Origin of the sequence: Novipirellula rosea (genome assembly GCF_039541335.1) — a bacterium.
Classification (GTDB): Bacteria; Planctomycetota; Planctomycetia; order Pirellulales; family Pirellulaceae; genus Novipirellula; species Novipirellula rosea.
The window spans coordinates 288,357-403,699 of record NZ_BAABGA010000035.1 but is presented as its reverse complement, the minus strand read 5'-3'; the positions used below and the strand labels follow the sequence as shown (position 1 = coordinate 403,699).

The window sequence follows — 115,343 nt, the reverse complement described above, 5'->3', positions numbered from 1 at the left end:
AAGCTGTCGAGTATCTGGCCGGGACTCAGCGAGACAGTGGTGCATTAGCGGATCGCAATCACCATGTCACGATGACATCGCTTGCAATCATGGCGATGGCATCGATCGGGACTCAACCGGGGGATCAGAGCGAATTGGGACGAGTCATGAAGCGAGCGATCGACTTTGTGCTAGATCCTAGGCACCAAGATGACAATGGCTACTTTGGCAAAAGTGACGGGTCCCGGATGTATGGTCACGGCATCATCACATTGATGTTGACCGAAGTGCTTGGAATGGGAGCCACGGTCGAACAAAACGAGCGAATTCACAAAGCGTTGGTGCCTGCGATCCAGTTGATTTTGGCCGCACAGAAAGTACGTAAGCCAGAATTGCATCAAGGCGGATGGCGATACGAACCACGGAGCACCGACTCCGACTTGAGCGCGTCGGTGTGGCAATTGATGGCACTTCGCTCGGCAAAAAATGATGGTATGGATGTGCCCGGCGAGGCGATCGATCAAGCGGTCAAGTACTTGAAAGCATCGTACACGTCGCCGCGAAAACCGCGGGGCAGCAACGTTGAGGTCAGCGGATTCAGCTACACACCGGGAACGCATCAGGCCACCTTTACGATGACGGCTGCCGGATTGCTGGCGATGCAGGTTTGCGGATTGTACGATTCACCGATGGTCGCCGGGGCGGCCGATTGGTTGCTCGAAGATCCCCCTCAGATTCACGAACGCTACTTCTATTACGGCATCTACTATTACTCGCAAGGCATGCACCAATTTGGTGGCAAACATGCAGAAACCGCTACCAAATTGGTGTCCGATTTGCTGTTGGGGGCTCAGCATCAAACCGGAGCCTGGCAGCCGCAACGCGAGGAACACAATTACGGCAGCGTCTACGCCACCTCGCTGGCGGTGCTCAGCCTGAGTGTGCGGTATCACTATTTGCCGATTTACCAGCGGTAACGTTCTGGCTGGCTGCGTTCGTATCCTCACCGCCAAGCCCTCCACGCCGCAGAAATCTGTATTGCATTCAAAGCCGCGTTTTGAGAACCTGTCCCCCGGGCGTGCAACGCAGCGTCCGACTAGCCCGACTTTCTAGAGGATGGAGACTCTGACTGTGTATCGAAACGTTTTCTTGGCTGCTGTGACATTTTTGGCCGTTGCTTCTGGTATCAATGCCACGGTGTTGCATGCCGACGATCCCACCCAGGACGGAAAGAGTGTGTTACAGCGATATACGCTGCGTTATTCGTTAAAAGCAGGCGAAAAACTTCATTACGAAGTCACTCACGCGGCCAAAACCAAAACACGGATTCGTGGCGCCGAAGAAATTTCGACCGTTCACACCGTCAGCCAACGGCATTGGGACGTGTTGGAAGCCAATGCGGACGGCGAGACGACCATTGATCACGTCGTCGACTCGGTGGAAATGACACAGCAGCAAGGCGATCAAGAAGAGGTTCGCTGGGACAGCATCTCGGACGAGGAATCACCAGCGATCTTCGGACGAGTGGCTGAACAAATCGGCAAGAAATTGTCGACGCTGACCTTCGATTCTCGCGGTGTCGAAATCAAACGCGAAAATCACGGTGGCACCAATGCATCGTTGGGGATGGGCACATTGACCCTGCAATTGCCGGAGGAAGCACTGGCGATCGGCGATTCGTGGTCGGTTCCCCACGAAGTCAAAGCGAGACTGGACAACGGCGAGGTCAAGGTCATCAAGATTCGCGAGCGATACACACTTGATAAAGTCCAAACCGGCGTTGCGACCCTTTCGCTACGCAGCGAGCCATTGACTCCGATCAACGAAGAATCGGTGCGAGCACAGGTCGTCCAGCAGCTCAGTAATGGGACGATTCGCTTTGATATCGACAATGGTCGCATGCTCAGCAAGCAGCTTGATTGGGACGAGACGGTGGTCGGTTTCCAAGGGGCAAACAGTTTGATGGAATACCGCTCGAGGATGACCGAGAAACTGGTCGATGGCGTCGAGCGAACCGCTCAAAAACCGTAGTCTCGACTAAAAACGCGGCACACAGGCACGATCTCTGCTGGCACCTTTCTTCTCAATGGGTGCCAGCCACCGCTGCAGCAGAACCGAGTTTGCTGCAGGTTGTTAGCCGTTTTGACCGACGCCGTGAAGCATTTTCTTGTAGCTACCTTCAACAGAAGGTGGCGTTTCTGGGATTGCAAGGCAGTCATCCACGCTCTGGCGAGCGTAGCTACAACACGCCAATGACGTCGTTCGTCGCCTCTGAATTCTACACAGCATTGGTCCATCGAACGTCGATTGAGCGTAGCGGAAGTCGTCAAGACTTTCGTTCGATCGCCCCACTCCCCGCCAAGGCTCTTGGCGTGTTTTGCGACGAAGTGCTTCACAGCGTTACGCCTGGACGCTAGCCCAATCCTTGTGGCGGGTCTGCTAAACTAAACGCAAGACCAGTGGCATGGATTTCCGCAGTAGCGGTTCTCCACGCTCCCTTCTCCCCCATTCTTTCAAGGCGTGATCGTATGTCAGATAACAAGGGTGTCGTTTATATGGGTTCAGGCAAAGTCGACGTTCAATCGATCGATGACCCGAAACTCGAATTGAATTATCGAGGCAAATCTCGGCAGTGCCATCACGGTGTGATCCTGAAAGTGATCTCCACCAATATTTGCGGTTCCGATCAACACATGGTTCGCGGACGCACGACCGCTCCGGCGGGCATGGTGCTCGGCCACGAAATCACCGGTGAAGTCGTAGAAGTCGGTCGTGATGTCGAGTTCATCAAAAAAGGCGACATCTGTAGCGTCCCATTCAACATCGCTTGCGGGCGTTGTCGTTGCTGCAAAGAGGGCGACACAGGCGTGTGTGAAAACGTCAACCCCGATCGTCCCGGCGCTGCCTACGGTTACGTCGACATGGGCGGATGGATCGGCGGGCAAGCCCGCTACGTCATGGTCCCCTACGCCGATTGGAATTTGTTGGCGTTTCCCGATCGCGACCAAGCGTTGGCCAAGATCCGCGATCTGACAATGTTATCGGATATCTTTCCGACCGGATATCACGGTGCCTATACCGCAGGCGTCACCACGGGAAGTACTGTCTATGTCGCTGGAGCGGGGCCCGTTGGGCTGGCGTGTGCGCATGCGGCGCAATTGTTAGGAGCCGCAGTCGTGATTGTTGGCGATATGATCGAAGAACGACTCGCCCAAGCACGATCCTTTGGCTGTGAAACCGTCGACTTAAAAAACGATGCGTCACTTCCTGACATGATCGAGCAAAAACTAGGCGTTCCCGAGGTTGACTGTGCCGTCGATTGCGTGGGCTTCGAAGCACGCGGTCACGGAGGTGACTCGGGTGTCGAAAAACCAGCCACGGTCCTGAACCAAGTGATGCAGGTGACACGCGTTGCTGGCGGCGTCGGCATCCCCGGCCTGTACGTGACCGAAGATCCTGGTGGAGTCGACGAAGCGGCAAAAACCGGCAACCTGTCGCTGCGGATCGGATTGGGCTGGGCCAAGTCGTTGCACTTTACCACCGGCCAATGCCCCGTGATGAAGTACAATCGTGGGCTGATGATGGCGATCTTGCACGAACGTTGCCAGATTGCCAAAGCGGTCAACGCAACCGTGATCCCGCTTGAGGAGGCCGCGCAAGGCTACGACGATTTCGATAAGGGGGCGGCGAAGAAATTCATTCTCGATCCTCACGGCGTGTTGCAGGCCGCATCCTAACGAGGATGCAACATTCGTCATGCGATAGGTCGCGAAACTTAAGCTGTTGACGCCCGACTTGGGCGTCAAGCGTCTTACTTCAATCGCACTCGGCAAACCTTGTCGTCGGCGGTGATGTAAAGCGTCTTCTCATCGTCGCTGAGCGTGCAGTTGCTGACGCGGCCCTCGGTAATGATCCGGCCAATCAATTTTCCATCGGGCTGGATCACGTAGATCGCGCCGGGACCGCTGCCGTAAATCGTACCGTCTTTGGCAACGTCTAATCCATCGGGAAGTCCGGGGAATTCTGCCATAAAACTCTTCGCGTCTAACAACAGTTTGCCTTCCCCCAGACTTTTGTCCTCGTTGATTGGGAATGCCATCCACACTGGTGCCGCAGGATCACTTTGGGCCACATAAAGCGTTTTTTCGTCGGGGGACAGTCCAATACCATTGGGACGAGCAAGCTGTTTCGTCAACAGATTTAACTTGCCATCAGCATCAAGACGATAGATGCCACAAAAATCGAGTTCGCGACGCGGATCCGATGCTCGCTCGGGAAGTCCATAGGGTGGGTCAGTGAAATACAAAACACCGCCCTCCCCAAAAACCAAATCATTCGGGCTGTTCAATCGTCGACCTTCGAAACGATCCGCCAGCGTCAGTTTGCCACCACCACGTGTTAATAAAGACACGCGGCGATCACCGTGCTCGCAAGCGACCAAGCGGCCTTCGGAATCGACCGCCAATCCATTGCTGCCCGGCTCGAGTCCGTAATAGCTGATTCCGGTATAGCCGCTTGGATGCATGTACAATTCGACACCCCGCGATGCGGTCCAGCGGAAAATGGAATTGCGAGGAATGTCCGAGAACAACAAATACCCTTCCGCTGCATCGCTGACCCAAACGGGCCCCTCACACCACGTGAACCCGCTCGCCAAAACTTCGATTTTCGTATCCTCGCCAATCCGGGCATCCAAAGCGGGATCGAGACGCTCGATTCGTCCAAGCGTGGTGGGGGTTTGAGCGTGAGTGGTTGTCGCACACAAAATGAGGTGGGCAAACAGGAAAGTCAGAACAACGAAAGAGAAATTTCGCATAATGGGGCGTAGATCTGGCGGTGGTGGCTAGCGGGTGGGATGAATGCGGCTACATGAAGTAGGGCGGCAAGCGTGACGGGCTGCCGAATAGATCCGGAAACCGGATGCAATTGTACTCAAAAAGTCTCCATGATGCCCTAAAACCCGGTATTTCTAGACAGGATTCCCTTTCCCAAGGCGACACCGATCGTGTCGCGACGTTTATCGTGGACCTCGCGGCCAATGCCGACTTTACCGATCAGGCTGCCGCTGTGATTCGCCTGACACGCGACATCGACGTTCCGCGTCCAAGCGTCCGAGCCCAATTCGGTTGTCGACTTCGGTAGCGGCACAGCGCTAGTCTTGACTGCTAAAAGTTGTTACAGCGTGAAAAAACGTTCGGTTTCGACCGGGCGGCTTGGGCCGCACCGCGACAAAACCACCCGTTTAACGTCAACGTAGATCGCATTGGACGTTCTCTCACTGATCCGCTCGTCTCCCGTGCTCGCGCGAGTTCGGTTAGAAACATAGTCAACCAGTCACACACCTTGATGAAACTTATCCGCGTGTTTCGCTACGATGAAATTCCGTTTCGCTGCCGTACACCCGAGCCATGACCTTGACGATCTTGCCCATCCTAACGCTCGCCATCACGCTACTGAGTGTGCTGATTGGTCTTGGGTTCATTCGCTCGCTCCACATCGTCAAGTCGCTCACACCGACCGAGCCTGTCGATTCGGAAAAGCCTCTCATTGATGTGATTGTGCCTGCTCGTAATGAACAAGCCGATGTTGGAACCGCAGTCCGCAGTATTTTAGCGCAGCAACGCGTTGATGTCCGTATCACTGTGATTAACGATCACTCGACGGATCAAACGGGATCGATTGTTGATACGATTGCCGCGAACGATTCGCGAGTCCACGTGATTCATGATCCACCTTTGCTGGATGGTTGGTTCGGCAAAGCCAACGCGATGCAGCATGCATTTCAAACAACCAACCGGCCCTACGTCGTTTTTGCCGATGCCGATGTGGTTCATTCGCCTTGCTGTTTTATCACCGCGATTGACCACATGCGGCAAGAACAATGCGACTTTCTCAGCTTGTTTCCCAAGGTACAGTTGGTCTCGTTTTGGGAAAACGCCATCGTTCCTCACTTGATGGTGTTCGGTCTGGTGACGTTTCTGAACCGAGCACTAGACGATCCCAAGTCGGGACATGCCGTTGCTGCCGGAGCGTTTATGTTGACCCGACGAAACGTGCTGGACGAAATCGGCGGATTGGCATGTGTACGAAACGAAGCACTCGATGACGTGATGTTGGCACGTAACATCAAGGCCAATGGATTTGTCACGAAAATCGCGTTAGCCCCGCAACTTCTGTCTGTCCGACTTTTCAAAAGCAACCGAGACGCGTTCTGGGGATTCAGCAAAAACATCCTCGGCGCGGTATCACACATCGCATTTGCATTTCCAGCGATTGTGGTGCCGCTGTTTGTCTATTGGTTGCCGATCAGTGTGTTGCTGGTCGGGATCGTTCGACAGGATGGGTGGTGGATCATCTGCGGGATTAGCGCTTACGTCTCGCAGGCAGCGATACTGGTGTTAGCAAGCCGCCTCGCTGAAATGCATCCGCTGAAATCGCTCGCTTTTCCGTTTTCTGCGATCCCTATCGGATGTTGTTTTGCGCGAGCGATCTATCATCATTTCATCAGTGACGGCGTGGTGTGGCGTGGCCGTGTGATCCGTCGCAGTGGCGATTAGCGTATCCAGAACGGTTTATCACTTAGGAAAACCGGGCAGATCAAACTTCTTTTCGGTGTTACTTGTGTGCTCGCCGTAATGACGCTGCATTTGTTTTAGCAGTGCACGCAGTGTCGGCCAACGGCTGCCGGGAGCCTTTGTGTCGAGCTCGACTCCATCGAGTAGATAGGCAAACCGACGGCAAAAATCGCTGACGCGTTGCATTTGACGAGCCTCTTCGGCTCCGTCCCAATCAGGATGAGCAAAGCGATAATCGGGAGGCATTTGTTTTGGATTCAAGTCGAGTGTCGGAATTGCGGGATCGATCGCATGGTAGATCTGCGAAAAGAACAACAGCTGACGCCCCATCATGTGCTCGGCATTCCAACGTGGAGTATGCGTCCCGTTTTCCGGACGAAAGTTCAGCTGTTCCACCGACAGCGACGCAAACACTTTTTGCGATTCGCGGCAAGCATGCTCCATCTGCTGGAACTCGGCTTCTAATTCGTCCGGCATCGACCAAGCCACATCGCTGAGGACGACGATCTGTGGCTGCGAAGTTTTGTTTTCCGAATGTGAAACCGCGAAGGTGTTGTGGGTCTGGCGAATAATGTCTTTGTTCGCTTCTGTGTTCGATTTAATCGCGTCTTGAAGAATCCGCACGGTTTCGTCCGTGGTTTCCTGTCCCACTGGAATCACAAAACGGGGACGCCATTGACGCACCCATTTGGCAACGCGTTGCTGCGTCAGCGATGATTCAGCAGCGGTTGCTACGATCAGGACGTCGACGCGATCTGCCGCATCGATGGACGCGTCTGCCGCGTCGCCATCCACGACCCTGATGACGACGCCGTCCACCGTGATCGTGATCACGCCCTGCCCCGTTGACTCGGCGCGAAGCTGGTTCGGATCATTGATTTTGGCTTCCGATACTGGCAACCACGATGACGATTCGGCGTTGGCTTGACGAAACAAAACGTGATCATAAGTCCCTGATAATGAGACAGTTTGGTCGGCCACGGTCTTTTCGCCTGCATTCACCGCATCGTCCGCAGTCTCAATTGCCAGCCGCAATCCCCAGTGTGTCTCCAGCGAAACCACGCCGCCGGGCCACCGGCGAACCGCGATCGGATCCCCCTGGTTTGCTTGAACTGAAGTGCAGGACAACAGAAGTAGAGCGATACAAATCAGGTGACGTGGCATCGAGGTTCTCTTGTGGAGTTTTTTCATGGGGTAGACATCCATCATAGCGGTTCATGATCTCGATCCGCCACAGTACAGCATCACGCAACAAGGGGCGGACCACTCGGCCGGATGAACATCCACATAAAGTTGGAGCACCCGAGTTGTCGTGACGAAGGGACGCCCGATTTCACTGAACTTTCATGGACGGTGACGCAGAAACTCAAAACGGGCGATTGTCATTCGTGCCCGCTCCGACACCAAATGTCACATTCTTTTCTCAGACGGTACTCACTGACCGATCAAAAATCCGGGATTTACACATGATCAAACTGCCAACGTTTTCTCTGCTCTCGATCGCACTTTTGGCCACGCCTGCGCTGGCGGAGGCCCCCCAAGACAAGAAACTTAATCAGGAGCTGGCCGAAATCGCAGCCACCACCGTTACTCGGTTTCCGCCCGAAATGGTCACAAAATTCCGTAATGGCGTCGCCGAGGTGAAGGCCAGCGGGATTGAAAAGTCGGCGAAACAGGTCGGGGATGCCGCTGTCGATGGCCAGTTGACCGGATGGGACGGAAAATCGGTCCAGTTGAGCCAATTGTGGAGCGAAGGCCCCGTCGTATTGATGTGGTATCGCGGCGGCTGGTGTCCCTACTGCAACGCCCAACTACGTGCGATGCAAAAACAGCTCTCCGCAATCGAAAACGCCGGGGCCCGCTTGGTCGTGCTGACACCGGAACTGCCTGAAAAAGCAAAAGAGACGGCTGCGGCGAACAATCTGAACATGGTCGCGCTCCATGACAAAGACAACCAACTTGCTCGCCAATACGGGATCGTCTTTTCGCTCCCCGAATCGATCGCTCCGATCTTCAAAGATAAACTCTCGAGTTTCAACGGTACCAAGGCGACCGAGTTGCCATTGTCGGCGACCTACGTCATCGATACGGATGGCAAAATTACTTATGCCTATCTTAACGCAGACTACACAAAACGGGCCGAACCCGCCGACGTGATCGCTGCCGTGGAAAGCCTATAGTCTTCCATGAAACATTCGCTGCCGACTTGGTTGTAGAATGAGCCGAGCCAAAGCACGCGTCGAGAACAAAATCCCTGGGGACGAGAAAATCCCTGTGGACGAGACAGCGTGCTGTTGCCGTTCCAGCCTAGCTCGCGCACACTCGCTCGCAGAATCACCATGACAGATCCAGGAAACGCTTTACGCACACGTCGTGCTTTTCTTCAGAACGGGACGTTGGTGTTGGCCGCCGCCTCCGTTTCCTCATTGCCGCTTCATGCAGCGGCCGCCGCTGAGGATCTTTGTGTCGGCTTGGTCACGGACCTGCATTATGCCGACAAACCCACGTCAGGCAGTCGCCATTATCGCGAAACCTTGGGCAAGCTCGAAGAGGCAGCGTTGCAATTCGAGCGTGACCAACCCGCGTTTGTGGTCGAGCTTGGTGACTTTATCGACGCCGCCGATGCCGTGGAAACGGAGCAGAAGTACCTGCGAACGATCAATCAAAAGTTCTCGGCGATTTGTGATTCACGACACTATGTGTTGGGGAATCACTGCGTTGACACGCTAAAGAAAGAAGAATTTTTGGGAGGCGTTGGACAAGAAAAGTCCTACTACTCTTTCGACCAAGGCGACTATCACTTTGTCGTCCTCGATTCTTGTTTTCGTAGCGATGGCGTCGCATACGAACGTAAGAACTTTAAATGGACCGATGCTAATATTCCTGCAGCCGAATTGGATTGGCTCGCCGACGACTTGGCCACCACTCAAAAACATGTTGTGGTATTCGCTCATCAACGCGTTGATGTCAACAATCACTATGGGGTGCGAAACAACGCCGAGGTTCGCAACGTGCTCGAATCGAGCGGTAAGGTCAAAGCGGTGTTCCAAGGCCATAGCCATAAAAATGACCTGAACGACATCAATGGAATCCATTACTGCACGTTGGTCGCGATGGTCGAGGGTTCCGGTGCTGAGAACAATGGCTACTCGGCGCTGCGATTGGCGGCGGATGGAACCATCCGGTTAACCGGTTTCCGCAACCAGAGGGACCGGGATTTCAGCTGAGCAAAGCGAACGGCAATCCGCCGATCGTGCACACTCTTGACTGTCACGTTTTGTCGTTACAAGACGGAGACGAATTCGACGCGCAAGAATCCACGGACGGCGAGCCGAATCAACCGTTCGATGGACACTTCGCTAAGCACGACGTGCGATGCGAGCAGCAATCGGCCATTTTCCAATCGAATGGGGTCTGCTAGTACCATTCCGGGCTGCAATTGTGACAACGATAGATGTCTCGGGCCCTTCGGCGGTTCCGGCAATGAAGGTCCCGCAGACTCGTCTTCCAGCGGTGTTGTCGGCGGAGTTTTCTTGCTCGCCACTGCCACTTGCAATGCCGTTTGTTGCATCGCCAACTGCATCGAAACTACTTTTGACAGTTTGATGTGCGTCTTCGTGTACGATTCGATCGTCTTGCTGCTAAAAAATAGAAACCCGAGAGGCTTGTTTTTTGCGATCACAGGGCATGTCAGCGACGCCTGCATGCCTTCTCGAATCATCAACCGCGTTGATCGAGAATTAGGGCGTCGTTCTAAATAGTCATTCAAATTGTTCAAAATTCGAGGTTGCTGCATTTTCAGCACCACTGACAATGATGAATCGGCAATCGCAGCAGAATAACCAAGTCGCAGATGAGTGGGGTCGTTCGAGCGGAGCCATCGCGACGTGGCATATTCCGCCAACTCGTCGATCTCGGCATATCCAATCCGATCGTACGGGATCAGTCCCTGAAAGGATTCAAAGACGAAATTGAGCGATTCATCCAGCGTCGCACCGTTAACGATTCTGCTGGAAAGTCCGAATACACAATCAAGTGTCGATGTTTCGACAACGCCAATTCCCATTTGTAGCATCCTCGTTTTGTTAGCAGCTCGGGAGTAAGCCGCAGCATATTCCGCATGACATGGTGCCCTTAAAAGTTACGTCGCAATTAAGCCCCCCCCGAGGGAATCGTTAATATTTCTGTCAGCGGTTCCGCTACCTCGACATCACGGCCGGTTTTGTGTCAGTCCCCGTGCCACGCCGTTCACGTCGGAGCGATGGATCGGGTACGATGGCATCCAACGCCACGCATCACGCGTCGACAACGACGGATGACGTTCTAAAAAGAAAGAGCTGGAGCCAACCTGGCTTTGAATTTATGCCGAAGCAGTTTTACGCTTACCCAAAGGAAACTTGAGATGAACAAAGAAGCGTCCAGTGACCATCCCATCCACGCATTGATTCGCCAACGATGGAGCCCGTACGGGTTTGACGAGCGTTCGGTTTCCAAGCAGGACATCGAGTGTTTGATGGAGGCGGCACGTTGGGCTGCCTCGTCGTACAACGAACAACCGTGGAGCTATATCGTGGCAACGCGTGACGATGGCGAGCAGTTCGATCGAGTTCTGTCATGTTTGGTCGACGCCAACCAGGCTTGGGCGAAGACGGCACCCGTGTTGATATTGTGCTGCACCCGTTTGAAATTCTCGCGGAATGATAAACCCAACGCGGCGGCAACCCACGACTTGGGACTCGCTGCAGGCAACATTTGTTTAGAAGCAACCGCCCGCGGATTGTCAGTTCACCAGATGATTGGAATCCATCCCGACAAAGCACGAGAGGTTTTCGAAATTCCCACGGATGTCCAACCGTTGACTGCCATGGCGATCGGGTACGCCGCCGATCCTGATTCGCTTCCCGACGATCTGAAACAACGCGATCTTGCGCCCCGCCAACGCAAACCGCTGTCCGAGTTTGTTTTTTCGGGCAAGTGGGGCACCCCCGCTAACTAAGAAGCATGGCAACCCATTGAGCGAAGGTCGTCGAAAATCTTGATCATTTCCGCTGCGAAATGCATCGCAGCGTTTCGGTTTTATTGCACGCCGTTCGCTAACCGAGCCTCGCTTGTCATTGAGGGCAAGCGACGGCTTAGTGAGTTCGACTGCGAGAGCGATCAGCAATGTGTTCCCAGACCACTCCTTCGCCGGTGCCATCCCCGCGAAAGTGCAGGATTGGATTGACTTGTTTACGGTTCAAACACTTGATCGTATCACTCAGCCGGCGTTTGGAATCCTGTTCCGCATGAGGTGGCAGCGGGTCATCGATCCGTGCGGGCCAATCTTCTTCTTGAAACGCACTTAAAACCGCTTCCTGATTATGTGCCGTCCATCGAAATTCCTTGACCGCCACTCCATTAAATCGCAACATCCGCCGCTCCGAATCCCACTGCGGAAGCAGAATCATTTTTGCCGCGATTTCGTTCTTCGGCGAAACATCCTGCGTGGCATTCCCCGCACCGTTTTCGGCACCGTTTTGTCCGGTTTCGCTGGGGTGAGTCCTTTCGTTGCTCGCGATTGCGCAGTAACTCCGCGCAAATTCGACGCCGGATGTGGTCAACACAAAACAGGTGCGGTCGGGAAACGTTAAATCACCCGTGGGGCGAAACGCTCGACCGTCATCTCGCTCCAGCGTGACCTCACATTGATGTTCAACGTATTGGCTTCGCACCAGCCAGCGAAAATCGTTGAAAGTCAGTCCATACGATGTCAAACGATCGAGTTCAACGGCGAATTCCCAGTAATCGCCACTGGTCTGCTCCGCATACTCCACCGCTTCGAGTAATGAAACCAAACCTGGCCGAAATCGCTCCGGCAATAACACGTTACGAGAGCGGTGATTGTTATGCACTTTGCCAACCCCAACGTTATTCCCTGGTTTTTTCCCAATTTGGAAGACCACGGAATTGCCGATCAGCAAACCGAAGCCCCCCGATTAGTCAAGTCTATCGCCCCTCCGGTGCAACAGCAACAGTCTCTCGTCACAGATTTCGAGATTCGTTATCGATGGCAATTAGAACTAACGAAAACCGAAGATCGAGCGGTTGCGGCAGAGTCTATATCGCGGGAAAAACGCATCGGCTGTGACAACCGTTCCGCATCTGAGCGTTTCGTTCACGAAATCGAAGACGGCGATGCGCATTAAATGCGCAACTCCGGTGGAACACTTGGGTCACTCATCATTTGTCCACTTTTTTCCCTGGCTTGGCGAAGCACAAACGAATCACCGAATCCACTTCGAAGCGATAGCTACAACATCGCCACGACAACAGCGGCTCCCGCCAGATACCCGACGACCGCCCATAAAGAGACGTGTTTCAGATACCACATGAAATCGATCTCTTCGATTCCCATCGCAGCAACCCCCGCAGCCGATCCGATGATCAAACAACTGCCGCCGGTGCCGGCACAATAGGCCAACAACATCCAAAAGGGATCGTTCATCGGCAGATCGTACATTTCAATTCCGGCCGCGACGAGCGGCACGTTGTCAAAAATCGACGACACCAACCCGATCACAATCGCAACGACATCGCGGTTTGGTAGCACGTGATCAAGCCAATTCGCAGTGGACTGCAGAATGCCGGTCGCGCCGAGCGACCCCACGGCTAGCAAAATGCCAAGGAAAAACAAAATGCTTGACATGTCCACTCGCTTCAAAGCCGCCAGCACTCCGGTGGTTGAACGGGTCTCTTCACTGAGCGTGTGCCCTACCAACTCCGAGACAACCCACAGCACCGACAAGCTCAACATCATCCCCATGTAAGGAGGTAGATGGGTCAAGGTTTTGAACATCGGCACTCCCAACAGTGCGGTCAAACCTAAGACCAAAAACAGCCATTGATGCCACGGTTGGATGTCGCTTTGACGATGCGAGTGACGTTCAACCACCGCAATTTTTCCTGGCATCGAATATGAGAAACCGATCAGCGGCACAATCAAGCAGACCAGACTCCCCACGAACAATTCTTTCATCACCTCGATCGTTCCCACTTTGTGCTGGATCCATAACATCGTAGTCGTCACATCACCAATCACCGTCCAGGCACCGCCCGCGTTGGCAGCGGTCACGACCATCCCCACAAATCGCCAACGGTCTTTACGATCGTTGATCAATTTTCGCAGCAATGAAACCATCACAATCGTGGTCGTCAAGTTGTCGAGCGCAGCGGACAAAAAGAACGTCAACACCCCGACGGTCCACAACAACGTGCGTTTGTCCGTCGTGCGTATACGATCGGTAATGATCGCAAATGCCTCATGCGAATCGACCAGTTCGACGATCGTCATCGCACCCATCAAAAAGAATAAAATACTGGCGATTTCCCCGGTTTGATGCAGGTGTTGTGCATCGATTGCAAAGTGCAACGGGATGTTCGTTATTCCTTCGGATTCCGCTTCCATCGTAAACCAAGTCGGGATCACCTCGGGGCGGATCAATGAACTGAGATTGGTGACATATAGCGACCAACACAACACACCGATCAATAAAGCACTGGCGGCTTTGTTGATTCTGATTTTGTGTTCAAACGCGATCGAAAGGTAACCTAAGACAAAGATCAATACGATCAGGATGTGCATCGAAGGGGACGACGGGGTTGATGGAGGGATGAGGGTAACAGCGAGGCAGAGCAGCTGAAGGGTCGATGGCCAGACATCCATCGACTCGGCCCTGGCAAATTTCCGAGCGTGGCATTCGCTGTGCCAATTTCCGACGCGAGTTTGTATTCGCGAAATCAGCCCCCTCAATCATGCATTACTGTAAAACTGGACTCTCATAGGAAAACGAGACTCTCATAGGGCGAAAATGCAGCGCTGCGACTGCGGCGCAGCACCTGCAGCCAATTGCAGCTGGCTGCAAAAATTTGCTGTACCGATCAACCTGGATTCGCAGCGACTGCGTCGTCCGGATCGTCCCTGCGTGCCTGTGGTTGAATTCAGCCGCTGCATTAGGCTGGCTTTTTTTGCCCACATGCATGATTGCGTTGCCGCGCGGGGTTGCTAAAGTGAGACTCCCTGCCGCAGACCCGATGTCTGAGTCTGCCAATGCATCACAAAGCGTCTCTCTTGGCTGAGACGCGATTCCTCGCATTTCATTGGATTCCGCTTATGTACGCCGCTTCGTCTCGCTGGACTCTCGTCTTGGCCGCCTTACTCACGCTCTCGCTCGGGACAAACGCGGTCGCCGAAGACGCCGCTTGGACATCGTTGTTCGACGGAAAGACGCTCGACGGCTGGCAAAAGGTGGGCAACGAGAAAAGTGTATGGGAGGTCAAAGACGGCGCGATTCAAGGTTCCGGTCCCGCTTCGATGTTGGTCACCACCGAAGGCCCGTATAAGAATTTTCGCTACCGCGCGGAAGTAAAAATTAACGATGGCGGAAATTCGGGTTTGTATTTCCGTACCACCGAGAAACCGGGTTTTTCGGACGGCTACGAAGCTCAAATCGATAGCACGCACACCGACCCGATCCGCACCGGGTCGCTCTACGGAATGTGCCACGTTTACAAGCAACATGTCAAACCAGACACCTGGTTCACCTACGAAATCGAAGTTCGTGACGATGTTTGGCGTGGTCGTGATATGACGCGAATCAAAATCACCGTCGATGGCAACGAGCTGTACGAATTCCTCGATTTCCAAAAAACATTCAAGGAAGGCTACTTTGCCTTTCAACAACACGACCCCGGCAGCAAAGTCAGCATCCGCAAAGTCGAAGTGCAACCGCTACCATAACCACGAATCGGACAGCAAATGGACACGCGGCGGATCACCCGCCGCGTCCGCTTGTCACGATGCAATTCAGCAAGCGAGCATTCAGGGGTGTGCCGCGATTCGATGCAGCATTTCGTAGCAACACTCGCCAAGAGTTTCGGCGGGCAAACGCCAATCGAACGAAACCGTTGACGGCTTCCGCTACACTGACAAACGAAATACTTCCTCACCGTTGAAAGACCCGATGTACGCTTTGCGATTCTTGTTGCTCGTTTTGTTGGTGCCGCTAGCGCAATGCGCCGGGGGTGACGAACCGATCCAGTTGCGAATCCTCAGCTACAACATTCACCACGGCGAAGGGATCGATGGAAAGTTGGACCTACAGCGGATTGCCAACGTCATCCTGTCGGTGAATCCGGACTTGGTGGCGTTGCAAGAAGTGGATCAGAACGCCCTCCGTTCGGAATCGGTAGACCAGCCGTCCGAGCTGGCTCGGCTGACGAAAATGCATGCCGCATTTGGTGCCAACATTCCGTTACAAGGTGGCCACTACGGAAACGTGGTGCTGTCTCGCTTTCCGATCCGAAAGCATGCCAATCACTTGCTCCCAAATATCGCCAACGGCGAACAACGCGGCTACATCGAAGCGACGATTGAGATCCCCGGGGCTGCCGACCCCGTGGTTTTGATGGCAACGCATTTGGATCATCGCCGCGACGAACGCGAGCGTCTCGAATCGGCCAACGCCATCAATGCCAAGGCGAAGAAGCAATCCCAGCAGATTGCGCTGTTGGCGGGTGACATGAATGCGGTCCCAAGCAGCGACACGATGCAGCGGCTCGGCGCCGTATGGACCTCAGTCTCTGACACTCCGATGCCAACGATCCCGGTAACAACGCCTGCTCGGCAGATCGACTTTATTCTCTATCGTCCCCAACAGCGGTGGAAAGTCGTCGAGGTCAACGTACTCGATGAAGCGGTCGCGTCGGATCACCGGGCGATCTTCGCCGTGCTCGAGCTACAACCGGCTGAATGACCATCGCGGCCAGACCGGCAAACACTACCACGGTGCGGATGCACGCGATAGCAGAGTGACGTGGGACCTCGCTCGATCAGATTCGAACGTTGCCCCGCTGCAACCGGGCGCCATGACTGTAGTGGTACGTCGTCGCCGATCCTATGTTCGCTGCTTGGACGCTAGCCCCGGACTGCAGAAACCTTGGCGTTGCCGTCACCAATGTTTTAAGCGGCTCAGGCTTGTGTCGTGCAACCTTTCGCTCATGCGTTCGTCGGGGGATGGGCAAACACTACCTCGACGCAATGTTTGAACGGGGAGTGGGCGTGGCTACTTTCTGCATTCTGCACTGCTTGAGACACAATCGTATGCGACGGCGCAGCTCAGCTCGCGTATCCCATTGCTCGCTCCACGTCTCCCATTGCTCGCTCTACGAAGGGGCACTTCGCGAAAGTCTATATCGGCACCCCCTAAAGACAATGCAGCCGAACCGCTCTGCAGAGGTTCGCAAACCGGAAACTCGGCGGCAAACCCGCAATTTGTCATTTACGGGTATGATCGTTGTCGTTAAGCTTCCTTAACGGAGCGAACACAAATCTTAATGTGTCCCCTTTTTCCCACCTTCATATCCTTCCTCCCTTTCCTTTTTAGGAGAACTGCGTTGCACGCTAGACTTCAGCGGCGAAACGCCGCTTTTACATTGGTAGAACTGCTTGTTGTGATTGCCATCATCGGCGTCTTGGTGGGGCTACTGCTACCCGCCGTTCAGGCGGCTCGCGAAGCAGCTCGTCGTATGAGCTGCAGTAATAACTTCAAGCAGATCGGCCTCGGGATTCACAACTACCACTCTGCTTATAATCAGTTACCAGTCCTCGGCACTGGTACCTATGTGGTGGGGGGGCGCGACCTGTGGGATCAACCCTCCCCAACAACCCCCGCTGCGACGGGTTGCTCGAACCACCGTTTGTCGATGTTGGTCGGCATTGTGCCTTTCATTGAACAACAAGCTTTGTGGGAACAAATTAGTAACCCGCTGGCAATCAATTCCAACGGAACACCAAAATCGCCGCCTTGGCAAGCGATGGGGCCTCGTCCCGATGAGCGTAATTATCTTCCTTACGTGACCGAATTGGCGACGCTCCGCTGTCCGAGTGACCCTGGATCGGGATTGCCTTCGTTGGGACGTACCAACTATGTGGCATGTACCGGCGATTCATCGTATCGATCGCGTGACCCGTACTTGAATATCAACGAGCAATCTGAAGACGCGAGTGTAACCCTACCTTACACACCTAGCTCAGGTACGGCGCAGCATTCCAATGCAGCGCACCGCGGCATGTTTGTTCTCACAAAGAACATGAAGTTTCGCGACACGTTGGACGGATTGGCCAACACGATCATGTGTGGCGAAATTGCAACCGATCTGGGCGACAAAGATGCGCGTACCTCGTTGCCAACCAGCGGCGGAGTCGGTGTGACGGGGGAGCGACGAGATTGCCATTTGAATCCATCGTTTATGAAGGCGTCGCTTGATCCCGAACGCCCTCAATTTTGGATCGCGAGCATTGGCGTCAATTCCAACTGGGGTCGCGGATACCACTGGTATGACGCGATGCCGGTCTATGGACAGATGCATACGATTCTGCCGCCGAACTCAGCCGTCTGTACCGACGCTGGTCCCGGAGCTGGTCACGGAGACTTAGTCGCTACTGCTTCTAGCCGGCACCAGGGTGGTGCGCACGTGTTGATGGGTGACGGAGCGGTCAAGTTCATCACCGATTCGATCGAAGCAGGAAATTCGACGAACCCGGTTGTCTATCTCGGCGGTAGTGCCGCGACGAACAACCAGACCGGAGCCCAGAGTCCGTTTGGTCTGTGGGGCTCGCTTGGCACGCGTGCTGCGAAGGAAGTGATCGACGGCGAATTCTAATACCCGCCCACCGTGTAAACCTACACACAATTCGCACTCTCAGTGCGAATCTTCAAAAAAAACAACCTCGAACCTGTTGCAGGTTCGAGGTTGTTTTGTTGTGTTGATTAGGAATTGCCTGCAACTACTTTTCAACGCCCTCATAACCGTTCAATGCTTTTTCGTTCTCAGCAGCTTGAGCGTCGTAAGCATCAATTGCCGCTTGATCCGCATCTTCCAAGATGTTAGTGGAATCGGACGAAGAGCATCCAGGAACAGCGAGGGCAGCAATAATAAACGCGAGCGAAAAAAGACGACTCATGGTTCACCTGTAGGCGGGGTTAAAATGGAGAGGAGCCATACGCAATGGCTTTGCTCTGATTTTAATCAACGATCATTCTTTTGACGAGCTGAGGTCGCGTTGTTTTTGGTGCACTGCCCCCTTTTTCAATATGCAACGTAAACTTCAAACGATCGATAATTCATTGTCACCGCATGATTGGCAAAGATTCAGTCACAACGTCATTCGCCCGAGGCAGCCAATTGTTGCAACCAATTCCTGGCGATTAACTCATGCCCCTGCGGTAGCGGATGGACTCCGTCCCAAATCCAGTGTTCGGGTTTGGCAACCTTCGCCGCATCATCAAAGATCTGCTGTGTGCGTAGATGGATTGCGTCATAATCATCTGCTAACACGTTGACGATGTTACAGAGTTTATCGATCTCGGATCGCCACTTCGCATACTCACCATCACTGAATCGACTGGACGGAAGCACGAAGGGATCAAGGAGCACGATTTTCAATTTTGGATTGGCGGTGCGGCTAGCGTCCAGGATCGAACGATAATCACGTTCCCATTTCTCCACCGGAACGTGCTCCTGTTTTGCTCGAATCGTTCGCCCCACATCATTGACTCCGATCAAAATGCTCAATATGTCGGGCTGGATCTCAATGGCATCTTGCTGCCACCGCGCTCGCAAATCGGCCACCGTATTCCCACTATGTCCGCGGTTAAAAAATTCCAGCTCTGCCTCCGGCAAATCGACGCCCAATCTCGCTGCGATCAGGAAGACATAACTGTGCCCCAAATAGTGATTGCGGTCCTGCTGGTTACGCCCCCATTTCATGTCGGTGATCGAATCGCCCTGAAACAACAAGCGACTGCCCTTTTTCAACATTGGCAAGGAATGTGGATCAATGGCGGACGACTGGTTTTCGGAGGATTCCTCGGCGCAAGCCGCTACAAGGTTTGACATTGCACCGGCACCAAGGGCGGCCGCGGTGATCAACGTTCGGCGGGTTAACATGCGTTCTTTCTCCGAGTCGGGAATGTCAGAATTTTCGTGAGGCTCCGAAGGCCCCCCTTGTTCGCAGCCGAGGGCGTTTCGATCGATGGTTTTGATCACGCATTGCAACTGAGCACCAATCGCGAAGGCGAATTGGGAACATCGATCAGGCGGTTGTTGCCAAAACCTGCCGCTGCAAACATTTGCTCATATTCGGCAAATGTGTAAGCGTCGCCTTGGTCGGTACTCATTAGCATCGTCAGGGCAAAGGTCGCTGAGACCGCCGGAGTAACGCGGTCCTCGTTCGGAATAAAATCGAGGGTGACGGCGAATCCACCGGGTTTCAATGCCGCACGTACCTTCTTCAACAGCGTGATACAGGTGTCCGTCCCAAAGTGATGCAAAAAGTTGGTCAGCAAGATGAAATCGTAATTCTCGCCAAACTCGACCGCCATCGCGTCACCTGGCAACAATGTGTATCGATCGTGGACGCCAGCAAGCTTTGCATTTTCGTTGGCGACTTCCAGAACTCGTTCAAAGTCTTGAGCAACGATTTCGGCGTCTGGCATCCGTTCGGCAATCGTGATTCCAAACAGCCCGTGCCCCGCTGCGATATCGAGGACTCGCAGGGGACCGGCGTCATGTTTTTCGGCCACGAGATCCGCGATAAAGTGAGCTGCGGGTTTCATCATCGGAGCCATCGACTTCGCGAACTCGACCCAGAGCTCGAAGCCGACATTGGTGCTGCCACCATTCGCCAGTAATGTGCCCCCCTTGCGAACGGCGCCCGCCACATCGCGGTAGGTATCCATGATCGCGTCAGCCGCCACAAAACCAGCGACGCTTCCCATGTAACTCGCTGACTTCTGATCCAAAAACACGGCTGCGGTGGGAGTCAACGAGTACCCGTCGACCGATTTCTCGAGAAAACCGATCACGGCCAAGTAGTCACACAGAATCCGCATCCCTCGTTCGCTAGTGCCAGTGGCGGTCGCGATCGCTGTCGCAGGCAGCGGCCCAGCACCAAGCACCGTAAACACCTTTAATTCAATCGCCGCCTTTAACGCACCGGTTCGCTGAAATGCATTCAAGGTCTCGAAAATAATAACGGGATTAGGTTCGTTCATAAGGACGTCTCGCTTGCCGTGATCAACGTGTCACCGAGGTCACCTATTGTGGTGAAGCACGACAACGTGTCGCGTTTCCGTGCTCGGTTTGATTTTATGAAATGAACGATGCGAAGTGATCAGCCATCCAGTTGGCTGACTTCGACCTCGACTTCCATCACCGATTTTCCTTGCCCGTGATAGGAGCCGGAAACGGGGGGAATCCATTCGGGGTGGCGTGCGACGGCGACAGCAATGTGATCGCCTGCGACACGCAGGCCCGCGGTCGAGTCGAAACCTCGCCAACCGGTGCCGGTCAAATAGACTTCGCACCACGCATGCGTCGCTCCGTCGCCGGGAGCCAGGTTCGGGTCGTGGCGATACCCGCTGACGAATCTTGCAGCCAAACCGAGATGACGGCACGCCTCCATAAACAAGGTGGCAAAATCACGGCACGACCCGGTTCCTTTTGTCAAGGTCTCCGAAGGTCGCTGGACGCCGATCTCCTCGCGTCGACCGTATTGAAGTTGAGCCGGAATGGCCTCATTCATCTGGTTCAGCAGATCCAGCGTTGGCAGTGTTTGACCGGGCTTCCAAAATCGCTCGATCCAATCCTTAAGCGATTCCGCACCACGCGTGAAAACGGGCAACATGTAGGGCAGCAAATCTTCGCGCTCGCCGACGTCATATTGAAACGGAAACTGCTGGACACGCGGATCTAAACGAACGTCGGCGGGCGTGTCTTCGTAGTGGTCGATGACAACTTCGCTGTCGAATTCAAGAAAATCCGCCTCTTGTTGGAACGTGACGACCGCAACCGAGTTTCCATGGGCGTCGCGGTGCCAATGAATCGCGTGGTCGGGCTGGATCGCCAATTGCGACGAGACAATACGAATATCGTGGCCTTCCCGAGGCCGCAACATCACCTTGTGTGCGTGCAACTTGACAGGCTGGGGATATCGGTATCGCGTTTTGTGTATTATTTTGAGTCGGCGCATGTGTAAAGCTTATCGGACACAGGGCTCTAGAAACTACCCCTTGCGGCAAACGAAGACTCGATGGACTCAGAAGACGACGTGATGCAGGCACTGGCCGCACACGATGAAGCGGTGAATCGCTATGGGCGGACCATTTGGGTTGGTGCCGAACCGACTTACACCGACCGCGGCTCCGAAACACCGCAATGGTTGTTTAACGCACTCGGCGACGACAAGCTCCAGCGGGGCCAGCGGATGTTGCAGCGGATCGCCAAAGCCAATCCTGGGGCGGCCGTTTTGCATTGCGTGGGACGTCAATACAGCGGCGAACCGTGCCCACGCTGGAGTCTGGGGCTCTATTCACGTCGTGATGGCCACCCTGTTTGGACAGGGCCACCCGATGTCTTACTGCTTGACAACAAGACGGATGGCAAGACGCCCGAGGCGACGGCTGAAATGGCTGCCGCGGCACTGAGTTCGGTCTTGAACTCAAACGGCTTGACTGCCGCGACGCTCGCCGATGCGTTGTCCAACCGAGTCGTTTTTCGCACCGACGGACAGACGCCCGTTACCGACGTCGCAGCACAGCCACTACTGAATCGGCCATCGCTACACGGCGAGCAGGTCGAGGGGGCTGAAGTGACCGATTTATTGGCGGAGGATGGGACCTACCTGGTGGTTTGCTCGGATTCGCAGGATGCGTTGCGAGTGGAGTTACCGCGGGTGCGTGATGTCGGTGAATTTGAGCGATTGTTGTCCGCGGTGGCGACGGCGTCGCGACAAGTCGGAGTTCGTGCGATCCTACTGTCCGGATTTCCGCCGCCAGTCGACGCGGCGGTGGCGTGGACGACGATCACCCCCGACCCCGCTGTGATCGAAGTCAACATGGCGCCGGTCGGATCGGCGACCGACTTGCTTGGCCGGCTGCGAGAATTGGCGGCCGCTGCGGACGACGAAGGATTGGCGACGTATCGGCTGCAGTACAATGGCGTCGAGAGCGATTCGGGAGGCGGCGGGCACATCACCTTTGGCGGAGTCGAGCCCTCGGCCAGCCCGTTTTTGAACGAGCCGAGTTTGTTACCCAGTTTAGTGCGGTATTTCAATCGACACCCGTCGCTTTCTTACCTGCACGCTGTCGATTCCGTCGGCTCGGACAGTCAAGCGCCGCGAGTCGATGAAACACTCTCGCAAGCATTGCCAGAACTTTCGCTTGCACTCGAGCTGCTGTCGCGTGTTAAGAATCCGCTGCCGGAGACGATTTGGGGGACGCTCGCCCCATTTCTGTCCGATCCATCGGGAAACAGCCATCGAGCAGAGATCAATATCGAAAAGTTGGCGAACCCGTATCTTGGCAGCCGTGGTCGACTCGGCTTGGTCGAGTTTCGCGCGTTGCGGATGGCGGCCGACCCCGAGACGCTGGCGTCGTTAGCAGCGTTGTTTCGCGCCATCGTCGCCATGCTTGCCGAGTATCCTACAAACGAACCGTTGATCGATTGGGGCGAATCGCTGCACCAACGTTTCTCGCTGCCTTACTACTTGCAGCGTGATCTCAAAGAAGTGCTGGCGGATCTCGAGAATCACGAGCTAGGACTTGCTGCTCCCTTGATCGAGCGAGTGCTTTGCGATCGTCATCGCGTCTTAAAATCGTGTGTGCTAGGCGATTCTCGACTCGAATTGCGTCGGGCGTTAGAGTTTTGGCCGCTGGTGGGTGACGTTGCAACGCAAGAACGAGGCGGTTCGCGATTGATTGACTCAAGCACCTCGCGAATCGAAGTCCGATTGCGGTCGGCCAATACCGAGTCGCTGGGCGAATGGACCGTGTCGGTTGGCAATTGGGTCATTCCACTTCAAGACGAGGCCGACGACGAGGGATCGATGCGGTTGGCGGGACTGCGTTATCGCAGCTTCGTTCCGCTGGGCGGCCTTCATCCCACGCTCGGTGCTCAGTCGCCGCTGACGTTGACTCTGACGCATCCGGCTGACGGGACATGGCAGATCACTCTACATGAGTGGCATCCGCTGGGCGAACCGTATCCGGGATTGCCGTCGACAATTGCCGAGGCCCGCCAGCGGCGCGAGAATCGTTGTGTCGTCACGCCGCTTGACGAGCCACCGACCGAGTTAACACCTCCGCCTGTTGAGGCGGAGGGCCAGTGCGTTGTCGATCTGCGCTGGCAATAAGCTCGGCATCCCCACTGCAGAGCAGGTTAAGGTTGCGTTGTCGTGAACCTGGTCCGCACTGTAACCGAGCCCCGTTACTGATCGAGATTTGCGTTTTCTGGCGGGTAAAGCCATCTCTGAAACAACCAGGTCAGCAGCGGCATTACTCCCCACGTCATCATCGCGACACTGATCGCGGCAATTCCTGCACTGCCGATCGCCGGAGGAAGCGAGAGCGTGTAGGGTTTGAGGAAACCGACCAGCGGAAGCACCGCCGCGTAGACCGCAATCCAGACGACGATCGCCATCTTGTATTTCGGCGGCGCCGTCAGATTACCACCGTCGTGATGCGGCAGCTCGAACCATGTTTCCAATCCGGTCAAGTGATGGATGTCGGCGGGTTTGCCTTCGAGAGGCTGCAGTCGGGCGACTTTCTCTTTGCGTTCCGCCGAGTGATGCCAGCGATGCATGTTTTCGACCGAATCGAACTTCGAGATCACGCGGTAATGTCGGTCACCCGATTGCTGCGGCCGCAGCACTAGCGATCCAAGATGTCCGGGAAAGGTGAGTGACGTGCGGATCAAGTCGCCTATCGCCTGTTCCCACTCACGCTCTTTGCCCGCTTTAGGAAACGCGGTGACAAAGATCGTCGCGGGCTGCGTGGATTCCAACGCGTCAAGGTTCGCAACCGGATCCACATTGGCTGCAGCTTCGGCAGTCGTCTGACAAGCCAATCCAGGGACGAATCGCTTTGGTCGCGGCAGGGTATCACTCCGCAAACTCATTGACATTCCTCCTTTCGCAACGACTCTCGCGTCTTTTCTAAAAGTGCAATCATCTGCTTGAGCTCTTTTTGACTGAGACCCTTTAGCAGACTCGACTCGAGTTTTTTGAGCATCGGAATCGCTTGATTGCAGAGTGATTCGCCTTGCGGGGTAATGCTGACATACACCACACGGCGATCTTCGCTACAACGTTGACGCTCGACCCGTCCTTGTTTCTCGAGTCGATCGACGACACCGGTGATCGCCGGAACGACCTGAATCATCTGTTGCTTGATCTCGCCGCAGGTGAGCGGCCGCCCCTCCGTTTGGAGGATTCGCAACATATTAAACTGAGTTAGCGTCAGGTCGTGATCACGAAAGAATCTCGCGAGTCGGTTTTCGAGCTGGTCACCGGTGCGGAGCAGGCTAACGAGCGTTTCTTGTTGCAGTGAAGCGAACGGTTGCTTGCGATAAAGTTCGGTTTGCAGGTTTTGAGGGGGCATTGAGCTCTTCCAAGGTACTTGACGCGCAAATAGTTTACGCGTAAAACATCAGCGGTCAAGCGGGGAGCATTGGGGACACTCGCTGCGCTTATCCGCTTTCCCCTCGGCTAAACACAATGAAACATTCGTCAAACCTGTTATTCAGTTTGCTGCTAATCGCGGTGGCAGGATGTCAATCAAAGAGTCCACCGCCGGCCGAGGCTCCCGCGATGCCGGTCCCCGAGGTCGAGACTGCAGATGCTACGACGCGAAAGATCATTGATTATCGTGAATACACCGGTCGCACCGCAGCAGTGAATTCAGTGGAAATCCGTGCTCGCGTAAGCGGGTATCTGCTGCAGAGCCCCCGCTCGGCCGACAGCGACCGTGTGCAACCGGCCGAACCCGCGAAAACGGATGCGACTTCGAGCAGTTTGATCCCCGAGGTGAACGTCAACGAAGGCGAGCTGGTCAAGCAGGGAGATCTGCTATTTATGATTGATCCTCAGCCTTATGAGTTGGCGTTACAGCAGTCAAAAGGATCACTCGAAGCGGCCGAAGCGAGACTGAAACAAGCCAACAAGGATCTGTCGCGTTCCGATGCGTTGCTTGATCGCAATGCCACCAGCGCCGCGGAATACGACCAAGCCGTTGCGGCGGTGGCTGAACTACGAGGCCAGATCGAGAACCTGCGGGCGACCGTTGCCCGCAATCAACTGGATCTCGACTACACCCGTGTCCGGTCTCCGATCGATGGGCTGCTTGGTCGCACGTTGGTCACCAGCGGCAACCTGGTCGCGGCCGACACGACGATACTGACCACCGTGGTTTCGGTCGATCCGATCTACGTCGATTTTAACGTCGATGAGCAATCGGTACTCGATTACCGAAAGCGGATGCTTGAGGGCGAGGTCAAAGATGCTCGCCAAACATCGATTCCGATCCGCTTGGGGCTAGCCAACGAAGACGGTTTTCCTCACGAAGGATCGATCAATTTTGTCAATAATATCACCGACCCAAGCAGTGGCAATACGCTTGTGCGTGGGACATTTAACAACGACACAGGGATACTTTCGCCAGGTCTGTTCGCTCGTATCCAAGCGCCGTTCACGTCGGAATACGAAGCGGTTTTGGTTCCCACAAAGGCGATCGGCATGGATCAACAAGGTCGTTTTGTGATGGTGGTTGGCGATGGAAACAAGGTTCAGCGTCGCAGCATCAAGATGGGCGATATCGTTGACGACATGACGGTCATCCGTGAAGGCGTCAAACCGGGCGAGACGGTGGTAACGTCGGGACTACAGAAAATCCGGCCCGGTAGCGAAGTGCGTCTTCAGGGAGCGAAGTCGTGATTAGCAACTTCTTTATTAACCGTCCCGTCGCGGCAAACGTGATCGCGTTCATGACGGTGATCTTGGGGATCGTCGGACTGGTGAATCTGCCGGTGGAACGCTATCCCAACATCACACCGCCAACGATTCAGGTTACCGCAAACTATCCGGGTGCAAGTGCCCAGGTGATGACCGACACCGTTGCCGCGCCTCTGGAGCAGCAGATCAATGGTGTCGAAAACATGTTGTACATGCAGTCGACATCGTCATCCAACGGCAGCTATTCGTTGACCGTCACATTTGAAGTCGGAACGGATCTCGAGGAAGCTCAGGTCTTGGTGCAGAACCGTGTGGCACTCGCCGAGCCGTTTCTGCCATCGGATGTACGACAACAAGGGATCTCGGTGCAAAAACGGTCGACCAACATTCTGCTGGTCGTCTCGCTGACCTCGCCCGATAACACGTTTGACAGTTTGTACCTTTCGAACTACGCCAACCTGCGTCTGAAAGACGAACTCAGCCGCGTTGAGGGTGTGGGTGACGTTACCGTCAGTGGCACCGGGGCGTACAGCATGCGGATCTGGGCTGACCCGACCAAGATGGATGCTCGAGGGTTAACGTTCACCGATCTGATGACGCAGTTGCGACAACAAAATGTTCAAGTCGCCGCAGGGCAAATCGCGCAACCGCCACTGGATGATTCGCAAGCCTTTCAGTACACGATGACGGCGCTGGGACGATTGTCAGATCCGAAACAGTTCGAGGACATCATTGTCAAAGTCGGCGAGGACGGCAGTTTGACCTACCTCCGCGATATCGCTCGCGTCGAACTCGGGGCGCAAACCTATGACACGTTTGCGCAAAAGGGGGGAATCAGTTCTGCCAGCGTTTTGATTTACCAACTGCCTGGCGCGAACGCATTGGATGTCGCCGAGGGAGTCAAGGCAGCGATTGCGGACCTCTCCGAATCGTTCCCTGAAGGCTTGCAGTACGACATCCCTTTTGACACGACAATCTTCGTTTCCTCGGCGATTCACGAAGTTTACAAGACACTGTTCGAAGCCGGTGTGTTGGTTTTGATCGTGATCTTGGTCTTTCTACAGAATTGGCGTGCGGTGTTGATCCCCGCGACGACCGTTCCGGTGACCATCATCGGCGCGTTTGCGATCATGCCGCTGCTTGGTTTTTCCGTTAACCTGCTGACCTTGTTTGGATTGGTGTTGGCAATCGGTATCGTGGTCGACGATGCGATCGTGATTGTCGAAAACGCATCGCATCATATCGAAAGGGGCGAGTCGCCCAAAGAAGCTACGATTCGCGCCATGAGCGAAGTCACCGGACCGGTGATTGGGATCACAGCGGTGTTGATGGCGGTGTTCATTCCGACCGCGTTTTTGGCGGGGATTACCGGACAACTATATCGACAGTTTGCATTGACGATCGCGGCAACCGCGTTTCTAAGCGCGGTCAACGCGTTGACGCTGAAGCCAGCTCAGTGTGCATTGTGGTTGAAACCGGCGAAACCCGAGCACGAAAAGTTCTTTTTGTCGCGATGGTTCAATCGCGTGTTTGGATGGGTGGAAACATTCTATGTGTTCTGCGTTCGCGGTCTGATCCGTGGCTGGCCCGTGGTGATGTTGGCGTTTGTGCTGACCACAGCGGGCACGGTGTGGTGGTATCAAAAAGTACCGACTGGTTTTTTGCCGACCGAAGATCAGGGGTACTTGATCACGGCGATCCAATTGCCTGATGCGGCGTCGCAGGACCGGACCCGCGAAGTAGTCGAACAGATGAATGCGATCCTTGCGGAACAGCCGGGCGTAAAGACTTGGTTTACGCTCGGTGGCATGTCGCTATTAGAAGGAAGCCAGTCGTCCAACGCGGCGACGATGTTCATTGGATTGAAGGATTGGGAAGAACGTACAACGCCGGAACTGCAACAAGGACCGCTGATTGGCCAGATCACTCAGAAGTTTGCCGCAATCAAAGACGCGTTCGTTCTGGTCATCCCGCCTCCGGCGATTCAAGGCTTAGGCACCAGTGGCGGTTTCGAGATGCAAGTCGAGGACCGCGGAGGAGCGGGGCTAGATGAATTACAAAAGGCGGTCAACGAGTTGCTCGCCAGTGCGGCGAAGCAGCCCGAACTCGAACGAGTCAACTCGACGTTTCGCGCCGGGGTGCCTCAGTTGTACGCGGATGTCGATCGCGCCCAAGTGCTTAGCATGCAGATCCAACTCGGCGAGGTATTTACGACGCTACAAGCCGCATTGGGATCGGCGTACGTCAATGACTTTAACAAATTCGGACGCACCTATCGCGTCACACTGCAAGCCGACGCGCCGTACCGAGACGAGGTGGATGACGTGCGTCGTTTGAACGTCCGCAATGCCAAGGGCGAAATGGTATCGCTGGGCAGCTTGATCCGGGTTGACGAAACTTTTGGACCTCAGATCATCCGTCGATTCAATCTGTATCCGTCCGCGAATGTGACCGGGTCTGCGTCGGCGGGAACCAGTTCGGGCGAAGCGTTGCAAACGATGGCTCGCTTGGCAAAGGAGCAATTCCCAGAGTCCATCGGCTTTGATTGGAGCGGCGTTTCGCTGCAAGAAAGTCAAGCCAAGGGTGAGGAAATCTACGTGTTTGGTTTGGCGGTGTTGATCGTCTATCTCGTACTGGCGTTTCTGTATGAAAGTTGGGTGCTGCCGTTTGCGGTCATCCTGGTCGTGCCACTCGGACTTTTGGGCACCGTGGCTGCGATCTCGATGATGGAAATGGACAACAACACATACGTCCAAATTGGAGTGGTGTTGATCATCGCGCTTGCCAGCAAGAATGCGATTCTGATTGTCGAGTTTGCTCGTGATTTGCGGATGCAGGGCAAATCGATTCGCGAAGCGGCACTGGCGGCGTCGCGGATGCGTTTCCGTCCGATCCTAATGACCTCGTTCGCATTTATTTTGGGCGTCTTGCCGCTGGTCTTTGCGACCGGGGCGGCAGCCGCGAGTCGGCGTTCACTGGGAACGGCGGTGTGCGGCGGAATGATCACATCGACCGTCCTGGCGGTCTTCTTCACCCCTGTGTTCTACGTTGTCTTTCAGTGGATCAGCGAGCTGCGGCAACCTCCAGCGAAGCAACCCGAACCCGTCGAGCTGGTTTCATAGTCCACGTTCCCCCCTTGGTTCCCAGGCTGGCTGACTTGGGAACCCGAGAAACTGCAGGCTGCTGCCGGTAAGCGAGACAAAAACACAAGCTCGAGGCGTCCAGACGGGGGCCTCGGTGTGCAGTGCATTCCCAGACAGGTGCCTGGGAATGCGTGGTGTTCGTTTGATTGGCTCGTTATTTGCAAGCTCGTCTAAGACACTTTGCACTGCAGAACAAGCATCGTTTGTTAACGCTTGATTCTCGCTCCCGCGACCACCCCGAGGAGTCCTATTGATGAAAACCACCATCGTTGCCATGGCATTGACCCTGTTTCTGGTTTCCTCCACCGCCGGAGCCGGTGATCCGACCGGCGATCCTCGCTACGAGCACCCCGTGGTGAAAGATCACGGCGGTGTCGTTGTTTTGCCCAACGCGGCTTACCAGCCGAAGCGAAGTGCCAAAGTGATCCTCGATATAACGTCCGATAAGATGGAGGGAGGCGTGTTGCTGGGGCTAGATCGAGCTGCCTTGATCCTGAATCAATACACCGCAGCCGATGCAGGCACCGACCACGATTTTAACATGACGGTTATTCTGCACGGCCCGGCGACCACCGCGGCACTTTCGGATGAAGCGTTTTCAAAACATGCATCGTCCTACAAAAAGGATTTGGGCAAGGCCAAGAACCCGAACCGCGAGATCGTCAAAACATTGACCGGCGCGGGAGTCGAAATTGTGGTCTGTGGCCAGGCATTGGCGCATCATGGATTTGCGACCGACGAGGTGTTGCCGGAGGTCAAAGTCGCCGTCTCTGCCGCGACCGCGAACATCCAGTTGCAGATGTCTGGCTACGCCTACATTCCCTTCAAGTAAGGGGGGAATTGGCAAGTGACGATGAAGCAGCCTCCGTATAGCGTCATCCCCATGCCACTATCACAGCGAAGCTGAGGCTCCATTCGAAAATAACTTCGTCATTTCCAAGATGTTACCCGAATGACATGTACTTCGGATGTAGTGGACGAGGCTACGAGTCCCAGCGACTCAGTGGCACGACGGGACTCGTAGCCTCGTCCACTACAGAGAAAACACTTGCCGCGTGATTTGTAACAAAACTGGAATCACGAAGTTATTTCCGAACAGTACTTTAGGCTCCGCAAACACGCCGAGAGTCCAATCAAATTCGTTTCGGCAAATACCACACGAACCAATTGGCTTCGTGGGATGCCATGCGCCCCCATCACGCCAAACTTGCAAGTCCGCGAGCGACCCGCTGCGATCACGGTGTCCGCGACTGCCAAAGACATGATCGCCAAGCCCCCACTTGTTTCGCGGTCGATCCAACCCACGTTTGCAAAATAGTGCAGCGCATCCCCTTGTAGCCGAATCTCGGATCTGCCATGTTGTTGCGACTGATTCTCAGTATCAGTCGATTTCGACGACGCAGCAAGCGACGGGCTCATCCTTGCCCTTTAGCCAGCCACGCTCGGTCCCTATCCAAAAGCCGCAGATCACCAGCAAGGTGAACTGCGCGTGTCTTGGGGGGTGATCTCTTAACTCGTGTGTCTCTGGCTAGAGAATTTGGATGCCTGATTACAGTGTTTGCCTTAGCTCGTTTACGCCCACGTCCTACACGAAACGATCCGCGTTCACGCTTGTTGGGCTGCTGGTGGTTGTTGTGATCATCGGCGTGTTGGTCGCTGGGTTGTTGCTCGCAGTCCAAGCTGCTCGCGAACCGGCGCGGCGAATGTCCTGCAGCAACCATTCGAAACAGATCGGCTTGGGACATCATAACGATGCCTTTGAATTTAAAGCCCAATTCCCAAACGCCGGCTCTTCGGGGATTGGTGACATCAACGATTATTCGTCAATGGCCAAGATACTGCCGTTTCTGCAACAGCAGAACCTGATCGAGTTGATTGATTTTGAAAAACAAATAGGGCATCCCAACACGGACGAACTTCCGGCCGATCTTCATGAGGCTGCAGGCACCGCTTCTTTGCTCCAGCACCACTGCCTCGATCGCGAAACCTTGCATGCGTTGTGGTTGCGTGCGGGTTGCGAAGTCGACGGAGCGTTTTTGTCGCGATCCAGCGTGATCGTCTGAGCCCACGACGCACCGCTGAAATATCGATTCGCGAGGCACTCGATCCATTGAAGAGAAACACGTATGGACTCAACCAATTCCGCCCCAAACCCCAAACGAAGCCGCAGTCGACGATCCGTCTGGCTACGTTTTCTGATCCATTCCCACTGGATGAGTTCGGCGATCAGTTTGGTGGGCATGATTTTGTTCGCGATCACCGGGATCACGCTGAACCATGCGTCGCAGATCGAAACGACCCCGACAACACGAACTTGGTCCGAGGTGTTGCCGCCTCGTTTACAAGCGTCCATCGCATTGTCCATTGACGAAGACTCCGCCGAGTTACCTGAGGCGGTCTCGGAATGGATCGGCAATCAACTTGCGATTTCGATTCCCAACCATCAAGCAGATTGGTCCGAGGACGAGGTCTATCTTTCGATGCCGGGCCCGGGATCAGACGCCTGGCTTGCGATCGACCGCAGCAGTGGCGCTGTGGAATTTGAATCAACCCACCGCGGATGGATCTCCTTTTTCAACGATCTACACAAGGGCCGTCACACCGGAGTCGCATGGAGCTGGTTTCTTGATGTCTTTGCCGTCGCCACATTGGTGTTTTGTATCACTGGCTTGTTGTTACTTTATGAACGCGCCACGCATCGACGATGGACATGGCCGTTGGTAGCGCTCGGATTAATCGCCCCTTGGATCTTGATCATCTTGTTCATTCACTGACACTCTGACCGAAGAAGCAAATGAAACTTTTGTTAACCGCAGCGCTACTGACCCTTGGCTTCAATTCGATCGCGAGCGCGATCGACGACACCGTCAAACTCGAAGCCACCGTTGAAATCCCCAAACTGAATGTCTCGGAGTACCATCGCCCCTACGTTGCGGTCTGGGTTCAAGACCAAAACCGCAACGTGGTCGCCAATTTGGCTGTTTGGTACCAAATGAAAAAGGGAAATGAAGGCGAGGGAACGAAGTGGCTTCCCGACCTTCGCCAATGGTGGCGTCGCTCGGGACGCATTCTTGAACTGCCCGTGGACGGGGTCACCGGGGCAACCCGCCCGGCAGGCCCACATACGTTGAAATTCGCAAGCAATGACAAGCGACTGGCGGAACTCGAGTCCGGCGAATACGAGCTGATTGTCGAAGCCGCTCGCGAAGTCGGCGGTCGTGAAATGGTGCAAATCCCGTTCTCATGGCCGCCCGCGAAGGCAACGACTCACAGGGCGTCCGGCGAAACCGAGCTTGGTGAAGTCTCGCTGACCTTAAATCCGTAAAAACTTTGTGAATGTCCTTACGCCGAACTTAATTTCACCCCCATGTCTAAAAGAGAACCTATGTCCCGCTTCTTCTTTGCTTCGTTGATCGTTGTTTTACTCGCCCCCACCGGTTTCTGTCATAAAGTTTGGTTGCGTCCATCGCAAACCGTGCTTTCGGGAACGGAGCCGTGGATCACGGTGGATGCCGCTGTCTCGAACGATCTGTTTTACTTTAATCACTTTCCACTGCGTCTGGATGGCCTCGTCATCACCGCCCCCGATGGTAGCGTCGTGGAAGCAGAGAACGGTGCGACCGGAAAGTATCGCAGCGTGTTCGATTTGTCGCTGAATCAACGAGGGACGTATCGTATCGCGATTGTCAATCATGGTGCATTTGCCAGTTGGGAAGAGGGGGGTGAGCGGCGACGATGGCGTGGCAGTGCATCCGAGATCGCCAATGCAATTCCCGCCGCCGCCGAGAACTTGCAAGTCACGGAGAGCTTGAGCCGCGTTGAAACCTTCGTGACTAACGGAGCCCCCACGGAAACCGCGTTGCAGCCCGTTGGCAAAGGAGTCGAGCTTGTCCCGGTCACTCACCCCAATGATTTGTACGCGGGGGAAACGTGTAAGCTTCGTTTGTTGGTCAATGGGAAACCGCAAAGTGATCTGCAAGTCACCGTCATTCGCGGCGAAACACGGTACCGCAACCAACAAGACGAACTACGGTTTACCACCGACGAACGGGGTGAATTTTCCGTGACTTGGCCGGAATCGGGGATGTATTGGATTGAAACTAATAGCGAAGATGACGCTACGAGTATCTCCCATGCCGAGCGTCGACGAATGAGTTATGCAGCAACACTCGAAGTATTGCCTCAGTAAGCAGCCGCCCCGACGACTACATCAGGCTCTAGGGATCAGGTGAGCTGGTACCGCACCAGGTACCATCCAGATCCAATCGAGCAGACGGCTTGCAATTCGTGAGCATCCAAAAGTCCACCGACGAATGACTGGGGACGGCCTTGCGGAGGATGCCATTCGGCCCAGTCGCCGCCATCAACCCCAGCCAACTGCAACTTGATCGATCCGTCACTGCCACGCTCGACCGCGCTCACGTAGACCGTCTCACTCGCCAATCGTGGCGAGTGCAAGAGGACCAACGAGGTAGGGCGACCAAATGGGTAAGCCATATAGGGCCCGATCGTCGGCAACTCGCCATCGGTGGTCGGCCAGTCGACTCGAAGGGGAGCGACGATCGACTCGAGTTCATCAACGCGGCACGCAAAGCGGATTCGTTTCGCTTGCCATGCGATCACGTCATGATGAATCGCGAGCGAACACCACAACGCGACCATCGCGGTAATCGCCAACAGCGAGCGGACGGAGCGAGTGTTTTGGCTATGCGGGCGTCGGCCCAGCGTTGCGGTTAGCAGCGTGATCAAACTCGCGAGCGCCACCACAATTGTCGTTACAATCACGATCGCTCGCGGCCACCCCACGTGCAAAACGAGTTGTTTCGGCGTGGAATAAGCGAACTCGATCGTGGTTTCAAACAACGGGTCCACTACGGACAGAATCAGCATCGTCGTCAAAGATACAAGTTGAACACACCAAATGCTTTTCACTTTGATTCCCAAAATCTCCTCCCTCCCACCGTAGCGGAAGTCGCCAAGACTTTCGTTCCACGACGTACGCGCCTGCCGAAACTCTTGCCGAGTCTCGCTATGAAAACGCTTCGCAGCGTTACCCCAATCGGTCAAGTGAATGTCCCCACCAATACTTCCAATCCATTTGCTTCGTCGTTGAACGCGAGCGTCGCCACGCGACTCGCAATACGCCAACGCCATCAACGCAAAACTGGTCGCCAGATTCTTGTCATTTCATAGTTTCGCAATCGACCGTTCCCGTAGATACCGCCATCCGGCTTGACATAGCCTTCGAGCGCCTTCAGCCCCTCGGCAACCATTGGATCGTCGGTTCCGCGGCCGTTGCGAAGTGCGGCGGTGATCGCCAATGCGGTCACGCCCGGGCCAACTTTATCCGAAAAGGTGCCCGCATCGGATTGCCCCATTTTCGCCAGAAACGCAAGCCCATTGGAGACAATTTCCTGTCGCAGCGATTCGGATTCGGATGGTTTTTTGGACTCCTCGGCCACGGCGGGGAAGCATGTCATGCCAACCGCGATCGCGGCGACAAAAATCCGTCGTCCGCGGTGAAATTTCCATCGTCCAGTCATCTAATGTCTCCAAAAAACTAACGTTTACCGCATTTATTGCCTGCGGCAGTCATGTGGAGACAGAGAAAAGCAAGCGATGTGCCGTCAGCTGAAATGCGTGATCTTAATCAGCCCAACTCAGATCAGTCCCAGTGATTCGATCGCCTCGGCAACGCTGGTAAAGCCGGCGATGTTAGCGCCTCGCGCGTAGTTGCCTGGAACGCCGTACTCGTCGGCCGTCGCCAGGCAGCGATCATGGATGTCTTTCATAATGGAAGCCAATTTGCGGTCAGTAAATTCAAACGACCATGTATCACGAGACGCATTTTGTTGCATCTCCAGTGCGCTGGTTGCGACACCCCCCGCGTTGGCGGCTTTTCCGGGGGCGTAGGCGATGCCCGCTTCGATAAACAACTCGATTGCTTCGGGGGTGGTGGGCATGTTCGCCCCTTCGGCAACCGCAATACATCCATTTTCAAGTAGCGTCGCGGCATCCTTTCCGGTCAACTCGTTTTGCGTCGCACACGGTAACGCAACGTCGCATTTCGTCTTCCAGATGTTACCATCGCGATGATAACGGGCGTCCTCTCGAAATTCACAATACCGCCGGATCCGCCCGCGTTCCACTTCCTTGACTTGCTTTAGTGTCGGCAGATCGATTCCCGCCTTATCGTAGATGTAACCGCTCGAGTCGGAACAGGCGACCACGCGTCCACCGAGTTGCGTCACCTTTTCGATCGCATAGATTGCGACATTTCCAGAACCGGAAACGATACAAGTCTTGCCATCAAGTGATTGGGATCTGGCACCCAGCATCTCTTGAACAAAATAGCCTAATCCATATCCGGTCGCTTCGGTGCGAACCAGGGCGCCGCCAAAGCGTAGACCTTTGCCGGTCAGCACGCCCGACTCGTAGCGATTACTGATGCGTTTGTATTGTCCAAACAGGTATCCGATCTCGCGTTTCCCGACTCCGACGTCACCAGCAGGAACATCGGTATATTCCCCTACATGACGACACAGTTCCGTCATGAAGCTTTGACAGAACCGCATGACCTCGGCGTCGCTGCGGCCTTTGGGGCAAAAGTCACTGCCTCCTTTTCCTCCGCCGATTGGCAACCCTGTCAACGCGTTTTTGAATATCTGTTCAAACCCTAGAAATTTGATGATCGACAAATTTACCGATGGATGGAACCGCAAACCACCTTTGTAGGGGCCAAGTGCGCTGTTGAACTGCACGCGAAAGCCGCGGTTGATATGCACGTGTCCTTGATCGTCTTGCCATGGGACGCGAAAGATGATCTGACGCTCAGGTTCGCAGATACGTTCGATGATCTTTTGCTCGGAAAAGCGAGGGTACTTTGACAATACCGGTCCCATCGAAGAGAAAACTTCTCGAACCGCTTGGATAAATTCTGTTTCGCCATGGTTGCGTTGTTGAACGTTCCAAAAGACTGACTCTAGCTTTTCGTCCATCGTGACTTTCTGATGTAGGATGCGTCGGGGGGGTGTCTGCACAAAGATTGATTTTCAAACCGAACGACCGAATGCTATCGGTGCGATTCTTGCACCGGGAAAGCAACTGGCATGCCGGTGTTCCAACCGCAGCACCAGGTTCGTTAACCGTTTTGGCCCCCACCACGATCGGATGGTGACGAATCTGCGGATAACGCCAAAACGCAGCGCTGTGAAGCATTTCGTAGCGAAACTCGTCAAGAGTTTCGGGGGGCGTGCGTCAATCGAACGAAACTATTGACGAATTCCGCCACGCTGAAAATGCACAACCTCTTATAGGAGAAACTGCTTCGCCGCGTTCGCCAAAGCGTCTAGCCAAGGCAGCTGCGAAGTGACCGTCGCCGTGCCGACCGAATCCCGGCGACACCCCATGATCGAGTGTCAGATGATTGCCGCCGTGCCTTGATGGCGACATTTTTTCTCGTTGGTGCATATTTTGCCAGCACCGAGAAGGCAACCCCGATCGCGTCCGCCGCCAAGTGTCAGCTTTAAGTGACGCGATGTAACCTTGCGTTGACAGATTAACGTTATTTAAACCGCCGCCGACACGCTATTTAGACGATCCGTAGCACTGCTAGGGTGGCTCGGCTCACAAAACAGATCAAAACCACTCACGCGAGAATGTTTGGAACAACGTTTGCTTTCTGACAAGAAAGTTCGAGTGCGTTGTTGTGTGCCAATTCTTCGAAGGAAACAATTGTGGCGATTGCAATTAGAAACAGTGAGGTCACCATCCAGACCAATCACGGTCTTGTCTTTAAAGTGGTGGTTCCCACAAATGACTTGGATGGGCAAGCGAAAGAGGGAGCATCCACGCCGCGTCAACAACAGGAGGAAAATCCTCCTGTCACGCCGCACGTTCCTGAATAAGCAACCGACTTGATTTGATCAGTGTCGTCGAAGCGTTAGAGGGATCCACAAATCGGGTTCACCACGCGATCGGTTCGCCTCGGCATCGTTGCCACGCTTTTACTTCTTCGCTTTCTTGCGAGATTTTTCCATCTTGTGAACGGAGTCGGCTTCGACCACCCAACCGCGGCAATTCAGAGCGCCACAGCGGCACTGGGGGGTGCCTTCGTGAGGCTCCCACTGATAGTCAAACACGATCTCTGACTCGGGTTCGATATTGCAGATTGCAACTAGCCCGAGTGAGTGTTTGGTAAGCTGCACCAACTCGGAATTCGGGCTGCAGCTATGATTTAAAAATGCCGCTGGAATCGTTGGCTCGAGATACCAAGTCTCGTTTAGTTCCATGACATAGTTGGAACCATGGTAGTGTTCATGAGACAGTAGCTGTCCGGTGACCTCGAACACTAACTCGCCGGGTAAAAATTGACGAACCGCATAGACGCCGAGGCCATATTTGCCTTTGCGAACTTCGACATCGTCGTCGTGATAGCTTCGGTAGCCGTGAATTTCATCGACTTTCTGCTGAAGCTTTTCGCGACGCTTCTTACCGGATTTCTTTTTCATTGTGCACAAGGTTGCGGATTCTAAGTGGGGATGCCGTGTGGTGGCCTGCCCGTCGTTGCTAGGCCGTCGAGCGCCGAGCTTGCAAAAAAATTATCGCAAGGCGATTCGGAAGCCAAGACTAAAACAGTCTGTCTTGCTGGGATAGTGGGCGAACCATGCGATCAACGGGCTGTTGATGACAATCGTATCGAAAAAGAGACGTTGCCGGAGATCCGACGAGCTCTCTTAACGGTGCGGATCACAGCCGCCCTGAGGCGTTGAAGTCCGGACATGCTTTTTGAAGCAGACGTGTGGAGAACCGTGTATGCTTTTGGTCTCGACACCCCGCCCCCCAACAAACCTACCTCACGACTGCGTTTGCGTCGCCGCGAAAGGGTTCCCTGCCATGCGTCTAGCCTCCACTCTTTTGATCCTTGGCTGTTCGGCCATCTTAATTGCTACGACCACACGCGGCGCAGACTCATTGCCAGAGGCGTCGAGCGTAAGTGGATCGCTGCAAGTCGGCATTGCGGAAGTGGATATCACGCCGCCGACGGGATTTCCGATGGCCGGGTACTATCACGAACGGTTGGCCGAGGGGACGATTGATCCGCTGAAGGCCAAAGCGATTGTGTTTCGCGACGGCGACACGGCGGCTGCGTTGGTGGTTTGCGATCTGATCGGCATCGCCAGCGACTTGTCTCGTGAAGTTCGCAATCTAGCGTCGCAGAAAACGGGCATACCAGCTAATCACATCGTGATCTCGGCAACCCACTCGCATACCGCTCCGGATTACATGAAGGAGTTGTATTTGTATCTAGGCAAAGAGCAACAACTGCCACTACGCGCAAAGTATATCGAGAAACTGATTAGCGAACCTGTCAATGCGATCGTCCAAGCGTATGCCAATGCGAAGCCTGCGGCGTTGGCCACCGGTGTCGCAACCCAGGTCACCCCGGTGTCGTTCAATCGCCGCTCGGTGATGCGAGACGGCAGCGTTCTGACTTGGCAATCCGAGTCGAACCCGAACCGCATCCGTGCCGCTGGCCCTATCGATCCCCAGATCGGTTTGCTCGCGATCCGTGACCCCGACAACAGTACGACTCGCGGCATCCTCAGCAATTTTGCGTTGCATCTCGATACCGTCGGAGGGATGAAGTGGAGTGCGGACTATCCGTACTTTATCCAGCGTTCGTTGCGTGAGGCATTGGGCAACGATGTGGTGTCCATTTTTGGTGCCGGTTGTTGTGGCGACATCAACCACAGTAACCCTGCGTCGAGTGTTCGGAACAAGGCGGACTTTATCGGCAATTCGATCGGCAGCTCGATCCGCGACGAACTCGCTCAGCTGACACCGATCACGGAAACTCAGCTCGCGGTGAAATCAAAGGTCGTACCGTTGGCATTGCAAGAGGCTACCGCGGAACAGGTGCAACGAAGTATCCAGACCATCGATCTCGTTAAAAGCGGCAACAAAGTCGATTTTTTTGATCATGTGACCGCCTACAAAAACTTGATCCTTGACCAACTACGCCATGAAAAACCGCACGCCACGCCAGCCGACTATCTTACTTGGGGAATGAGTCGATCGTTGGCGGGAATCGGCGACACTTTGCCCGTCGATGTGACCGTGATGACGATCGGACATGACGTGGCCATTGTGTGTCTTCCGGGTGAAGTGTTTGTCGAACTGGGACTGGCCATCAAACAGGCCTCGCCGTTTCGCACGACCATCGTGATAGAACTATCCAATGTGGTGGAAACAATCTACGTCCCGCACCGTGCCGCCTATGCGAGCGGCAGCTATGAGGTCACCAATTCAACCGTCAAGCCGGGCAGCGGCGAGATTTTGGTCGAAACGGCAATCACGTTGTTGCGTCAAGCGGCGATGGAAACCTTGTGAGCACCGGGGCTGAGAAGTATTCAAATTCAGGACATGGCAGAGCATCGCGATCACACCATAGGGCGGTAGAAAAAACGCTCGTGCGAGGTTCGTCCAAGTGGCGTAAACATGCTACAATTTTGCCCCTCTCCCCCCCTTTCGATTTGTGATTCTTCTTCGGTGCAATCGCGATCGCCCCCCCTTTTACTGCAAAATCATGGCTAGAGCCCCCTTTTTAGGCCGCATCACCCTGCTCGCGATTTGTTTTACGGCTTGTTGGGCAATTCCAACGACCGCAGCGGAGGACGAGCATGTGCTACGCCGCGGTAATCTTGTGGCTTGGTGCATCGTTCCCTTTGACGCAAAAAAACGCACTCCAGCGGAGCGCGCCGCGATGTTAAAGGAACTCGGGATCACCCGAGCCGCCTACGATTGGCGTGCCCAGCATGTCCCGACCTTCGAACAAGAAATATTGGAGTACCAGAAACACGGCATCGATTTCTTTGCCTTTTGGGGGGAACACGAAGAAGCATTCAAGTTGTTTCAGAAATACGAGATGCATCCTCAAATTTGGCAGACGCTTCGCGATAATGGCGGTGATAACCAAGCAGCCAAGGTCGAAGCCGCGGCGCAGCAGATGCTTCCGCTGGCCAAACGCACAGCGTCGATCGGCTGCCCGCTGGCTCTTTACAACCACGGCGGTTGGGGAGGCGAGCCACAGAATCTTGTCGCGGTTTGTCAGCGTTTGCACGAGCTCGGCCAGGATCATGTTGGCATCGTTTACAATTTCCACCACGCTCACGGGCACATCACCGACTGGGCCGCTTCCTTTACCCTGATGAAGCCGTACCTGCACTGCTTGAATCTGAATGGGATGAACCCGAACGAGCAGCCCAAGATTCTCGGTATCGGCAAAGGACAACACGAATTGGAGATGATTCGCGTCGTCGTGGAGAGCGGTTATCAAGGGCCGATCGGGATTCTTGATCATCGAAATGAGCTTGATGCACACGATTCGCTGATCGAGAACCGCGAAGGGCTGAAGTGGATTCGCCGGGAACTCGACGATCGCGGCAGTGCGGGACCGCTGCCGCCGACTCCGGCAAATTATGTCAAACCGGACGATTCCGCCGGGGCTCGTTCGGGACGCATCTTCCCCGGCGCCGAAGGTTATCGAAATCCGCCCATCACCGTCGAAGTCCGCGCGTCGATTCACAGCCACGATCGCTATAACATCCTCGTCGCAAGCGATCCCAAAGCATCATCGGATCACTGGGAACTGTTCTCGATGAATGGCAGCGGACGACTGACCGCCTACCTGCCTGGCAAGACTCCGGACCATGTTCATACCGGTGCGATGATTTGCGATGGAAAACCCCACACAATCTCGATGATCTATGAACCGAATCGCATTCGACTGTATGTAGATGCAGAACAAGTCGCGGATCAATCGATCGTCGCTAACAAGAGCCGACCGAGTGTGGCTGGAGCCTTGGGTATCGGCCGGCTTGTCGAACGCGGCTTTCGATTTGACGGCGAAATTCAATGGGTTCGGATTTCCGGCGGAGTCCGCGAGATCTCGTCAAAACCGATTCTTGATGTGTCTCGTGATGATGCAACGATTGGATTGTGGAAATTGGGCAGCACGCAGGCGGAAGAGTCGCCCAGATGGGATCATCACAGTGCACTCGATTCCGAACCGCTGACGATCTCGCAAACGCCCGACGCGGCTGAGCTTCCCTATGACACCAAAGCGGTAGCACGGATTATTCGCGAGTCGAAAGAATCGGGCGACGCGGTGCGAGGAGCCAGCGTCTTTGCTGACGCAAAATTGGCATGTTTGTCCTGTCACAAAATCGGTGCGCATGGGGGAGCCGTCGGGCCCGATTTGTCCACGATAGCCAAAGATCGCACATTGTCGCAGATCGTCGAATCGGTATTTTGGCCGCAACGCGAGGTGGCAGAAAAGTTTATGACGTGGAAGTTGCTGACAGCAGACGGCAGTGTCATGACCGGATTCAAACACAGCTCGAACGACCAGCAGGTGGTTATCCGAGACACTGCTTCGGCCAAGTTGACTGCCATTGCCATCGATGAAATCGAAGAGGAAATCGCCGCGGGATCGGTGATGCCGAGCGGATTGACTGCGGCAATGTCACGTCAACAACAAGCGGACTTGATCCGCTTCTTAGGCGAACTTGGCCGCGACAGCGTCCCCATTTCTAAAACAATCGAGCACGCGATCGCTCATAGCCAAATGCACGGTCCAGCCGAGTCACCACAGACGACCACGCCACTTGTTCCTGCGAATTGGCCTCATGCAACCCATCCGGTGAACCGTGACCGATTGTACGATTTCTACACGAAACAAGCGGAACATTTTCGCCAACAGCCGCATCCGCCGATGTTGATCTCGCCCTATCCGGGCTTGGATGGAGGCGAGCAGGGGCATTGGGGAAATCAGAGCGAACCTGATTGGGGCGATGATCGCTGGAACGACACACGGCTCGGTTCGGTGCAGGCGGGGGTCTTCCGAGCTAACGGAATCACGGTGCCACGCGGCGTTTGCGTGCGACTTGGTGACGATGATGAGATGTCGGCTTGCTTTAATCCCGACACGCTGTCGTTTGACGCGGTGTGGACCGGCGGTTTTGTCAAATTTGACTCGGTTCGCTTCGGATTCGTTGGCGGATTGCGTCCCGATGGCAAATTGATTGCGGCGCCAACGCAAGAAAAAATCGATGGATCGTTTCAGTACCATGGCTTTTACCGACACGGCAAGCGTGTTGTGTTCGCCTACACCATTGGCGATGTAAAGTATCTCGATTCCGCTTGGGTTCACGAGGGCAAGTTTGTCCGAGACGTTGCGCCGCAGGATGAGCATCCGCTGGGGCATGTGACCACCGGAGGACCGCAGCAGTGGCCCGAGATTCTCGAGACAAAGATCACTCGGGGCACACAGCGTCCCTACGCTATCGATACGATCGAACTACCGAACGATAACCCGTGGAACGCACTCGTCTTTTGTGGCGGCCACGACTTCCTTCCCGATGGCAGTGCGTTAGTCTGCACGATGCAGGGGGACGTGTGGCGAGTCAATGGAATTGATGCGGCATCCGATGACGGCGGAGTGGCACGCTGGACGCGTTTTGCTTCGGGGCTGCACCATGCGTTGGGATTGGTCGTTGCCGACGGGAAAGTCTACGTACAATGCCGAGACCAATTGACACGTCTGACGGACGTCAACAACGACGGTGAAGCTGACTTCTACGAGTGTTTCAGCAATGCGTTTGTAACCTCGCCCGCGGGACATGATTTCATCTGTGGTTTGCAACGTGACGAACAAGGCAACTTTTACACCGCCTCGGGCAATCAGGGACTGCTGCGTATTTCGCCGGACGGAAAAAAGGTGGACGTGATCGCCACCGGGTTTCGTAACCCCGATGGCTTGGGAATCCTGCCCAACGGGACATTAACCGTTCCGGTTTCCGAGGGCGGGTGGACTCCCGCGTCGGCGATCCATGCGGTTCCGCAATCCACGATGCCGGTTACCGATGACCGCCCTCATTACGGCTATGGCGGCCCCAAGCAGGGCAAGCCGCCCGAATTGCCGTTGGCGTTTTTGCCGCGAGGTCTGGATAACTCTAGTGGCGGCCAGGCCTATGTCGACAGTGACGCGTTCGGTCCGCTCGCAGACCAGTTGCTGCATTTTTCGTTTGGCACGGGAACCTGGTTTGCCGTGCTCCGCGACAAGGTCGATGATCAACTGCAAGGGGCAATCGTCCCCTTAACCGGCGATTTCTTGTCAGGCGTCCATCGCGGCCGCTTTCACCCTCGCGACGGGCAATTGTATGTATCTGGGATGACGGGATGGGGATCGTACACTCGCGATGATGGGTGTTTCCAACGTGTGCGTTACACCGGGGTTGCGGCACAGGTCCCGGTTGGTTTTCACACCTATGAAAACGGTATCCGTGTTACTTTTGCATTGCCTATCGATGAAGCGATCGCCAGCGATCCCACGCGGCATTTCGCTCAATGTTGGAACTATCGTTACAGCGGCGGTTATGGATCGCCCGAATACTCGACAACGCATCCGGGAACCGCCGGACACGATCCGCTGCGAATACAATCGGCTCACGTCTTATCGGATCGACGTTCGTTGTTTTTGGAGATCCCTGACTTGCAACCGGTAAACCAACTACACCTGCGAATGCACGTGAACGATGACAAGACAGCATCGTGCAATCCCGCCGGTAATGGCCAAGACCTGTTCGTCACCGTGCACCAATTGGATAAGCCGTTTAGCGATTTCGCCGGGTATCAACCGAGTGAAAAGCAGATCGCGGCTCATCCGTTATTGGTGGATATGGCATCGATGTCAGAACGAGTCGCAAACCCATGGGCTCAAAAAATCACGGACGCTCGAGAGATCAAAATTGAAACCGGCAGCAATCTAACGTATGCCACTCGAGAATTCAGTGTACGAGCCAACGAAGCATTAGCCGTGACGCTGTCGAATCCAGATGTCGTTCCCCACAATTGGGTGCTGGTGCAACGTGGTGCACTGCGACATGTCGGGGAGCTTGGCAATCAAATGATCGCCAATCCGAATGCGTTTGCTCGGCAATACATTCCGGAATCAGACCAAGTCATTGCCCACACCGATATCGTTTCGCCAGGACAATCGCAGACGATCAATTTCATCGCGCCGGCCGCCCCCGGTCGGTATCCCTTTCTGTGCACCTTTCCGGGGCACTGGATGGTGATGAACGGCGTGATGGTGGTGGAACAAACCGCTCAATAAAACAGCGGTTGACCAGGGCGTATGCTGGCCAATCGCTGCACGCCTCGTGTTATAGAGACGCGTTGTTGATGACGCCACACATTCAATCGATCGCGTCACGCGGTCGCTGGGGACAGTGTTGTGCCCCCTCGCGACGCAGTTCAGGGTGAACTGACTTTAGACGCACTTCGTTTACTTCGGTGGGCCCATCGACAAACGCAATGATCGGTTGACCAGCGTCCAACGCGGCTTCGGCAGCCAAGGGCAGTGACAATTCCGGCGCAGAAATCACCTCGTCTCCTTCACCGCTGCGCAATCTGCCCGCCAACCAAATACTGGTCATTCCCACGGCCGCTGCGATCCATCCGACGGTTCCGAAGCCTTCTAATGCCGCACCTTCACCGGTTTGGGTCACGAACAAACCGCCGACGTAGGCACCGACCCCACCAAAGATATGCTGAACCGATGAGTTGGCACTAAGAAATGCACCCCGATGTCGCGGCGCCACACTCGCAGTGATCATGGCCATGGCGGGGATCATTCGCCCCACGTTGCAAACCATCAAAGCGCCGAAAACGAAAATCGCAAGCAAAATCCCCCCCGCATACAAGTGGGTGATCGCGAACATCAGTGCCGCCGAAAGAGGCGCAATGACTCGGAAAACGAACAATTTCCCGGCTCGGTCCACCCAGCGGCCAATGATCGGCGAGGCGAAGAACGTCAGCGCACCGCCAGCGATGTAGACCCAAGGCAACTGCTGTTCGGACATTCCAATATTCCCGACAAAATAGGCACTGATGTAGGGGAAGATCAAAAATCCGCTGCAGGTCAACGCGATGATCAATGCGAAAGCGTTCAGGTGGTTCGGCACCGTGAACGTTCTGCGGATCGATTCAAGCGGGTGCAAATGAGCTTCGCCAAAGTGGGCGTTCAAGCTGGGCAGCGCATACGCCGCGATGAACAAAACCGGTACTCCCGAAATGGCCAACGCGATGAACGTCATATTCCAGCCAAATTGGTTCCCGATCACCAACCCCAATGGAACGCCCGCCACCGACGCGATCGCAAAACCGGTCATCATCGCCCCTGTCGCACGTCCGCGACGGCTGTCGGGGAAAACGTCACCAATGATGGCCATCGAGATTCCCCCCAAAATCCCGCCGAACGCTCCCGTTAGCACTCGAGCAAACACGAGAGTTCCATAGTTGGGGGCGAGTCCACACAACAACGTGCCAAGAATAAAGCCAGCGTACAGCACCAGAAATGCAGTTTTTCGGCTAAAGCGATCGACGGTCGCCGACGCGACCAAACCGGCCACACCCGCAGCAAACGTGTAAGACGATACGATTAGCCCAAACGCCGCAGGATTGATATCCAATACCCTCATCAATTGGGGGCCGAGAGGCATCACAATCATAAAGTCGACGATGGTGATGAATTGAACGGTCGCCAATACAAGCAAGATAAGCCGCTCGTTGTAACCCGTCGTGTCGTTCGATTCCGATTGGGACATTCACATTTCGCTTGCATTGAAAAAGAAGACGGTTCGCAGGCAACGAAATCGGGTGAAATCGTTTGCATGCATTTGAGGATCAACCCGAGAAAACTTTTTTCCTGTGGCGTCTCGTCCTCGCGATGCAGCCAACACTGTACAGCATTTCGTAGGGAAACTCGCCAAGAGTTTCGCAGGGCATACGTCATGGAACGAAAGTCTTGGCGACTTCCACTACGCTAAATTGCACAAACCAGCTAAGGAGGTAATGCTTCATAGTGTTAGCCAAACCGGCAAAAGCAATCCGCAGTCTCGGGTGATGGGGGGCGTGAGCAACGCGGAATCAGCGATCCTTTACCGATCCCATCTTATGACACTGCATCGTTTTCGGGGTTCACGATGATTTCAACACGACGAGGGAATCTCAACAAGGCTGGGACGAGTCGCATTTGCAAAGTTCAACCAAACTTCGCAAAGCGTTGGAATCGGCCATCGGTTGGCGAGCCACAACAACCAAATCCCCCCAATCGCCACTGCAATTTTCAGCAACGGCGGTCAAGCAACCAAGGCACCGAAGCGAATGGACCGGAAAGCGACCTAACAAGATTTCATTACCGTAAAAGTCGTGTCATCGCGGCTGCGACTCCACGCGTGACTTCGCTCATCCGTTTGTAATCGAGCGTTTCGGGGGTGTCCGAAGCTTGATGGTAATTTGAATTGCGTAAGAAGCTGGTGTCGGTCAACATCAGCGCCGCAAAGCCATGGTCCCAAAACGAACTGTTGTCGCTGCGACGGATCTCGCTGACCTTTTCCGGTAGCACGATTGAGAATAGCGGCATCTTGGTACCGCATTTGAATCCGCGTCGAAATTGCCAATTCAGTTTCCACGAGGCCGGGTTTCCGACTGCAGCCAAGAAATTGCCTCGTTTGGGAAACAGCCGATGAAGCGGCCTGGGGATCGATGGCGGTACTTTTTGTGATCCAATCTCGTCACGAAAATATCCGACCATTTCGAGACACAGCATCCCGATAATTTTCTCGCCCTGTTGTTTTGCTTGACGAGCATGGTGCTGGCTGCCCATCGCATCGAAATCGCCATACGGCTTCTCTTCGCACGTGAACGCAACATACCTCGCCGTGCGTTTGCCTGTGTGTTGCCGTAACAACCGGCTGACTTCGATCATCACCGCGACGGCTGACGCGTTGTCGTCCGCACCGGGGGTTCCCGCAACCGTGTCGTAGTGGGCACCTAACAGAACGATCTCGTCGGATCGCTTCGTTCCGTTTTTCTGCACGAACAAGTTTGTCGCAGGCGTGCCCATTGCATCGTAGTGCTGCTGTTGAACGTCATATTCCATCGCGTTCCATTGGCCTGCGATGTAACCGGTCGTCGCTTTAATCGACTTTGGACGATCGAGCGTGCGAGGACCGATCAAACCGGCGAGTCGATCGACATGCAGACGAAGATTGGCTTCGATTTCATCGCTCATCAGCAGGGACGCTCTTGGGGAATCGTGCTTCGGTTCACTTGCCGCTTAGGCTGGTGTTGCACCGAAAATACAGTCCCAAGCGGGCCACGTCAAAGTGAAACAAAGGAGTTCGTTTAGCGGCGGCCCCGGCCATCACGTCGCCCAAGTTGAGCAAAGAGGCTGTCGAAATTCGCAGCGCTGGTGGTCGTGCGGAAAGATGTTGGAGGTGACATTGTTGTCAGCGTCGACTCCGCCGAGGGAATCGTGATCTTGGTTTCCCGAGTGTCGAGCCAAGCAGCGAATTCATCCGAGCTGATTAAACCATCGGCGTCGACGTCATCGTCCGACAAGCGACTCCAAACCGTCTCTGGCAATTCCTCTTCGCTGAGCGAGCCGTCTTCGTTTGCATCATAACGAGCGAGCAATTGATCGAAACCAACTCGGAACGGTGGTTGCCGCTCAAAGCGATGATGGGGGCGACCCAAGGGAGAGAAACGTTCGTGATCACAAATTGCGGAATCATCGTCATCTTCCCCGTCCTGGTCGGTCAACCCGCCATCGTCAATGGCACTGTCGTCATCAGCGAGGCTATCGTCTGCGTCGGAGCTATCGTCGTCCGTCACCACGTCCGTGTCGTCGTCGCTGCCTACCGAAGGCGTATTGTTCGTCAGATCGATGTCGTCTTGGTTCTCGAACTCGTCTTCAATGTCGAGACTGTCTTCGTTCTCAACACTTTCTTCATTCTCGACACTGTCTTGGAGCGAATCCCCTTGCTCGGCGACCACATCGGCGCCCACAATCGACTCACTCGTTCCTTCCGTTTCCGCCGGAACCAGTGAGTTAATCACCAACAAGGCATCGAGCGCCGTGACGGATCCGTCGCCGTTGACATCAGAAAATCCGCTCACCAAATCGTTGTTGCGGCTTAATTGGTTGATAATTACCAACGCGTCCAGTGCCGATGTCGAACCGTCATTGTTGGCGTCCGTTGGGGCGTAGAGATTATGGTTCTCGGGGACATCCGCTTCGAGCCGGCCTCCCCAGCGGTGCCAATTTCCGCCGCGACGCCAACGTCGCCGTGGAAACGGATCGTCCTCAGAGTCGGGCGTGTCATCCGGTGCGGCTTCGGGGATATCCGCATCCGTTGTGTCTGTATCGTCGGTACTACTTGGATCTTCGTTGGTTCTCTCGTCAACCGGCGTGTCATCAATGGGAGTGTCGACGACGGGATCATCACTCGTTTCGGTGACTGTGGACGGGGCATACAGCATTAACGCTTCGGCAACGTCGCTGGAGTCCAGCCCAGTGAACTGTTGGTTCGGTGAAACAGACGGCTGAAGCACCGAACCAAGATCCGCCAAATGGTCCAGCCCGAGTGAATGTCCGATTTCGTGAGCGGCGACCCAGACAAGATCGAACGCTTGATTGCCCAACGAGTTACCGACCTCCCAAATCTCGGATGTGTCGAATTGGATATCTCCCGCGATTCGTGCCGGGTTCACATCATCAGGGAAATAAGCTTGCGCCAGCGTACCACCGCCGCCATCAATATTCGCAAACGAGATGTCAATCGAATCGCTCAGTCCGGTCTGGTTGACTTTGGTAAACGTCACATCGACGACACTTGACCATGCATCCAGCGCTGTCTCAATGGCCGCATCGACTTCGACTTGCGAAAGCGAACTCGGAGCGTTGCTGATCGTGTAAGTCAACTCTGCCCCACCCAACCCGGGACCGTCCCAACCGAAGCTCGCCGCCAGCACGCGTCTTGCTTCGAGTGGCTCGGCCATCAACCGGCGACGTTGTTTTGAACGAACGGGTTTCGATGTCCGTTTGCGAAATAGTCGTTTCATTCAAATGGCTCTAATGTTTCGGTTGACGACAAGAGGGAGGGGGAAACGGAGCGTCGCGTGGTTCCCCGTCAGGGGGCACTGACGGAGAACCACTACAACGCCGCGAGTTGCTACGTCCACGCGTTCAGCGGATCCGGAGGGTTCGAAAGAATCCGCCGAACGACGTCTATGCGTAAGGGGGATTTCTTCCCGGTGTTGTCACGCTCAAGCCAAAGAAAATTGGTAATTCGTACAATTCGCAATCTTTTTCCAGAAAACGGAGCGGGTTCGCGTGCACAGAACGTCGTTGAAACCACGCCTTGTGGCTTTACACGCCGCTAAAATAACAGAGCGTGCGGAATTGTTTTGTCACGCCCCCCCACGCTTTGCCACGCCCGAGTCTGCTTGCGGATTCGTGAGGTAGCGAAAGTTTGCATTGGATTCATTGCTGCACTATGTCCGAGAACGACGAACCACTAGAGACCCCACTCCCGCAATCGCACAATGAACGGATCTTGTTAACGGGCGCGACGGGATACGTTGGCGGGCGATTGCTTCGCTTGCTCGAATACTCCGGTCGTCCCCTTCGCTGTATGGCACGCCACCCCGAGAATTTGCGGCCTCGCGTCTCGCAGCGAACCGAAGTCGTCCGCGGCGACGTGCTCCAGCGTGATACATTGGCTGACGCGGTACAGGGGATCCACACCGTGTACTACTTGATTCACTCGATGGGCACCAGCGACGGGTTTGAGCAAGACGACCGGGACGCCGCTTGCAATTTCGCCTCGGCCGCTCGCGATGCTGGCGTCAAACGTATTGTCTATCTTGGCGGACTTGGCGAAGACGACGATGAACTATCGAGCCATTTGCGTAGCCGTCATGAAGTTGGCAAGGTGTTGAAAGAATCGGGCGCACAGGTCATCGAATTTCGGGCCTCGGTGATCATCGGGTCGGGAAGTTTATCGTTTGAATTGGTGCGTGCCCTGGTGCGAAAACTGCCAATCATGTTATGGCCAAAATGGGTATCGACCGAAGCATCGCCAATTGCGATACGCGACGTACTGAGCTATTTAATGGAAACGCTCGAGATGCCGCTTGGGGAAAGCAAAATCTATCAGATCGGGGGTCCTGAACCGGTTTCGTATGGCGGGATCATGGACGAATACGCTCGCCAACGTGGTTTGAAACGGATCAAGATCCGAGTTCCGTTTCTATCGCCGCGGATCAGCAGTCTCTGGCTAGGCTTGGTCACCCCCGTTTACGCCCGGATTGGCCGAAAATTGGTCGAAGGACTCCGGAATCCTACGATCGTGACCAACGACGCGGCGCTCCGTGATTATTCGGTACGTCCGGTGGGCATCCGAGACGCGATCCAGCGGGCGATCCAGCGTGAGGACGAAGAAATGGTGGAAACACGGTGGTCCGACGCTTTGTCATCGGCGGGACGGACGCCGAAATGGGGCGGCGAAGCGTTTGGCAGTCGACTTGTCGATTCACGCACGATCGACGTCGATGTGCCGCCGGAATGCGCCTTCACCCCGATACGGCGTATCGGTGGCGATGCCGGCTGGTACTACGGCGAATGGTTGTGGAAAATTCGCGGATTTATGGACATGTTGATCGGTGGCGTCGGGTTTCGGCGTGGCCGCCGGCATGCAAATAACGTGCATGTCGGCGACGCCATCGATTTTTGGCGAGTCGAACTCATCGAGCCTAACCAACGACTGCGACTCGCAGCGGAAATGAAACTACCTGGGCGAGGATGGCTCGATTACGAAGTCTCCGCACGCCCCGGCGGCGGATCCACCATTCGCCAGACTGCCGAATTTGATCCAGCGGGCTTGTTTGGTTTGTTCTATTGGTATTCGGTGTGGCCACTGCACCAATTTGTATTCGCCGGGATGCTCCGCGGAGTCGCGAAACGGGCCGAAGCATTTTGCCGAGCGCAGCAGCCTTAGTCCTGAGGGTCAGGTTTGGGGAGCATCGAAAACACGAGCGAAGCCACCATACCGATCAACGCAAACAGCGCCACGACCGCAAACAAATGCTGGTGACCGAGAGCACCGGGCGAGTCGTCAAGCAATTTGCCCATCATCGGCCCCATGAACACATCCGGTGTATATCCGATCGCCGACACCACCCCAACCGCCGTGCCGGTGTAGTGAAACGGCACGTTACCTTCTTGCATGATTGCGAAATAAAGACCGCGCAGTGCAAACACCGCGGCACTGGTGGCGATGATCGTGCCAAAAAAGACGGCGTTCATTCCCGGTTTGAACACTCCGAATGCGATCGATCCGCAACCGATTGCGACGACAAGGAAGCTCAATGCTGTGATCCTCGAAATGCGACTGCGATCAGCGACGATTCCCGCTGCGATCGCCGCCACGGGTCGGATCCACATCGACATCGTGCTGGTGTGCGCCGCCGCCACCTCGTCGTATCCAAGTACCTCTCGAGCGTACAAGGAAATATCGTCGAGTCCTTTGTAGCCAACGTACGCACAAACGATGATCACCGCTTGCAGCGCCACCGCAGGCATCTTCAGCACCGCCAATACCCCTGCCCATGTGATTCTGGGCTCGCTTGTCATCGTGTCGCTCAGGTCGCTTCGAACCGCAAACCAAACCAGCCCCCCTGAGGCCAAAGTGATTCCTGTGAAAACCAGAATCACTTGTCGAAAGGCGGCGGTTCGTTCCGCAATGCTCGCCGCATCGGAATCACCTTGTAACAACCACGAGTAAACCAACACTGCTACCGAACCCGTGGCCGCGGCGACCAATCCGCGTCCGCCATCGAGGATGCCAAATGCGGTTCCCGAATATGTCTCGCCTCCGATCTCACGCGTCGCGCGAATCATCGCCGCCCAGAACAACAAGATCGTCGTCAGCCCCCAATAGGCATACAGCCACTTCATCATCGTGATCGAAGGTATGGCGGCCAACGCCAATCCGCCGAGCGATGTCGACAACAAGGCTAATGTCATCATCTTGCGTGGGGCAAATGCATCCGCCAGCGGTCCGCCCGGAAAATACGCCAGCATTGCGATCACGCCGTAGGCTGAAAATGCATAGCCGAGTTCAAGGTTGCTGATCCCGAACACCTCCAGCAATGTGGGACGAAAAACCCGGGCAATCACAAACGGCAAAAAGAAGATGGCTTCTCCGGCAATCACCAACGCCAACATCGCCACCGTCAATGGCGGTCGAAGCGGCGGTGATTTGGATTCGCCCATGCCGTCAATCCTAAAGCCGTTCTGGATTGAATGGCGTCGTCGGAGTTTTCCCGGATGCACGAACGTGCAACAACGGACGCAGCTGTGCAATCACGTTCCTGGCCCGCTCGTCCGGATCAATCGCCAAATTTTCGAACTCCAATGGGTCGGTGTGGTGATCATACAATTCAAATCCGTATTTGCCTTCGCCCCACTCGGTATACCGGTAGCGGTCGGTGCGGATACTGCACCCCATCACCGGATCGCCAAGTCGATCGTCCGCAGGCCGCAGCACTTGCGTCACCGCCACCGAGTCCCAATCGGCCAACGGATTGTCCAACAAAGGACGCAAACTCTGGCCGTCTAGATCCTCAGGAGCGGTGACTCCAGCCAAATCGGTCAGTGTCGGATAGATATCGACAAACTCAACAACACGGCGACAATCCCCCGCAGCCTGGGCGTGTTGTGGCGAGCGGATGATCAACGGGGCGCGAGCGGATTGCTCAAACAGGGTTCGCTTTTGCCAGACGCCATCATGTTCGCCCAAGTGGTACCCGTGATCGCTCCAAAAAACCACGATCGTGTTTTCAGCGAGATCGAGCTGCTCGAGCGCATCGAGCAACCGTCCGACCTGAGCATCAACAAATGACACACACGCATAATACGCCTGTGTGGCCTTGATTAACGTGTCATGATCGAGGTTGTAATTCGGGACGGGACAATTATGTGCGAACGCGGCGAGCGGGATGTCATCGCGATCGCCTGGCGGCGCATAGGGCAAACGCAGTGACGCGGCCGGGTACATGTCAAAGTATTTCTGCGGTGAAACATAGGGCGTGTGAGGCCGAAAGAAACCGACGCCGAGGAAAAACGGCTCGTCCCGTTTCTGCTGCATTAGCGTGATCGCTTCGGTTGCAATCATTCCATCGGTTTGCTCCGTATCCGCACCGCCGGCTGCCAACCAACTGAGTGCCCCGCTGATCTTCCGATGCGGTTCGGCGTTAAATACAAGAGCCTCGTCGGTCTTGTCACGACCAATCGGGTTGACGGTTTTGTTCCACGACGGTGGGTCATCGAATCCGTCGGTTCCAATCGATGCAGGAACGTTGTAGTGATAGATTTTCCCAACGCGTGCAGCGTAGTATCCGTCATCCTGAAACGCTTGCGACAGCGTGACAACATCAGGCAGCTCGTCACGAAAATGACGATCGAGGTCGTAGACTTTGATCTTATCCGGTCGCAATCCGGTCATAATCGATGCGCGGGTAGGATTGCACAACGGCAATTGATTGTAAGCTCGCTGGAAACAAACGCCGCTGCGGGCAAGTCGATCGATGTTCGGCGTCTTGGCAATCACATCACCGTAACAACCTAGCGTGCAAGCCAAATCGTCCACTGCAATGAACAACACATTCGGTCGCTCTTGTTGAGCGACCCGGCGGATCTCATCGCCCGCATGTAAGTTGTTGACGCAACACACAATCACCAACAACAGCGATGCGTAACTCCGTGAAACCATTCCGATCGAACCCGTGAAGAGACGTGACTAGAAAAATTCGCTAGTTTGCAGGGAGGCCGTACGGCGCAGGATCGTTCGAACTGCGTTTGCGAGGACGCTCCCTGCTTTTGGCCAGTCAAGCGTGGCTGGCGGATTTACTTTGCTTTGTTGCGTTTGTTTTTATTGTTCTTTCGCGTTTCCGGCGGAGTCAATCCATCGTCAGGTTGATCCCAAAGTCGATACGGGTCGTCCAGCCGCCGCATCTCACTTAGCAACAACGCTTCCATCTCCGCCAACTTGTCAGCGTATTTCGGATTGTCTGCCAAATTCGTGAGCGATGGATCGTCCTTGCCGTGTTCGGCGAGAAACTCGTGAGGATTTTCGGCGAGGTTGAAGAGCTGCGTTTGACGAACCGTGCCATCAAGTACGTCATATTTGATCAGCTTCCAGTCGCCCTTTTTCACCGATCGCATTCCCGGCTTCGTGCCGCCGCTGTACGTACCGTACAAGACGTCGCGAACCGTCGACTTTTGCCCATCAAGAACCGGTTTGAAACTGATTCCTTCGTTCGTCTCCGGTGCCTCAATCCCCGCGATGTCGCACAGTGTCGCGAGCGTATCGAGTAAGTAAGTATTTCCGGTCACACGGGAGCCCGGTTTGATTCCCGGTCCTTTGACGATCAAAGGAACTCGCCAAGTGTGTTCGTAGAGGTTCTGTTTTCCTTGCAATCCATGACGTCCGATCGCGATACCGTGGTCGGACGTATAAACGATGTAGGTGTTATCGAGTTCGCCCATCGCTTCGAGTTTTGTTAACACGCGGCCGATTTGGATGTCGATTGCCTCATCGCAAGCGAATTCGCGGCCACGCTCGTTCCGAATTGTGCGTTCGTCTCGGTTTGTCCACACGCCGCTGACGGACACTTCGTCTCGCAATCCCGGATGACCATGAGGAAACGGATGCTCGGGAAGATAGTTTTCTGGAAGCGGCGGTTGTTTGGGGTTTTCTGCAGGCAGCGAGTTGCGATCGGTGTGGTTGGTGGCCCCATACTTTTCGAGCAATTCAGGGCGTCCGTCGCGGGTGTCGTGAGGATGTGAAAAACCAAAGTAAACCAAAAACGGATCCGAATCGTTATCGGCTTCGCGCTGATTCAAATAGTTCATGACTTGATCGCCATGCCAAGGACTGCCGGTCTCATCCGTGCCGCCTCGCTTGCTGGCGTCATGACGCACGGTGAACTGTTGGTTTGCCCCTTCGTAGGAGTTGCCTCTCTTGCAGGTTCGCATTGTGTCGTAACCCGCCCGATTGAACACGGCCGCAAGCGTGTTTTGCTCGAGATTTGGCGGACAGAGTTCTTTTGCGTTCGGCGCGATCGGCAAATGCCAAACGGTCCGCCCCGACATCACCATGTGCCGCGACGGCGTGCACACGGCACCCGAAAACGATCCCATGTGATATGCGGCGTCAAAGACCATCCCTTCGGCGGCCAACTTATCAATGTTGGGCGAATTCAGCGTCGATTTCGGGTTGTAAAACTTAAAATCCTCGGGCGACTGATCGTCAACAATGATAAACAGAATGTTGGGCCGTTTGGGCGAGTCATTTTTGCTGTCGGCAGCGTTAACGGCGTTCGGCGATTTCAGCAATCCAACGCACAATAACGCCACGAAAAGGCGAAGTGTTTTTGAGGCTCGTATCATGAATTCCTGCTTCGATTTCGGGGACGTGGTGATTCACTTGGACGCGACGCGGACCAACTTGATTGTGGCTCGCCATCTCGCATCACTTTGGGGCTAATGTCCGCAATGGGCTCGCTGTGAACAAATTTTAGTCCCCTTCGATTGAAAAATGTTTAGCAAACGCGGTGGAATGACTCGGCGTTTTCCCTTTCGTGCCGCTTTAGCAACAAATTTTAGGCGAACCGCCGCTCACGCGTGAGTTTCGGACCACTCGGTAAATAACCCTCACAATTCAAATGAATTCCGCTACGCCGACGCCAATTTTAACCTTCCAATGGACACGAATGTGATTGGCAATCGGGGCATGTCCAGGTCGGTTATAATTGTCCATCGAGTGTGGCAAAGCCTGTTCGCTGGCCATTCTTAACGCCCTTAATTCCAACCTATGCTGGCTCCCGCCTTCACCCCCACCCAAGGTCCGATCATGTTTTTTCAATTGGCAATCCCCCGGCTTTGGGGCATACTTGGTCTGTTCATGGTATTGATCGCGACGTCGCCGCAGGTGCATGGCAACACCGCGGACAAACCGAACTTTATCGTTGTCTACTGTGACAATCTTGGCTACGGCGATATCGAGCCGTTCGGATCGACGCTGCACCGGACTCCCAACCTAAACCGGATGGCAAGCGAAGGCCGCAAGTTCACGCACTTCTGTGTGACGGCTGGCGTGTGTACCCCGTCCAGAGCAAGTTTGATTACGGGGTGTTATTCACAGCGTGTTGGCATGCATACCAACCCCCGCGACGGTTTGGTTTTGCGGCCTGTTTCCCCCTTTGGGTTAAACCCCGATGAGGTGACCATTGCCGAGTCGCTGAAGGCCGCCGGCTACGCCACCGCGATCGTCGGAAAGTGGCATTTGGGGGACCAGCCAATGTTCTTGCCAACACGTCAAGGTTTTGATTGGTTCTTTGGGGTGCCCTATTCGGATGACATGACCGAGCGGGTTTGGAGTGATGGTTCTCAGTGGCCGCCGCTGCCCTTGATGGAAAACGAAACCGTCATCGAAGCCCCCTGTGACCGAAACGGATTGACCAAGCGGTACACCGAGCGGGCGATGCAGTGGATTGCAGAGCACCAGGATGAACCCTTCTTTCTGTATTTTCCGCAAGCGATGCCAGGCAGCACCGCAACCCCCTTCTCGAGCGATCAATTCCGAGGCAAAAGTGCAAACGGGCCATGGGGTGACGCGATCGAAGAACTCGATTGGTCGATCGGCGTGATGCTTGATCAATTGCAGCAACTCGGGATCGCCGAGAACACCTTCGTGATTTGGACATCGGACAACGGAGCTCCGATCCAACGCAAAGTCAACGATCTGAGCCGAGGATCGAACCTGCCACTGCACGGCCGCGGGTACACCACAGCCGAGGGTGCTTTCCGGGTGCCAACGATCGTGTGGCAGCCTGGCAAGGTGCCTGCGGGCACGGTGTGCGAAGAACTTGCCACCACGATGGATTTGCTGCCGACATTCACCAAGCTCGCAGGCGGGACATTGCCGCAGGACCGCAAGATCGATGGCCACGACATTTCACCGTTGTTGTTTGGCGAGCGGGGGGCGAGAACGCCCCACGAAACATTTTACTATTATCACGCCGCGCAATTGCAAGCGATCCGCAGTGGCAAATGGAAACTCTTTTTGCCGGTCGCGGGCAAACCACATCCGCACTTCCAAACCAACCAACCGCCTGAACCCCTGCTATTCAACGTGGTAGATGACGTCGCGAGCGAGCATAATGTCGCTGCGAAGCATCCTAAAATTGTTGAGCGGCTGATGGCGTTAGCCGAACAAGTACGTGAGGAATTAGGCGACAAAGGACGATCAGGATCGGGGCAACGCCCAGTCGGTCGAATCGACGCATCGGCAATCGCCCAGCCCCAGCGATTGTTGCCATAGCGTGGTTAAGGATTCTGCTTTGGCGTTTCGGTTTTGTTTTATTAGCGCAACGACGTAAACCAGGATTGCTAAAACGCTGGTGTTGACTCGGATATTACGAGTAAGTTTTGCTTTCGGACTATACGCCTGTTACCAAGATGTCATCCAGCTTCCGCCGCTCGCCGCACGCCGACTCCCGATGGCGTGCGGTGGATCTACTCGCCGATGCAGTACAGGTACTCTTGGCGTTTGTCGTCTTCGTGGGCTGCCGACCGCAAAAAGATCTGCCCACCGGCGATCGCAATTGAGGCAAACACGCTTTCGCCTAACCGGTTCTGACCGAGGTTTTCATATTCATCGGGGCTGGCGCGAAAAATAAACGTCTCCCCGTCTTCGTTAGTCGCGTAAATGCGATCATTCACCATCACAGGCGAACTTGTGAACGATCCACCAAGTCGTTTCTTCCACATCGTTTCGCCGGTTTTGGAATCCAGACACATCGCGACTCCCGCATCGAGAGTCAGATACAGATAGCCATCACGATGCAAAATCGAAGGTACATAGACTCGTAAATTTTGGTCCCACACGATTTTTCCCGAACCGTCCGCGGCGATCGCGGCAAGATGGTTGCGTGGGTAGCCACCGCTGCTGAAGACATGCGTCCCGTCAGTCACCGTGGTGGTAACGCACTCCGTCGTCGCTCCCTCGATTTCCCATAATGTTTCGCCGTTGGACGGATTCAGACTGGTCACTAAATCACACCCGGTGACGATCAATTGGTCGCGGCCGTCGATTTTTAAGACAACAGGCGAAGCATAATTGGGAAGCTCGGGACGTTTCCGTGTCCAAACAATGTCACCTGTATTGCGGTTCAGTGCCGCGATCGCGCCCCCCGCCTTGTTGTCGCATGTGACAAGGACCAGATCGTTGTAGATGGTGGGTGAAGATCCGTAGCCTTGATGAATCAAGTAGTCGCTGACGCGAGTCTGCCAAACCACTTTTCCATCCAGGTCCAATGCCGAAGTGAACATCGCACTGTCGTTGATGAAATTGATGTAAAGACGCGAACCGTCGGTAGCGATCGTCGAGGACGCCAGCGTCGCTTTCTCGTTCGCTTTGCGGCCGCTTTTGTTCTCGAACCCACCCTCATGCACCACCGATTCCCAAAGCTGTTTGCCAGTCTGCCGTTCAAAGCACAGCACCAATTGGACTTTGCGATTTTCATCAGCAGTCGGCAGATAAACGCGAGACCCGAGCACCGTAGGCGATCCGTGTCCGCGACCCGCCACCGGGGTTCGCCACAATACGTTTTCATCCTGACTCCACTTCAGCGGCGGATCTTGATTCGGCGACGCGATGCCGTTGACCGAAGGACCTCGCCATCCGGGCCAATCGGTCGATCTCAAGCTTGAATCAGCCTCGAGGCGAGGTGTTTGTGCGGTGGCAAGGTTGCCGTGCAACAGACAACACCATACAACCGCGACCGTGGTGGGGCCGACGCAGAAAAGTCGCTTCAAGCAAATTCCCATTTCTTAGCAATCGTTGTAAAAGAGTTTTAGCAAGTAAAAGTCGTTGATCGCTCTCCGATCATAACGAAACCGGCCATCGAAACAACATTCTCGATGGATCGCAGATTATTAGGCAATCATCAAATACACGATCGCTGCAAGCGAGCCACCGACAAGCGGAGCGACGACGGGAACCCAAGCATAGCTCCAATCGCTGTCACGTTTTCCCGGAATCGGCAGCAGTGCGTGCACCAATCGAGGTCCCAAATCACGCGCCGGATTGATCGCGTATCCGGTCGTCCCGCCGAGCGACAATCCAATGCCAAACACCAACATCCCCACAGGCAGGAACCCGAGTGTGCCCAGTCCGAGTACGGGATCCGTATCCACAGCCGCGTCGCCATGCGTCAGACTCGGAGTGATCATCAAAAAGATGGGCAGGATCAAGGCGAACGTGCCAACGGCTTCACACAAGAACGCTTGCGGCAAATTGCGAATGTTGGGCGAGGTGCAGAAGCAGGCCAATTTGCCGTCGGCGTCCTCCGTGACTTTGAAATGTTCACGGTAGAACAGATAGACTAACGCGGCACCCGCAATGGCTCCGAGCATTTGCGCGGCAAAATATGGAATCGCCATACCGATACTTAATTTGCCCGCAATCAACATCGCTACAGTGACCGCCGGGTTGATGTGAGCGCCACTAAAATCGTTAGCGCAAAACGCGCCGATGAAAACGGCAATTCCCCAACCCGCCGCGATCACGATCCATCCGGAATCATTTCCTTTGGTACGTGCTAGTACGACGTTGGCAACCACGCCGTTGCCAAACAGGATCAGCATCATCGTGCCAATAAATTCTGCAACAAAAGGAGACATAACTTCGATTTTCGGCTTCGATGTTCAGGGGGAGGGGAGGATCACGCGGAGGTGACGACGCGGCGGGGACGCGTGAATCGATCAAGAAATCGCCAGCGTCAGAGCACAAATGATAATGCAATTAAAACGGGCTGCCTGCCGAAACGGCGAGTCCGTGTCATCATTTTGCATTATTCTTGCAAGCGACTGTTTAGACCGCAGTGGATTTCGCCGCGTTACTGGATCGGCGCCAGCAGTCGCGAGCCTCGCACGAGCAGCTGGAACGGGTAGGCGCTGTCGGTTAATTCGCTACCGGGCGCCGGATCCGAATTGCGAAGATCCTCTTCGAGTATTTCCGCCAAATGGCCGGCAACGGCCGAATCAAAGAACACCATCATCAACTCGAAGTTCAGCCGGAACGAGCGATTGTCAAAGTTGGCCGTTCCGATCGAGGCGATCTCATCATCAACCAAGATCACTTTTTGGTGCATAAAACGATCTCGGTAGCGATACATTTTCACCCCTGCCGCTTCCATTTCCGGCAGATACGAAAACGAAGAGAGCCAAACGAGGCGTGCATCGGAAACCTCAGGAATGATCACGCGAACATCCACGCCACGCAGCGCCGCCAACTGCAACGCCGTCGACATCTGTTGATCGGGAACAAAATACGGACTTGCGATCCACACTCGCTTCTCGGCCCGATTGATCACTTGCAGAAAGAACATGGACGCGGTTTCAAACTCGTCCGCAGGCCCGCTGGGAAGACAAATCCCCTTGACCTCGCCATTTTCCGATTGTGTCGGTGTCCACTGCAATTGATGAAGTAGTTCGCCAGTAACCGCGTGCCAATCCTCGGCGAACACGATTTGAGAACATTGCACCATCGGGCCTTCGAAACGAACATGTGTGTCGCGATAGACGCCCAGTTTTTCGTTATCCGCAAGATACTCGTCTCCGATATTGTGGCCGCCCACGAATGCCTCGCGACCATCGACAATGACAAGTTTGCGGTGATTCCGGAAGTTCAGACGCGTTGTCGATCCATCTTCGAGCGGCGGGTTGAAGCCGTGAATCTGCACTCCCCCGGACCGCAGCTTGTCGATATATCGGTTGGACATGTCGCGGCTGCCGTACTCGTCATACAGCACCTTGACTTGCACACCTTGTCGGGCTTTTGTCAACAACAGCTCGGCCAACCGGTTGCCAAGTTCGTCATCGCGAAGAATATAGAATTCAACCAGCACGTAGGATTCGGCTTGTTCAATGGACTGAAACAGCGAGTCAAACGTCTGCTTGCCATCGACCAAAATGGTGGCCGCGTTTCCTTCGGTGACCGGAAAATGAACAAGCTTGCTGAGTAGACGCTGTGTTTCATTCTCCGGATCCAACGCCAATCCCGACTCGACCAGATCCCGGTTCAATCTGTCCAAGATCGGGGCGTCTTCGGATTGACGGGCGCGGTAGGCGATCGCTTGTTTTCCGTAATCGGTTTCACCAATGGCCCAGTAGGCGGGAACGGCAATGTAGGGGAACGTGTTGAGCGTGACGATCCAAGCAATCGCCCCTTGTGGAGTACGAGGCTCACTGAGCACATTGATGGACGAAATGAAGCCAAGCGTATGAGCCAACAGCAGGATCGAACCCGTGATGCTGCGGCGATGAAGTCGCATCCAGGCAACGACGCGGCGCGAACGCTCGTGGCGTAAATACAACAGCCGGATCGGACGCCAAAGCGTTCTCGAAATCGCGTCGCGTTTGCGATCGATCCATTCAAAAACTCGCGCGGGTAACAATCGCCGCTTGGAACCAGACGCGGCTGGGGTGTTCATCAGTAAAGCAGCTCGCAAAAAGAAGCATCATCGGAGGTCGGTTGCACTGCGACGAGCGACAAAATGCAGCTTTCGTGCCAACGCAGTGTCATCCCCCTCAATTCCGCGGCGCGATGGAACAAAAATTGCAACCATTCGACGTTGGCAAAAATGGAAACAAGGTAATCAAAAAGCGATGCTGTACCTGTATGGGATGATCACCGAACCGATGTTCTGGTGGGTGGCGACGGTGTCCGCGATCGTGTTTGCGGCTTCACTCGTCGCGGTACCTTGGCTGATTCTGCGGCTTCCGAGTGATTATTTCAATCACCGCCGCCGCATCATGATCCGCCCGCAAACCAGGGCGTCCGTCTACTACCACTGCGTTTGGCTGGTCTTGAAGAACATCACCGGCGCAGCGTTTCTGACGATGGGAATCGCCATGTTGGTGCTGCCGGGGCAGGGATTGCTCACCATCTTTATTGGCTTGTCCCTGCTCGATTTTCCGGGAAAATACCAGTTGCAACGATCGTTGGTGTCGAAGCCCTTTATTCTGAAACCGCTGAATTGGATCCGGCGAAAAGGGGGCAAAGCTGACTTCATCGTGCATTCATCATAAGCACGGATGCGTCGACACCTTGGCCCTCAGTTTCAGCGCTCTCTCACCCATGGTCAGCCAAAGTCCAGCATGGTGCAAAGCCGACCAAGACGTACCCGACCGTCACCTTGGGCGAGTGACGGAGCCAGACACAGATTGCCCGGGCAACTCGCCACGCTTCAGTAATCTGTACAGACAGTGTGGGCGATTTGGCGGTAGAACGCAGCGTCATCGTCGCTGATGCCCTTGGGGACAAACGTTGTTTTGGTGGCGGAGATTCCCGTCAAGGATTCGAACCAGACAAGCCCCGCCAAGAAACAACCGTGCGAATTGCCGTGTTTGAAATCCAACGCCAATCGCGGTTTGTCACCTTTTGTTTGCCAGTGCCAACCGATCACCAACGAGTGGTCTTGGTTGGGTAAGTTCGGGTATTCGGGGTTTTCGTAGTCGAAGTTCGGATCGGGAGCAACGACCGTGCGTCCGGCGGCGCCGCGAGCGGCCTGGAACGCGGTCCCCACAGGCAGGATTCGTGCATCAAATTGCTTGGCATTGGCGTCGTAAGCGTCACGCAACCGCTCGTACATCTGCTGCTGATTCAAACCATCTTTCGCCAACAGCGGCGAATCTTGCCGGTACGCCCAAGTTTGGTGAATCAACAACTGAGCCGTCGGGGCCAGTTCCTCTACCAAAGCCGCCAATTGATCGATGTGCGGATGGTAGGTTTCAGGTTTGTGACTCAGCGCACTCATCTGCTGCACGGTGACAAAGTCCCAGGGCTGCAATTTCAGATAGTCCTGCAAGCTTAACTTCTTTCCGCTGGCCGCGTCTCGGTACGGCCGCACTTCGCTATCACTCGCCGACTGAATCGCCAGAGTGGCGTGTTTTTCTAAGGTGCATCCTCCGATGTTCGCAGTACCAATCACCAAATCCACCGACCCTTCGGATTGTGCAATCTCGCGAAGAAACAGACAGGCATTCTGAGCGAAGCTGTTCCCAATGGTTAGTACGCGGACCGTCCGTTTGGATTCTTGCGGTCGAGAGGGTGTAGAGTCATTTTCAGCGGCGGATGAAAATGCTGTGATCAATAGGACGAGCACGACGGAAAGCACGAGTCGTGAACCGAGGGGGGCGAGGCGTTGAATCATGGTAAGACGATTGGCGTGGTGGGCGAAGGAGGGAGCTAACAACGAAGGTCCTAAGTCTAGCAAAGATTAACTGCATGTGACTGCCTCTCACACCGTCGTAGCGAAACTCGCCAAGTGTTTCCGCTCCAATGCAATTACCTCTCCACCGACGAAGTTGGCGGAGAGGTGGCAGAAAATTTGCGCAATCAAAAATCACAACAAGCCCAAAGTTTTAGCGGTCCAGGCTAGTGCCCGGTCCGCTACGAGATTTCCAGCTACCTGTTCAGCGCCCGAATCAGTGATACAACAGGCCTTCACGTTTCGTGGTACATTTACACGTCCTTTAAGATTCCTCTCCCCCCTCTCCCCCTCTCATGATCGCACGCCTCGCACTCACGCTCCTATTCGGTTTCACCGGCACTCTATTGACTTTGGGTGCCAGCCCCGGCGACGGGCCGGTTGCCGACATGACATGGTCGCTCGACAGCGCTGACGACTTTCTCGTCCACGGTGACATCCAAACGGCCGAAGGTGTCCAGGACCGATCACTCGTTTTTGACGGCCGTTCTCTACTAACGCTGAAAGACTCCGCCGAACGGATCGCCGCAAACAAACCGTTCACGCTTGCGATCTGGGTTAATCCCTACCAGCTCGGCAGAACCCAGCAGATGATTGCCGCAGCGCATCAATATTCGTTGGGCCAGCGGAATTGGGGCGTGATGCTTGACAAGGACAAACGATTCCGGCTGTATGTGTGGCAAGGCAAATGGGTTACCGCCGATTGCGATAAAGTCCCCGAACGGGGCCATTGGCACTTGGTCGCGATTCAATTGCGAGACGGCGCCGCTGAGCTTTGGGTCAATGGCGAACTTGCGGGAAGCGTCCCGCTGAAGCAACCGGTCCAGTTCAGCGCAACTCCGATGACCTTTGCTGGAGTGAACGACAACGGTCATATTCGCCAAAATTTCAGCGGCGCATTGGACCTGGCACGCTGGTTCGATCGATCGTTGACTGCTGCGGAGATGAAGGATCTGTATCATCCGGTGACCGCAACACATGACGTTCCCGAGTTGCCGAAACCGGCACCATTGTGGGATGAATCCAGCACCTTGCCCTCCGCCGCCGATCTTCCGCAACTCGATGGCGTGCGATTTGGTGTGATCAAGCCGTATGAGTTTTCAAAAGATGGGTATCGGTTCTTACACGGCGTGGCCCTCGGATTTCATCGCAACCGTCTATACGCATCGTTCGGGCACAATCAAGGTGGCGAGAATACCGATTCCGAAGAGGCCCGAGTCTGCCACAGCGATGATGACGGCCGAACATGGAGCGAGGTGACGACGATTGACGCGGGAGTCGAACCGGGGATCGGAGTCAGCCATGGAGTGTTCCATTCGCACAATGGCGAATTTTGGGCGTTCCACGGTGCGTACTCCGGCACGATGCAAAACGTCCACACTCGAGCTTACCTGCTTGACGAGTCGACCGGGACTTGGACGCCCAAGGGAACGGTAATTGAAGGCGGTTTTTGGCCGATGCAGCAACCGATCCAACTGAAAAACGGCAACTGGATTATGGGCGGTCTTCGCGCCGGCAATGGCAATCCCGCCGCAGTCGCGATCAGCCACGGGGATGATTTGACCGCATGGGATCTGGTCGTGATTCCTCGTGATCAGGCAACCGGAACGATGTGGGGTGAGTCGACCGTCTTTGTCGACGGCGCGACGGTCGTCAATGTTTCACGCTATGGGGCCGAGGCAACCGCGCTGCGTGCTGCCAGCCACGACTATGGTCGCACATGGACCGCGTCTCGACCCTCGAATCTGCCGATGACGACAAGCAAACCCTACACCGGCACGCTTAGCAGCGGACAACATTACCTCGTCGGAACGACGGCAGCGAACAATGGTGGTCGACGCTCGCCGCTGACGATTGCGGTCACGCGTCCGAATGAGACACTCTTCAGCAAAGCGTTTGTGATTCGCCACGCCGAATTCAACGACGGCCCTGGGGAATCGCATCCGCAAGCGAAATTGTCGTATCCCTACGCGATCGAGCATGGCGGCAAATTGTACGTTGGCTATTCCAACAGCGGTGGCGGCGTCGGCCGCGTCGGTACCGGCCGCGAATTGTGGAACAACAACAGCGCCGAGATAGCCATCATCCCGATCAAAAGTTTGATACCGCGGCAGCGATAATCGCAAAGACTTTCGACGGGCGGCGATATAAAACACGCGCCCTCGTTATCCCTTGATTTCATCCCACTTCAATTCGTGTGGCATGACGTTTTGCTTGACCGAGACGGCGGCGGCACGTCCAGCGGCTTCGCCCATCGGCACCGAGTTGCCCGTCACTCGGTAGCTCGAATGAGCGATAAAATCACCACTGATACATCGACCTGCCATCAGCAAGCCGTCCACATCGGCGGCAATCAACGCGGGATAAGGGATGTCATACGGCCTCAGTCCCCCTTTTTTGAATTCACGGCTGATCTCTTTGTTGCCGTGTGCGTTCAACGCGTGCACATCGATGGAAAAACGGGCTTGGCAGACGGATTCAGGGTGCTTCAATCCTTTGCCGAGATCTTCGGCGGTGATGTGATAGCGACCGCGAATGCGTCGCCCTTCACGAACCCCGATCTGCTCGGCGGTCGCGACGACGGCGATGTCTTTCCAGATCCCTCCGATGCCTCGCAACCCGTTGACGATCTGGTGAATTTCGCGACGTGCCTGGATAGTCGCATCGGTAATGGCATCGGCATCGAATGCGGACACACCGTACTCGTGATTGGTCATGATCGAGTAAATGCCGCTGTGCAAATGACGCAGCGTGGGACCGCGGTACGAGGGGGTAATTCCGTGGTCTTCCATTAACTTCAGTAACAATGGCTTTGCCGACCGGTCCGTTTCGCGAATGTAGGGGCGAACAGCTTCCGCATCGATCCCGGTCAACAACGCCAGCATCGACATCGGTTGACACTCACAATCGCTGCCCATCCCGACGTCAAAACGACATCCTGCGTGGGCCGCCAAATCGCCATCGCCGCTGCAGTCGACAAAGCGGTCAGCCAACCAGGCTTCGCGTCCTGATTTAGATTCGGTCAGCACCGCGACCACACGGTTGTCCGAATCGGTCACAGCGCCAACCAACCGTGTATGCAGGCGAATTTTTACTCCCGCATCGACGCACAGCTCTTCCAGAACCAGTTTGGCAATTTCAGGATCGTATACGGTGCCACGTGAATCACGTGCGACCTCGCTGCCTCGCGATGCAAACGCCGTAAGCAGTTCGTCCATAATCCCCGACTTGTTTTCAGCATCCAGGATCTTGGTCAGCAGCCCTGCGGTCCAGACACCCCCTAAACATCCGGCGACCTCGATCAATTGCACCGACGCGCCCGCTCTGGCCGCTGCCAATGCCGCGGCGATCCCTGCGGGGCCACCACCACAGACCAGTACTTCTGTTTTCCCAGCGACGGGAATCGCCCGCTGTTGTTCAATCAGTTGCTGGCCGTCTGGGGCAAGTGACGCGTGAGTTTGCAACACATCGCCGCTGACAGGATTTGCCAGCCGCTTGGCCTCGTTCGCATTGGCAACACGAGTGTCGGGCGATGTGAGAGAGGCAGAAACAAGCAAGCCACCAGCGGTCGTTTGCAGAAAAGTGCGTCGCGACGTTGTATTACGTTTCATCTTGTTGTGATCCAATTTGGGAAGGGCTTCCGAGGGTCACGAGTGCCCATCCACCGCCGAAATTTACATCTACGAAAACACGCGAGTCGTGTGCCTCGCAGCTGCTGTATAGACTAATCGATTTAAGAACGCAAATGTCGCCGCGTCTGTTAATCTCGTCTCGGTGCGAGTGACAGGCTCGGACCGCCCCCATTCATCCGAAGGCTGCCAAACCAAGGCATTCGCATCCTAAGCAAACGACTCGGATTGCGACCACTCAAAGAAACCGATCGCATCGAGCTCGCCTTTCAGTTTTTCGGTTTCGCCAGAATCCAAACGAGCTTGAGGCAACCGGCATCCGCCCACCTCCAAACCTCGCATCCTTAGCACTGCTTTCATTGCCGCGTGAAATGGAAAGTGATTGAGCGTTCGGATCATTTGAATTGACTGTGATTGCAGCTTCCTTGCTTGATCCAAGTCGCCTGATTCAAAAGCGGCGATCAAGCGACCGTACAGTGGTGCTGCGACATTGTAGGTACTGCCGATCGCAGCGCGTGCTCCGGTGGCCAGCGCGCCGAGCAACATCTCATCACAGCCCCAGACAACATCAAACCTTCCATTGTCGCTTTCCAGGCAATGTTGGAACTCGAACAATTTGGTGTCGGTGTACTTCAGCCCGACAAGATTGTTGATCTGATCACCGCCGCATTTCATGAACTCAGCCACGTCAACTGCGGATCCCGTCAAAACAGGAATGTGGTAATAGTAAAAGGGTAGCTTAGATGCCCCGCCTGCAATTTCCGACATACAAGCGGCCAACGTTTTGGCATCGCGAACGGGAAAGTAAGAAGGACACGTTGCCGAAATTGCGTCCGCGCCGATTTCCGCAGCATGCTCGGCAAGCGATCGTGCTTCGCGAACACTGTTGTGTCCGACTTGCACAATCACGGGGACACGACCGGCGGTCGCTTGGACATAGGCTTCGGTGACGCGGCGACGTTCGTCACTTGTCAACGACATTCCCTCGCCCGTGCTGCCGCAAACGTACAGCCCCGAAACGCCTTGGGGAAGCAAATGCTCGACGATGGCGGGAACAATATCGAGATTGATTTCGCCACTGTCATGTAATGGCGTATAGGTGGCGGCGACAAGTCCGGCGAGTGGGGGCATGTTCATGGCAGGCATCTGTCCGGTGCGTGAGGAGGGAGGAAAAATCATCGCGACGCGACGACGAACAACGAGGCTGCCATGGTCAAAACGGGCGGCCTGAATGCAAGACCTGGCAACGCGACGTGTCTAATCTAGCATCATCGAGTTTGCTTTGATCGATTACCGTCCCTCAATTGACCGCATTGAGTTGGCTCAAGTCAATTGGCCCATTTCAAGTGACTCGCCACAAGTGCCCCCGGCCGCACCGCGTAATCAAACTTTGCTCTTCACTTCCTAAATTGTTTACATCACGCACAATGAACACTTCTACTTTGAACCGGCAACTTGATCGCGGACGCATGCCATCGCCGTTAAGGCACAGATCGCGAAACGCTGAATGAATCGAAAGTCCATTTTCTTCTGTGGACACGAATCGCTGCGACTCGCGGCGCCTCAGGGGAATTGATCGCACCACAAGAGCTAGAGTGGCTGGTGGTAACAACTCTTATCCAAAACATTCGCGAAGTTCGCTCATTGACTTGCGATTCACGCCTCCTGCGATGTTCTTGTCACAGTCCGATAAATCACTGCTACTGGCGTCGTACCCGCGTTTTTACGCCCTCGCAGGCTGATTTGGCAACGCTGATGACAAAGCACCGGGCTTAGGAAAGTGCCGTGTTGCGGAGCGGGCAAACCGATTACAATACAGCTCCCCGCCGAATGTATCCACTATTTAGTACATTCCCCCCCCTCCCTTCCTCAATCCCTCGGATACGATCCGACGATGGCTCGTTTTACGTCCACTTCACCCAATCGGTGCACGCTCGCGCAACGCAGCGTGAAGTTAGTTCGCTGGCCGATTCCAATCCGCTTGCGAGTTTCACCAATAGCGTCCGCGATGCGGTTCGCACGCCGCTGCGCTGTTGTCGTCGTATTCAGCGTCGCCGTGTCTCCCGTCGCGGCGGAACAGTCCGAAGCGGAATGGAGCAAGGCATACGAAGCGACGATTCTGCCGCTGATGAAATCACATTGTTTGGACTGTCACGGTGAAAAGGACGCGGAGGGTGAATTCAATATCGCCCAATTCAACGACGGCAAGATGGCGATCAAGCATCGCGATTCGTTTGAACGCATCGTCAAACGAATTGAGTTAGGTGAGATGCCACCTGAAGACAGCGAGCCGTTTACCACCGAACAAAAACAGGCAATCCAGACGTGGTTTGATGCTCGGCCCAAACAAAAGCTGTGCGATGAATTAGCGTCCGACAGCACACAGAAATGGTACCGTGGCAACGTCATGTCACGACGATTGACGCGTAGCGAATATCGGTACGCAATCGAGGACCTTGTCGGCACGCCACTTCCCGATTCGATCAGCTTGCCATCGGACGGCAGCGGAGGCGAAGGTTTTGACACCAATGGTGACTCGCTGTTCCTATCGCCGATTCACCTGGAAAGCTACCTGCGGGCCGCTGACTGGGCCGTCACGAAGTGGTTATCTGCGGAACGTCTCGACGAGTTAACAAAATCGGATGACGCAACGTCATTTCGGAAATCGGCGCAAGACATTGTCCATCGGTTTGCTCGCCGAGCGTGGCGACGTCCGACCGAGGAGGCCGAAATCGAACGGCTGATGACGCTGTATGATGCGGAGATTAAACGGAGCGAAACATCGGAAACCGAAGGCAAGCAGCCCGCGGGCGTCAACGCGATTTCGCAACCGCTCAAAGCCATCTTGTTGTCGCCACACTTCTTGTTCGTAGTGGAAAAGGAAGCACCCGAAGGTGGCGTCCAGCGATTGACGGCTCACGAATTGGCGATGCGATTGTCGCTGTTTCTGTGGTCGTCGATCCCGGATGCCGAGTTGTCACAGTTGGCCGATTCCGGTCAGATTCTCAACAACGAAACGGTCAAGACGCAAGTCACGCGGATGTTGTCGGATCCGCGATCGGACCGCCTTGGCGAGAATTTTGGGCTGCAGTGGCTAGGTCTGACCGATTTGAAGTCGAAAACGCCCGACCAAGAGGTCTTTCCCGATTTTGACAATGCGCTGCTCGCCGACATGCAGCACGAAGCGACGTCGTTTGTCAGCGATATATTCCGTCAAGATCGACGGCTGTTGGATTTGATCGATGGCGATCATGTGATCATCAATCAGCGGCTCGCCGAGCATTACGGATTGACCGAAGCCGCTGACGGTCTCGCCAAATCGAAATCCGATGACGCATCCGAGTGGAAGCGAGTCCAAGTCGAAGATGGACGTCGTGGTGGCGTGATGACTCTCGGCGCAGTACTGGTCAAAACATCGCACTCGCGTCGCACCAGTCCGGTATTGAGAGGCCAATGGATCCTGAGCGAGGTCGTAGGTTCTCCGGTGCCACCTCCGCCACCGGGCGTTCCGCCGCTCGAGGAAACAACCGCTGGCGGCGAGGTCGCGACGTTGCGGGAACAGCTCGAAATCCATCGCAAAAACCCAACCTGTGCTTCGTGTCACAACCGGATGGACCCGCTTGGTTTCGGTCTGGAAAACTTTGATGCACTGGGGCGATGGCGTACAATGGACGGGCAAAATCCGATAGACGCCAGCGGCCGCTTGCCATCGGGCCAGACGTTTAGTGGGCCGGCGGAACTAAAGTCGCTCGTTGCTAAGCGAGCAGATGAATTCCGAAAACACTTTGTCAAAAAGCTGCTCGGATTTGCGCTGGGCCGTTCGCTCAGCAAATTCGATGATTGCGTCGTAACCGAATGTTTAAAGCAACTTGAATCCCACGATGACCATGCAGCGATCTTGATCGAGACCATTTGTTTAAGTTACCCCTTCCAGCACCGTTACTTTAAAGCTTCGGTCGACGCAAAATAGTCGCTCCCTTTCGTTTGCAAAGCATCACTCTGGCAATGAATCCACACGATCCGACAAGGTTTCCGATGAATAACGCCTCACGTCGCCGCTTTCTAAAAGGCATGGGAGTTTCGCTGGCTCTGCCGTGGATGCATTCCGCGTTGCCATCCTCGGTTCGCGCTGCGACTGATAAAACGAGCAGCAAACCGCCGCTACGAACCGCGTTTTTGTATTTCCCTAACGGGGTTTGGGAAAAAGCCTGGGTGCCCGAGACTGAGGGCAGCGACTACGCGCTGACGCCATCGCTAGAACCGCTCGCCGACGTGCGGGACGACATCCTGGTACTGAGTGGGCTTGATAAGAAGAACAGCCATGGTGGTGACGGTCACTACGCAAAAACCGCCAATTTTTTGACAGGAATGCCGGTCACCAAGACCACCAGCAAAGACATCAGCAGCGGCGGCATTTCCGTCGACCAGTTGATTGCCAAGCAATTTAAAGGCAAAACGCCGATCGCATCGTTGGAATTGGCGACCGAACCGGTCGTCTCGGGGATCGACAGCAACGTTGGCTACACACGTCTGTATGGTTCGTATATTTCGTGGGAAACCCCCAATCGACCTGTCGCGAAAGAGATGAATCCTCGGATCGTCTATGACCGATTGTTTGGACGTGAAGCGAAAACGTCGCAATCCGAAGCCGAGTCTTACCAAAACTTGCTCGATTATGTTCTCGACGATGCCAAGCGTGTTCGAGGACGTCTTGGACGTGACGATCAATTTAAGATGGATGAATATCTCGAAGCGGTTCGTGCGGTCGAACGCAGGATTGAATTTGCCACACGCGAGCAGGAACGGGATTGGGAGCCGAGTATTGATCCAGTGGAAATTGCCCGTCGACGCCCCGGAGTTCCCAATGATTTCCGTGAACACATCGACGTGATGTTGGATCTAATGGTGCTGGCGTTCCAAACTGATTTCACGCGAGTCGCATCGTTCATGTTTGCCAACGACGTCTCGGGACGCAATTTCTCGTTTCTTGATGGCGTCAAGGGAGGCCATCACGAGATGAGCCATCACGAAAACAAGGATGCCAAGATCGACCAATACCAACAAATCAACCGTTGGCACGTCGAGCAGTTCGCGGCGCTGCTACAAAAAATGAAAGGCATTCAAGAAGGCGAATCGACTCTGCTGGACAATTCAATGATCATGTTCGGATCGAGCATTTCCGATGGCAACCGCCATGACCCCGATAATTTGCCGATCTTGGTTGCCGGCCGCGGTGGTGGCAGAATCCAAAGCGGGCGTCATATTGCCTACAAAGAGATGCCTCTGTGCAACCTCTATCATTCGATGCTGGACGTTAACGGCGTCGAAGTCGAATCGTTCGGCGACAGCACCGGCCCATTGTCCGAAATCAGCTCGTAGCGAATAGCTAATAAGTGCGGCCGTGAAGCGGCATTACCGCTGCCACGGCCATTTACCGCTAGTGATCTAGGGTTTTAGCACCACTTTGATGCACCCGTCCTCGCGGGCCTCGAACGTCTTGTACAAGTCAGGTGCATCTTCGAGTCTTGCTCGGTGCGTGATGATGAACGACGGGTCGAAACCATCGTCAACAATCCGCTTTAGTAATGGTTCCATATAGTGCTGCATGTGGGTTTGACCACTCTTGATGGTCAGCCCCTTATTCATCACCGCGCTCATCGGCATGCCATTCAGATTGTCGGTGTAGACGCCAGGCACCGAAACCGTCCCTCCCTTGCGACAACACTTGATCGCTTCAGCCAGCGAATAGGGATGATTCGCCGGAACGTGAGCCGCCTCACGAAGATCGTCAACGGTTTCCTGCACGCTGCCTGCGGCATGCGACTCCGCTCCGACAGCGTCGATACAGCGATCCGGACCTCGCCCCGACGTCATCTCCATCAATTTTTCGTAGACATTGGTTTGCTCGAAATCGATGACTTCAGCGCGTCCTTTACTCTTTGCCAACGCCAATCGTTCGGGAACCCGGTCAATCGCGATCACGCGGCCGGCGCCGAGCATCCAGGCGCTTTGAATCGCAAATTGGGCGACCGGACCACAGCCCCACACGGCAACCGTGTCGCCTGGTTCGATACCACAATTCTCTGCGGCCATGTAGCCGGTCGGGAAAATGTCCGACAGAAAGACAACTTGGTCATCATCGATCCCCTCAGGCACTTTGATCGGTCCGACGTCCGCATACGGTACACGCAGGTATTCGGCTTGCCCGCCAGGAAAGCCGCCTAACATGTGCGAGAAACCAAACAATCCCGCGGGTGACTGCCCCAACACTTCGGCAGCCTGGGCTGCGTTCGGGTTCGATTCGTCACACAGTGAATACAAATCGCGATCGCAGAAAAAGCAGGAACCGCACGAGATCGTAAACGGAACCACCACGCGATCTCCCTTCTTGAACTTGGTGATCGCGTTGCCCAGTTCGACAATCTCGCCCATCGGTTCGTGGCCAATCACGTCGCCCGCTTTCATCGTCGGCATATAGCCGTTGTACAGATGCAAGTCGCTACCACAGATTCCCGAAGAAGTGATTTTGATAATCACGTCGCGAGGATCTTCAATCTTGGGATCGTCAACGTTATCAACGCGAACGTCATGTCGTCCGTGCCAGCAGATCGCTTTCATCTTTGTATTCCTAGGTGCACCGCGAACGGTCCCAAATCGCGTGTGGATGGATGTAGAAAATTTTGTTTGAAGCCGACTCGGGACCCACCGGCTGAACTTCAGTAGTCATTATCTCAGTAGCGGCACGGCGCAAGCCGTCCGGTTGCAGCGAGTGAAACGTCTGAAATCTACCGGGCTGAAATCTACCGGGCGACTCGCGCCGCTCCGCGATCAAACCTCGCCACCTTGGTGTCACAGTGGATGACATTACGGAGGCGTTTGTTGGACGTCACTACAGCGAAGCGGATGCACGCAAACTGCATTCCATTTTTCAAAACAACGAGTCTTCTACGCGTGGGGGCGAATCTTGGAGCGCATTGCCATGACTCGATTGCAGCGGGCGCGTCCATCATGGTCGCTGCCCGAACACCCCCTCCCCAAAACGGAAAAAGCTATATGAAGCAAACTCCTGACAAATTTCCTAGAACCTTCATCATGCCCCCCTTACTCAAAAACATGGCTTAGTCGGCGGAGCATCCTTTCCCCGGCGACGCAACGTGCCGGGCCAGAAAGTGCCAGAAAAACCGCCGTTTTTATACGATGATGCTGCACCGGCCTGATTCGCCGACATGACGTGGCGAACTGATTTCAAAGCTCGCATTGTCCCTGTTTGACACGATGACTTTCGTCACGGCAACGTTAGCGACTCGTCGCTGCAAAGCGGGACCTGTACACTAGCGTAGCATTCACGCCGCCATCTTTCGCCGGTCAGGTGATCAGAGCATTCCCCCATCCCCTTCCCTCCCGCTAACGAATCAGCACCAGCATGCCTACCCAACCCATTCGATTGTTTCTCTTTCTGTTGACGTTTGTCTGCACCGGTTTCGCAGTGCAAAGTTCGGATGTCATCGCTAACGACGCGACTCCGCTGCAAACGCAATTTGGCGAAGTGAAATGTGACGGCGATTACGCCCATCACCTTCAAGGTGTCTGTACCGACAACAAAGATTCCATCTTTTGGGCATTCACGACGCAGTTAGTAAAAACGGATCGCCAAGGCAAAGTGCGAAAACAAGTCGCAGTTCCCAACCATCACGGTGACCTCTGCTTTGACGGCGGCAAGATCTACGTTGCGGTGAATCTAGGCCAGTTCAACAATCCGCTGGGCAAGGCGGATTCGTGGGTCTATGTCTATGACGCCGAGTCGCTCGAGTTATTGGCGAAACACGAGACCCAAGAAGTGTTCCATGGAGCGGGTGGCATTGGGATCGCCAACGGTCACTTCTTTGTGGTCGGGGGACTGCCCGAAGGCGTGCAAGAAAACTATGTCTACGAGTACGACGCCGATTTTCAGTTTATCAAAAAGCACGTGATCCACAGCAAGTGGACTCACCTGGGAATCCAAACCGCCACATTTCACGATGACGCGTGGTGGTTTGGGTGCTACGGATCACCGTCGACGCTTTTAAAAACCGATGCCGAATTCAACATGATTGGCCGCTACCACTTCAATTGCAGCCTGGGGATTGTCGGTATCGCGCCGAACCGTTTTCTATTCGCACTGGGGCCAAAGACAGCCGAGGGACGCTGTATGGGAACGCTGCACCTGGCTCGCCCTGACGATGAACGCGGGCTTGTCGCAGTCAAGAAATAGCGTTTTGCCCGAGACAATTTGGTTTCATAGCTAGCCGCCCACTGCGATCTAATTGTCGCTAAAAGTTTGTCGGTAAAAGAGTGCCGTTTGTTGCGGTGCGGAGCAAAAGCCAATGCCATCTACATTCGCCCTAACCGAGTGTTTTACTCGCCGCAACCGGATGGCTCGCGCCGTGCCGCTACCAAAAGTCGATGACACTGGCGAACCGTCGCCGGAATTGTGGCGACACGGCGAAGACGATTGTGCAGCGACGAAAACTTTCAGCTAAACTAGCTCCTCTGCGTTAAGTCCCTCCCCTATCCCCCTGCGTCGAACTTGCCCCTATACGCTCCCATGAAACGACACGCCTTTTTCCCTCCGTTCTTATCTCGCATCAGCTTGCCGCTGGTCGTGCTGACCACGTTGCTCGCGTACTTCCCCCGCCATGCGGATGCTGCTGAGCAGCCCAACTTCATCATCATCTTCACCGATGATCAGGGGTACGGCGACCTTGGCTGCTTTGGATCCGAGACGATCAAGACGCCTAACATTGACCGTTTGGCAGAGGAAGGGCGTACCTACAAAAGTTTCTATACCGCGTGCTCGGTTTGCTCGCCTTCACGCGCGGCACTGTTAACCGGAAGCTATCCAAAACGTGTCGGTATGCACCAGCACGTGTTGTTTCCGCAAAGCGATTATGGATTGAATCCCGACGAATACACGATCGCGGATCATTTGGGCAGCCAGGGTTACGCGACCGCTTGTGTTGGCAAATGGCATCTGGGGCATCACCCCGAAACGCTACCTCGCGCCAACGGGTTTGATTCCTATTTTGGTATCCCCTATTCCAACGACATGAATCATCCCGACAACAAGGGCAAGCCGCGGTTGCCATCGGACACACTTTGGAAGGACCAAGCCAGTGCGATCACGATGTGGAAGACGCCGCTGATTCAAAATGAAGAGATCATCGAAGTCCCCGTCGACCAACGTACCATCACCCGGCGGTACACCGACCAAGCGATCGAATTCATCACTGCGAACAAAGAGCAGCCTTTCTTTTTGTACCTGCCGCATTCGATGCCGCATATTCCGCTGTACGTTCCCGAGGACGTTTACGACGCGAATCCCGCAAACGCCTACAAGTGTGTGATTGAACACATCGATGCCGAGGTCGGTCGAATCGCCAACACGGTGCGTGAGCTCGATCTGGCCGAAGAGACTTACATCATCTACACGAGTGATAATGGACCATGGTTGCAATTCAAAAATCACGGCGGCACCGCGGGGCCACTGCGTGATGGCAAAGGAACGACGTTCGAAGGTGGCCAACGCGTGCCTTGTGTAATGTGGGGACCGGGCCGCATTCCGGCTGGCACGTCCACGACCGCATTTACATCGACTCTGGATTTGTTGCCAACCATTGCGGCACTTGCGGGCACCCCGCTTCCCGACTCGGGCAACACGATCGACGGATTTGATATCTCGTCGACCTTTACCAGCGACACATCGCCTCGCGATGAACTGATTTTCTATTCAGCACATGGTGCCTTGGAAGGCATTCGCAAGGGCGATTGGAAATACCTCGAAAAGAGGCCACGCAAACGAAGCAATCAAAAGGATGTTTCGCCCGAGCCTGGAGTGTTTCTGTTCAATTTGGCTGACGACATTGGCGAACAGAAAAATCTGAAAGACAGCCATCCCGAGATCATTGCCGAATTAAAGAAACGCATGCACAAAGTCGATGACGAAATCACCGCAAACGCGCGGCCGGTATGGCGGAAACAGGTTGCCGCATCGAAATAAACCGCTGGTCAATCACGGCAGCGACGCCCCATGTCGGCGAGCGTCCAGTGCGGCTCCCTTGGACACGATTTGCGTGTTTTTGTAGCCGCACGGCGCGAGCGGGCTCTTGATTTAGTGAGCCGCTTGCGTGTAAGCGGCCGGGGGCCACGTATTGCCCGGTGCGCTATGGCACTCGGCTCACCGCCGCTTTTTAACGCTTCGACTTTTGCTTTTTTGCGTTTGGCTTTTCCGATGTCTTCTTCACCAGCTCGCTGAACTGTTCAAGCGAGGCGTTCCACTGAGCTTCCAGTGCCTCGGCTTTTTCAGGCATTTTTGAAACCAAGTTATTCGACTCGGCGCGGTCGGTTTTCATGTCATAAAGCTCCCATGGCTCCCCTTGGGCAGCCACCAATTTCCAGTCGTCGATGCGGATGGCACGGTTACCGTCATGCAGCCACCACAACGCATCTCGCTCGACAGTGACGTCATCCTTGAATGCCGCGACGAGACTTTTGCCGGGAAGTTCAGGGCGTTCCTGTGAATCGTCTCCATCGGCGATTTTGATGTTCGTGACATCCAAAATCGTAGGCAAGATGTCAATCACATGCGACGGCGTGTGTCGTAACTGCCCGCGATCCGCGATTCCGTCCGGCCAATGCACAATCAGCGGCGTGCTGATGCCTCCCTCGTGAACCCATGTTTTGTGACGCCGAAACGGAGTGTTACAGGCACTCGAGAATCCAGGGCCGAGACACAGATAGGTGGCTGCAGATCCAGGCTCGGCATGCGGATCATGACCGCCGTTACGAATCATGATCTCGGCACTCGCGCCGTTGTCGGACGCGTAAAACAATAGCGTGTTATCAAGCTCGCCCATCGCACGCAATTGCTCGACAACGCGGCCGATTTCTTGATCCATCCGATCGACCATCGCCGCATGAATTGCCATCTTGGTAGCCTGGAATCGTTTTTGTTCTTCGGTCAATTGATCCCACGGCAACGGTCGATCGATCTCGCCTGGCCCCAATTCCTTGATCGCTTCGGGAAAGGCGTAAGGAGGACCGACGTCGGGTTCCAATGCCGAGAGCGTGGTATTCAACAAACCGAGTTGCTGCTGTTTGGCGAACCGTTGTGCTCGCATCGCATCCCAACCATCCAGATAACGGTCACGGTATCGCTCAATATCCTCGGGCAACGCATGCAGTGGAAAGTGCGGTGAGATAAATGCGATGTAGTGAAAGAAAGGCTGTTCAGCGAAATTCGTTTGGTGGTCTTTCAAACAGTCGATCGCATGGTCTGCGGTCGCAGTGGTGGTGTAATATCCGGTTTCATCCGCGGGCACCTTCACGGGAACATCGTCGACGAGGTTGCCCTTGTCGGTAAAGAAGTTGCCTTGGTTATTGACACGATAGGATCGGTCGAACCCCGCATCGAGCACGTTGCCGTCGATATGCCACTTGCCGCTGTGGTAGCTGCGATAGCCGTGTGGTTTGAGATATGCGGGAATCAGTTTCGCCCACGACTGACGCACGCCGCGGCCACCGCCGCCGAGTTTCGGTAACGCATCGCGGTGGACTTGTTGAGCATAAAACCCGGTCATCAATGCAGCGCGTGTCGGCCAGCAGCGAGCGGTGTTATAGAACTGGGTGAAACGTAATCCACCATCGGCCAGCGCATCTAAATGCGGCGTCGCGATCTCGCCACCATAACAGCTGACATCACTGTATCCCGCATCATCCGCCAAGATAAAAACGATGTTGGGACGTTTCGCCTGCAGTATGGGTGACGAACTCCACAAAAAAGAAATCGCCGCAAGCAGGATCAAAGTTGTTCGGTTCAATGGGTCAGTCCCGTTACAAATGTGAACGATAGGTGTAAACGAATTCAACGTGGCCTAGGCTTCCAGTCTGGGTTTGCTGTGATCCGGGGGCTGGAAACCTAGACTACGTGGGGTCATCAACGCTGCAGCAATAAAATCGACGTCCCGTTCGGCTGGGCTAGGTAAAATTCCGGGGCGTCATTCCGCTTCAACCGGGGCCGCCTTCGCAGCAGGTTTCGCAGATCGTGTGGCAGCGCGAGCATTGCAGTTTCGCCCTAATTTCGATCATTGCCCCGCCGCATACTGGGCAGGCAGGACGCGTCGGTTGGGGCTCGTTTTTTTTTGTGTCGTTTGTCATGAATCGATGAAACGTAGCTGAAGCGAATTTGTGCGTAGGAACCAGTATAGAAGGATGATGCGAGCCAAAACAATCAACCACGCTGCCCCGACGACCGCATTTTTTAACGGGGCTGGCCCAACACCCGCAATTTCGGCTCAAATACAGCGATCGCAATCCACTCAATCGCCGGAGCCTAATTCGTTGACCGCCACGCAATCGATTCAGCCAGTCCTTCGCAGCGACTACCAGCCCCCCGCCTATTGGATCGACAACGTCGAACTCGACTTCGACCTCGACCCTCGTGAAACCTTGGTAACGGCCCGCATCTCGGTGCGTCGCAACGCTCAGCAATCGTCCAGCACGCTCGATCTGGCCGGTGAAAATCTGAAACTTCAGTCGGTAGCGGTCGATGGCAAGCGTCTGGAGCAAACGCAATATCAACTGCGTGACGGTGGGATGACGCTGCTGGATCTGCCCGAGTCGTGCGTCATCGAAACGAAAGTGCTGGTTTCGCCAGTGACCAACAAGTCACTTTCGGGGCTGTACCAAACCTCTGGAAATTTCTGCACTCAATGTGAAGCGGTTGGCTTTCGCAGGATTACCTATTTCCTTGATCGTCCCGACGTGATGACGACGTATCGTGTGACGATCCGAGCCGACAAGCAAACCTGTCCCGTGATGCTGTCCAACGGAAACCGAATTTCACAGCGAGACCTGGACGATGGGCGGCACGAAGTCGTGTGGGAAGATCCGTTTCCCAAACCGAGTTACCTGTTCGCACTCGTCGCCGGCAATTTGAAATGCCATCGCGGGACGTTCACGACCCGCGACTGTCGCAATGTCGCACTGGAGATCTGGGTTGAGCCGCAAAATATCGACAAGTGTGAACACGCTTTGGTATCGCTGCAAAAATCGATGAAGTGGGACGAGGATGTTTTCGGACTCCAGTACGATCTGGATATCTATATGATTGTCGCGGTCAACGATTTCAACATGGGCGCGATGGAAAACAAGGGCCTGAACGTCTTTAATTCCAAATACGTGCTGGCGCTCCCCGATACGGCAACCGACGAAGACTACATGTTGATCGAGGCCGTGATCGCTCACGAGTACTTTCACAACTGGACGGGCAATCGTGTCACCTGTCGTGACTGGTTCCAATTGACGCTCAAGGAAGGATTGACCGTTTTTCGCGACCAGCAATTCACTGCTGACCAAACCTCCGCCGCAGTCAAACGCATCGATGACGTGTCAGGTTTGCGAGCCGGTCAGTTTGTCGAAGATAGCGGCCCGATGGCACACCCGATTCGGCCTGAATCGTACATCTCGATGGACAACTTTTACACCGCAACGGTTTATCGCAAAGGTGCCGAGATCATTCGCATGTACCACACGATCCTGGGGGCTGAAGGGTTCCGACGTGGTATGGATCTATATTTCCAGCGGCACGATAATTCGGCGGTCACGTGTGACGATTTCCGCGCCGCAATGGCAGATGCCAACAATGTCAATTTTGACCTGTTTGACCGCTGGTATTCGCAAGCGGGAACGCCGGAGTTGACCGTCAGCGAAGCCTGGGACGCTGCGAAGGGCGAGTACGCGCTGACGATGACGCAATCCTATCCACCGCTGCCCGGTGGCAATCCTGGAACCGAGGGCCGCAAACCGGTGCCATTACCGGTACGGGTGGGGTTGTTGGATGCCGAAAGTGGCGAAGAAATCGAGCAGCACGGCGGCGTTGTGATGTTGCAGACGGAATCCGAGACATATACGTTCGGCGGCCTGACCGCAAAGCCGATTGCATCCGTGCTGCGTGGTTTCTCGGCTCCGGTACGTTTGCGAATGCAGCGTAGCAACCAGGACCTTGCCTTTTTGATGGCTCATGATACCGATTCGTTCAATCGTTGGGACGCCGGCCAAACGCTGGCGACGAAATTGCTGCTCGATGCAGCAACGGGTGTAAAGAATGGCGAAAAGCTAAAGTTGTCCCAGGAATTTAGTGACGCATTTGGCCGCGTATTGAGTGACGACTCGGTTGACGAAGCCTTCAAAGCACTTGCGTTAACGTTGCCCCGCGAAAGCGTGCTCGGACAAGAAATGGACGTGATCGATCCCGATTCGCTACATACTGCTCGCCAGTTCTACCGCACACGACTTGCCGAGACTTTTCAGTCCGAGCTGACGGCCCTGTACAAGAATCTGGCTGCTGACGGAGCGTACAAGAACGATCAAAAATCAATCAATCGTCGCCGTTTAAAGAATGTCGTGTTGGCCTACTTGTCAGCACTGGAGACACCCGAGAGCGTGTCTTTGGTTGCCGATCAATTCAATCAGGCCGACAACATGACCGACAAACAAGCTGCATTATCGCTACTGGCAAACTTAGATGTGCCGGCGCGGGATGAGGCACTTACTGCGTTCTACAAGAAATATCAATCCGACCCATTGGTGATTGACAAATGGTTCGCCGTACAAGCAGTTTCGAGTCGCGCGGACACGATCGAGCAGGTCAAGCAGTTGACGACGCATCCCGACTTTAGCGTCGACAATCCGAACCGAGTTCGCTCGCTGATCGGTGCGTTTACCCAAAACCAAGTACGTTTCCATCAAGCCGACGGAGCCGGTTACAAGTTGTTGGCGGATTACGTCTTGAAGATCGAATCGGCGAATCCGCAGTTGGCAGCTCGCTTGGTCGCAGCATTCAACAGTTACCGGCGGTTTGACGAAACACGACAAACGCAAATGCAAAACGAGTTGAAGCGGATCGCTGAGCATCCAGGGCTATGCAAAGACGTCCACGAGATCGTCCAGCGAGCCTTGCATTTTTAGAGTGGAAATGGCTGCTAGCCTGTCGTGCACGCCCCCGTACCAAAACAGCGCTACCCTTCGCGGCTAGTCAGCATCTTGGCCCGTGGGTTGGGGCGCTCGCAGGGAGGACAAGAATGCCAACACACGATCTTTGTCCGCTCGTGACAGATCGTAGTACCGATTGCGAGCCGCAGCCGCCTCGCCGCCGTGCCACAACACCGCCTCTTCGAGTGTTTCGGCACGTCCGTCATGAAGATAAGGGGCACTGTCGGCAACACCCCAAAGCGGCGGAGTCCGCCATTCTCGCTGCAGCGTGTCCCAGTAAACAATGTCGGTTTCGGGCACATCCCCTCGAGGAAACTGCGGCTGTTCGGGTTCGTCGATCGGATAGGGCTTTGGCAACCGTGCAGCTAAATCGCCGGATCCGTAAGCCGATTGGGCCGAAGAAGTCGTCGGGCCGCGTTCATTGAACGAAACGGGCCTCAGTAAGTGCGTCTTGGTGATCGAACCTAACGGCGCAGAAAGCGGTGATTGCAGCTCAGGGCCCATATCATGCAGTAGTAAATCGCTAAAGATCCCCGACACGGGACGCACGTCGGCAACGTGGCAATCGATACAGCCGACGGTGCCAAACAACCGCTCGCCATCACGCACTTGATCAAAGCTATGTTCGGGTTGCGGCATTTCGGTCGGGCGTGGCAGCGAACTTACGAAACGAGCCAGCTTCGTGAGTTCTGCGTGTGACATGTCGCGGCCGGTATTCATGTAGTCCAGGTCGGCTGGATCGCCCGCTTGTATTGCGGTGACAAACGAAGCCATCATCATTAAGTCGATTGGAGTATTTGTCGGTTCAAAATTTTCTAAAGAACGGCCCCGACTCACCGCGGCTTGACGATCACGCCGTGGTGCCCGCGGTTCACCTGCGGTCAGCCCCAGTTCACCGACGCACGCTTGGGTAATAAAGTCACTCAGCGAAGCGACTTGGCCACGCCAACCAAATTTGCCAACGAAACGGCCAGTGATTGTCCCATTGGATTTTTCGGATTGCCGTTTCGCTAACGCCATGATTCGTTCCACACGAATCGAATCGATCGCTCCGGCGCCAAACAGGGCGGGCGAATTTAGTTGGCTGAGATAAAAATCAACGCTCTCGTGGCGACCGGCGACAACCGGCTGCGCCGCGATGGCAGTGCTCGTTCGTTGGCCCGGATCAAACCACGTGCTTGTGATCCCGCCAGGGACGTACGATGCTAAATTGTCTCGTATCGGCGAATAGCCAGGCCGAGTCGAACGGTCGTGCACGACGGTGCTAAAGGTCATCGCGCCGCGGGGTCCAAGCAGTGCTGGGAAGACTTCGAGCAGTCGCTTTCCGCCGTGCTTCTTATCACTCAAGACGCTTGACCTTGGATCGACCGTGATCAGTGTGACATTATGCTGGACACCGGCACCGCCGCCATTTCTGTGACACTCGGCACACGAGGTCGCATTGTGCAGCGGTCCTAGTCCGTCTCCGTTGACCTGCTTGGTCTGGGCATTTTCGGTGCCTGCCGTGTTGGCGGGTTGCCATTGGTGCTCGAACAATTGCTGACCGGAAAAGCCAATCCGCGCCTCAATCGCGGATTCCTGCGCCGCAGCGACACCAGGAAACACGAAACCAATCAGCACCACAGCGACAGAGGATATCGCAAGTTTCCGGTTTGACGTCTGCATCGCCTCGTCTCCCTTTGAATGGTCGTTCGCCCCGCGAACCGTCGTTATGACACTTTCCGACAGAGACTGCAAACTTTTTTTCCGTTTCCACGTTCGCTGGCAACCATCCACGCTCGGGTGAGCGCAGCTACAATGCGGAAATCCCGTACATTGCCGCCTCTAAATCCTTCACCGTTTTGGGCTTTGGCGCAAGCCACCGCATCGTCGTCCAGCAAAACGTCGCCCCCGGAACGCTGAACGAAATGCCATAAAAATCGTTTTAATCCCCAAACCCCCGTTGAAACGCGTTAGTGTCTTTATCGGACACGCTGTTTTAGCGGCCCGATTCTTTGTCCGTTTTCGCTGACAAATACAGGGCTATTTGATTACACTCTACGCGGCGGATCTTATCAACTTGGACTGAAACTCATTCACGGTTCTAGCGATGCGCCCCTGCGGTGTCTCGGCGAACGAACCGACGGAGCCGACACACTCGTGGCAATACACGTTGGCATTGAACATTACACTCGCTATCTCTATGACCGGCCGATTCGGATGTCGCCGCATCTGATTCGTTTGCGGCCTGCTCCGCACGCGCGGACGCCGATTCACGACTATCAACTAAAGATCGAACCCGCTGACCACCATCTGCATTGGCAGCAAGACCCGTTTGGCAACCAGATCGCGCGCGTGATCTTCCCTGAACCGGTGACCGAGTTCGTCGTCGACGTTCAGTTGGTTGCGGAAATGACGGTAATCAATCCGTTCGATTTCTTTGTCGAAGATTACGCGGAAAAGTTTCCCTTCGACTACGAACCACTCCAACGCCACGAGTTAGAGCCTTACTTCGAAAAAACCGACAACGGACCGCTATTGGCCAAGTGGATTGCCGGCATCGATCTAACGCCCCGCCGCTGTGTCGATTTTCTGGTCTACCTGAATTCCAAACTCCAGGCGGACATTGGTTACAACATTCGCATGGCGGTCGGGATCCAGACGTGCGAAGAAACGCTGAAAATGCGAACCGGATCGTGTCGCGATACCGCGTGGTTGCTGGTTCAGATCCTGCGCCATATCGGTCTGGCCGCTCGTTTCGTTTCCGGCTACCTCGTCCAACTGACTCCTGACGAAGAATCACTCGACGGTCCCTCTGGCACCGACCATGACTTTACCGATCTACATGCCTGGACCGAAGTCTATATCCCTGGTGCCGGTTGGATCGGCTTGGACCCTACGTCGGGATTGTTTGCCGGCGAAGGACACATCCCGTTAGCGTGCACGCCCGATCCCGTCAGTGCAGCACCGGTCACCGGCGCGTCGGAAAAGTGCGAGGTCAAGTTCGAATTCCGTAACGTGGTCACTCGCGTGCACGAGGATCCGCGGGTCACCAAGCCGTATACCGACGAACAATGGGAATCGATTCGCACGTTGGGCCGCCAAGTCGACAACGAGCTGAACGATCTTGATGTGCGTTTGACAATGGGGGGCGAACCGACCTTCGTCTCGATCGACGACATGGACGGAGCTCAGTGGAACACCGAAGCACTCGGCGTCCATAAACGCGAGCGCGCCGGCGTGTTACTAAAGCGACTGAAAGACTCCTTCGCACGCGGCGCTTTGTTGCATTACGGCGAGGGAAAGTGGTACCCGGGCGAACCGTTGCCGCGTTGGGCGCTGGGGTGCTTTTGGCGAAATGATGGCGTCCCGTTGTGGCGAGATGAACGCTTGATTGCCGACGAAACCCAACCCACCAAAGTGACCGTCCACGACGCCGAACGTTTCGGCCAAGTGGTGGCAAGCAAAATGGGAATCGATTCTCGGTTCTTGATCGCGGCACGCGAAGATTGGCTTTATTACCTCTGGCGAGAAAGCCAGCAGCAAGTGGGATGCGACAATATCGTGATTCCGTGGGCACGCCAATACCGCGACGACCTCAGCCTCGCACTTGCTCGCGGGTTGGACGGGGCGATCGGTTATGCATTGCCGCTGCGATTTGATTGGTCGCTGGATCGATGGCGATCCGGCACCTGGACTTTTCCTCGCGGCGAAATGTTTCTGATGCCTGGCGGTTCGCCGATGGGGCTTCGACTGCCGCTTGGCCAATTGCCGTGGGCGGTCGAAGAACTTGTTGAATACGATTACGTCCCACAGTCGCTTCAGCAAGCTCAACACGAAGGCAGCGGCGGTAACGCAGTGGCACCTCCGGCGGCGGACGCGAAACCCGAAACCGTTCGTGCCTATTTCCGGCAAATGATGGAGGTGCCGTACACGGCGTTGTGCATCGAACCACGCCATGGCCATTTGTATGTGTTTATGCCGCGGCTGGAAAATTTTGATCATTTCGCCGACTTGCTCGCCGCCATCGAAGATACCGCCGCCGAATTGCAATTGCCGGTGTTGATCGAAGGCTACGAGCCGCCCGATTCGCCCAAACTTGATTCGCTAAAGGTCACGCCCGACCCCGGGGTGATCGAGGTTAACATTCAACCGGCCGACAACTGGGACGATCTTCAGCAGAACACCATCATTTTGTACGAACAAGCACGACTGTCACGGCTTGCAACGGAAAAATTCATGTTGGACGGGCGGCACACCGGTACCGGCGGTGGCAATCATGTTACCCTGGGTGCGGAACAGCCCAGCGATAGCCCGTTTCTGCGGCGACCGGACCTGTTGCGGTCGCTGATCACCTATTGGCAACATCATCCTTCGTTGTCGTACCTGTTTTCGGGTTTGTTTATTGGGCCAACGTCCCAGGCACCGCGGATTGACGAACGAGGCAACCACCTACTTGATGAACTCGAAGTCAGTTTGGGCGAAATCGAAACCGGAGTCTCACCGCTCGAACTGGATTCCAGCCTGCGAAGCTTCCTGGCGGATTTGACCGGCAACACGCATCGTGCCGAATTCTGTATCGACAAACTCTATCCCGCCGACCGCCCCAAAGGGCGTTTGGGATTACTCGAGTTTCGTGCCTTCGAGATGCCGCCACACTCGGAAATGAGTCTGGCACAAATGCTGTTACTCAGGGCGTTAATCGCAAAATTTTGGCGTAAACCGTATCGTCATCGTTTGGTTCGTTGGGGAACGGCGCTACATGACCGATTCATGTTGCCGCACTATGTCCGCAGCGATTTCAAATCGGTGATGCAAGAGCTTGCCGAAGATGGATATCCGTTTGAACTAGGATGGTACGAACCTTTTTTCGAGTTTCGTTTTCCGGTGTATGGCCGGGTCACCTACGGAGGCGTCGAATTAGAGCTGCGGATGGCGCTCGAGCCGTGGTTGGTGCTGGACGAAGAAGACGGAGCCCAGCGTCAAGCTCGCGTGGTCGACTCGGCCGTGGAGCGTTTAGAGATCATTTGCCGCGGACTCGATCCGAAACGCTACCGCGTCACCTGCAACCGACGCAGTTTGCCACTGCACGAAACCGGCGTAGCTAACGAGTATGTCGCCGGTGTGCGGTTCAAAGCGTGGAAGGCTGCCTTCGGTTTGCATCCCACGATCGGAATGCATGCACCGTTGGTTTTTGACGTGTTTGATATCCAGCTGGGCCGTTCGATTGGCGGCTGCGTTTATCACGTATCGCACCCGGGCGGACTCGGTTACGAAACCTTTCCGGTCAACGCGTTTGAAGCAGAAGCCCGCCGCATGTCTCGATTCTGGTCGTGGGGGCACAGTGCCGGCGACCCGCCGCGTCCAAGATGGGTCGATGAATTGAAAGACTATTACGCCGATCTGCCGCCACTCGGGCATCGCGATCCGGCCTCCGAAATTAATTCCGATTATCCGCACACCTTAGACCTGCGTCGCGAAAACAAATCATGAGCATGCGTGTTGCCCTTAGCCATCATCTGAGCTTCGTCTTTCATCGTCAATTAAATCCGACAACGCTGTGGTTGCGACTGCGTCCTGCGCCGCACACCGCCGCGGAGATCGAAGCCTATTCCATGAAAGTCCACGCCGAACCGGTGTGGTTGACGTGGGCGCGAGATCCGTTTGAAAACCATCTTGGTCGTCTGGACCTGCCCGAACCGTTCAGTCGCGTTGGCTTTGATGTTGAATTCATTGCTGATCTTGTTCCGTTCAATCCGTTCAGCTTCTTCGTCGAACCATTTGCGAACGATTACCCGTTTGAGTATCCGGAACAACTTCGCAAGGAACTGATTCCCTATTTACATCAAGAGCCATGCGGGGATGCGTTTACCGGTTGGCTGGCGGGACTCGACCGCACACCACGGTATCTGGTTGAGTATCTGACGCTCTTAAATAATGAGGTTCACGATAGACTAAAGGTCTATCCGTCCTCCGGCGTAAAGCCGAACCCACTGGACACCGTGATCGAAAATGGCGGTGGCTCGCCGCAAGATTTAGCGTGGGTTCTGACGCAAAGCCTGCGTTCGCTTGGATTGGCCGCACGCTTTACGTCGGGATATCTCATTACGCTGGCAACCGACAGCGACGGCAACGTCAGCGACGATGACAGTGCCGATGTCGCGCGTATCCATGCGTGGAGTGAGGTGTTTATCCCCGGCGCCGGTTGGATCGGATTGGATCCAAGCTTGGGGATTTTTACCGCGGAACATCATGTGCCGCTGGCCAGTGCACCCGATCGATTCCGTACGCTCCCGCTGGTGGGGATCAAAGAACAATGGGTCGAGAGTTCGCGTGACGAAGTCAAACTTCGCCGTTTGAAACCAAGGGCGCCCAGCAAATTGCTCAGCGAAACGCACTGGCGTGATATAGTCGCGACCGGACGGTTCGTCGATGAAACGTTGTCAAAACAGCAGCTTGCGTTGTGCAGCAGTGCAGAAGTTAATTTTATCTACGATTCGTCGGCGCCATCCAGTGAATCGGCTGCTACCACTGCCACGTCGACTCCGATCGATCGCGAAGTCGCTGAGCAGCTGCTCGAACGTCTGAAAGCGAAGTGGGCCGCAGGCGGCGCCGTCCACATCGGACAAGGCGAACACTACCGCGGCGAGAGCAGTGCGCGTTGGCGGATGACTTGCTGTTACCGTACCGATGGACATCCGCTGTGGTGTAACGAGGAACGTTCGGCGAGTTGCCGACATGGGGCGCAAGACGTGACCGTCAAGGACGCGCATCAGTTTGCCTGCACATTGGCCAACGGCTTGGCCGTGAACGCTGATTTTGTGATCGCGGCACACGAGGACCGACTGTATCAACTTTGGTCCGATTCGTCTCAACTGAATATGCTCCCTGACAGCGACGAACTGAAAGATCCTCTTAGACGGCAACGTTTGGCAGAACGGCTCTCGGCTCCTCAATCCGCCCCCACCGGGTACGTGCTACCGCTCCGCTGGGATCCGATCCGCAACCGTTGGTCGAGTGGGAAATGGGAATTTCGCCGCGCTGGACTCTTTTTACTGCCTGGCGATTTCGCAATGGGATTTCGATTGCCGCTAGGCAGTCTGTCGAAACTCGCGACCGAACCCGACGACATAGCCACCGAACCGAGCCAATTCGAAGAAAAGGCCTTGCTACCGCAAATCTATGGCGAAGCCAGCGCACGCCAAACCGTGATCTCACCATTGCAGGATGCCCCCGAAGTCGTTGACAGCGGGAAGAATGGGCGGGCTCCGCGTACGGCATTGTGCGTCGAGGCACGCGACAATGCTATTCACGTATTCTTGCCGCCGATTCATTTTGTTGAACACTATGTTGAATTGATAGCAGTCATCCAGGCGACGGCACAGCAGCTGCAACTTCCCGTCGTGCTAGAAGGCTATGATCCACCACAAGACCAACGATTGAAGCGATTCGTTATCGAACCGGATCGCAATCGGGTGCGTTTGGTTCTGCCCGCCGCATCTAGCTGGCAACAACAATGTGAACTCTATGAAACCGCGTACGCCGAGGCCAAAGCAGTCGGTTTGGTGCCCGAAAGTGGATTGTCAGAGGATAACGACGACGTGGTTCACTTGGCTGAGTTGGACGAGGAAAAAGTTCAACGCGCCAGTAGCAACACCGCGTTGACACTCGGAGGGCCGACACCCTCGAGCAGTCCGTTTCTGAACCATCCTCAATTACTTCGTTCGCTGATCAGCTATTGGCAAAATCATCCATGTTTGTCGTATCTGTTCTCAGGAACGCAGATTGGCCCGAGTGGCAATGCGCCGCGTCCCGATGAAGGACGAGACGACGCTTTATACGAGCTAGGCATCGCACTGGAGCGGTTCCCGGTCACGGATTCTCCGCACCTGTGGTTACCGGATCGATTGCTCCGCCACTTGCTGGCGGATGCCTCGGGAAACATGCATCGCGCCGAAATCCGCGTTGACACACTGTATGCCCCCGAACGCCAAAGTCGGCGACTCGGTCAGATCCTATTGCAAAGTTTTACAATGGCACCGATCTCAACACTTGCATCATTGCAAGCGTTGTTGGTACGTGCACTTATTGCTCACTTCAAACGCCGGCCTTACGCAGAACCATTGGTCCGTTGGGAGAGCCAGTTGCATGATCGATTCATGCTGCCGCAAGTGCTCTGGGACGATTTCAACTCGGTAATTCGCGACCTGAATGAATCCGGATTCCCGCTACAGCAGGAATGGTTTCAATCGATCTTTGAACTGAACTTTCCTCGACTCGGACGCGTGCAAATCGGCGATATCACGCTCGAACTGCGGCGAGCGCACGAGCCGTGGCCACTATTGGCCGAAGAGGTCACCGGAGCCGGCATCGCTCGCTTTATTGATGTTGCCAACGAACGACTACAAGTGCGTTTGAGCGGCGTCATTCCAGACCGCTATGTGCTGGCTTGCAACCGAGAATCGGTACCTCTGAAAAGAGGATCGACCGAAGGCGAATATGTTGCAGGCGTTCGCTACAAGGTTACCCAGCCGCCATCGACACTGCATCCCACGATTGCTCCCGTCACCGCACTCGTTTTTGATCTGATCGACACCTGGACAAGCAAATCAATCGGTGGCTGCACGTACTATCCTGCCGCACCACAAACGTGGACCGACGAAGCGGGTGCGACGCCGGAGAAAGTGGAATTGGCAGGCCGCGAGCCGACCGTGCCTCCGCTGCCAGCAGCGCCAGCCCCAATTCGCGTCTCGGGGCGATTTGAGGGAACCGGCAGCGGTGACAATGCGATCGGAACTCCCACTCAACGGCTTGACCGGCGTTTCCCCTACCTGTTAGATTTAACCAAAGTGGCGGTCGAAAACGGCATGGTGGTGCAAAGCGACGTCCGCGTCGTCTAGGTCCGGCCTAAGCCGACTCTTGTTTCTTTGCACGTTCAATTGATCAATCTTACCTTTTCAATTTCCACGGTTCCGTTTCCAGCATCCGACGCATCGCTTAGCAACCGACGCTAACAGCACACAAGCAGCGGAGGCATGTTCTCATAAATGCAGCATCGGTGGTCGTCATGGTGTGGCCACAAACGCTACCCCACGGAAATGTATGGGTACGACGCGATTGACCCGGACTCAATTTTCCACAGCCACTCTGCTCTTGTTGACGCTGTTATGCGCGAGCTCGCTTGCACTGTCGCGGCTCGATTCGCTATGGATACCGATAGCATTTCCTTTTACGGTTGGTCCGATCGTCGCTTTTCGGGTAATACCAACGAAATCGGCTGTTGTGATTGGTATCCTGTCGGCAATTTTCTGGTCACTCGTCGCCATTGTTCCGTTCGTCTTGATCAGCTGGTTTGCAATTTTTCCGATTGCGACGATTGACGAACGACTTTCGACACGCGGCTTGTTTGTGACATGGACGATCACCTATTTCCTCGCCGCATCGATGCTCGGCGGATACATTGGCGGTGTCGTTGCTCGACCAGATTGATTGACGTCAAAAGCGCGACCGGCTGTCCAGGAAACGCAAAACAAAACCATGCAGCGGACCGCGATCGTTGTTCAGCGGAAGATTCTCGGCAGAGATGATGCTGACACGATCCCCCATCAACTGTAATCCAACGCTTTCACCTGGTTGGATTCCGCCCTCTTTTCCTCCTTGCAGGGATTAAGGCGTGACACGTCTTGCCGTCATCCTTTCCTCGATCTTCACCGCGTCAACTTCCAACCCGTAACCGAATCTCCCCTACAAATCCTTGGCACTGGCAATAGCAGCCTAGCAGTAGGATAGAACATCTTCCTGCTCCCGCTCATCTTCCTGCCCAAGCTCTGATTGAATGGAGCGTACCGGCCATCAAGTCGCGAGTCTGCAGCGACTGCGGTTTCCAGATTCCTCGGGTGCAAGACGTTTTCTGTCGCACCAATCTTTCTGTCCTTGCATCCGGCATCAGTACTTTCCGAAGTTGCAACAACAGCGATCCGTTCCAGCGATTTGATGCCGTAAAAGGATCCGTTTGAAACGATCGACCGGCGAGCCGACTGCTGTCTCGTAGACAGAAAAATTGGTGCGACAGAAAGAGATAAAGCCCGACCGATGACTACCTTTTCCTTTTCGCCTCGATATTTCGTTAAATTTTTTTTGCAGAGATCGCAGAATCGCACACGTCATTTGCGATGATTGGCCCGCAATGTTGTACATCCTAGCTGAATCGCGAATCAGACACATTTCCACGCACCCCATTCCGTATTGCAAGTTGCTGGGCACAGACGGATGGTTGGTTCGGTTGAAAAACTTTTTGGACAGCCGGAAAGCGAGGAACCAGCGTTGCGTTTTACAAAGTCGTAGGCGGAGGACACTCGTTGCCGGGACGCGACATCCGCTTGCCAGAAAACATTGTTGGAAAAACGAATCAGGACATCGATGGAATGGAAGTGAGATGGGACTTTTTAAAAAGTCATGCTCGCGAACCGGAACCCCACAACGCATCGGTAGACGACGCTGCCGACGGTTAGCCATTGGGTACGGGTTTCGCGGCACGGTCGTTTGGCGTGCCTGTCGTTCGTGCTTTCACGATTCGCAGCATGACTTGAGCGTTCCTCTGAAACACCATTTGGTGCTCTTTGCTAAACGGGGGCGTACCTTCGGCAGTGCGTCCCATCGCAGTGTCCTCCGGATGCCCTCCGTTCAACGTTATTCCCCACTTCGTCAGCCTGGCATGTCAAGGCGATTGCGAGACCAGACCTGCGGTATTGACGGCACGGACGCGGTAATCACTCAGTGCCGCTGGCTGCGATGATTCGATCGTATAACGCATTCCTATCAGCGGCATTGCGGGCGTGTCACTGTATTGCAAGCCTTGAAAGACCGGCCGACCAAATGGATTCTTGCCGTTGCTGGGCACCGTAGCGATGGTTTTTCCGTTACGCTCGATAGTAAAGTGTGCAATGCCGCTTTGCAAATCGGCGTCCGCTTCCCAAGTCAATTCGCCGTCCACAAGCCGGACGTTCCGTGGCGCTGGCGGTGGCGTGGTATCGGCGACGTTGGTGTCAAGAACAAATTGACTCCATGCCTTGGCAATCGTCTCGTTGGGTAACCAGATCGAACTTGCGAGTCCACCCGAGTACTTGGCCGCTGGCATCGCGGCGATTGCGTTGGCCGCATCCACGTTTAGCCCTGCTAGCCAAGCCGACTCTTTGGGCATCGACAGCAACGCGTCTCCGCTGCGGGCAGGCAAAAGCGCGGCCAGACAAGCATCCAACCATGGGATCGCCAGGTAGCGTGAATTGCCACATTCGTGACTGGTTCGTGGATCGATCGCGATCCCAATCAATGCACCGCGACTTCTCATCTTTTCAAAAAACGCTTGGTTGGCCGGCCACACTTTTGCAAAGCGTCCCTTCTTATCCGTGACACCTTCCTTGGTGCCCAAATTGCACATCACGGGAACCTGCAGTGCGGCGGGGGACAATGCGTGAGGTTTGATTGCACGCCCGTCGACCTGTTCGAACAACGGCACTCCCGAACGCAACCAAACTGCAGCAATTCGCTCGGGGTGCAACATCAACATCCCGCCGGCCCAATGGCCACCGCCACTGTGCCCCCACAACGCCCACGGCACGGTGGCCAGTTCGGGATGGCCACTCTGCTCACCCAGGTCGACCAACGATTTCTGAAACGCGGCATCCGATCCATTACGCGGGTCGCACCACAATTGGCAATCGGTCCCTTCAGGCTGTTCATAGGCCGGTGCCATCAAGCCGCAATCGTGTTCCTTAGCAAGCGATTGCCAATGTAGGTCAAACGCCCCGGTTTGTCCTGATTTACAGGAACCCTCGCCACATCCGTGTTGATGCACAATCAAGCCGCGGAGTTGTTTCACTCCAGGCGGAACCCAAAGCGTGTATGCAACCGGAAAAGCGAGCTCTCCGGGTTCCGAGGATCCCTCGTAGCGAATGCGATAGTACGGCGAATCGGCTTCGATGGCCGGCGGATAGTCATAAGGCGGATGTTGAGCCGAAGCCGAGCCAGATAGCACTGCGACAATCAGTGCGATTGCGGTGAGAATTTTCATGTTCATCAAATCGGTGGGAGTGATCGGTTGGATGGGGGTGGCTGAGCGGTGACAAAAAAAGGCTCCACCGGACGACAGCCGATGGAGCCTTGATGAGACTTTGACAACAGGCCGGAAGCCTATTCTACGTTAGTTAAAGAAAGCGTGATTTGAATCGCCGCCGCTGATGAGGTAGGCGATCAAGTCGAGGATTTCTTCTTTGGTCATCGGATTGAACAGTCCCACGGGCATCGCAGAAACATCGGACACGACCAGTTCTTCGATCTCGTTGCGATTGACATTGACCCGTTTGTTGGGATCGGTCAAATCGGTATTGATCGTGATCGAGTCACCGTTCAGGTTGACCACAACGCCGGTGTGCACGACACCGTCTTCGGTCAACACTTTGATCGACGAGAACTGGTCATTGATCACCTTGCTAGGATTGACCACTTGATCCAACAAATCGTGTGGCGAGTAACGTCCGCCGGCCGAGGTCAGATCGGGGCCCGTCATTCCGCCTTGGTCGCCGAAGCGGTGACAGGCGAAGCAGCCGCTGGCGGCAAACATTTTGCGGCCATTGGCAAAATCACGATTCTTCAGTCCGGTGCGTGCCGCCTCGGAGAGTTCTTCAAGCGTCCATTCTTTCGGCGTACGTCCTTTGAAGACTTCGCCCAAATTCTCGAGTGCCGATTTCTTAACCGGTTTTCGTGCTAACAACTCGGCCATCGATTCTTTCTCTGCGTCGGTTAGCGAGGCGACGGCGTCATTGCGAATGAACTCGATGAACTTGTCAAAACTCGCTCCGCCCTTGTAGTTAGCCGCTTTCAAGAACCATTCGAAGTAAGCTTCACGCAGTTCCGGAGTCCAGCCCGCGGTCAACATGCGAATCGAACGTGCGTACTGCATCTGTTCTTCTTGTGTCGGTGCCGCGGCAATCAACGCCATCGCTTTTGCGGCAACGGTTGGGGATTGCAGCCACGCCAACGTTTCACACAACAACCAATTCATCTCAGGCGATTCCGCAGGGAACTGCGGATCAAGACGAGCGATCAACTTATCGACCATTGCTTGGTCGGGACGACCAAAGCGGGTCAAGATGATCTGGATGGCACGCTGGAGCGTCAATTGATCAAAAGAATCCAGACCGGACGGGTCAATCGCGATGGCCGCGTTAAGTAGCTTGCCTCGCATCGCCGTATCGACTTCGGGGTCCTTGTCGGTGCGGTGCATTGGGTCCACGCCGGCAACACGAGCGAGTGCCAACAACGCAACGACTTGTTTCGCCGGATCTGATTCGCTCAACGCTTTGTCAGCCCACGAATCGAGCGGTTGGTGCTCGATCGCGGTGCGTGCAGCGAAGCGAATGAAACGGTCGTCGTCTGCCAAGTAAGGCCACGCGGTTTCGATCGCTTTTGGATTTTGCTTGCCGTGGAACGATTCGAGCATGTGGCGAGTTTCTCTCGCCTTACTCTTGACCACCTTAGGCTCGACAAGTTCGGTCGATTCGTTGCCAACGTAGGTCACACGGTACAGCCCGGATTGAACACGTCGACCGCCGATGGTGAAGTACATCGCACCGTCTTGTGGATGGATGATGGCATCAGTGATCGGCAGCGGTGCGCCGGTCACAAACTCTTCTTTCGTGGCCGTATACGAGGAACCGCTTGGTTCGATATGAACGGCATAAAGTTTACCCCAGCTCCAATCCAAGGCATAAAACGCATTCTGATACTTCGCGGGGAATTTTGCGCCATAACCAAACGTGGTTCCGGTCGGCGATCCAGGACCGATATCGAGAATGCCGGGCAAATTGTCGGCATAGAATGGCATCCGTTTCCCGGCACCGTTACGCCATCCGAATTCGGCACCGCTGGTGACGTGACAAATACGTGTGGGACGATACCAAGGCGTGTTGAAGTCGTATTCCATGTCCGCGTCGTAGGTGAACAATTCGCCTTCGCGATTCACCGAAGCGTCGAAAATATTGCGGAAACCTGACGCGTAAGCTTCGAATGTCTTGCCATCGGGCGAGACGCGATAGACGATGCCGCCGGGAGCCAAAACACCACGGTTGTGGCCTCGTCCGTCCGGCATGCTAGGCAACAGATGATCTTCGCCCCAAATTTGAGGCACTTGCGAACTCTCAGCCAATTCCGGTGCTTTGGCATTGTTGCCGGTGATCAGATAAAGAGCCTCGCCGTCAGGAGTCGGTACGACCGCATGGACTCCGTGGTCACCACGCGCTTCGATTTCGCGTAACAATTCCACTTTGTCGAGTTGGTCGTCGCCGTCGCTGTCGGTCACCCGGTACAGCCCCGATGGAATCTTGCGTTCGTAATCGTTGACACCGACGTACAGAGCGTCGAATGCCCAGACCATGCCGTTGACGGCGCGAATGTTAGCGGGCACCACTTCGACATCGCTGGGCTTGATTTCTTGGCCGGCTGGTGGCGGCGTGATGCGATAGAGTCCACCGAATTGATCGCTGACCAGCAATCGACCTTTGTTGTCCGTGCACAGATTCACCCACGAACCTTGGATTTCGGCAGGGACCGAATAGAGCAATTCGACTTTGAACCCTTCGGCAGCGGTAATCCGGTCGATCGGAGTTGCTGTGTTGGCAACCGTAGGCGGCTTGGCCTGGCTCGACGGTGCAGGAGTGGCGGGATTCGATGCAGTATTTTTGGCGTTCGCCCGCTGCTTTACCGCCTCTCTCAGCTTCCCTGGCTTTCGCTGGGCCACAGCGTTGTTGGATACAAACGCTGTACAGAGCACTGCAACGGCAGCGGCACGTAACGGAATCTTCGTCATAAGACACTTCAGCGGCGATGGGACACGAGACGGTGAACAAATCATAGGTTGGTTCTTGGGAACGTATTCTTGGGAGAGTGATTGATTTAGAGAGGTCACAAGCCACATGGTGGGGTGGGGGAAATTCGCAATCGAGTCCGAAAGTGCAGCAATTACCGGTGATTCCGGCACAAACACTGACTGACGGAGGAGTGCGAGTATCCGCGAAGGGGGGGCTCCGCTCCATTAGGGAACCGGGAAGGCTGTCCCTGCGGGGCTTGAGGTAGCAAGCATTCTAACCCGTTTCAGCAATCTGTGCAGCTTTGAAGCAACGATTTTTGCATGACTTTGACACCTGCACCGAATGAAACGTCCGGTGGTAACGCCGCACCGCTAGCGTGACGATCCACTACAATCGGGCGCGACCCATCCCTTCGAATCGCAAATCGGATCCCCATCAATGAAGACATGGTTTATGGAACACGGCTCTTGCGCTCCGGCTAATCACACGTCGTTCGTTGTCCGCAATTGGATCATGTGTGCGATCCTCGCGATGTTGGGTGCCACGTGCCTCGGCGGCGGACATGCAGCCGAGCCGATTTCGCGCGACGATGCCATCGGCGCACTGCATCGCAGCGTTGAATTCTTTCGCACGCAGGCATCGTCAAATGGCGGCTATGTCTTCCGCATCAGTGAAGATTTGTCGCTCCGCGAGGGTGAAGAAAAGGTGGGGCAAACGACTGCGTGGATCGAGCCGCCAGCGACACCAAGCGTTGGGCAAGCTTATCTCGAAGCCTATCAATTGACATCCGATCCGATGCTATTGGACGCAGCGCGCCAAACCGCTGCGGCACTGTTGCGAGGCCAACTTGTTTCGGGCGGCTGGGGCGAAAAAATCGAGTTCGCTGATCAAGACCGAAAGCGGTACGCCTATCGAGTCGATTCGGCCGACATCGGCAAACGGCACAACACAACGACCTTCGATGACGACAAGACTCAATCGGTGATTCGCTTTTTGATGCGATTGGACATCGCCACCAAACAAAGTGACGCGGAACTGCACGAGGCCGTCATGGTCGCACTGGACGGCGTGCTGAGAAGCCAGTATCCAAACGGTGCTTGGCCTCAACGTTACGTTGGGACCGCAACGCCAGCAACCAATCCGCGTCTGGCGGCATCCTATCCAGCGACTTGGTCAAAGACACATCCCAAGCAAAAGTATGACCGCTATTACACGCTGAACGACGGCACAATCGCGGATTTGATCGCCACGATGCTGGACGCTTTTGATCACTACCAGGACACTCGCTACTTGGACGCAGCATTGCGTGGAGGTGACTTTTTGCTGCTGGCGCAGATGCCGTCGCCCCAACCCGGTTGGGCGCAACAATACAACGAGCAAATGCAGCCCGCATGGGCACGCAAATTTGAACCACCCGCGATCAGCGGTGCAGAGTCTCAGCAGGTGATGCGAACACTGTTGGTGTTGTATCGCCGGTCGGCAGACCTGCGTTATTTACAAGCCGTGCAAAAGGCGCTTCCCTATTACGAGTCGTGTTTACGCGATGATGGGCGATTGGCACGATTCTACGAACTGCATACCAATCGTCCGCTGTACATGAACCGAAAGTACGAACTGTCGTACTCTGATGCCGATGTCCCGACTCACTATAGTTTTGTGGTCGGTTCATCGCTGTCACGGATCCGTGGTGAATTAGAAAAGGTGTCCGCATTGCCCAAGAATCGGCTGTGGGTAAAAAACGATCCCAAGCCAGCGAAGCAATCGAAGTCGTTGAGCGAACAAGCGGCGCGAGCGGTCGCGACGCTGGATGCACGCGGCGCCTGGGTCGAACGCGGTCAGCTGAAAAATTATCCCGACGCCGACGTCTCGCGGATCATTTCAAGCAAGACATTCATCGACAACCTCAGGACGCTGGCGACCTATATCGCGGCCGAGAGAAACTAGTTTTGCGGACGCAATAATTTGGTTTCGCGGACGCGAGCGTCCTCGATCCAATTTGGGCTGCATTATCAATCGATCTCAGCCCATTGCGTTTGGATCGCGGACTGCGTTTCGATGCGATAGCCCTTGACGGTCCATCGCGGTGGTACGGGCATCGTCAGCGTGTTGCACGCCACCCGAGTGTCACCGTGCTGATGAGCACCGGCGGCGAGTTCCGATTTTCGCTCGCCATTTGCGTCAAACAACACTGCAACGATTTCGCCAGCGCCGCTCTCTTCACAACGGATTTGTCCCGTCATAAACGCGGTGTGTTGTTTGCTGTTGGTGTACTCGACCTCCTGTACCAATTCGCCGAGAGTGTGAGTGGCCATCGTCGTTACCCCTAGAGTCGAGAAAGGTTTCAGAAAAGACAGGGCGAGCCGATTTAAAGTGGCCGATGCTAATCAACCAATGCAATCCGATTGTCTGCTCGCATCTCCCTTCAATTTAGCCGTTTTCTAACGAAGAACCGAAACAGATCGCGAAAGCGGCTGAAAAATTAATGAGTTTTACGTGAATCGATTATTGGTCAGCTGCGCTAATCCGCTCACATGGCGGTCATGCCTTGCACGTCGTAGTATTCGCATCCCAAACTCGCCAAACCATTCTTCGCACAAGGATTGACCGAATGAATAAGAAGTCTCCCCCGTCGACAAGTGAACCTTGGGCGGCAAAATCGACAATCGAAGAGATTCGCATGCGATTTGATGGCGACGTACAGCGTTTCAGCGTTTTGGAAACCGGCCAAACGGCAACCATCGACGCTCCGTTGGCGATGGAACTGATCACACAGGCCGCTATCGCGGCGACGCCCAAAATCCGGCGAGTTCTGGATATCGGCTGCGGTGCAGGGAACAACACGATCAAATTGCGGCAAGAGTACGGGCGTAATTTTGATGTCGACTTGCTCGACCTAAGCCAGCCGATGTTGACGCGTGCCGAACAGCGAGTGCGAGACGCAGGCGCCGAGGAAGTCCGCGTATGGCAAGCCGATTTTCGTGACGCCGATCTTCCGGAACATTCCTACGACGTGATTCTGGCTGCCGCCGTGCTGCACCATTTACGCGACGACGCAGATTGGTTAGCAGCATTTGAAAAGATCTATCGTCTACTCACTCCCGGTGGAAGCGTTTGGATCACGGATTTGGTGACTCACGAAACCGCGGAGGTTCACGGCTTGATGTGGCGGCGTTATGGCCAGTATTTACGTGAGTGCGGCGGCGATGAATACCGCGATAAAGTATTCGCCTACATCGAAAAAGAAGATTCGCCTCGCCCAGTCACCTACCAGCTAGACCTGCTTCGCCAAGTTGGATTTCCCAAAGTAGAATTGCTGCACAAAAACTCATGCTTCACCGCGTTCGGCGGCATCAAGACTGCAATTCAATAAAATGAACAGCCGTCAACGGAAGTCGTTGGATTGACGTTTGCTCGCCGAAACTCTTGACGGGCTGTTGATTTAATCAAAATACAAATTGCAACAGTGAGCCGTGGGCCGTAAGGCCAATACCGCTAAATCGACATTTCCACCTGGTCGGCGAAGTTGCCATTGGGCGGAGGCGGATTGCGGTCGCAGTCGCGTTTGGTGGGCCAAGCTTGACTGCGTTTCTTCACCTTGCGGGGGTTAATACGATTTGCCCGCGGCGGCATCTTTTCCTCCGCGATTTCATTGATCAGGTTGGTCAGCCAGCGTTTGCGTTTGACGGGGCTCTTGAGGATGTCTGGCAACCTTGCCATCAAGATATCCAAGGCACCGGAAAACGAAATGCCAATCGGTTCGACCTGAGCGACTGCTGCGGCGTCGAAGATGAGCGTGCGAATGATGTAATGACTCAGTATCTTACCCCAGATCTCCTGGCGAACCGTCGCGGGACTTTGGCTCCGCAGCATCTTTTTTTCGCCCAAGGCGACCTTCCACTCCGAATACGCGATCTCCTCTTCCCAGCGAATGTGGTATAGATCGATCAGCTCCACCGCCGGATACTTTTCCGCATCGAGCAGGCTCGTTAGAAGCACATGCACCTCCCCACAGCCAGGGCGGTTGGGATCACGGTGAGTGTAGCGAATCACGCGAATTGTTTTGCCAGGGCGACCACTGCGACGATCGTTCTTGCCGAGATAGATCGTCGATAAGAAGGAGCCATCGCTGAGCAGCTTTTCGACTGCAAAAAGCTGGGATTTCTTCGCTCGAATCAGAAACCCAATCCGCCGCTTTAGAAGCGGGTAGATGATCGGTGCGACACCAAAGTGTCGATCCGCCAGCAATAACATGCTGGGCGTCAGATGCTGCAGCAGTGCCTGCGTCAGCTTCTGTTCGTTTTGGTGGTAGCTGCCAATGACGCTTCGCCAGAGTACTCGGGTTGCCAGTTCGCACAAAGAGACCACGCGGGCTTTGGGAAAGGCACCGTTAGAGGTTTTATTGGACGGCCGGCCAAAGGCTTTTCGATTCGCATCGGTATCGGGACAGTCCAGCAGCGTGCCATCAATGCCCATCATCCGCAGGCCCTTGTAGTAGGCAAATGAATGCTTTTCTGGAGAGCTTGCTAAAAGCTTGATGACCGACACGCAGAGTTTTTCCAACACGCTGGCGGAGAGTCGTTTGCGTGCCATCGTGATCGTGGCCGAAGAGGGGACGGGCACCCAGCAAGCGGCCAAAAGCCGGAAGATTTGTCGATACTGCTTGCCAGGAAAGAGCCCCAAACCCACAATGAGCCAGACCAGCTGTTGGTTGTCGATACATTTGCAGTAGCGAGTTTTAAGATGGTCGCCGATACTACGCTGGATCGCCTTCTGTGAGAGGACGCGTTTGAGACCACGAAGTCGGGCGGAATCCTTCAGTGACGGCTCAACATTCTGAAACATGTCGCATTTCCTTTGCGGGATTGGGCTTAGACACCACAATCATGCGGGGAAATGCGACTTTTTGAAATGTCAATTTAGCGGTATTGGCCGTAAGGCACCGGGTCGTGCGTGAGACCCGGCCGCTGACGCGTCGCGGCTCAGTAAATCAACAAGCCGCTGACGTGTTTCGCCACGAAAAAGTTTGACAGGGGCGTCTCTAGACGCACGTCTATTTTGATTCGCCGAGGACCGACAGGTCCCAAATGCGGATATTGCCGTCTCGACCACTGCTGGCGATACGATGATTTTTCGCATCGAGCGAGACGTTGTGCACGGACGATTCGTGACCACCCAACTTTGCCACCTCGTGTCCATCGGAAATGTCCCAGATTCGTGTGATCCCGTCTTGGCCTGACGTGATCAGGTGCGAACCATAGTTACAAAAAGTCAATCCCCAAATATCACTCTGGCTGCCTTTCAACTTCAACGCTTCTTGACCGGTGTCGACATTCCACAAATGAATCACCTTGCCCCATCCGACACTCGCCAACAGTGGTCCATCGGGAATGAAGGCAACGTTGTAGATCGGCCCCTCATGCCCGGTGAAGGATTGACGCTCTTCGAGCGATTCCGCATCCCAGACACGAACGATTTTGTCGGTACCGACCGTGGCGATCCACTGGCCATCACCCGAGTAATCGACTCCAAAAATCGCTCCCGACTGAGTTTTCGAACCGACTTGTTCGCCCGAGTCGATGTCGTACAAATGGATCGTCCCTTCGCGGTCCCCGGCAACGATTCGCGACCCATCAGGCGAAAAGGCGATTCCACGCACCGCATTAGGAGCCTTCCACTCGCGAATCATTTGATAGTTATTCACATCCCATAATTTGACGAATCCATCATCGCCGCTGGTGGCAACGATCGGCCGCGTCGGATGATACTGGATCATCCAAACCAACCCGCGATGCGCATTGAAGCTTCTGATGACCTTCTGAGTTTCAATATCCCAAATGCGTACCGAACCATCTTCGATCGCGGCGGCCACTTGTTCTTTGCCCGGAACAAAATCAACCGACCAAACGGTTCCCGGATTTCCACTCAGCAAAATCGACGGAAAGCGAGCGTCATCGGTCGATGTGGTGTCGGCGACCGTCGTAGGAGCGGCACTAAAAATCCAGCCGCCCAAAACCGCCCCGAGCGTGATCAAACCAATCGCCGCAATCGCGAGTGCAATGTAGGAAATTCGGCGTGCGATGGCTCGGTGTTTCCCGGAGAGCCGTTTGGCGTCGTTGGCATTGATCGCGGGCACTTGCAGCGGTGAAATCGGGCCGAATTCGGTGACAATCCCTGCCAACACGGTCGCGACGCTGTGAATCGATTCGGGGCGATCATCAGGCTTCTTTTCTAAAAGTGCCATGATCACGTCAGACAATTTTCGCGGGATAGCCGGATTCACGCGGTGTGGCGGTTCCGGATTCTCGTCCATCACCTTTTTCATCACGCCCACGATCGAGGGGGCCTGAAACGGCGATTTTCCGGTCGCCATTTCGTACAACACCACTCCAAAGGAAAACAGATCCGATTTCTCGTCGGCATCCGATCCCATCGCTTGTTCAGGTGACATGTACAGCGGCGTGCCGGTAACCATTCCGGTCTTGGTCAATTTGACATCATCGGCGGCCCGCGCGAGTCCGAAGTCGGTCAATTTGATTCGCTCGGTTTCCTTTTCGATCAGCACATTGGCGGGCTTGATGTCCCGATGAACCATCCCACGACCGTGCGCCGCCGATAACCCAGCGGCAATCTGCATCCCCATCCTCGCCACCTCGGCGGCAGAAATCGGAGCATTTCTCGAAAGTCGACTTTCCAGCGTTTCGCCGTCAATCAACTGCATCACGAGATAGGCGATCTTGCCGTCGCTCTCGCGAGCAACCTGGTACATCGAAACCACATGCTCGTGTGAGATCGCCGCTGCTGCTCGTCCTTCGCGACAAAAGCGTTGTCGAGCCGTATCATTTTTGGCAAACTCGGGGTTCAGAACCTTGATTGCGACGGGACGCTGCAAGTGTGTATCGAACGCTTCGAGGACAATTCCCATGCCACCACGTCCAATCACTCTCGCGATTTGAAAGTGGTCCAACCGACCAAGGTAGGCTGGATCGTCCGATGGTTCCAAGAAACTCAATTCGGGCTTGTTCGGTTTCGACGCAGCTCCCTCGCTATCGACCGAGGTGGATGCTTCGGCATTAAAGGGGGTCGAATTATCAGGCGGTAATGTCACGTCGTTAGCGGCCGCGTTGATGTCAGCGACCGAACGGATCGCGGGCCAATACGCCGAGTCATTCGGCGGGTTCATCGTCATCTGCTCGGCAACCAAGGACTCAATTTCGAGGGTACCGGTTGCCGCCATCTGCAACGCTTCTTGGCAAGCCGAACAGCTGCCGATGTGTTCGGTCAATTGCTGCAACTCGGTCGGCGGTAACGAACCTCGGATCAGCGATTGAATTTGGTCTCGCGTCAGGCAAGTGGTTGCGACTGGCATTTTATTCGTCCTGTTCCTGCAATCGTTCGATAACCGTCTTCAATCGGGCGACCACCCGGCTCTTGGCGACGTAGACGGCCCCGGTGGTCATCCCAAGTTGTTTTGCTGCATCCGCAGCACTCCTGCCCTCGACCGCGGTTAACTGAAACGCGTTCCACGTTTGCGGTTCGACCTCGGGTTGGACTTCGTTCATCGCTTGGGCAGCCAATTGACGTTGATGCTCGCGTTCCCACGCTTCCTGCAGCTCGTTGGCGGTGTCGGGCGTTTGCGAGAGCATCTCGTATTGCGCGGTGTCGTTGGCGGTAGGACCAACACGTTTGCGTTTTTCAAAATAGGTATAAAGTCGATTCCGAGTGATCGTGAACAACCAGGCGCGAAAACCACCTTTTTCTTTCGCGTAATCCAAACGCGAAATCGCAGCCCCGACCCGGCGGACGACATCTTGCACGATGTCAGCCGCATCGGCGTCCTGCAATCCACGGCTGCGAGCGAAACGATATAGCATCGGACCATAGTCTCGAAGAAACTCGGACCAAGCCTCGTTATCCGCTCCGTCACGCAATCGCAGCAGCAGCGTTGCTCGGGTGATCGGTGAATCGGTCAAATTAGTATCCTGCGCGGCCTTGTTCGATCGTAACACACTGAACGACCACCTGATTATAGCCGTTGTCGCGAACGTGGGCACCGCGTCGGATCACACCGGTGAATACTCGCTGAAAGCGTCTCTCTTACACGCGGCCTCAACAAAAGCCAAAAACTCAAGAAAAAAACATCGCGAATCGGTGTAAGGCCACGAAAAAGCGAGAGTATTTCCTTCGTCATAAGAATCAATGCAGCGATGGAGATCCACCAATGTTCGATAAATCCTTCCCTATTTCACAGCGAATTGCGGTCCTTGCCGCATTTGTACTCACCGTATCGGCTTCGCTGGCGACGGCGCAGGTACCGGTCCGAGTCGAATCGGTCCAGCGGCAGACGGTTCAGCAGCGACACGCGGTGACTGGATCGCTGCGTCCCGTCGCTCGGGGGAACGTCGCCGCGATTGAGTCGGGGCAATTGCTCGAGCTGAAACCGCGCGAGGGCGAGCTGATTCGAAAAGGCGACATTGTCGCTCGAGTCGACTCACGGCGATTGCAAGCCCAACACGGCGAGGCGGTGGCAGAAAAAGCGATCGCGATCGCGGATTTGGCCAGTGCGAAAGCCCGATTGACGCAGGCCAAAGCGGATCTGACGCGTGCTCAGAAATTGATCCATCAAAACGCGATCGGGCAACAAGAACTCGACGCGTTCCAAGCGGCCTATGACATCGCCAAGGCGACCATCGATTCCACCACCAGCAGAATCGATCGTATCGAACAATCGATTCGCTTGATCCAGGTGCGATTGGATGACACCGTGATCCGAGCTCCCTACGATGCCTCGGTCGTGCAGCGGCAAATTGAACCCGGCGATTGGGTGCAAGCGGGCGATCCCTTATTGACGATTGTCTCGACGGGGCCGATCGAAGCGTGGTTAGAGGTTCCCGAACGATTCGTTCAAGCGGTGGACCAGTTTGGCGCATCCGTCAGCGTCCGAGCTCGCGCCACCGACCAGGAAAGCAATGTCTTGTCGACGCGGCGAGTCGCGGACGTCAATCCTCGCGTGCGAACGCTTAGCTTTGTGGTCACGCTGGACAATCCCGATGGATTGCTGTCCGCCGGCATGTCCGTCGACGGCTGGATCGCCACGACCAACGAAGTGCAAACCGAGACGGTTCATAAAAATGCCGTCAATCGCAGCGGGAATCAACCGTTTGTCTACCGAGTCAGCAAAGGGGTTGCGGAGAGCCAAGCGGAGCGAGTTCCGATCGACATTCTGTTCGAATTGCCCGACCGTGTGGCAATTCGATCCGCTCAGCTGCACGAAGGAGACTGCGTGATCGTTGAAGGCAACGAGCGTCTACTTCCTGGCCAAAACGTGGCAATCATTAACACCCCGGCCGGAAATGATGGTTTTGTGAATGTGAAACGCAAGTAGCGAAAGTCGCCAAGACTTTTATCGGACATTTTTTGGTCTCCGGCAGGGCTCTTGTCTTGCCTTAGCACCACACATTGCTGGATTCGTTCGACGTTTCGCGTTTAGTAGCAACGCTCGCCAGAGCGTGAATGGTTGGCACTTGCGGTCCCGTTTGCCAGTTCTATCCCATGTCGCTTTAAACGAGGCCATATTTATTCCAATCGGTGTAAGACTTCCGGCCCCACGCGAGTATCCAACGATGTAGACGGCGTGTGTAGCGGCGCCATAACGAAACCCTCCGGCCACGCGAATGGAATCGCGTGGCTTTTTTTAGAACTCGCCTGTTTGGGAAATTGATCATGAACTTCGTCAAAGCTTCGGTTTCGCAACCGATCACCGTTACCGTCGGCGTGATCCTTTCGCTGATCGCCGGGATGGTTGCACTACGCAATGTGCCGGTTCGAATGGCGCCGGAGATCGATTCGGTGGTGATCTCGGTCGCCACGGCTTGGGAGAACGCGTCGGCCGAAGAGATCGAAAGCGACGTGATGGAGCAACAGGAAAAATACCTTGGCGACATCAGCAATCTGGTTTCGATGACCAGCATCGCTCGCAGTGGTCGTGGATTGGTTCGATTACAATTCCGTACCGGAACCGACATCAACCAAGCAATGTCCGAAGTCGACCAAAAATTGAGCGAAGTGCCGCAGTACCCGGTCGGAGTCGACGAGCCCGAGATTGAAGCGATCGATCCCGAAAGTGTTGACTACATCGCCTGGGTCGGTTTCAGCAGCACGGATCCAAACTTTGACTCAACGACACTGTATGACTTTATGGATCGCCGCATGCGGCCCGTTTTCGAGCGGATTCCAGGGATCTCGCAAGTCGGGATGGTGGGGGCGCGCGAATCGGAAATTCAAGTCATCGTGGATCCGTACGCCTTGGCCGCTCGCGGTTTGACGTACTCGGACTTTGTCGCCGCGTTGGAAGTCAACAATGCGAACTTTTCGGCCGGAAAGATCACCGATGGAAAGAACGACCTTCGTGTTCGCACGATCGGTCGCTTTGCGGATGCATCGTCGGTCTCGGACTTGGTGGTTCGCCGCGATGAAGAAGGTCCGATCTACGTTCGAGATGTCGCTCAGGTGCGAGCCGGATACAAGGAACTCGACAGCTGGGTGCGGGCTCGCGGGACGCTGATGCCGTTCTTTAACTTTCAATTGGAATCCGGCGGAAACTTGTTGGACACAATGAGCGAGATCCAAGCGGAGATTGCTCGCATGAATTCCGAAGGCGGGCTGCTTAGCCAACAAGCTCATATCTTACAAACCGCGGGTGAGTTGGCCCCCGGCACTAAACTAGAACTCGTGCAAACGTGGGATTCATCGAACTACGTCAAAGATGCATTGGCACTGGTCCAACAGAACATTTTGTCCGGCGCCGCATTAGCGGTCGTCGCTTTGCTATTGTTTCTTCGCAGCGTTCGCTCGGTCGGCATCATTGCAATCGCGATCCCGCTTTCCACGATCGGTACCGTGGTGATCTTGCTGGCACTCGGTCGTAGCGTGAACATAATTTCGCTGGCGGGGATGGCGTTTGCGGTTGGTATGGTGGTCGACAACGCAATCGTCGTGATCGAAAACATCTTTCGCTATTTGCAAAAAGGCCATTCCCCCAAACAAGCCGCACTTTTGGGAACCCAAGAGGTCGCCGGTGCCGTTTTGGCATCCACGTTAACGACATTGGTCGTGTTTTTGCCTGTATTGTTGATCCAAGAGCAAGCCGGTCAACTGTTCCGCGACATAGCGCTCGCGATCATGGCCGCGGTTGGATTGAGCTTGATTGTATCACTGACGGTGATTCCAGCCGCAGCGGGTGTATTACTCAAACCACTTGCAGACCAATCGAACGAATCAAAATCCGTTCCGAATGATTCTAGTCCGCTCCGACCACGCTCGAGACTTGCCCGATGGTTATGGGCAATCTACGAAACGTTTGTGCGGCTGACCAATCTGCCGACCATGATTGGCGAGATCGTTCGCTGGTTGGTGTCAGGTTGGGTTCGCCGGATCGCCACGGCAAGTCTGTTTGCCGCCGCGACCGTGGTGGGCATCGTGATGTTATTGCCGCCACTGGACTATTTGCCAAAGGGAAACCGCAACCTCGTCTTTAGCGTTTTGGTGCCGCCCCCCGGCTATAGTATCGACCAATTGTTCGAGATCGGAAGTCGTATCGAACCCCATATCCGTGCCTCATGGGAAGCCGCTGGAGATCGGTTTGCCATGGAGGAGGTCCGTCGTGGGAGCGAAAATCCGATGATTGATAATCGAGTCGAGCTACCGATCAGTCCAGAATCATCCGAGACGGTGATCAGCCCGCTACTGGACCACTACTTCCTCGTCGCTCGCGAAGGCCGGATCTTTCAAGGAGCGATCCCCGTGGATGCCGCGACCACGGTCGACGCGATTCCCTTAGTCGAGAGTGCGTTGATCGCGGGCGCCGCGCCGGATACACGATACTTCACGTTTCAGTTCCCATTGTTCCGCACCGGAGGAACCACGGGAGCGGCGATCAAGATCGATGTCGTCGGCGATTCGCTCGAGGAGGTGGTCGATTCGGCCGGCGCGTTGATGGGGCAATTGGTGGCAGACTACGGAACCATGAGCACCAATCCAACGCCATCGAATTTCTTATTGCCGACGCCCGAGATTCGGGTTGAACCCGACGATGAACGGCTGCAGGACGCCGGTCTAACGCGCCAGGACGTCGGGCTGGCGACGCAGGCGTCCGGCGACGGCATTCTGATCCCGCGTCGCTTTGAACGCGGCGGTGAACTGAAGGATCTGAAAATCATCACCGAAGCAGCGTTGGGGAATTCGCCCGTCGAAGGTCTTCGCAACGCTCCGGTTGCCACTCGCCGTGATGGTGTAGTCGATTTGCAGAACATCGCCAAAGTCGATCGGGTCCGCGTGCAGGACCAAATTCGTCACGTCGATCGTCAACGCGCCGTCACACTCGAGTTGACTCCGCCAGACAACGTGCCGTTGGCCACGGTGATCGACCAATTGAACGAGAAAGTTGCCGCGCTTCGCGAATCCAAGGCAATTCCAGGTACCGTCGATGTTCGCTTCGCGGGATCCGCTGGTTCGCTTGCCGAAATCAAAACGGCCTTGATTGGTGACGGGTCGTTCGTGGGAACGATTTCTAGTTCGATCTTTCTGGCGTTTGCGATTGTTTATCTGTTGATGGTGGTGCTGTTTCAAAGTTGGTCATACCCGCTGGTGATCATGATCAGCGTTCCATTGGCAACACTCGGCGGATTCATCGGGCTGGCGTTGGTTCACCAGTGGACGCTGAGCGATCGTTATCTGCCGGTTCAAAACATGGACGTGCTGACGATCCTGGGGTTCGTGATCTTGGCAGGCGTCGTGGTCAACAATGCGATCTTAATCGTTTATCAAGCCCTCAACTTTTTGAGAACGGGGAAAGACGAAGATGGCAACGCGGTCAGCACCGACCCCAATGATGCGATTGTCGAGTCGGTCGTCAGCCGCGTGCGTCCAATTTTGATGAGCACATTGACCAGTGTCGGTGGGATGTTGCCGCTTGTGTTCTTGACCGGGCCTGGCAGCGAGTTGTATCGCGGGCTCGGGGCGGTGATTACCGGCGGCTTGGTGGTATCGACGGTCTTTACCATGTTTTTGGTACCCGTCGTTTTGAGCATGGCATTTGCTATCCAGCGGACCGGTGTCGCCGAGACAGCTGCCGCGGCCGAATCAGAGCGTGACACAGCTTCTCCGTCGATCCCGGATGTGCTTGGTGCTCAATTGACTTGACCAAGTATTAAAGTCTCTGTGGAAAGGTTTTCAAAACCGAGTAAGAGGCTACCTGTGTAGCGAGTAGTCCCTACAGAGCGTTCACGGTGTAGCGGTGAACGCGTTACGAAATCAAAAATTCAAACTGGAGCATAAGCCAAATGTCATTTGATGTTAAAAACAAGACCGCGTTCGTGACCGGTGCCAACCGCGGAATCGGCCGAGCGATCGTCGAGGAAGCATTGCGTCGCGGAGCTAAAAAGGTCTACGCAGCGGTGCGAAAATTAGACTCGGCCGATTCGCTGGTTAGCGAATTTGGTGACCGCGTCGTTCCCGTTCAATTCGACTTGGAAGATCCAAGCACGATCCAGGCTGCTGCGAAAACCGCCAGCGACGTCGATCTGGTCGTCAATAACGCAGGCGTTCTAAAGACATCCGGCCCGATCGACGACGATACCCTCGATTCAATCCAATTCGAAATGAGCGTCAACGTTTACGGACTGATTCGCACTGCGAAGGCGTTTGCACCGGTACTGGCCGCTAATGGCGGCGGGGCATTGGTTCAACTAAACAGCGTCGTCTCGGTCAAGACGTTTGCCAATGTCGCGACCTATTCAGCATCCAAGGCTGCGAGTTACTCGATCACCCAGGCGCTTCGTGACACGTTGGCGGACCAAGGGACTCAGGTGGTCAGTGTCCATCCCGGTCCGATCGCAACGGACATGGCGGATCATGCCGGGTTCACCGAAGGAGCCGCGCCGCCATCATCCGTCGCCAACGCAATCTTTGACGCGTTGAGCGAAGATCGTTTTCATGCCTGGCCCGATCCGATGGCACAACAGGTCGGCGATGCCTACCAAAGTTTTGCCCAATCGGTGGTCGAATCCGACATGCAAGAAAGCGCGAGTTAGGTCGGTCGGTAACTATTTTTTTGCCGTAGCCGTAGCGGAAGTCGGCAAGACTTTGGATCCACGATGAATGCATTTTTTAGCGGTGCGGCGCAAGCCGCCCGGTTGCAGCGAGTAAAGCGTTCGAAATTTACCGGGCGGCTTGCGCCGCTCCGCTACTAGAACCACTCGCATAGTGCCAAAAGTAGATGGCATTGGGCTCACGCCGTTCGCTTACAAAAGGATCGACGGATCCTCGGTCTATACCGAGCGACCTGCTGAATTCGAACCTGAATCTAGAAGTCGGTGCTGGCTTGCTCGAGGTTCAACTCTTTGATCCAAGTGTTACGGTAACGCACGTCGTGACCTTCGCATTGTAGTTTCAGTCCCTGTGGCGTGTCGGTAATACCACGACCACCATCGTTGCCACCATCGACGCCCGAGTTCGGCCCGCCCCAAACTTTGTTGATCACTTGGTTGGTATGCACTTTCTCGCCATTGAAATACATCGTCACCATCGGCTTTTCAATCATTTTGCCGTCCTCGAAGCGGGCAGCACGGAAGGTGATGTCATAGGCGTTCCATTTGCCGACGCCGTTATAGGCGTGATAAGGCGATTCGGTTTCATTGATCACCGCTGCCATGCCGTGTTTGGTTTTGTCGCCATCGAGAACCTGAATTTCAAAGCGGTTCTGCAGATAGACGCCGCTGTTTCCGCCCGGCTTCATGATTAAAAACTCGATGTGCAAGCGGAAATCGCGATACGGTTTCTTTGTGACGATGTCAGCGGCACCGTACTTGCCACCATCAGCGGCGCGGTCATCGGTCATCAAACTGGTGCCGCCATCGACCGGGTCGTCGACAATCTTCCATTTGATTGGCATCGCCGAAGCAAACCGTGGCCCTTCCCAATATTGCCATTTCTGGTCCAGCATCTCACGCGACCCGTCAATGATCATCTCGGCACCGTCGATAGGTTTGGCGCCGACCCCGATCTGTTTTTCCGCGGCCTCGGCCACGACCGTGGCAGTGAAAAGGGACAACGAAATGAGAGACAAGAAATAGAGACGATTCATGGAAAGGCGGCTCAGGTTGGAGGGCGAGGATTCAAAGACCGAAGTCTTCAGCGCGGATATAGCCGTGCAGGCGAGTGCTCCGATTGTACTTCAGAAACGCGGCGGCAATCACGTCAGATAAAGCGATTTTCACGCATCGAGTTTAACCCCTGATGCTCTGTAGACAGCCCATCAGTGAACAAGACATCACCAGTGCACCCACACGCGTGTTTTTCATGAGCGCGCCCTTTTTGGGAATTATCCACTTGCCAAAGCCATTTCGCCGACCCCACAATGGACCGTCCGCCCATGGCCACATGAGGCATGCGGCAACAAAGGCGTGGTTCTCTTATTGGGGAATGTGTTGTGAGGCAATGGCAGGTTCAATCGGTCGATCAATTGGATGCGAAACGCATTTCCCAGTGGTGGGAATTGCTGGACAACACGCCTGAATTTGAAAGTCCCTATTTCACCCCCACTTATGTCCAGACGGTCGCTCGAGTGCTACCGAATGTCGAGGTTGCGTTTCTGGCCGATGGCAAACGCTTGAACGCGGTCTTCCCCTTCGAGCGACTGCATGGCAATGTCGCGGGCGCTGTAGGGCGGACATTAGCGGATTATCAAGGGATCATCTATCGCGAAGGGACGTCGATCGATCCCACGGCGCTGCTGCACGCCGCACAGTTGGTGCGTTGGGAATTCGATCATGTCTTTCCCGTGAAGCAACCCCTCGAATCGAACTGCTGGGCTGTTTGGTCATCGCCACAAATGGATTTTTCCAAAGGCCACCAGGCCTATATCGACAAGGTCTATGATCGAAGTGCCAACTTAAAGAAGACGGTCCGCACGGGCCAAAACCGGATGACCAAAGCCTTCGGGGCACTGACCGCGGGCAAACAACAATGCGAAAGCGACCTGTTGGAACCGTTACTGCAATGGAAGTGCGATCAATACGAAGCCCAGCATCGTAAACATCCTTTCCGCGAACCGTGGGTCCGCGAGCTGCTGAGGCTTTGGATGCAGCAGACCGACGATCGTTTTCGTGGCGAAATTGTCTACTTGAAGGCAGCCGACAAACCCGTCGCCTTGCATTACTGTTTGCGATCCACAACCGTTTCCCACTTCCTGGTCAACACATACGACTTTGATTCTGCACGTTACTCCCCCGGCCTCGTCAGCATGTTGATGGCGGCGGAGACAGGAGCCTATGGAGACGTGCAGCGAGTGGACTTTGGCAAAGGACTCGAAAGTTACAAGAGTCGATTGGCGACGGCCGAGACGATGGTCGGTGAAGGCTGCGTCGATCTGAATCACACACGGTATGTGCTGAACCAAACACTGCAACGATCACGCTATCGATTCCTGCGATCGCAATGGGCCGATCCTGTCCGCTCGCTTGCTCGCCGAGCGGCCGCAAAAGTCCCGGCGGTTCGCACGCTACTGCACATGCGTTAGCAGTAGTGTTTTCGCGGTTCCTGTGGCGGAACAACACTGTCGTGCTGGTAACTGGTAAGCTAACGAGAGTCACGAATATTGTGACTTTGGCCGTGCGACACGGTCCTCACCCCCCAATCCCGCCGCAGCGCCACTCCACTGCAACAACATGCTCAATACCCAAGCTTGGTCGCGATTTGTTTATGCGTTTCTGTTTCTGAGTGTCACATCCACTCCGCTACTCGGACAGCAAAATGTTGACAACGTCGCGATCATAGACGGAATTCAATTCACATTGGCTGACGGTCTGCGGATCGAAAAAGTCGCAGGCGAGTCGCTGGTCAAATGGCCGATCGTCGCCGACTGGGACAATCAAGGCCGTTTGGTGGTGGCCGAGTCCGGTGGCGCCAGCAAACCGATCATCGAACACAATGAAAAAAAACTGCACAAAATTATTCGGTTGGTAGATGTCGATCATGACGGCATATTCGACCAGCGGATCGTTGCAGCGGACAAGCTCAGTTTTCCCGAAGGCGTACTGTGTGTGGGCAACGATATCCTGGTTGCGGCCCCGCCCGTGATTTGGAAATTGACGGACGCGGACGAGGATGGTGTCTGTGAAAAACGCGAAGTTTGGTTCGACGGGCAAACGATCACCGGTTGCGCCAACGACCTGCATGGACCGTACATCGGTCCCGATGGATGGGTCTATTGGTGTAAGGGTGCGTTTGCAAAACAATCACACTCGCTGCTGGATGGACGCACCATCGAATCGTCGGCGGCCCATATCTATCGCCGGAAACTCAGTGGCGGCGATGTCGAACAAGTGATCACCGGCGGGATGGATAACCCGGTCGAAGTGGCGTTTACACCCGAGGGAGAAGCGTTTTTCACCAGCACGTTTTTGCAGCATCCCGGCAATGGACTTCGCGATGGCATCGCCCATGCGGTTTACGGAGGTGTCTATGGCAAGGAAAATGCCGTGCTCGACGGTCACCCACGCACCGGAGCGTTGATGCCGATCATGACTCAGCTTGGCCCCGCCGCTCCGAGTGGACTCGCCTGTTTGCACTCGAATCATTTGGTTGCTACCGAGCAACACTCCGATTCCCGAGTGCTTGTTGCCGCACTGTTTAATTTACAAAAGGTCACGGCGCATCAGCTGATCCCCAAAGGGGGCAGTTATCAAAGCGTCGATCACGATTTGGTCGTCGCCGATCGAGTCGATTTCCATCCCACCGATGTGCTCGAAGATGCCGATGGCAGCTTGCTGGTGATCGATACCGGTGGCTGGTACGACCTGTGTTGCCCCACATCGCGGATCGATCAAGCCACGGCCGCCGGTGGCATCTATCGCATTTCAAAGCTGAATGCTGAATCCGATCAAGGACAGTGCACCTCGCAAACGCGTGAATCACAGACGGGTAACAATCACGGAGTGGAATCGCTGTATGATCGGCGGTCTTGGATCCGACGCCAAGCGAGTCTACAGCTTGCACACGCTGACGACTCCATTATCCCA

The 115,343-nt window shown here is 55.0% G+C and carries 82 protein-coding genes (2 of these 82 cut by a window edge); 43 read left to right on the top strand and 39 right to left on the bottom strand.

Annotated elements, in window-relative coordinates:
- The 3 genes from ABD971_RS14280 to fdhA all read left to right on the top strand — a co-directional run.
- A protein-coding gene (locus ABD971_RS14280) for a prenyltransferase/squalene oxidase repeat-containing protein (RefSeq protein ID WP_345323081.1) crosses the window boundary here: on the top strand, positions 1 to 956 show its 3' portion. The gene continues 157 nt to the left of window position 1, outside the view; only the last 956 of its 1,113 coding nucleotides appear in the window; its start codon lies beyond the left edge, outside the window; its stop codon occupies positions 954 to 956.
- Positions 957 to 1,110: 154 nt separating this feature from the next.
- Complete coding sequence (locus ABD971_RS14275) at positions 1,111 to 2,010, top strand: hypothetical protein (protein WP_345323079.1); 900 nt, start codon at positions 1,111 to 1,113, stop codon at positions 2,008 to 2,010.
- A gap of 497 nt (positions 2,011 to 2,507) precedes the next feature.
- Positions 2,508 to 3,716, top strand: coding sequence for a formaldehyde dehydrogenase, glutathione-independent (gene fdhA / locus ABD971_RS14270; protein ID WP_345323077.1), 1,209 nt, complete (start codon positions 2,508 to 2,510; stop codon positions 3,714 to 3,716).
- 74 nt (positions 3,717 to 3,790) lie between these two features.
- On the opposite strand, the gene ABD971_RS14265 is transcribed toward fdhA, so the two are convergent.
- Positions 3,791 to 4,795, bottom strand: coding sequence for an SMP-30/gluconolactonase/LRE family protein (locus tag ABD971_RS14265; RefSeq protein WP_339941859.1), 1,005 nt, complete (start codon positions 4,793 to 4,795; stop codon positions 3,791 to 3,793).
- Positions 4,796 to 4,899: 104 nt separating this feature from the next.
- Here ABD971_RS14265 and ABD971_RS14260 point away from each other — a divergent pair, with 104 nt between their 5' ends.
- Together ABD971_RS14260 and ABD971_RS14255 are read left to right on the top strand one after the other, a co-directional pair.
- The gene (locus ABD971_RS14260) at positions 4,900 to 5,121 is read left to right on the top strand and encodes a hypothetical protein (protein WP_345323075.1); all 222 of its coding nucleotides are present in this window, start codon (positions 4,900 to 4,902) and stop codon (positions 5,119 to 5,121) included.
- Between the two features lie 272 nt (positions 5,122 to 5,393).
- On the top strand, positions 5,394 to 6,536 hold the full coding sequence (locus tag ABD971_RS14255; RefSeq protein ID WP_345323073.1) for a glycosyltransferase family 2 protein: 1,143 nt from the start codon (positions 5,394 to 5,396) through the stop codon (positions 6,534 to 6,536).
- 18 nt (positions 6,537 to 6,554) lie between these two features.
- Here the strand turns inward: ABD971_RS14255 and ABD971_RS14250 are convergent, their stop codons facing one another.
- Positions 6,555 to 7,718, bottom strand: coding sequence for a DinB family protein (locus tag ABD971_RS14250; RefSeq protein ID WP_345323071.1), 1,164 nt, complete (start codon positions 7,716 to 7,718; stop codon positions 6,555 to 6,557).
- Positions 7,719 to 8,020: 302 nt separating this feature from the next.
- Between ABD971_RS14250 and ABD971_RS14245 the strand changes: the two genes are divergently transcribed.
- Positions 8,021 to 8,734, top strand: coding sequence for a peroxiredoxin-like family protein (locus ABD971_RS14245; RefSeq protein ID WP_339941862.1), 714 nt, complete (start codon positions 8,021 to 8,023; stop codon positions 8,732 to 8,734).
- Between the two features lie 159 nt (positions 8,735 to 8,893).
- Positions 8,894 to 9,781 carry a metallophosphoesterase family protein gene (locus ABD971_RS14240; protein ID WP_345323068.1) on the top strand — a complete coding sequence of 296 codons (888 nt, stop codon included), beginning with the start codon at positions 8,894 to 8,896 and terminating at the stop codon, positions 9,779 to 9,781.
- A gap of 56 nt (positions 9,782 to 9,837) precedes the next feature.
- On the opposite strand, the gene ABD971_RS14235 is transcribed toward ABD971_RS14240, so the two are convergent.
- The gene (locus tag ABD971_RS14235; RefSeq protein ID WP_345323066.1) at positions 9,838 to 10,620 is read right to left on the bottom strand and encodes a GAF domain-containing protein; all 783 of its coding nucleotides are present in this window, start codon (positions 10,618 to 10,620) and stop codon (positions 9,838 to 9,840) included.
- 336 nt (positions 10,621 to 10,956) lie between these two features.
- On the opposite strand from ABD971_RS14235, the gene ABD971_RS14230 reads away from it, so the two are divergent.
- Positions 10,957 to 11,550, top strand: a complete 594-nt coding sequence (locus tag ABD971_RS14230; protein ID WP_345323064.1) for a nitroreductase family protein — start codon at positions 10,957 to 10,959, stop codon at positions 11,548 to 11,550.
- A 136-nt stretch (positions 11,551 to 11,686) separates the two neighbouring features.
- Here the strand turns inward: ABD971_RS14230 and ABD971_RS14225 are convergent, their stop codons facing one another.
- Both ABD971_RS14225 and nhaD read right to left on the bottom strand, forming a co-directional pair.
- Entirely contained in the window at positions 11,687 to 12,388 is a 702-nt protein-coding gene (locus ABD971_RS14225; protein ID WP_345323062.1) for a hypothetical protein, read from the bottom strand.
- Positions 12,389 to 12,843: 455 nt separating this feature from the next.
- Positions 12,844 to 14,175, bottom strand: a complete 1,332-nt coding sequence (nhaD, locus tag ABD971_RS14220) for a sodium:proton antiporter NhaD (RefSeq protein ID WP_345323060.1) — start codon at positions 14,173 to 14,175, stop codon at positions 12,844 to 12,846.
- 528 nt (positions 14,176 to 14,703) lie between these two features.
- On the opposite strand from nhaD, the gene ABD971_RS14215 reads away from it, so the two are divergent.
- The 3 genes from ABD971_RS14215 (at position 14,704) to ABD971_RS14205 (ending at position 18,254) form a co-directional block, all read left to right on the top strand.
- The gene (locus ABD971_RS14215) at positions 14,704 to 15,330 is read left to right on the top strand and encodes a 3-keto-disaccharide hydrolase (RefSeq protein WP_345323058.1); all 627 of its coding nucleotides are present in this window, start codon (positions 14,704 to 14,706) and stop codon (positions 15,328 to 15,330) included.
- A gap of 223 nt (positions 15,331 to 15,553) precedes the next feature.
- On the top strand, positions 15,554 to 16,345 hold the full coding sequence (locus ABD971_RS14210; protein ID WP_345323056.1) for an endonuclease/exonuclease/phosphatase family protein: 792 nt from the start codon (positions 15,554 to 15,556) through the stop codon (positions 16,343 to 16,345).
- 640 nt (positions 16,346 to 16,985) lie between these two features.
- Entirely contained in the window at positions 16,986 to 18,254 is a 1,269-nt protein-coding gene (locus ABD971_RS14205) for a DUF1559 family PulG-like putative transporter (protein ID WP_339941870.1), read from the top strand.
- A 124-nt stretch (positions 18,255 to 18,378) separates the two neighbouring features.
- Here ABD971_RS14205 and ABD971_RS14200 read toward each other — a convergent pair whose 3' ends face one another.
- From ABD971_RS14200 to ABD971_RS14185, 4 genes are all read right to left on the bottom strand, one after another.
- The gene (locus ABD971_RS14200; RefSeq protein WP_339941871.1) at positions 18,379 to 18,555 is read right to left on the bottom strand and encodes a hypothetical protein; all 177 of its coding nucleotides are present in this window, start codon (positions 18,553 to 18,555) and stop codon (positions 18,379 to 18,381) included.
- 200 nt (positions 18,556 to 18,755) lie between these two features.
- Positions 18,756 to 19,541, bottom strand: coding sequence for an SGNH/GDSL hydrolase family protein (locus ABD971_RS14195; protein WP_345323053.1), 786 nt, complete (start codon positions 19,539 to 19,541; stop codon positions 18,756 to 18,758).
- Positions 19,542 to 19,636: 95 nt separating this feature from the next.
- Entirely contained in the window at positions 19,637 to 20,647 is a 1,011-nt protein-coding gene (locus ABD971_RS14190) for a class I SAM-dependent methyltransferase (protein ID WP_345323051.1), read from the bottom strand.
- A gap of 119 nt (positions 20,648 to 20,766) precedes the next feature.
- A complete protein-coding gene (locus tag ABD971_RS14185; protein ID WP_345323049.1) occupies positions 20,767 to 21,624 on the bottom strand; it encodes a transglutaminase family protein in 858 nt (285 codons plus the stop codon).
- 60 nt (positions 21,625 to 21,684) lie between these two features.
- Between ABD971_RS14185 and ABD971_RS14180 the strand changes: the two genes are divergently transcribed.
- Positions 21,685 to 23,784 carry a transglutaminase family protein gene (locus ABD971_RS14180; RefSeq protein ID WP_345323047.1) on the top strand — a complete coding sequence of 700 codons (2,100 nt, stop codon included), beginning with the start codon at positions 21,685 to 21,687 and terminating at the stop codon, positions 23,782 to 23,784.
- Between the two features lie 74 nt (positions 23,785 to 23,858).
- Here the strand turns inward: ABD971_RS14180 and ABD971_RS14175 are convergent, their stop codons facing one another.
- Entirely contained in the window at positions 23,859 to 24,548 is a 690-nt protein-coding gene (locus ABD971_RS14175; protein ID WP_345323045.1) for an antibiotic biosynthesis monooxygenase, read from the bottom strand.
- Positions 24,545 to 25,030: a MarR family winged helix-turn-helix transcriptional regulator gene (locus ABD971_RS14170; protein ID WP_339941877.1), complete on the bottom strand. Its 486-nt coding sequence runs from the start codon at positions 25,028 to 25,030 to the stop codon at positions 24,545 to 24,547. The genes ABD971_RS14175 and ABD971_RS14170 overlap by 4 nt, the downstream gene beginning before the upstream one ends.
- 116 nt (positions 25,031 to 25,146) lie before the next feature.
- On the opposite strand from ABD971_RS14170, the gene ABD971_RS14165 reads away from it, so the two are divergent.
- The 3 genes from ABD971_RS14165 to ABD971_RS14155 all read left to right on the top strand — a co-directional run bounded on the left by ABD971_RS14165 (position 25,147) and on the right by ABD971_RS14155 (position 30,354).
- Positions 25,147 to 26,361, top strand: coding sequence for an efflux RND transporter periplasmic adaptor subunit (locus ABD971_RS14165; RefSeq protein ID WP_339941878.1), 1,215 nt, complete (start codon positions 25,147 to 25,149; stop codon positions 26,359 to 26,361).
- A complete protein-coding gene (locus tag ABD971_RS14160; RefSeq protein ID WP_345323042.1) occupies positions 26,358 to 29,501 on the top strand; it encodes an efflux RND transporter permease subunit in 3,144 nt (1,047 codons plus the stop codon). Before ABD971_RS14165 ends, ABD971_RS14160 begins: the two co-directional genes overlap by 4 nt.
- A 274-nt stretch (positions 29,502 to 29,775) precedes the next feature.
- The gene (locus ABD971_RS14155; protein ID WP_345323040.1) at positions 29,776 to 30,354 is read left to right on the top strand and encodes a DsrE family protein; all 579 of its coding nucleotides are present in this window, start codon (positions 29,776 to 29,778) and stop codon (positions 30,352 to 30,354) included.
- Positions 30,355 to 30,599: 245 nt separating this feature from the next.
- Here ABD971_RS14155 and ABD971_RS14150 read toward each other — a convergent pair whose 3' ends face one another.
- Entirely contained in the window at positions 30,600 to 30,941 is a 342-nt protein-coding gene (locus tag ABD971_RS14150; protein WP_345323038.1) for a hypothetical protein, read from the bottom strand.
- Between the two features lie 122 nt (positions 30,942 to 31,063).
- On the opposite strand from ABD971_RS14150, the gene ABD971_RS14145 reads away from it, so the two are divergent.
- From ABD971_RS14145 to ABD971_RS14130, 4 genes are all read left to right on the top strand, one after another.
- Positions 31,064 to 31,585, top strand: a complete 522-nt coding sequence (locus ABD971_RS14145) for a DUF1559 family PulG-like putative transporter (RefSeq protein ID WP_345323036.1) — start codon at positions 31,064 to 31,066, stop codon at positions 31,583 to 31,585.
- A gap of 63 nt (positions 31,586 to 31,648) precedes the next feature.
- Positions 31,649 to 32,296, top strand: coding sequence for a PepSY-associated TM helix domain-containing protein (locus ABD971_RS14140; RefSeq protein ID WP_345323034.1), 648 nt, complete (start codon positions 31,649 to 31,651; stop codon positions 32,294 to 32,296).
- Positions 32,297 to 32,316: 20 nt separating this feature from the next.
- Positions 32,317 to 32,847 (top strand): DUF2271 domain-containing protein, encoded by a 531-nt coding sequence (locus tag ABD971_RS14135; protein WP_345323032.1) that lies wholly within the window; start codon positions 32,317 to 32,319, stop codon positions 32,845 to 32,847.
- Positions 32,848 to 32,907: 60 nt separating this feature from the next.
- Entirely contained in the window at positions 32,908 to 33,711 is an 804-nt protein-coding gene (locus tag ABD971_RS14130) for a DUF4198 domain-containing protein (RefSeq protein ID WP_345323030.1), read from the top strand.
- Positions 33,712 to 33,746: 35 nt separating this feature from the next.
- Here ABD971_RS14130 and ABD971_RS14125 read toward each other — a convergent pair whose 3' ends face one another.
- The 3 genes from ABD971_RS14125 to gdhA form a co-directional block, all read right to left on the bottom strand.
- The gene (locus ABD971_RS14125; RefSeq protein ID WP_345323028.1) at positions 33,747 to 34,412 is read right to left on the bottom strand and encodes a hypothetical protein; all 666 of its coding nucleotides are present in this window, start codon (positions 34,410 to 34,412) and stop codon (positions 33,747 to 33,749) included.
- Between the two features lie 263 nt (positions 34,413 to 34,675).
- Positions 34,676 to 35,065 carry a prenyltransferase/squalene oxidase repeat-containing protein gene (locus ABD971_RS14120; RefSeq protein WP_345323026.1) on the bottom strand — a complete coding sequence of 130 codons (390 nt, stop codon included), beginning with the start codon at positions 35,063 to 35,065 and terminating at the stop codon, positions 34,676 to 34,678.
- 117 nt (positions 35,066 to 35,182) lie between these two features.
- Positions 35,183 to 36,520 (bottom strand): NADP-specific glutamate dehydrogenase, encoded by a 1,338-nt coding sequence (gene gdhA / locus ABD971_RS14115; RefSeq protein ID WP_345323024.1) that lies wholly within the window; start codon positions 36,518 to 36,520, stop codon positions 35,183 to 35,185.
- 738 nt (positions 36,521 to 37,258) lie between these two features.
- Here gdhA and ABD971_RS14110 point away from each other — a divergent pair.
- Positions 37,259 to 37,429 (top strand): hypothetical protein, encoded by a 171-nt coding sequence (locus ABD971_RS14110; protein WP_339941887.1) that lies wholly within the window; start codon positions 37,259 to 37,261, stop codon positions 37,427 to 37,429.
- Between the two features lie 99 nt (positions 37,430 to 37,528).
- Here ABD971_RS14110 and ABD971_RS14105 read toward each other — a convergent pair whose 3' ends face one another.
- Positions 37,529 to 38,032, bottom strand: a complete 504-nt coding sequence (locus ABD971_RS14105; RefSeq protein WP_345323021.1) for an SET domain-containing protein — start codon at positions 38,030 to 38,032, stop codon at positions 37,529 to 37,531.
- A gap of 385 nt (positions 38,033 to 38,417) precedes the next feature.
- On the opposite strand from ABD971_RS14105, the gene ABD971_RS14100 reads away from it, so the two are divergent.
- Both ABD971_RS14100 and ABD971_RS14095 read left to right on the top strand, forming a co-directional pair.
- A complete protein-coding gene (locus tag ABD971_RS14100; protein ID WP_345323019.1) occupies positions 38,418 to 39,914 on the top strand; it encodes a neutral/alkaline non-lysosomal ceramidase N-terminal domain-containing protein in 1,497 nt (498 codons plus the stop codon).
- A gap of 196 nt (positions 39,915 to 40,110) precedes the next feature.
- Complete coding sequence (locus ABD971_RS14095; RefSeq protein WP_345323017.1) at positions 40,111 to 44,700, top strand: DUF6797 domain-containing protein; 4,590 nt, start codon at positions 40,111 to 40,113, stop codon at positions 44,698 to 44,700.
- Between the two features lie 82 nt (positions 44,701 to 44,782).
- On the opposite strand, the gene ABD971_RS14090 is transcribed toward ABD971_RS14095, so the two are convergent.
- The 3 genes from ABD971_RS14090 to ABD971_RS14080 form a co-directional block, all read right to left on the bottom strand.
- Positions 44,783 to 46,192: an MFS transporter gene (locus tag ABD971_RS14090; RefSeq protein WP_339941891.1), complete on the bottom strand. Its 1,410-nt coding sequence runs from the start codon at positions 46,190 to 46,192 to the stop codon at positions 44,783 to 44,785.
- A 590-nt stretch (positions 46,193 to 46,782) separates the two neighbouring features.
- Complete coding sequence (locus tag ABD971_RS14085; protein WP_345323014.1) at positions 46,783 to 47,661, bottom strand: M28 family peptidase; 879 nt, start codon at positions 47,659 to 47,661, stop codon at positions 46,783 to 46,785.
- Positions 47,662 to 47,774: 113 nt separating this feature from the next.
- A complete protein-coding gene (locus ABD971_RS14080; RefSeq protein WP_345323012.1) occupies positions 47,775 to 49,493 on the bottom strand; it encodes a matrixin family metalloprotease in 1,719 nt (572 codons plus the stop codon).
- A 434-nt stretch (positions 49,494 to 49,927) separates the two neighbouring features.
- On the opposite strand from ABD971_RS14080, the gene ABD971_RS14075 reads away from it, so the two are divergent.
- Entirely contained in the window at positions 49,928 to 51,430 is a 1,503-nt protein-coding gene (locus tag ABD971_RS14075; protein ID WP_345323010.1) for an SDR family oxidoreductase, read from the top strand.
- On the opposite strand, the gene ABD971_RS14070 is transcribed toward ABD971_RS14075, so the two are convergent.
- The 3 genes from ABD971_RS14070 to ABD971_RS14060 form a co-directional block, all read right to left on the bottom strand.
- Positions 51,427 to 52,707: an MFS transporter gene (locus ABD971_RS14070; RefSeq protein ID WP_345323008.1), complete on the bottom strand. Its 1,281-nt coding sequence runs from the start codon at positions 52,705 to 52,707 to the stop codon at positions 51,427 to 51,429. The two genes, ABD971_RS14075 and ABD971_RS14070, sit on opposite strands and share 4 nt — an antisense overlap.
- Before the next feature lie 10 nt (positions 52,708 to 52,717).
- Positions 52,718 to 54,205, bottom strand: a complete 1,488-nt coding sequence (locus ABD971_RS14065; protein ID WP_345323006.1) for a sulfatase — start codon at positions 54,203 to 54,205, stop codon at positions 52,718 to 52,720.
- 134 nt (positions 54,206 to 54,339) lie between these two features.
- Positions 54,340 to 55,884: a sulfatase family protein gene (locus ABD971_RS14060; protein WP_345323004.1), complete on the bottom strand. Its 1,545-nt coding sequence runs from the start codon at positions 55,882 to 55,884 to the stop codon at positions 54,340 to 54,342.
- A gap of 463 nt (positions 55,885 to 56,347) precedes the next feature.
- On the opposite strand from ABD971_RS14060, the gene ABD971_RS14055 reads away from it, so the two are divergent.
- Positions 56,348 to 57,817, top strand: coding sequence for a sulfatase family protein (locus ABD971_RS14055; RefSeq protein WP_345323003.1), 1,470 nt, complete (start codon positions 56,348 to 56,350; stop codon positions 57,815 to 57,817).
- Between the two features lie 194 nt (positions 57,818 to 58,011).
- Here ABD971_RS14055 and ABD971_RS14050 read toward each other — a convergent pair whose 3' ends face one another.
- The 3 genes from ABD971_RS14050 to cls form a co-directional block, all read right to left on the bottom strand.
- On the bottom strand, positions 58,012 to 59,325 hold the full coding sequence (locus tag ABD971_RS14050; protein WP_345323001.1) for an outer membrane protein assembly factor BamB family protein: 1,314 nt from the start codon (positions 59,323 to 59,325) through the stop codon (positions 58,012 to 58,014).
- Between the two features lie 108 nt (positions 59,326 to 59,433).
- Positions 59,434 to 60,180 (bottom strand): MIP/aquaporin family protein, encoded by a 747-nt coding sequence (locus ABD971_RS14045; RefSeq protein WP_339941899.1) that lies wholly within the window; start codon positions 60,178 to 60,180, stop codon positions 59,434 to 59,436.
- 215 nt (positions 60,181 to 60,395) lie between these two features.
- Positions 60,396 to 61,991 (bottom strand): cardiolipin synthase, encoded by a 1,596-nt coding sequence (cls, locus tag ABD971_RS14040; RefSeq protein WP_345322998.1) that lies wholly within the window; start codon positions 61,989 to 61,991, stop codon positions 60,396 to 60,398.
- A gap of 85 nt (positions 61,992 to 62,076) precedes the next feature.
- Between cls and ABD971_RS14035 the strand changes: the two genes are divergently transcribed.
- Positions 62,077 to 62,589 carry a PGPGW domain-containing protein gene (locus ABD971_RS14035; RefSeq protein ID WP_345322996.1) on the top strand — a complete coding sequence of 171 codons (513 nt, stop codon included), beginning with the start codon at positions 62,077 to 62,079 and terminating at the stop codon, positions 62,587 to 62,589.
- 158 nt (positions 62,590 to 62,747) lie between these two features.
- Here ABD971_RS14035 and ABD971_RS14030 read toward each other — a convergent pair whose 3' ends face one another.
- Positions 62,748 to 63,713, bottom strand: coding sequence for a DUF4886 domain-containing protein (locus tag ABD971_RS14030; protein ID WP_345322994.1), 966 nt, complete (start codon positions 63,711 to 63,713; stop codon positions 62,748 to 62,750).
- 353 nt (positions 63,714 to 64,066) lie between these two features.
- On the opposite strand from ABD971_RS14030, the gene ABD971_RS14025 reads away from it, so the two are divergent.
- Positions 64,067 to 65,890 (top strand): exo-alpha-sialidase, encoded by a 1,824-nt coding sequence (locus ABD971_RS14025; protein ID WP_345322992.1) that lies wholly within the window; start codon positions 64,067 to 64,069, stop codon positions 65,888 to 65,890.
- A gap of 45 nt (positions 65,891 to 65,935) precedes the next feature.
- Here the strand turns inward: ABD971_RS14025 and ABD971_RS14020 are convergent, their stop codons facing one another.
- Together ABD971_RS14020 and ABD971_RS14015 are read right to left on the bottom strand one after the other, a co-directional pair.
- Positions 65,936 to 67,381: an FAD-dependent oxidoreductase gene (locus tag ABD971_RS14020; RefSeq protein ID WP_345322990.1), complete on the bottom strand. Its 1,446-nt coding sequence runs from the start codon at positions 67,379 to 67,381 to the stop codon at positions 65,936 to 65,938.
- Between the two features lie 228 nt (positions 67,382 to 67,609).
- The gene (locus ABD971_RS14015; RefSeq protein ID WP_345322988.1) at positions 67,610 to 68,536 is read right to left on the bottom strand and encodes a dihydrodipicolinate synthase family protein; all 927 of its coding nucleotides are present in this window, start codon (positions 68,534 to 68,536) and stop codon (positions 67,610 to 67,612) included.
- Positions 68,537 to 69,293: 757 nt separating this feature from the next.
- Between ABD971_RS14015 and ABD971_RS14010 the strand changes: the two genes are divergently transcribed.
- Together ABD971_RS14010 and ABD971_RS14005 are read left to right on the top strand one after the other, a co-directional pair.
- Positions 69,294 to 71,369: a DUF1592 domain-containing protein gene (locus ABD971_RS14010; protein ID WP_345322986.1), complete on the top strand. Its 2,076-nt coding sequence runs from the start codon at positions 69,294 to 69,296 to the stop codon at positions 71,367 to 71,369.
- Between the two features lie 65 nt (positions 71,370 to 71,434).
- The gene (locus tag ABD971_RS14005; protein WP_345322984.1) at positions 71,435 to 72,778 is read left to right on the top strand and encodes a DUF1552 domain-containing protein; all 1,344 of its coding nucleotides are present in this window, start codon (positions 71,435 to 71,437) and stop codon (positions 72,776 to 72,778) included.
- A 66-nt stretch (positions 72,779 to 72,844) separates the two neighbouring features.
- Here the strand turns inward: ABD971_RS14005 and ABD971_RS14000 are convergent, their stop codons facing one another.
- Positions 72,845 to 74,017: a zinc-dependent alcohol dehydrogenase gene (locus ABD971_RS14000; protein ID WP_345322982.1), complete on the bottom strand. Its 1,173-nt coding sequence runs from the start codon at positions 74,015 to 74,017 to the stop codon at positions 72,845 to 72,847.
- A gap of 805 nt (positions 74,018 to 74,822) precedes the next feature.
- On the opposite strand from ABD971_RS14000, the gene ABD971_RS13995 reads away from it, so the two are divergent.
- The 3 genes from ABD971_RS13995 to ABD971_RS13985 all read left to right on the top strand — a co-directional run bounded on the left by ABD971_RS13995 (position 74,823) and on the right by ABD971_RS13985 (position 77,435).
- Entirely contained in the window at positions 74,823 to 75,650 is an 828-nt protein-coding gene (locus tag ABD971_RS13995; protein ID WP_345322980.1) for a hypothetical protein, read from the top strand.
- 112 nt (positions 75,651 to 75,762) lie between these two features.
- Positions 75,763 to 75,918, top strand: a complete 156-nt coding sequence (locus ABD971_RS13990) for a hypothetical protein (RefSeq protein ID WP_345322978.1) — start codon at positions 75,763 to 75,765, stop codon at positions 75,916 to 75,918.
- Positions 75,919 to 75,983: 65 nt separating this feature from the next.
- On the top strand, positions 75,984 to 77,435 hold the full coding sequence (locus tag ABD971_RS13985) for a sulfatase family protein (RefSeq protein WP_345322976.1): 1,452 nt from the start codon (positions 75,984 to 75,986) through the stop codon (positions 77,433 to 77,435).
- A gap of 190 nt (positions 77,436 to 77,625) precedes the next feature.
- Here the strand turns inward: ABD971_RS13985 and ABD971_RS13980 are convergent, their stop codons facing one another.
- The gene (locus ABD971_RS13980) at positions 77,626 to 79,254 is read right to left on the bottom strand and encodes an arylsulfatase (RefSeq protein ID WP_345322974.1); all 1,629 of its coding nucleotides are present in this window, start codon (positions 79,252 to 79,254) and stop codon (positions 77,626 to 77,628) included.
- A 391-nt stretch (positions 79,255 to 79,645) separates the two neighbouring features.
- Between ABD971_RS13980 and pepN the strand changes: the two genes are divergently transcribed.
- Positions 79,646 to 82,402: an aminopeptidase N gene (gene pepN / locus ABD971_RS13975; RefSeq protein ID WP_345322972.1), complete on the top strand. Its 2,757-nt coding sequence runs from the start codon at positions 79,646 to 79,648 to the stop codon at positions 82,400 to 82,402.
- A 63-nt stretch (positions 82,403 to 82,465) separates the two neighbouring features.
- Here pepN and ABD971_RS13970 read toward each other — a convergent pair whose 3' ends face one another.
- A complete protein-coding gene (locus ABD971_RS13970; RefSeq protein ID WP_345322970.1) occupies positions 82,466 to 84,091 on the bottom strand; it encodes a di-heme oxidoredictase family protein in 1,626 nt (541 codons plus the stop codon).
- A gap of 474 nt (positions 84,092 to 84,565) precedes the next feature.
- Between ABD971_RS13970 and ABD971_RS13965 the strand changes: the two genes are divergently transcribed.
- From ABD971_RS13965 to ABD971_RS13950, 4 genes are all read left to right on the top strand, one after another.
- Complete coding sequence (locus tag ABD971_RS13965; protein WP_345322968.1) at positions 84,566 to 87,898, top strand: transglutaminase family protein; 3,333 nt, start codon at positions 84,566 to 84,568, stop codon at positions 87,896 to 87,898.
- Complete coding sequence (locus tag ABD971_RS13960; RefSeq protein WP_345322966.1) at positions 87,895 to 91,305, top strand: transglutaminase family protein; 3,411 nt, start codon at positions 87,895 to 87,897, stop codon at positions 91,303 to 91,305. Before ABD971_RS13965 ends, ABD971_RS13960 begins: the two co-directional genes overlap by 4 nt.
- 382 nt (positions 91,306 to 91,687) lie before the next feature.
- A complete protein-coding gene (locus tag ABD971_RS13955) occupies positions 91,688 to 91,894 on the top strand; it encodes a hypothetical protein (protein ID WP_345322964.1) in 207 nt (68 codons plus the stop codon).
- Between the two features lie 869 nt (positions 91,895 to 92,763).
- On the top strand, positions 92,764 to 92,916 hold the full coding sequence (locus ABD971_RS13950; protein WP_345322962.1) for a hypothetical protein: 153 nt from the start codon (positions 92,764 to 92,766) through the stop codon (positions 92,914 to 92,916).
- On the opposite strand, the gene ABD971_RS13945 is transcribed toward ABD971_RS13950, so the two are convergent.
- The 3 genes from ABD971_RS13945 to ABD971_RS13935 all read right to left on the bottom strand — a co-directional run bounded on the left by ABD971_RS13945 (position 92,913) and on the right by ABD971_RS13935 (position 97,268).
- Positions 92,913 to 93,062, bottom strand: coding sequence for a hypothetical protein (locus tag ABD971_RS13945; RefSeq protein WP_345322960.1), 150 nt, complete (start codon positions 93,060 to 93,062; stop codon positions 92,913 to 92,915). The genes ABD971_RS13950 and ABD971_RS13945 overlap by 4 nt on opposite strands.
- A 60-nt stretch (positions 93,063 to 93,122) precedes the next feature.
- Positions 93,123 to 94,475 carry an alpha/beta hydrolase family protein gene (locus ABD971_RS13940; RefSeq protein ID WP_345322958.1) on the bottom strand — a complete coding sequence of 451 codons (1,353 nt, stop codon included), beginning with the start codon at positions 94,473 to 94,475 and terminating at the stop codon, positions 93,123 to 93,125.
- 129 nt (positions 94,476 to 94,604) lie between these two features.
- Entirely contained in the window at positions 94,605 to 97,268 is a 2,664-nt protein-coding gene (locus ABD971_RS13935) for a c-type cytochrome (RefSeq protein ID WP_345322956.1), read from the bottom strand.
- Positions 97,269 to 97,707: 439 nt separating this feature from the next.
- Between ABD971_RS13935 and ABD971_RS13930 the strand changes: the two genes are divergently transcribed.
- Complete coding sequence (locus tag ABD971_RS13930; protein WP_345322955.1) at positions 97,708 to 99,213, top strand: pectate lyase; 1,506 nt, start codon at positions 97,708 to 97,710, stop codon at positions 99,211 to 99,213.
- Between the two features lie 65 nt (positions 99,214 to 99,278).
- Here ABD971_RS13930 and ABD971_RS13925 read toward each other — a convergent pair whose 3' ends face one another.
- The gene (locus ABD971_RS13925) at positions 99,279 to 99,581 is read right to left on the bottom strand and encodes a hypothetical protein (RefSeq protein WP_339941920.1); all 303 of its coding nucleotides are present in this window, start codon (positions 99,579 to 99,581) and stop codon (positions 99,279 to 99,281) included.
- Between the two features lie 296 nt (positions 99,582 to 99,877).
- Here ABD971_RS13925 and ABD971_RS13920 point away from each other — a divergent pair, with 296 nt between their 5' ends.
- A complete protein-coding gene (locus tag ABD971_RS13920; RefSeq protein ID WP_345322952.1) occupies positions 99,878 to 100,639 on the top strand; it encodes a class I SAM-dependent methyltransferase in 762 nt (253 codons plus the stop codon).
- A 122-nt stretch (positions 100,640 to 100,761) separates the two neighbouring features.
- Here ABD971_RS13920 and ABD971_RS13915 read toward each other — a convergent pair whose 3' ends face one another.
- From ABD971_RS13915 to ABD971_RS13905, 3 genes are all read right to left on the bottom strand, one after another.
- On the bottom strand, positions 100,762 to 102,111 hold the full coding sequence (locus tag ABD971_RS13915) for an IS4 family transposase (RefSeq protein ID WP_345322950.1): 1,350 nt from the start codon (positions 102,109 to 102,111) through the stop codon (positions 100,762 to 100,764).
- 208 nt (positions 102,112 to 102,319) lie between these two features.
- Positions 102,320 to 104,635: a WD40 repeat domain-containing serine/threonine protein kinase gene (locus tag ABD971_RS13910; protein ID WP_345322948.1), complete on the bottom strand. Its 2,316-nt coding sequence runs from the start codon at positions 104,633 to 104,635 to the stop codon at positions 102,320 to 102,322.
- A 1-nt stretch (position 104,636) separates the two neighbouring features.
- Complete coding sequence (locus ABD971_RS13905; RefSeq protein WP_345322946.1) at positions 104,637 to 105,275, bottom strand: RNA polymerase sigma factor; 639 nt, start codon at positions 105,273 to 105,275, stop codon at positions 104,637 to 104,639.
- Positions 105,276 to 105,487: 212 nt separating this feature from the next.
- Here ABD971_RS13905 and ABD971_RS13900 point away from each other — a divergent pair, with 212 nt between their 5' ends.
- The 3 genes from ABD971_RS13900 (at position 105,488) to ABD971_RS13890 (ending at position 111,356) form a co-directional block, all read left to right on the top strand.
- Positions 105,488 to 106,651, top strand: coding sequence for an efflux RND transporter periplasmic adaptor subunit (locus tag ABD971_RS13900; RefSeq protein WP_345322944.1), 1,164 nt, complete (start codon positions 105,488 to 105,490; stop codon positions 106,649 to 106,651).
- 338 nt (positions 106,652 to 106,989) lie between these two features.
- Positions 106,990 to 110,466 carry an efflux RND transporter permease subunit gene (locus tag ABD971_RS13895; RefSeq protein ID WP_345322942.1) on the top strand — a complete coding sequence of 1,159 codons (3,477 nt, stop codon included), beginning with the start codon at positions 106,990 to 106,992 and terminating at the stop codon, positions 110,464 to 110,466.
- Positions 110,467 to 110,606: 140 nt separating this feature from the next.
- Positions 110,607 to 111,356, top strand: a complete 750-nt coding sequence (locus ABD971_RS13890; RefSeq protein ID WP_345322940.1) for an SDR family oxidoreductase — start codon at positions 110,607 to 110,609, stop codon at positions 111,354 to 111,356.
- Between the two features lie 272 nt (positions 111,357 to 111,628).
- On the opposite strand, the gene ABD971_RS13885 is transcribed toward ABD971_RS13890, so the two are convergent.
- Positions 111,629 to 112,408: a 3-keto-disaccharide hydrolase gene (locus ABD971_RS13885; protein WP_345322938.1), complete on the bottom strand. Its 780-nt coding sequence runs from the start codon at positions 112,406 to 112,408 to the stop codon at positions 111,629 to 111,631.
- A gap of 345 nt (positions 112,409 to 112,753) precedes the next feature.
- Here ABD971_RS13885 and ABD971_RS13880 point away from each other — a divergent pair, with 345 nt between their 5' ends.
- Positions 112,754 to 113,842, top strand: coding sequence for a GNAT family N-acetyltransferase (locus ABD971_RS13880; protein ID WP_345322936.1), 1,089 nt, complete (start codon positions 112,754 to 112,756; stop codon positions 113,840 to 113,842).
- 148 nt (positions 113,843 to 113,990) lie between these two features.
- Positions 113,991 to 115,343, top strand: partial view of a DUF7133 domain-containing protein gene (locus tag ABD971_RS13875; protein WP_345322934.1) — the 5' end (the start) only. Its footprint extends 1,791 nt past the window's final position; 1,353 of the gene's 3,144 nt are visible here — the first part of the coding sequence; its start codon is at positions 113,991 to 113,993; its stop codon lies off the right edge, out of view.

Coding starts and splice junctions, on each gene's coding strand:
- fdhA (WP_345323077.1), top strand. CDS start 2,508: ATGTCAGATAACAAGGGTGTCGTTTATATGGGTTCAGGCAAAGTCGAC.
- ABD971_RS14165 (WP_339941878.1), top strand. CDS start 25,147: ATGAAACATTCGTCAAACCTGTTATTCAGTTTGCTGCTAATCGCGGTG.
- ABD971_RS14185 (WP_345323049.1), bottom strand. CDS start 21,624: ATGCGCCGACTCAAAATAATACACAAAACGCGATACCGATATCCCCAG.
- ABD971_RS14080 (WP_345323012.1), bottom strand. CDS start 49,493: ATGAAACGACTATTTCGCAAACGGACATCGAAACCCGTTCGTTCAAAA.
- ABD971_RS14075 (WP_345323010.1), top strand. CDS start 49,928: ATGTCCGAGAACGACGAACCACTAGAGACCCCACTCCCGCAATCGCAC.
- ABD971_RS14245 (WP_339941862.1), top strand. CDS start 8,021: ATGATCAAACTGCCAACGTTTTCTCTGCTCTCGATCGCACTTTTGGCC.
- pepN (WP_345322972.1), top strand. CDS start 79,646: ATGATGCGAGCCAAAACAATCAACCACGCTGCCCCGACGACCGCATTT.
- ABD971_RS14155 (WP_345323040.1), top strand. CDS start 29,776: ATGAAAACCACCATCGTTGCCATGGCATTGACCCTGTTTCTGGTTTCC.
- ABD971_RS14090 (WP_339941891.1), bottom strand. CDS start 46,192: ATGTCCCAATCGGAATCGAACGACACGACGGGTTACAACGAGCGGCTT.
- ABD971_RS14120 (WP_345323026.1), bottom strand. CDS start 35,065: ATGACTGGACGATGGAAATTTCACCGCGGACGACGGATTTTTGTCGCC.
- ABD971_RS14095 (WP_345323017.1), top strand. CDS start 40,111: ATGGCTAGAGCCCCCTTTTTAGGCCGCATCACCCTGCTCGCGATTTGT.
- ABD971_RS13890 (WP_345322940.1), top strand. CDS start 110,607: ATGTCATTTGATGTTAAAAACAAGACCGCGTTCGTGACCGGTGCCAAC.
- ABD971_RS13945 (WP_345322960.1), bottom strand. CDS start 93,062: ATGGGACGCACTGCCGAAGGTACGCCCCCGTTTAGCAAAGAGCACCAA.
- ABD971_RS14195 (WP_345323053.1), bottom strand. CDS start 19,541: ATGTTAACCCGCCGAACGTTGATCACCGCGGCCGCCCTTGGTGCCGGT.
- gdhA (WP_345323024.1), bottom strand. CDS start 36,520: ATGGACGAAAAGCTAGAGTCAGTCTTTTGGAACGTTCAACAACGCAAC.
- ABD971_RS13885 (WP_345322938.1), bottom strand. CDS start 112,408: ATGAATCGTCTCTATTTCTTGTCTCTCATTTCGTTGTCCCTTTTCACT.
- ABD971_RS14030 (WP_345322994.1), bottom strand. CDS start 63,713: ATGATTCAACGCCTCGCCCCCCTCGGTTCACGACTCGTGCTTTCCGTC.
- ABD971_RS14070 (WP_345323008.1), bottom strand. CDS start 52,707: ATGGGCGAATCCAAATCACCGCCGCTTCGACCGCCATTGACGGTGGCG.
- ABD971_RS13920 (WP_345322952.1), top strand. CDS start 99,878: ATGAATAAGAAGTCTCCCCCGTCGACAAGTGAACCTTGGGCGGCAAAA.
- ABD971_RS13960 (WP_345322966.1), top strand. CDS start 87,895: ATGAGCATGCGTGTTGCCCTTAGCCATCATCTGAGCTTCGTCTTTCAT.
- ABD971_RS13940 (WP_345322958.1), bottom strand. CDS start 94,475: ATGAAAATTCTCACCGCAATCGCACTGATTGTCGCAGTGCTATCTGGC.
- ABD971_RS14260 (WP_345323075.1), top strand. CDS start 4,900: ATGCAATTGTACTCAAAAAGTCTCCATGATGCCCTAAAACCCGGTATT.
- ABD971_RS14130 (WP_345323030.1), top strand. CDS start 32,908: ATGTCCCGCTTCTTCTTTGCTTCGTTGATCGTTGTTTTACTCGCCCCC.
- ABD971_RS14060 (WP_345323004.1), bottom strand. CDS start 55,884: ATGATACGAGCCTCAAAAACACTTCGCCTTTTCGTGGCGTTATTGTGC.
- ABD971_RS14000 (WP_345322982.1), bottom strand. CDS start 74,017: ATGAAAGCGATCTGCTGGCACGGACGACATGACGTTCGCGTTGATAAC.
- ABD971_RS14170 (WP_339941877.1), bottom strand. CDS start 25,030: ATGCCCCCTCAAAACCTGCAAACCGAACTTTATCGCAAGCAACCGTTC.
- ABD971_RS14085 (WP_345323014.1), bottom strand. CDS start 47,661: ATGAGCGATGAAATCGAAGCCAATCTTCGTCTGCATGTCGATCGACTC.
- ABD971_RS14175 (WP_345323045.1), bottom strand. CDS start 24,548: ATGAGTTTGCGGAGTGATACCCTGCCGCGACCAAAGCGATTCGTCCCT.
- ABD971_RS14240 (WP_345323068.1), top strand. CDS start 8,894: ATGACAGATCCAGGAAACGCTTTACGCACACGTCGTGCTTTTCTTCAG.
- ABD971_RS14150 (WP_345323038.1), bottom strand. CDS start 30,941: ATGAGCCCGTCGCTTGCTGCGTCGTCGAAATCGACTGATACTGAGAAT.
- ABD971_RS14230 (WP_345323064.1), top strand. CDS start 10,957: ATGAACAAAGAAGCGTCCAGTGACCATCCCATCCACGCATTGATTCGC.
- ABD971_RS13935 (WP_345322956.1), bottom strand. CDS start 97,268: ATGACGAAGATTCCGTTACGTGCCGCTGCCGTTGCAGTGCTCTGTACA.
- ABD971_RS14015 (WP_345322988.1), bottom strand. CDS start 68,536: ATGAACATGCCCCCACTCGCCGGACTTGTCGCCGCCACCTATACGCCA.
- ABD971_RS13930 (WP_345322955.1), top strand. CDS start 97,708: ATGAAGACATGGTTTATGGAACACGGCTCTTGCGCTCCGGCTAATCAC.
- ABD971_RS13915 (WP_345322950.1), bottom strand. CDS start 102,111: ATGTTTCAGAATGTTGAGCCGTCACTGAAGGATTCCGCCCGACTTCGT.
- nhaD (WP_345323060.1), bottom strand. CDS start 14,175: ATGCACATCCTGATCGTATTGATCTTTGTCTTAGGTTACCTTTCGATC.
- ABD971_RS14145 (WP_345323036.1), top strand. CDS start 31,064: ATGCCTGATTACAGTGTTTGCCTTAGCTCGTTTACGCCCACGTCCTAC.
- ABD971_RS13990 (WP_345322978.1), top strand. CDS start 75,763: ATGCCATCTACATTCGCCCTAACCGAGTGTTTTACTCGCCGCAACCGG.
- ABD971_RS14190 (WP_345323051.1), bottom strand. CDS start 20,647: ATGAACGAACCTAATCCCGTTATTATTTTCGAGACCTTGAATGCATTT.
- ABD971_RS14010 (WP_345322986.1), top strand. CDS start 69,294: ATGGCTCGTTTTACGTCCACTTCACCCAATCGGTGCACGCTCGCGCAA.
- ABD971_RS14265 (WP_339941859.1), bottom strand. CDS start 4,795: ATGCGAAATTTCTCTTTCGTTGTTCTGACTTTCCTGTTTGCCCACCTC.
- ABD971_RS13925 (WP_339941920.1), bottom strand. CDS start 99,581: ATGGCCACTCACACTCTCGGCGAATTGGTACAGGAGGTCGAGTACACC.
- ABD971_RS13985 (WP_345322976.1), top strand. CDS start 75,984: ATGAAACGACACGCCTTTTTCCCTCCGTTCTTATCTCGCATCAGCTTG.
- ABD971_RS14105 (WP_345323021.1), bottom strand. CDS start 38,032: ATGAAAAAGAAATCCGGTAAGAAGCGTCGCGAAAAGCTTCAGCAGAAA.
- ABD971_RS14045 (WP_339941899.1), bottom strand. CDS start 60,180: ATGTCTCCTTTTGTTGCAGAATTTATTGGCACGATGATGCTGATCCTG.
- ABD971_RS14200 (WP_339941871.1), bottom strand. CDS start 18,555: ATGAGTCGTCTTTTTTCGCTCGCGTTTATTATTGCTGCCCTCGCTGTT.
- ABD971_RS14250 (WP_345323071.1), bottom strand. CDS start 7,718: ATGCCACGTCACCTGATTTGTATCGCTCTACTTCTGTTGTCCTGCACT.
- ABD971_RS14005 (WP_345322984.1), top strand. CDS start 71,435: ATGAATAACGCCTCACGTCGCCGCTTTCTAAAAGGCATGGGAGTTTCG.
- ABD971_RS14065 (WP_345323006.1), bottom strand. CDS start 54,205: ATGGTTTCACGGAGTTACGCATCGCTGTTGTTGGTGATTGTGTGTTGC.
- cls (WP_345322998.1), bottom strand. CDS start 61,991: ATGAACACCCCAGCCGCGTCTGGTTCCAAGCGGCGATTGTTACCCGCG.
- ABD971_RS13910 (WP_345322948.1), bottom strand. CDS start 104,635: ATGCCAGTCGCAACCACTTGCCTGACGCGAGACCAAATTCAATCGCTG.
- ABD971_RS14135 (WP_345323032.1), top strand. CDS start 32,317: ATGAAACTTTTGTTAACCGCAGCGCTACTGACCCTTGGCTTCAATTCG.
- ABD971_RS14050 (WP_345323001.1), bottom strand. CDS start 59,325: ATGGGAATTTGCTTGAAGCGACTTTTCTGCGTCGGCCCCACCACGGTC.
- ABD971_RS14100 (WP_345323019.1), top strand. CDS start 38,418: ATGCGTCTAGCCTCCACTCTTTTGATCCTTGGCTGTTCGGCCATCTTA.
- ABD971_RS14055 (WP_345323003.1), top strand. CDS start 56,348: ATGTTTTTTCAATTGGCAATCCCCCGGCTTTGGGGCATACTTGGTCTG.
- ABD971_RS14140 (WP_345323034.1), top strand. CDS start 31,649: ATGGACTCAACCAATTCCGCCCCAAACCCCAAACGAAGCCGCAGTCGA.
- ABD971_RS14180 (WP_345323047.1), top strand. CDS start 21,685: ATGGACTCAGAAGACGACGTGATGCAGGCACTGGCCGCACACGATGAA.
- ABD971_RS14025 (WP_345322992.1), top strand. CDS start 64,067: ATGATCGCACGCCTCGCACTCACGCTCCTATTCGGTTTCACCGGCACT.
- ABD971_RS13900 (WP_345322944.1), top strand. CDS start 105,488: ATGTTCGATAAATCCTTCCCTATTTCACAGCGAATTGCGGTCCTTGCC.
- ABD971_RS14210 (WP_345323056.1), top strand. CDS start 15,554: ATGTACGCTTTGCGATTCTTGTTGCTCGTTTTGTTGGTGCCGCTAGCG.
- ABD971_RS14020 (WP_345322990.1), bottom strand. CDS start 67,381: ATGAAACGTAATACAACGTCGCGACGCACTTTTCTGCAAACGACCGCT.
- ABD971_RS14215 (WP_345323058.1), top strand. CDS start 14,704: ATGTACGCCGCTTCGTCTCGCTGGACTCTCGTCTTGGCCGCCTTACTC.
- ABD971_RS13995 (WP_345322980.1), top strand. CDS start 74,823: ATGCCTACCCAACCCATTCGATTGTTTCTCTTTCTGTTGACGTTTGTC.
- ABD971_RS13895 (WP_345322942.1), top strand. CDS start 106,990: ATGAACTTCGTCAAAGCTTCGGTTTCGCAACCGATCACCGTTACCGTC.
- ABD971_RS14125 (WP_345323028.1), bottom strand. CDS start 34,412: ATGCTGATTCTGTCCGTAGTGGACCCGTTGTTTGAAACCACGATCGAG.
- ABD971_RS14235 (WP_345323066.1), bottom strand. CDS start 10,620: ATGGGAATTGGCGTTGTCGAAACATCGACACTTGATTGTGTATTCGGA.
- ABD971_RS13970 (WP_345322970.1), bottom strand. CDS start 84,091: ATGCAGACGTCAAACCGGAAACTTGCGATATCCTCTGTCGCTGTGGTG.